Source organism: Corynebacterium sp. ACRPF (assembly GCF_022347395.1).
Lineage (GTDB): Bacteria > Actinomycetota > Actinomycetes > Mycobacteriales > Mycobacteriaceae > Corynebacterium > Corynebacterium tuberculostearicum_D.
Genome location: NZ_JAKRNB010000006.1, coordinates 1 through 112,595, shown reverse-complemented (window position 1 = coordinate 112,595; position 112,595 = coordinate 1). Strand labels below are relative to the sequence as shown.

The window sequence follows — 112,595 nt, the reverse complement described above, 5'->3', positions numbered from 1 at the left end:
TGCTGATGTCGCGGCCCTCAACAAGGCCACCGAGTATGTCCTTATGGAGGGCATGCAGGCCATGGTTCCGGGCAATATGCTTACCGACGTCTCCCATGCCCTAGAGCAAGCCACCCGCCGGGCCGAGCAGAAGTTCGGCGTGGATCTTTTCATCGTGGATGGCTACGGCGGTCACGGCATTGGGCGCACCATGCACGAGGATCCTTACCTGGCCAATGAAGGCCGCCCGGGCCGCGGCCCACTGATCCAAGAAGGTTCCGTCCTAGCTATTGAACCCATGCTAACTTTGGGCACAGAGGATTCTGCCGTGCTAGAAGATGACTGGACGGTCGTTACCCTCGATGGCTCCTTTGCCGCCCACTGGGAGCATACGGTGGCCGCGACCGCCGATGGTCCCCGTATTCTCACCCGCCGCTACTGACACATATTCCCCAATATTGCCTGTTGTACTAGGCATACGCCCCTGAAAGGTTTATACTCACAGCCATGTCTAAATTTAGCTTCCGCAAAATCCGTGCCACGGTTGCAGCGCCCGCAGTCGCTAGCGTGATGGCCTTGAGTGCCACCGTTGCGGCTCCTGCCGCTACCGCCCAGGAGATTCCGAACCTGGATCAGCTCAGCTCCAAGGCAAACTCCGACCTCGCTCAGCTCTCTTCTCAGTCCGGCCTGGACCAGCTCACCGCTGAGGCCAAGAAGCAGCTGGATAACTTCCATGGCCAGACCCGCGAGCAGGCCTGGAATACCCGCAACCAGATCCTGGACCAGGCAGAGAAGTTCTCTCCGGAACTGGCACCTAGCGTTCAAACCGCTGTGGACGGCGCCGTAGAATTCCTCTTCCCAGGCTTGATTGCTCAGAAGAATGAGGAAGCACGCAAGGCCCGCGAGGCCGCTGCTCGCGCCAACGCTGAGCGCGTTGCTGCGGAGAAGGCTCGTTCTGAGGCTGCGGCACGCAAGGCGGAAGCACAGCGCCGCGCTAACCAGTTCGACCGTGGCCCGTGCCCGGCTGATGCCAAGGTTTGTGTCGACCTCAATGGTCGACGCACCTGGCTGCAGGATGGCGGCAAGGTGTCCTACGTGTCCCCGGCAATGTCCGCCGGCATGCGCGGTCAGGAAACCCCGCGCGGCACGTTCTACGTTGGCCGCAAGGTAGAGCATGACATCTCCCGCGAGTTCAATAACGCACCGATGCCGTACTCCATCTACTTCACCAATAACGGTCACGCCTTCCACCTGGATGACCCGGCTGTTGATTCCAATGGCTGCGTTCACCTTCCGCCAGACGCTGCAAAGCGCTACTGGGATAATGTACAGGTTGGCGATAAGGTCTTCATCTACTAAGGCCCGCGCTTAAGCGAAAGCCTCATCCCCCGAACCGGCTCCCGAGAAGGAGAATCGGTTCGGGGGATTTTGCTGGCTTAGGGTGAGGGACGGGCGAGTGAGCGGGGCGTCGGAAAGCGCAGCGGTTTGGAAAACGTGTCGCTGCAGCGTATGCTGTTAAGTCGGTGTATAGCGTCAGCGAGGCTGACGCGGATACGCCACCGCAGTAGACAACAAACATGCAGGTGACGGCGCACTTGTCCGTCGCCAGAAAAGTAGAGGTTATGGCTAAGGAAGGCGCAATCGAGGTAGAAGGCCGCATTATCGAGCCTTTGCCCAACGCAATGTTCCGTGTCGAGCTCGACAATGGACACAAGGTTCTTGCACACATTTCTGGCAAGATGCGTCAGCACTACATTCGCATCCTCCCAGAGGACCGCGTGGTTGTAGAGCTGTCTCCTTATGACCTGACCCGCGGACGCATCGTCTACCGCTACAAGTAAAGACAGTAAGCCTCCTCACCCAAGGGTGAACCTGTAGGTTCACCCTGTCCACCTCAGGCTACGGTGGCCTGAGCCCGCACTGGTAAGTAACCCAAGGATTCCCGGCACGGTCCGGGCGAAGCGTTGCATGGAGCGGGACGGATGGGGAGAAAACCGCCGTAACAACCCGAAAGGACACGCCATATGGCACGTCTAGCTGGTGTTGACCTCCCCCGCAATAAGCGCATGGAGGTCGCTCTCACCTACATCTACGGCATCGGTCCAACCCGTGCCAAGGAACTGCTAGAAAAGACTGGCATTTCTCCTGACCTGCGCACTGACAACCTGGATGATGACCAGCTGTCGGCGCTCCGTGACGCAATTGAGGCTACCTGGAAGGTTGAGGGTGACCTCCGCCGTCAGGTTCAGGCTGATATCCGCCGCAAGATTGAAATCGGAAGCTACAAGGGTCTGCGCCACCGCCGTGGCCTGCCTGTACGTGGCCAGCGCACCAAGACCAATGCGCGCACTCGTAAGGGTCCGAAGAAGACGATCGCAGGAAAGAAGAAGTAATTCATGCCTCCAAAGACTCGTTCCGGCGCGCGCCGTTCCGGCCGTCGCGTCGTAAAGAAGAATGTGGCCCTCGGCCACGCATACATCAAGTCCACCTTCAATAACACCATCGTCTCGATCACCGATCAGACCGGTGCTGTTATCTCTTGGGCATCCTCCGGCCACGTTGGCTTCAAGGGTTCCCGTAAGTCCACTCCGTTCGCCGCTCAGATGGCAGCCGAGAACGCTGCACGCAAGGCAATGGATCACGGCATGAAGAAGGTTGACGTATTCGTCAAGGGTCCGGGCTCCGGCCGCGAGACCGCCATCCGTTCCCTGCAGGCTGCAGGCCTCGAGGTTTCCTCGATCACGGATGCAACCCCACAGCCGCACAACGGCTGCCGTCCGACCAAGCGCCGCAAGGTTTAAGGGAAAGGAAGAGGTAAGAAAATGGCTCGTTACACTGGCCCCGCTACCCGCGTATCCCGCCGTCTTCGCGTCGACTTGGTCGGCGGCGATATGGCATTCGAGCGCCGCCCGTACCCACCGGGACAGGCTGGCCGCAACCGCATCAAGGAATCTGAGTACCTGCTGCAGCTCCAGGAGAAGCAGAAGGCAAAGTACACCTATGGTGTGCTGGAGCGTCAGTTCCGTCGCTACTACGCAGAGGCTAACCGCCTCCCGGGCAAGACCGGCGATAACTTGGTTATCCTGCTCGAGTCCCGCCTGGACAACGTAGTTTACCGTGCAGGTCTGGCACGCACCCGCCGCCAGGCTCGCCAGCTTGTCTCCCACGGTCACTTCACCGTGAACGGCAAGAACATCAACGTTCCTTCCTACAAGGTCACCCAGTACGACATCATCGATGTCCGTGACCGCTCCAAGAAGATGGAATGGTTCGAAGATGCTCAGGACGCCCTCATCGATGCCAACGTACCGGCATGGCTGCAGGTTGTTCCTGATACCCTGCGCATCCTCGTGCACCAGCTGCCCGAGCGCGCTCAGATCGACATTCCGCTGCAGGAGCAGCTCATCGTCGAGCTTTACTCGAAGTAAACTGTTATACCGCACGGCCTGTAATGGCCTGGCGGATAACCAGGAATCTTCAATCCCGAAGATTTTTACCCCTCTACCGGCGTCAAATAGCGGTCGCCGAAAAGGAGAATTTCAATGCTCATTTCCCAGCGTCCTCAGCTCACCGAGGAATTCATCGACTCGTCTCGTTCCAAGTTCGTCATCGAACCGCTCGAGCCGGGCTTTGGCTACACCCTCGGTAACTCGCTGCGTCGTACCTTGCTGTCCTCCATTCCGGGTGCAGCGGTAACCTCCATCAAGATCGATGGTGTTCTCCACGAGTTCACCACCATCAACGGTGTGAAGGAAGACGTTTCCGAGATCATCTTGAACATCAAGAGCATGGTGCTTTCTTCCGACTCCGATGAGCCGGTTGTTATGTACCTGAGCAAGGAAGGCCCGGGCGATGTCACCGCGGGCGATATCCAGCCGCCGGCTGGTGTGGAGATCCACAACCCGGATCTGCACATCGCTTCCCTGAATGACACCGCCAAGCTGGACATTGAGCTCGTCGTCGAGCGCGGCCGTGGCTATGTCCCAGCCGCTCCTACCTCCGGTGAGATCGGCCGCATCCCGGTCGACCAGATTTACTCCCCGGTTCTCAAGGTCTCCTACAAGGTCGAGGCAACTCGTGTTGAGCAGCGCACCGACTTTGACAAGCTGACCATCGACGTCGAAACCAAGAACTCGATTTCTGCCCGCGACGCCCTGGCTTCCGCCGGCGGCACCCTGGTCGAGCTGTTCGGCCTGGCTCGCGAGCTGAACAACGCTGCCGAAGGCATCGAGATCGGACCCTCCCCGCAGGAGACCGAGTATATCGCTGCTTACGGCATGCCGATCGAGGACCTGAACTTCTCCGTCCGCTCTTATAACTGCCTGAAGCGTCAGGAGATCCACACCGTGGGCGAGCTCGCTGAATGCACCGAGTCCGACCTGCTGGATATCCGCAACTTCGGCCAGAAGTCGATCAATGAGGTAAAGATCAAGCTGGCTAACCTGGGCCTGGCTCTCAAGGACACCCCTGAGGACTTCGACCCGACCCAGCTCGAGGGCTACGACGCAGAAACCGGTGACTTCAAGGATCCGGCTGCCGAGGATTCCGAGTAAAGAACCCCGCTGACTTGCGGCAATGACCTAATTGCCGCGCGCTCAACTTTTACCGCATACGAGGAGTACACAATGCCAACCCCTAAGAAGGGTGCCCGTCTCGGCGGCTCCGCCAAGCAGCAGGCTCACATGCTGAGCAACTTGGCAGCCAGCCTGATCGAGCACGGCGCTATCAAGACCACCGATGCCAAGGCGAAGGTCCTTCGCCCGTACATCGAGAAGATCATCACCAAGGCTAAGTCCGGCACCGTTGCTGACCGCCGCGCAGTTCTGAAGCTCATCCCGCGCAAGGATGTTGTTTCTTACCTGTTCGACGAGGTAGCACCGAAGTTTGAGAACCGTGAGGGTGGCTACACCCGCACCATCAAGCTGGACAACCGCACCGGTGACAATGCCCCGATGTCCCAGATCTCCCTCGTTCTTGAGGAGACCGTGACCTCTGAGGCTAACCGCGCTACCCGCGCTGCCGCTTCCAAGGCCGCTGAGGCTGAGGAAGCTAAGGCAGACGAGGCTGCAGAGACTGAGGCACCTGCCGAGGAGACCGCAGCTGAGGAGTCCGAGGAGAAGTAAATTCTCCTTCGGCCTAAGCGCTTCGCCGCCGCCTTTCCCACTTGTGTGAGGGCGGCGGCTTTTTATGTCTCCAGTCCTTGAGGCCGCTCGGAGCGCGGCGGCCCCGGCACCGGTGCTGCGTGATTACTCCGGTAGCATGAAGCCCACTATGACAGATGCAGCATCGACTTCCCCCGAAGGGCCGGCGGACGGGTTCGTTCGCCTGCGCTTGGACTTGGCCTATGACGGCACGGACTTTCATGGCTGGGCCAAGCAGAAGGGCGGTCTGCGCACGGTGCAAGGCGTGGTGGAAGAGAAACTGGCGATGATTGCGCGCACGGAGGTGCCGCTTACGGTCGCTGGGCGCACGGATGCCGGCGTTCACGCTCGTGGCCAGGTAGCGCACGTGGACGTTCCCACTGAGATGCTGGCGCAGCGCTCGGTGGCGGGGGAGCCGGGGAAGTTGGTGCGTCGGCTAGCAAAGCTTCTGCCAGAAGACGTGCGCGTGCACGGTTGTGAGTTCGCCCCCGCGGGCTTTGACGCGCGATTTTCGGCGCTGCGGCGGCACTACGTGTACCGGATTACCACCAATCCGCGCGGCGCGCTGCCGACCCGGGCGCGGGATACGGCCGAGTGGATTAAGCCGGTGGATATCGATGCCATGCAAGAAGCCGCCACCGCCCTGGTGGGCCTGCACGATTTTGCGGCCTTTTGTAAGGCCAAGCCGAATGCCACGACCATCCGTGAATTACAGGAGTTTTCCTGGCGCGACGTCTCCACGCCCGAAGAACCGGAGCTTTTTGAGGCCCGCGTGAGTGCCGATGCTTTTTGCTGGTCGATGGTGCGCTCACTGGTGGGCTGTTGCCTGCGCGTGGGCGAGGGGCGGCGCGATGCCGACTTCGCCGCGGCGTTGCTGCAGGAGACGAAGCGCTCTTCCAGCATCCCCGTGGCCCCGGCAAAGGGGCTTTCGCTCGTCGCCGTTGATTACCCGGCGGCAGACCAGCTGGCGGCGCGCGCCGAGGTCACCCGCGGAAGGCGCAGCGCCGACTAGCGCCCAAGTGGCAGCGGTTGCCTACCTGGGATAGCCTGTGTGCTGGGTGTACACAGACTTTTCGGGGGAAAATCATGGCACGTCCGCTGCCTACTACCAAGGCCCAGGTATCGGGCCATAAATTCTTGCGCCGCCGCGTCGAGCATGGGCTCGTCTTAGGCGATATCCGCATGATCCACGATCCATTGGCTAGGCGCCGCAAAGCGCTCCTTTTCGGCGGGGTCGGCGTCGCCTTCCTAGCGGTGGGGTCCGGTATGTTGGCATGGCTGCAGCCGAGCCCGCAGCCGGGCGAGGCGCCGATTGTGCGCTCGGAGCAGGGCCAGCTCTTTGTGGATGTCAACGACACCTACCACCCGGTATTCAACCTGGCGTCGGCGCGCATTATCGCCGGGCAAGCGGCCGAGGCGCAGACCATTGGGGACCAGCATCTGCAAGAAGCTTTGCTGGGCTCACCGGTGGGTATCTCGGATGCCCCTGGGTACCTCGCGGCAGCAGGCGAGACTCCCCAGCAGCGTTGGGCAGCGTGTTTAGCCGGCAAGGATGAGGCACCGACTACAGAAAACCCAACCAGCATCGGCGGCCATCAGGTTGCGTCGCAGGAGGTTATTGTCCTTGCCGAGCCCGAGCAGAAAAGCCTCGGTGAGGAGCGCGCCGCACTGGTGGAATCCGAGGGCACGCAGTGGCTTATCACAGAGGAGGGCCGCGTGGCATTGCCAGATTCCTCCAGCACCGAAGGGCGCGTCGTGCGCCGGGCGCTGGGCGTGGACGATAGTACCCACACCTGGCCCGTGCCGCCCGAGCTGCTCAATGCCTTTGCGGAGCTGCCACCGCTAAACTTTCCGGCCGATCCGCCCGAGGTTGTCGATACTGGGCAGGGCCTGTGGGCGCGTACGTCCGAGGGCGTAGCGGAGCTGACCCCCACCCAGGCGGAGATGCTCACAGGAGTGGGTGCCAAGGAGACAACAGCCACGCCGCAGGAGATTGCCGCGCTTGCCGACGCCCCCTTAAACCTCAACCTTCCCTCCACGTCCTTCCGCTTCTTAACCCCAGACGATGGCTGGATGTGTGCTGCTAACGAGGGCGGCGGGGCAGTGGTACCTGCCCAAGCAGGCACCGTCGCCTTGGCAGGTGAGTCAGTGGCCCATCGCTTTGGTGGGCTCAACGCCGGTGGCGTAGGCGTAGACAGCGGCCATGGCTATCACGTGGTTTCACCCACGGGCCAACGGCACGAGGTCAAGGACAAGGAGACTTTGGAAGCCCTTGGTACCGGCGTGGGCGCGCAGGTGCCGTGGGAGATCCTGCGCTTGCTGCCGGAAGGCTCCGCGCTCAATCGTGAGCAGGCGCTACAGGTTAGCTCTTAGGCCGTAGCCCGCGCCATACCGCCCACGCGGCAAGCGCCAGCGCTAACCCACCCAGCACCCAGGCACTGCGTGTGGGGGCGCGCGAGTCGCCTTCGTCAGCAGGGCGGATGGTCATAGCTCGGGTATCGACGTCCGGGCCCGCTTCCACGTGGGTGAGCACGGTGAGCGGGTCGATGAAGCCGTGCCCTGGCTCCGCGGCGTCCTCCAAGCGCTTGCGGAGGGCGGCCGGGCTATCGTCCGGAAAGCGCTGCGCCAAGAGGGCAGCGGTGCCGCTGACCACCGGCGCGGCAAAGGAGGTGCCATGGAACTGCGCCGTTCCGTCCGCGCCTTCCTTACCATCGGCCCATCCACCCGCGGGGTTGAGCGCTAGCGGAATGAAACCCTGCGCAGCCAGTTGGGGTCCGTCGGCCGAGTTCAGAGAGTAGTCAGCGATTTCGTGCGAATCCGCTTGGGCGCTTACCGAGAGCACCGTGGGCGAATCCGCCGGAAAGACGCGGTCACCCATCTCACAGCTGCCAGAGGACGCATTGCCGGAGGCAGCGATCACCACGGCGCCGGAGTCTTCCGCATGTGCCAAAGCACGATCCAATCGGGAAGTATCGACCTGCGCGGCCACATCTGGCGGGACACAGGAGACAACGGAGATGTTGATGACGCGGGCACCGGCAGCGGTGGCGTCATCAATGGCGCGGGCCAAGGTGTCCAGCGATCCGGTGGTACTGTCTTCCGCTTCCTGGCGGTAGTGCGCGCTGGTCTGGCGCACCGCGTAAATCTCTGCTCGCGGGGCGATACCGATATCGTGTCCGGCAATGACACCGGCCACGACGGTGCCGTGCAGGTCGCAATCGCGATGCGGCTCTGGTTCCTCTGGCGCGACAAGGTCCGCGCCACTGCTGAGATGCCGCAGTTGATCGTGGCGGGCCACGCCAGTATCGATAACGGCTACTTTGACGCCTTCCCCGGTAGCAAAGGAATGTAAACGGGCCCGGTAGTCTAGCTGCTCCTCGCTCGGTTGGGGCGAAAGCGGTGAGGAATGCGCGGTGGCACATTCGCGGTCCGGCTCGCGCGCGGCCGCATAGGGAGCAGCAGTCAGTCCCGCAGCGAATGCAACTACTAAAGCGGCAGGTAGCACGCGCATTACCCAAGCCCCCTAATGAGCACGAAGACACCGGCAAGGTGCGCGGCCAGCGGCAAACTAGCGGCAATGGCCAGGGATTCTATGCGCTCAAACCACGCGATGGTGGTGGGCTCGAGCCCAGCCACCTTGGGTGCCCACAGCGGGGCGCTTAGCATGGCGAGGAGAACCAGGCAGGCAACAAGGATGGGCGCCCAGGCATCGGCAAGGCCGGAATCCGCCACCGCGTGGGTAGCGCACAAGCACGTAGCGAGACAGGCGGTCATCGCCAGCAGCATCAGGGCCCAGCTAGCCAGCGCACGACCGTGCCGGGCGGCATGCAGGACGACGGCACCCGCGGTGGTCACGCAGAGTGCTTGGACGAATCCCGCGCCGGTGTGCTCAGCCCCAAAAAGCACCGCAACGTACTCGGCGAGAGAATCAGTGGCGCCGCTCGTCGGCGCCAAGACCGGACCACTGCCCGTCAGCGAGAGTGCGATCAGGGCCGGAATGAGACAGAGCGCCAGCCCACAGCACATTCCCTCATAGGCGCTGCCGGCGCGCCGGGCACGGATATCGACATCCGGCTGGACGGCATCCGAAACCGCGAGGTCTTGGCCGGCCGTGGGCAGCTGCGGGACTTTGAGTCCAGCGGTGGCAACAGTCAGCGCAGGAGCTGCGGCCAACAGGATAATGCCGGCGATCACCACGCAGGCGGCAGCCGCCGTACCGTGGCTGCCCTGGAGACCCGTCCCTGGTCCAGGCAACAGGTAGCCCAAAGCCGCGACCAACAACAGCACCGAGACGGTGAGTGCCACGGCGGTAGTGCGAACCGTGCTCAACCCGGTGACGTGGCAGGCAAGCAGCACGATGAGGAGGGCGACGCAGGCGGTGAGTGCGGCAAAGGGGGCTTCGCCAAGCGAGGGCGAAATCACCACCCAGCCACACGCCATGCCGGCTACCAGGCTAAGGTGTACCAGCGATAAGGCCCGGGTCCACAAGGCGAGCAACAGGGCTCCAGCGGTCAACGCCGCCCACGCCGCGAGGGGAAGGGTGCTAACCCACACGAGGGCGAAGGCGGCAAGCATTCCTGCCCATGCCCAGACGGTGGGAAGGGCGGCGGTAGTATCTTCCTCAGCCGCGGCGGCGAGCGATTCCGCCGCATCCCGAATCACCGGTGCAGGCCGGCGCTCGCGCGGACTAATAACCAGGATGGAGCCTTCCGTGAGCGCAGTGGCAGCCAATGGGGCGGTGAGATCGATGGCGCGGCCGGAGGCTGTGCTCGCGCGCCAAGGCTCAGAAATGGTGGGCGCATCCACCAAGTCAGTGATCTCCGCCAGAAGCTCCCCCACGCTGGAGCTTAGCGGTAGCGCCACGTCTGCCTCCTTGTGGAAGGCGCCGGCATGAATGCGAACGGTAAGGCGCAGATGATGCGCTGTTGCAGTAGTCATGATGTCCCCCGAAAAATGTATGGATTGTGGGCGTCCCCCTTGCCCAATGCCACATATTGTGGCTTACTAGTGGCGACGTGTCCACCGCAGCGCGGGGAATCTTGGCAGGGGGCCAAGGGCGCTTGGCGCGTGGCTCGGGGGAGGTTATTTAGGCATGCTTGGGATCGGGGATACCCGCGTCATTGAGCCGTTGACCATGCCACTGCGGGATGCTGCGCCGCCGCTGCCCACCGGCAGCATCGAGGCCGAGGAAGTCCCGGAGGCGGTGCGCCCGCAACCGGTGCCGCTGGTGCGGCTGCTACTTCCGGTGGTGATGATTGCGGCTATGCTCGGCATGGTTGCCCTCATGGTGTTAGGCGCTGGGGAATCCCGGCAGATTAGCCCGATGGCTTTGATGTTTCCATTGATGATGCTGGCGAGCATGGCCATGATGTTTGGGCCCAATAACAGCGGGCAGGATCCGGATGAAACCCGGCGCACTTACCTGCGCCACATCAAAGCCTTGCGCGAAAAGGCGCTGCGCAATGCCTCGGCGCAGCGTGCACATGAAAGTTATCGCCACCCGGCACCGGTGGAACTCAGCACTCTAGTCGGCTCGCGCCGCATGTGGGAGCGTGGCCCAGATGACTCGGACGCCCTCGAGGTACGCGTGGGAACTGGACCAACGACTTTGTGCACCCCCATCAACGTGCCGGATTCGGGTGCCACGGAAGATCTGGACCCGGTGTGTGCGGTGAGCATGCGCCAGACCATTAAGGCGGTGGGCACCGTTCCCGATATGCCGGTGGTTATCCAACTGCAGGCCTTTCGCTTCTTGTCCGTGTCCGGAATGGCGTCGACTCGGAGCGAAGAGCCCGCAGATCCCTCCCGCGATATGGTGCGCGCAATGGTGCTGCAGATGGCCTTGGCGCATGGCCCGGAAACCTGCGGGATCGAGGCCATCGGTGGCCAGTGGGAGTGGCTGAAGTGGCTGCCCCATGCGCGCACACCGGAAAAGGCGCGCTTTCGCATCCTCATAGTCGATGGCGTGCTGACCACGGGCACCGAGGACTTCTTCCATGATGATTCCTACACCACCATCATTGAGGTCGGTGGGGCGCCGTCTTCGGCGCTGGGGGTACGCGCCGAGCACGAAGGACTAAGCCTCGTGGCAGGGGAGCAGCTGCAGGTGGTCACCGCGGCAGGGGTGGAAGACCTCGGTTCTCCCGACGGAATGAGTACGGCCGGCGCGACCTTGCTTGCGCGCAGTATGGCCTCCTACCGCCGCCCCGATAGCACTTCTGGCAGGCGCGGCAGTGACCTTATGGGCCTTCTGGGCTATCGCGATGTGGAAGAGCTAGCGGCCAGTGGCATGTGGCATGGCCGAGAGGGTTCGGCGCGTCTCATGGTGCCCATCGGCATCGATACGGTGGGCCAGCCCGTCACGGTAGATCTCAAGGAATCTGCCCACGGCGGTATGGGCCCGCACGGCCTGTGCATCGGTGCGACTGGCAGCGGAAAGTCGGAGCTGCTGCGCACGCTTGTCACCGCGCTGGCGGCTACCCATAGTCCGGACGAGCTCAATCTTGTGTTGGTGGATTTCAAGGGCGGCGCGACATTTTTAGGATGCGACCGCCTGCCGCATACTTCCGCGGTGATTACCAACCTGGAGGAGGAATCTACGCTGGTAGAACGCATGTATGATGCCATCTCCGGCGAGATGAACCGCCGCCAGGAGCTGCTGCGCACCGCCGGAAACTTTGCCAATGTCGGCGAGTACAACTCCTCTGCCACCGCGGTGCGTGAGCACGGGCCGCTGCCGGCCTTGGTCATTGTGGTCGATGAGTTCTCGGAGCTTTTGGGCCAGCACCCGGATTTCGCGGAACTCTTTGTCGCCGTCGGCCGCTTGGGGCGCAGTCTCCACGTGCACCTGCTTTTGGCCTCCCAAAGGCTCGAAGAAGGCCGCTTGCGGGGGCTAGATTCCCACTTGTCCTACCGAATCGGCCTGAAAACCTTCTCCTCAGCGGAATCCCGCCAGGTATTGGGCGTGACCGATGCCTACCACCTGCCCGGCCAGCCTGGCGCGGGTTACCTCAAATCCGATGCCGAGGCCTTGACCCGCTTCCAAGCTTCTTATGTGTCTGGGCCTCTGCCGCGCCGGACGCTTGCCGACGCCTCCGTGGACCACCCCGCAGCGTCCCGCGGCCGCGTGCAGCTCTTTCATGGCTGGTCCCAGGAAGAGGACAATACTAGCGCTGCGGTGGTTCTCGATGACTCCACCACTGTGCTTACCGAGGTCGTGCGCGCCGCGGCGGAAGAGGCCCACCTGCGCGATCAATCGGCGCACCGCATCTGGCTGCCGCCGCTACCGCCGGTCATTGAGCTATCCGCGTTGCCGGGGCTTTCCGGTGCAGATGACGCGGGTGCAGTCTCGCCCGCAGTGGACCAAGGGTCGCTGCGCGCGCCCATCGGCATTATCGATAGGCCGTACTACCAACGCCAGGACGAGCTGATTATTGATTTCACCCAGCACGGCGGACACATGGCCCTGTGTGGCGGTCCACAGTCCGGTAAATCGAGTGCGCTGCGCACGATCGTCTCTGCGCTAGCTCTACGGCATGATCCGCAGGCGGCACGCTTCTACGTCATCGATCTTGGCGGCGGTCAGCTAGCATCCCTGGAGCGACTGCCCCACGTGGCCGGAGTTGCCGGGCGCGAGGAGGGCGAAAAGGTACGGCGCATCGTCGACGAAGTAGCTGGGTTTATCCGCCGTCCAGAACGGTGCGCAACCTTCCTTGTCATTGATGGCTGGCACCACATCGGTACCTCGAATGCGGAGTTTGAAGACATAGCGGAGAAGGTTACCGAGATCGTCGCCGATGGCGCCTCCGCCCACGTGCACGTCATCATTGCCACTTCGCGGTGGACCACGATGCGCCCCGCTATCCGCGATCTCATTGCCAACCGCCTCGAGCTGCGCCTAGGCGAGGCCTTGGATTCGCTCATCGACCGCAAACTACAGCAAAAGCTTCCCTGCGCGCCGGGCCGCGGGCTCACCTTGACGGGTGAGAATATGCTCTTAGCTCGCACCTCTAACCAGGACATCGCTCACATCTGCCGCGTTCATGCGGAGGCTCAGCCGGTTCCTCAGCTCAAGATGCTGCCCGCCGTGCTTACCCCGGCCGCACTCGCAGCTCAAGGGGATGTTCCCGCCGGTGAGATCGCCTGGGGCATCGGCGGGCGCGACCTCGATACGCTGACCTGGAATCCGTCGCGCGAGCCGCACCTAGTGGCAATCGGGGCGCAGGGGTGTGGCAAGTCCACCTTCCTGGCGCAGGTCATGCGCGGTATTAGCGCTTTTGCGAGGGAAGACGCCCGGCTCGTGGTCATCGACCAGCGCCGAGCCCACCTAGGAACCTTGGACCAGAACATGGTTGCTGCCTACGCCGCGACGCAGTCGAGTGCGCAAGAGACCATTGTCGATACAGTCCGGACCCTGGAATCTCGCCTGCCTGGCCCGGACATTACCCCGGCGCAGCTCGCCGCACGAGATTGGTGGCAGGGCCCAGATATTTACCTAGTCATCGATGATGCGGACCTGCTGAGCGATATTGCCCTCTCGCCACTGCTGGAATTGCTCCCACATGCCCGCGACATTGGCTTGCACCTTGTTATCGCTCGCAAATCCGGCGGCATCGGCCGTGCCCTCTTTGGCCAATTCTTTTCCGCGGTGCGCGATCTGCAGCCGGCGCTGCTGCTTTTCGACGCCGACCGCGACGAAGGAACCATCTTCGGCCTCAAGCCCTGCCACCAACCACCCGGGCGCGGTCAGTGGAGCATCCGCGGTGAAAACCTCGGCGTCGCCCAAGCGGTGTACCTAGAAGGAGAAAAGTAAATGACCACCAATCTCAGCGCGCATACGCCAACCGACACCCCTATCCCTACTGGTGGGGAGACCACCGCCGGCCCCATTACCGTCACCATCCTGGATGCGGCCACAATCTTTGAAGGGCCCGAAACGGTCTATCGCTATGACCTGCCGGGAACCGGCATTGTGGAAGGCTGGGCCTTAGGCCAAGTCATGGATCAGATATCCAAGATGGCGGGACCGTCCTGGCCCGACGTGGAAGCCTGCGTGGTGGCAGACTCTTCCGGCACGGGAATTGCGCAGGAAGCCACCTCTATTATCTGCCGGCAATTGGAAGTCACCGGGGTGCACCTCATCGACCCAGAACCAACCATCTCCCCGCTAGCCGCCCCGGACCCACTCGATCCGCCTCCTCACCCGGTTCCTGAAGCCACTGATTCGGCACCTCCCACTACGGTGATGGAAGCACCTGCTTATGACGAACCGGTAACGCCACGCTGGACCGACCGCCTGCGCGGTTGGCTCGGAGCCATCGATATCTTTCATGTGGCAATTGCCGTGGTCATCATCGCCGTGGCTGGGGCTTCTTGGTGGACCATCGGTGCCCAAGCTTCAGGTGAAGGCGACGCCGCTCCGGATGCATCGCACCCGCAACCCCGCGCTGCCGAGCCAAGCGGCGATGGTGCGGCGGAGTTCGCGCCGGCCTCGCCGCAACCGGGAATGCCAGGCGCGTCAGATTCCGGCAGCGAGGAATTGAACCCAGGCGAAAAGCGCTTAGACGTGGAAGGAATGTCAGTAGTAGTCCCCAGTGGGTTCCACACCAAGGTAGAAGATGGTCTGGTCACCGCCACCGGGAAAGACCCGAACCTACGCATCCTGCTGGCGGCGGATGAGATGTTTAACGTGCCGGCGGATGCCCTGTTCAAAGAAATTCACGCGCAGGTCGACGAAGATCCGACGCTTCGCGATGCCACCGATGAGGCAGGGCGCCTGACCTATACCGAAGACCCCGGGGACGGCTCCTTGGTGGAATGGACCACTTGGGAAGACCGAGGCCACCAGATGTCCGTGGGGTGCCATACCCGGCATAACTCCAACGCCGTTCAAAAGGCAGCCTGCCGCATGGCCACGGAAAGCCTGGTCAAAAAATAGTCTCAAAAACTTTGCCCCAGCCGGGAACCGTTTGGCGGAAAGTTCAGTCCAATAAAGGTGAGAAAGCACAGATGCGAAGCACAGCTGCTTTTTCGGGGGAAATACACACAATCTCATCCGCCCTAAGGAGGGGCGCACTCTTATGTCTCAGACTTTCAAGACACAAGCCGATGTCATGGTTGCCACCGCTGGCAAAGTCGATAACACCAATGATGAAGTCCAAGGCGAGCTCACCCGCCTGCAGGGCGTCGTCGACTCCGTCCGTGGCAGCTGGGTTGGCCAGGCGCAGGTCTCCTTCGATGACCTGATGCAGCGCTACAACACCTCTGCACAGCAGCTGCGCGAGGCCTTGGCCTCTATCTCTGACAATATCCGCAGCAACGCCCACAACTTCGACAACGTGGAAGCAGAAAACACCCAGGCATTCTCCAACGTGGGCGGCGGCCTCGCCCTCTAAACCGCACCGCACACTTCACTACTCCGCAGCCCAAAAGCTATAGATTCACAGAAGGGAATCAACCACCACATGTCCGAGATCAAGTACGAATTCGGTGCCATTTCTTCCGCCGCAGCCGACATCAACGCCACCTCTGGTCGCATCAACAGCACCTTGGCAGACCTGAAGGCGCGCCTACAGCCGATGGTAAGCACCTGGGAGGGTGAGTCCGCCGTGGCTTATAACCAAGCGCAGGCCAAGTGGGACAAGGCATCCCAGGAACTCAACACCGTGCTCGCCACCATCTCCAAGACCGTCGCGCAGGGCAACGATGCAATGAGCGACGTCAACCGTCGCGCCGCCGCAAGCTGGGGCTAAATCCACACCCTGATTGCACGGTTCCACGCTGTCCCCGTCGGAGCTGCGGTGCCACTGACCACACCCGCGTGGCAGGAGGCGGACGCAGCCGCAGCCTTGGCCACGAAACCAGCGTGGCTACTCCTTTTCTAGCTCTATTCTCTTGCAATCTCTTCCACTCTTTGAAGTCGTACCTTTCTAGTCCGTACCCACGAACCGGCACCTCCCGTTTGAGCCGCGGAAGGTGCCGGTTTCGGTGTTTTGGTCTTTGGGCAGGTGAGCAAGTAGGGTAGGAAACCTATGTGTTCGCTCGTCGGCAAGCAGCTGGCGAAGCGCTCCCTGCAGGTCTCCACCGGCCGCTGTACGGGAGTGAATGGATGCTTAGCGCTGGCCGGCAGTTCCGAGACAGACTTTCAAGGAGTCAAATTGTCTACTTTCCACCCAAAGAGCGGTGACATCACCCGCAAGTGGTACGTCATCGACGCTACTGATGTGGTGCTGGGCAAGCTCGCTTCCACCGTTGCAGACCTGCTGCGCGGCAAGCACAAGCCACAGTTCGCACCGAACGTTGATGCTGGTGACCACGTCATCATCATCAACGCTGACAAGATCCACGTTTCTTCCGTCAAGCGCGGCCGCGAGATGCGCTACCGCCACTCCGGTTACCCGGGCGGCCTGAAGTCCATGACCCTGGGTCAGTCTTTGGACGCCAACCCGGTTCGCGTTATCGAAGAATCCGTTGCCGGCATGATGCCGCACAACAAGCTCTCCCGCGCTTCCATCAAGAAGCTGCACGTCTTCGCAGGCGAAGAGCACCCGTACGCCGGCCAGAAGCCGGAAACCTTCGAGTTTAAGCAGGTGGCACAGTAATGTCTGAGCAGAACATCGACAACAACGTAGCCGACGCTGCTGACATCGCTGCAGCAAGCGCCGCTACCGAAGAGTTCACCAACACCATCGGTGACTCCATCGCACCGGCCGAGACCGAAGAGGTCGAGGCTGCCGCTCCGGTACACGAGGGCCCGATCCAGACCGTCGGTCGTCGTAAGCGCGCCGTCGCACGTGTTCGCCTCGTTGCTGGCTCCGGCCAGATTGTGGTTAACGGCCGCGAGTTCGGCGAGTACTTCCCGAACAAGCTGCACCAGCAGGATATCCTCACTCCGCTGACCCTGCTGGAGCGCGAGAACCAGTTCGACCTCAAGGTCACCGTTAACGGCGGCGGCCCAACCGGTCAGGCTGGCGCCCTGCGCCTGGCTATCGCTCGTGCACTGAACATCTACAACCCGGCTGACCGCACCGCCCTCAAGAAGGCTGGTCTGCTCACCCGAGATGCTCGTGCAGTTGAGCGTAAGAAGGCTGGTCTGCACAAGGCACGTCGCGCACCGCAGTACTCCAAGCGTTAATCTCGCTTATACTGCGCGCGCAAGCGCTACGCAAAGCCGCTGCTTCCTTTGGGAAGTGGCGGCTTTCGTCGTTTTTGAGCTTCGGCAGAGAATATTGAGTTTGTGGCGACGGTTGCCGAGTTTCCTTCACTATCGTGGCTGGATTCTGACCGTAGCTGTGCAGAGCAGGAACTTCTGAAGTTGGTTGCGGAAGTAGTAGAAGATATGCAGATTTCAGGGGAAGTCATCCCACAACCGTTGGGGACTCGGTCATATTCGGGAAAATTCAACGTTCGAACCTCTCCGTCGCTGCATCGCAAGCTGGTCATGGAAGCAAGGACGGAAGGAATTTCACTCAACGCCTTGATAAACCAGAAGCTTGCCTCCGCCTAAACCGCCCCAACATGCAATCGATGGGCACAGGAGTGCATAATTGACTGCATGACTCGACTTTTTGGAACCGATGGCGTTCGCGGCCTCGCGAACAAGAAGCTGACCCCAATTCTGGCCTTGCAACTAGGCCAGGCCGCTGCAGAGGTATTTACCGCCAAGCGTGAATCCTACGAGCGCCAGCCGCTGGCCATTATTGGCCGCGACCCGCGTGTTTCTGGCGAGATGCTGGATGCAGCGATTGCGTCCGGTCTGGCTTCCCGCGGCGTGGACGTGGTGCGCGTGGGCGTGCTGCCTACGCCGGCGATTGCCTACCTGACGGATGACTATGGTGCGGATTTGGGCGTGATGATCTCCGCCTCCCACAACCCGATGCCAGACAACGGCATCAAGTTCTTCTCCGCAGGTGGTAAGAAGCTGCCGGACGAGGTAGAAGATCAGATTCAAGCCACCATGGAAAACCTCACCGAGGATGGCCCGACCGGCACCAAGCTAGGCCGTATCATTTCGGAGGCCCCGGACGGACGCGAGCGCTACCTCAACCACTTGAAGGAAGTGGTCTCCACCGACCTGGGCGGCATCAAGGTGGTCGTAGACACCGCCAATGGTGCGGCCTCCAAGGTTGCTCCGATCGCCTACGAGGCGGCTGGTGCAGAGGTTATTGCTATCCACAACAAGCCGAATGCCTTCAATATCAATGAGGACTGCGGTTCGACGCACATTGAAAAGGCACAGGCGGCCGTCGTCGAGCATGGTGCCGATCTGGGCCTAGCCCACGATGGCGACGCCGACCGTTGCCTGGCTGTGGATGCCGAGGGCAATGTTGTTGACGGTGACCAGATTATGGCACTGCTGGCCGTAGGCATGAAGGAGGATAATGACCTGCGCTACAACACTCTGGTAGCAACCGTCATGTCTAACCTGGGCCTGAAGCTAGCCATGCAGGAACAAGGCATCGAGGTGCGCCACACCGCAGTAGGCGACCGCTACGTGCTGGAAGAGCTCAACCGCGGCGATTTCTCCTTGGGTGGCGAGCAGTCTGGCCACGTCGTGTTGCCAGATGATTGCACGACTGGCGACGGCACGCTTACTGGCCTGTCCATCATGGCGCGCATGGCCAAGTCCGGGAAGTCCCTAAAGGAATTGGCATCGGTGATGACCGTGCTGCCGCAGGTACTCATTAACGTGCCGGTTTCTGATAAGGGTGTCATCATGGACGCCCCCGAGGTACAAGAAGCCATTGCCCAGGCCGAGGAAGAACTCGGCGAAACCGGCCGCGTCCTGTTGCGCCCCTCCGGCACTGAGGAGGTTTTCCGCGTCATGGTGGAGGCCGCCGATAAGGAGCAGGCCCGCAAGGTTGCCGGCAGGCTTTCCGCCATCGTTTCCTCGGTCTAGCGCAACCGCCGGGTGCGGAAGAATTTTGGCATCCTAGGGAACCATTTGGCGCAATCCCCAGTCCAATGAAGGTGAGAACTTTTACCGCATATGGATTTGGGGGAATACACCAGTGTCTAAGGTTTTTCTTCGCCCCTTGGAGGCGATGTCCGCACTACGGCAGGTCGTAGCCGATAACGACGAACAACGCGATGCCCACCGGGCCGAGGTGCCGGATTTTCCGGTGGCCGCGGCTGGACGCAACTTTGGCGGCCACGGTGAGCGCATTCGCGATGTCTTGGCGCGCATCCATGAGCGCGGCGGGCAGAGGTTGGATAATCTATCCGCCACCGCCCATGCCGCTCATGAACAGGTGCGCGCCTTTGCCGATTTTGATGAGTCCTTCGGCAGCTCCTTTGCGCGCGGCGGGGAGGCGGACAGCAAGTGAGTACGCTGACAAAATCCCTGCTGGGGGACTATTCCAACGCGATTTCCCAATTCCAGTTCGCCTGCTTGGGAAGCTACTCGGGCCCCAGCATGCCGATGAACCTACTGGGGGAGCTAGTCGGTGCGGTGGACGGCATCGCGCCCGAAAACCTGGTGAAAAACACCGTTGCGGCCGTAGGCGGTAACCGCCCGAAGGGAGGCGGTGCTGGATTAGCGGGCTATTTGCAGCAAGATGATTCCGAGGTTGCTCAAGGCGCTATCCGCGAGCACCTGTGCGGCGTGCAGGAAGATTTCGACATTGACCGCCAGGATGCTGCCCATCTCACCAGTTCGGCGGAGCAGTGCTCGGGCGCTATTGCCGACGTCGTCGATGTCTCCGACACTGCCCTTACCGAGCTCATCTCTGCGGTCATCCCACTGCTGAATATCTTGTCCATGGTGGCCACCAAGCACCCGCTGGCCAGGTTTATCATCCCGATTCTTTCCACCATCGGCGGGCGCGTTATCGAAGAGACGAATCACAATATCGCTAGCACCTGCCGCGACCGCGATGATGCGATTGAGTCCTGCTATAACGAGTTTGAATCGCGCTGCGAATGCGTCTGCGAGCGCCCAATGCCGGAAGAATGCCCGACGCCGGCTAAACCTACAGATGACGCCTGCCCGGCACCGGTAGAGCAATGCCCGGAGACTCCTACTCCCACTAAGCCGATGCCGAAGGAAGAGTGCCCACCTCCGCCGTTGCAGCCCACCGAGCCGGCCCAGGTGGAGTGCCCACCAGAGCCCACGCCCATGCCGGAGCCTGAATCAAAGCAAGAATCGAGCCACACCACTTCCGCGCCGCCACAGCCGACGCCTCCTTCGCCACCACCAGTTCCACCAAGGGAATGCCCCGAGCCCGAGCCGGAGCAATCATCCAAGACGGAAGTGCACACGGAGACCACTGCAGAACACGGCGCGGGCTGCCACTGCAATCAGTGCACCGAGCAACCATTTACCGAGCGTCCATCACAGTCCCAGCGCGACGTAGAGATCACCAGGCCGGCGCAGGCGGAGATCATTCCGCCGCAGGAGCCGCCAGAACAGCCACATCAAGTAGAAGAACCGTGCCCGGACCCTGAACCCCAGCCAGAGCCGGAACCCAAGCCAGACATGGATACAGAACCCGCTTCTGACTCGGGCGCAGGCGAGGAAACACTCTGCCCGGAAAATACCGCGGGAAATTCTGAAGAATGTGTGGAAACGACCCAAACCAGCTCAGAAGGCTGTGGAATTGAATCCTCCTGCAGTGGCAGCCTCGGCCTGGTAGGGGCCGGAATCGCTTTAGTAGGCGTGGGCCTCATTGTGGAAGGTGCCGCGCAGTGCCTGGAGCACATGTCCGACGCGGATTGCCCGGTGCAAGAGCCTGAACCGGGCCCTGAGCCTGAGCCAGAACCAGAACCTGATCCCTGCCCGGAACCTGAGCCCGAACCCGAACCCGAGCCATGCCCCGAACCCGAGCCATGCCCCGAACCCGAGCCATGCCCCGAACCCGAGCCAGCTGGTGATGATGGCGTTATGGCGCCACCTCCTGAGCTGTCTCAGGTAGAGGAGCCAACGCCGCCACCAGAGAAGGTGGCACACCTCCAGGCGGCCGGTCCAGCAGAGGCACCGTCACCAGCCCCGGCTCCTGAACCAGCACCGGCACCGGAACCGGCCCCGGCACCGCAGCCGGCTCCAGAAGAAGCACCGGCACCGGACCCAGCACCGCAGCAGGAGGCGGCACCCGCGCCAGAAGAACCAACCATTAAGGCACGAAAGGCAGGTCAGTGGTAATGAATAACGACTTCGCAGAATTTGCGCAGGGCTTTCGGGAAAGGACGGCTAAACGCCTGCTGGAATTTGAAAAAACGCTGGCGAAAGCGCAAGACGAGCTAGAAAAGTCCGCGGATAAAGCCATGCAGGAGGCGCGAAGGGAGAAAGGGCAGGTGGGGCGTCGGCAAGCGGCGGCGATGCCAAGGCCCCGATATGGCGCTGCCCCGGCGCGCTCAAGGAACGCGTCGGGGCAGGTGCAATCTGTGCTGCGGCGGGGCTAATACCTTAGGCGTCGCGGGTGACGCCGGCGCGCTCGGCCAAGTCCTCGCCTACGAGGCTTTGGACCTTTTTGGCGCTCGCCTCTGGATCCGCAAAGGCGTCATAGGTGGAATCGCCATTGAGGGTGGCCAGCAGGAAGCCGGTGACCAAGCCGCGGGCGATTTCGGTGGGGCCGGACTGGAAGGCGGCGGTGCCGATGGCCAGCTTGCGCAGGCGATCTTCGGTAAAGCCGGCGTGGCTGCCCTTGTCGATGGCGCGGAAGCAGACTGGGCCATTCCAGTTATGGGCCAGCTTGGCGGGGTTGCCAGCATTGAAAATGTCTTCCTGGCCGGCGCCAATGACCAAGCCCGGGGTAGTAATGCGGCGCGCCGCCTGCACCGCAGACGGCGCGGTGATGGAAGGATAAATCGCGGCGACGGCGGCGACCTTCTGGTTATCCAAGGCGCCAAGCACGGCCGTGCCACCGCCCATGCCGTGGCCAATCATGCCGAGCTTGCCCGGGGAGACCGTAATATTGCCAGCGCCAAGCTTTACCCCAGCGGCAATCTGCAGCGCGGATTCCATATCCGCGGCCAGGTTGCGGTGGTTAGGGAAGGGGCCGGTCTCGGAATCGGGGGCTACCACGACGATGCCCCAGCTAGCCAGGTGGCGCAGGGTGGCGTGGTAATCCTTAATCTTGTGCATCCAGTCATGGCCAAAGGCCACGGCGGGCAGGCTTTGGCCCTCCGCAGGGGTATAAACCTTGCCGGTGATTCCGGCATAGTCAAGGTCGCCAACCAAAACTCGGTTGCGACCGCGCTTCGACAACGTTGCTAGATGTTTATTCAAATTCGCAGACACGCATTCCAGGATAGAGGAAGATCACCCGCTAGGCGGGAAAGGGTGCGGGTTTATCTGAGAAATGTCTGCGTAGTATCCAGCCGAGCCACGGGTGTGGTGGAAAGGCTTTCCTAAGCCCCTCCTAACTTGCGCCCCTGTGGGTAGGGGAGTGCAATGTGTGGGCAACTACATACTCTAATTTTTCTGGGAAGGCGGGCTGCGGTACATGACTACCGGCGTCGTTGATGTGGAAGAACTTTCTACTCGTTATGGGATGGAGGTAAAGGCCGAGGTCATTGACCGCGTGGCACATGCCTCCGATGCCTCGCACTACCTGTACACCCCCAAGGCAGTCATCGAGGCCCGCTCGGCCGAGCACGTGGCCGCCATCTTCCGCGCGGGCCGGCAGCAGAATGTTCCGGTCACCCTGCGCTCCGGCGGTACCTCCCTTGCCGGCCAGGCTTCCGGCGATGGCTACCTGGTGGACGTGCGCAAGCACTTCCGCGGCATCGAGGTATTGGATGAGGGCAAGCGCGTGCGCGTCCAGCCCGGCGCCACGGTGCGCCAGGTCAACGCCCGCCTGGGCCTGCGCAATCGCAAGCTTGGCCCGGATCCGGCTAGTGAATCTGCCTGCACCATCGGTGGCGTGGTGGCCAATAACTCCTCCGGTATGGCCTGCGGTACCGAGCTCAATACGTATAACACTCTGGAATCGCTAACGTTTGTGCTGCCTACCGGCACCGTGATCAATACCGCCGATGCGGATGCAGACCGGCAGTTCCAACAGCAAGAACCGGAGCTGGTGGAAACGCTCACCCGCCTGCAGCGCCGCGTGCGCGATAACCAGGAGTCTGTGGATATTATCCGCCGCCACTTCCAGCTGAAAAACACGATGGGCTATGGCCTCAATTCCTTCCTGGATTTTGATAGCCCGGTCAAGCTCTTTGAGCACCTGCTCATCGGCTCGGAGGGAACCCTGGCCTTCATTGCAGAAGCGGTATTCCGCACGGTGCCGATTTCCAAGCTGACCACCACCACGGTGGCTGTCTTTGATGACCTCACCGCCGCCACCAAGTCCCTGCCGGCCCTGCTAGATACCGGGGCGGCCACTCTGGAGTTGATGGACTCTGCCTCGATCCGCGTGGGCCAAGGCTTTGACAAGGTCCCGCAGGCCATCACCGGTTTCGATGTGGATAAGCAGGCCGCGCTGCTCATTGAGTACCACGCCGACGCGGAAGAAGAACTGCGGGAGAAGGAGGGCAAGGGCTCGCAGCTTCTGCGCGAGCTGCCGCTGCAATCGCCAGCCGCCTTCTCGGCCGACGCCGCTTCGCGCAATACCGCGTGGAGCTTCCGCAAGGGCCTCTACGCCCAGGTCGCTGAGGCGCGCCCGTCCGGTACAACCGCGCTTTTGGAAGACATCGTCGTGCCCGTGGGGGATTTGGCTGATACCTGCTCTTCCCTGCAGGAACTCTTTGCCCGCTATGGCTATGACGACGCCGTAATCTTCGGCCACGCCAAGGACGGCAATATCCACTTCCTGCTCACGGACCGCTTTGAAGGCGATGACGCCATCGGCCGCTATAACGACTTCAACGAGGGCATGGTCGACTTGGTACTCTCGGCCGAGGGCAACCTCAAGGCCGAGCACGGCACCGGCCGGGCCATGGCGCCGTATGTACGCCGCCAGTATGGCGACGAACTTTACGCGGTCATGCAAGAACTCAAGCGGGCCTGCGATCCCACCAATACGATGAACCCGGGCGTCATCTTGGACGATGACCCCGATGCGCACATCAAAAACATCAAGCTCAACCCCACCGTGGAAGAGGAAGTGGACCGCTGCGTGGAGTGCGGCTACTGCGAGCCGGTCTGCCCATCGCGCGATCTCACGCTTACCCCACGCCAACGCATCGTCGTGCGCCGCGCCCGCAAGCGCGCGGAAGAAGCTGGCGATAGCCAGCTAGTAGCCGAGCTGGATGAGGCCTATGAATACATGGGCATCGAGACCTGCGCGGTGGATTCCATGTGCCGGACCGCGTGCCCGGTAGGTATCGATACCGGCAAGTTCATCAAGCGCCTGCGCCGCGAGGAGGCCCAACCAGCGCAGCAGAAGCTGTGGGGCGCTGCCGCCAAGAATTGGCAGGTCGTTAGCCAAGGAGCCGGGCTGGCGCTTACCGGCGCGCACCTACTGCCCACTGAGCTGGTCAAGAAGGTCACCGACGTGGGCCGCAGCCTCATCGGCACCGATAACTTGCCGCAGTACCAGCCGGAGCTGGGCAAGGGCGGCAAGTCCCGTGGCCGCTTGGCCGGGCGCGTGGGTGACCGCTACGCGCAGACCACCGGAATTTACCTGCCTGCCTGCGTGAACACCATGTTTGGCCCGCAGGGTGGTGGCAAGGGCACTACCGATTCCTTCGTGGCTCTCTTGGAGCGCGCCGGGGTAGCGCTGGAGGTTCCGGAGGGCATCGACAAGCTCTGCTGTGGCACCCCATGGGCGTCTAAGGGCATGCAGGCCGGCCACGATGCGATGGAGCAGCGCGTGCGCGATGTCGTCATGGAGGCCACCGATGGTGCGCGCCTGCCGGTCATCGTGGACGCCAGCAGCTGCACCGCCGGATTTAAGGACATGCTGGAGTCCGTGGGCATTACCGTCATCGACGCCATTAGCTTTACGGCCGATACCCTCCTGCCGCAGCTTGCGGTCAAGAACCCCGCGGCTTCCGTGACCGTGCACCCCACCTGCTCTGCCTTCCAGCTGGGCATGATGGAAGATGTGGAGAAGGTAGCCCGCGCCGCCGCGGCCGAGGTACACATTCCCACTGAATGGAATTGCTGTGGCTATGCCGGCGAACGCGGCATGCTGCATCCGGAGCTAACCGACGCCGCAACGCGCGCCGAGGCAGCGCAAGTCAAGGAAATCGGGGCGCAGTATCACGCCTCGACCAACCGCACCTGCGAGCTCGGCTTGACCCGTGCTACCGGCGAGGATTATCACCACATTCTGGAACTTTTGGAGCAGGCGACGCGCTAGTTTTCCCAGCGCACTAGCGGGTGGGGCACTATGCCCCGCTTGCCGACGCCCCGCCCGCCTAGAGGTTTCTTCCACGTGCTGTAAAATCAGCAACCATGTGTGGAATTGTTGGATATATTGGTCACGCTGGTGGTGACCGTGATTACTTCGCCCTCGACGTAGTCCTGGAAGGGCTGCGCCGTTTGGAATACCGCGGCTATGACTCCGCTGGCGTAGCAATGTACGCCGATGGGGACATTAGCTGGCGCAAGAAGGCCGGTAAGGTCGCTGCGTTGGATGCTGAGATTGATGGCCGCCCGTTGCCAGACTCCGTGCTGGGCATTGGCCATACCCGCTGGGCTACCCATGGTGGCCCTACCGACCTGAATGCGCACCCGCACGTGGTCGATGGCGGCAAGCTGGCCGTGGTGCACAACGGCATCATTGAGAACTTTGCCGAGCTCAAGTCCGAGCTTTTGAACAAGGGCTACAACTTCGTTTCCGAGACCGACACTGAGGTTGCCGCTACGTTGCTGGGCGATGTCTTCCACAACGAGGCCGCTGGGGACCTCACCAAGGCAATGCAGCTGACCTGCTCCCGCTTGGAGGGCGCCTTCACACTGCTGGCCATCCACGCCGAGCAGGCCGATCGCATCGTTGCCGCTCGCCGTGACTCGCCGCTGGTTATCGGCCTGGGCGAGGGCGAGAACTTCCTTGGCTCCGACGTATCCGGCTTCATCGATTACACCAAGTCCGCCGTGGAGATGGACAACGACCAGGTCGTGACCATCACCGCCGACGAAGTAGAAATCACCGATTATGCGGGCAACCCTGCACAGGGCAAGCCTTTTGAAATCAAATGGGATGCCGCCGCTGCCGAAAAGGGTGGCTTCGATTCCTTCATGGAAAAGGAAATCCACGATCAGCCTTCCGCTGTGCGCGATACCCTGCTCGGCCGCTTCGACGAACAGGGCCAGCTGACCCTCGATGATCTGCGCATCGATGAGACCGTTTTGAAGTCCATCGACAAGATCATCGTCATCGCTTGCGGTACCGCCGCCTATGCCGGCCACGTGGCACGCTATGCCATCGAGCACTGGTGCCGCATTCCTACCGAGGTCGAGCTCGCCCACGAGTTCCGTTACCGCGATCCGATCGTGAACGAGAAGACCTTGGTCGTCGCCCTGTCCCAGTCCGGTGAGACCATGGATACCCTGATGGCCGTGCGCCACGCCCGCCAGCAGGGAGCCAAGGTTATCGCCATCTGCAATACCCAGGGCTCGTCCATCCCGCGCGAATCCGATGCCGCGCTCTACACCCACGCCGGTCCGGAAATCGCTGTGGCCTCCACCAAGGCCTTCCTGGCGCAGATTACCGCTACCTATCTGCTCGGCCTCTACCTGGCTCAGCTGCGCGGCAACATGTTCGCCGATGAAATCCAGAGCGTTCTGGCTGAGCTGCGCCACATGCCGGACAAGGTTCAAAACGTCATCGACGAAGAGGACCAGGTGGCCAACCTGGCCAACTCCATGAAGGATGCGGAATCCGTGCTCTTCTTGGGCCGCCACGTTGGCTTCCCTGTAGCTCTTGAGGGCGCGCTCAAGCTCAAGGAGATCGCCTACCTGCACGCCGAGGGCTTTGCCGCCGGCGAGCTCAAGCACGGCCCGATTGCACTGATTGAGGAAGGCCAGCCGGTCTTCGTCATCGTGCCGTCCCCGCGCGGCCGCGACTCCCTGCACTCCAAGGTTGTCTCCAATATCCAGGAGATCCGCGCCCGTGGTGCCATCACCATCGTGATTGCGGAAGAGGGCGATACCGCCGTGGAGGATTACGCTAACCACGTCATCCGCATCCCGAAGGCACCGACCCTCATGCAGCCGCTACTGGCCACCGTGCCGCTGCAGATCTTCGCCGCCCATGTAGCAAAGTCCAAGGGCTACGACGTGGATCAGCCGCGTAACCTGGCCAAGTCCGTGACCGTGGAGTAATCCACGCCGAACGGTACTAGCTAAGCCTCCTTGCCTGCTGCGTTTCTTGCGTGGAAGGGAAGGGGGCTTTGGCATTTCATTGAAGCTTGAAACTGTTATGCTATTAGGAGCAATTGTTGTCGGTGAAAGGAGTAGGCAGTGCTCATCCGTCGTGTTTTTGCGTAAAACACTAAAGGAAGAACGGATTTAAGCATGCCTATTTTATTGAACGACCTTTCCCTAGTATGGCCCGATGGCACAACCTGCTTCAGTGGCCTAAACGGTGTCTTTTCTGGTCCTTTAACTGCGCTCATTGGGGATAACGGTGCAGGAAAAACAACTCTGCTTAACGTCATCCTTGGCAAAATCTTGCCCACTGCTGGAACGGTGGAAAAGCCGGAATCGATAGCGTACCTGTCACAAGACCTTGCTTGGAATGAACATGATGTAGTAGCAGACATCTTCGGTGTCACCCAAGTGCTCGCGGCGATTTACGCAGTCGAAGCCGGTGAGTATGAACCAGAACTTTATGAGTTAATTGGGGAGCAATGGGACGTCGGTGAGCGCATTGCCGCTGCCCTTTCCGCCGCTGGATTGGATATCCCATTAGACCGCCCTATCGCAAGCCTCTCTGGAGGGGAAGCGGTACGCGTCGCTTTGGTGGCGGTGTTCCTGTCCGAGCCGGATTTCATTATCCTTGATGAACCGACCAATAACCTCGACGGATCTGCAAAGAAGCATCTGAAAGAAATGTTGGTGAATGCCGCTGCGCCGGTGTTAGTGGTAAGCCATGACAAAGACTTGTTGGATGTAGTTTCCGAGGTAGCGGAATTAAGGGATGGGAACCTACGCTTCTTCCAAGGCAACTATTCCGACTACCTAGCCACGATTAATGCAGAACAGGAAGTAGCTCAAAAAGCAGTATCTGCCGCCAAGGCGACTTATAAGCAGCAACTTCGCGAACAACAAGCAATGCAAACACGAATTGCGCGTGATGCGCGCCGTGGAAAGAAGTTCGCGGAGTCGAAGCGCAAACCAGGCATGACGATGAAGCTTGATAAGCAGCGATCCGAAAAGACGGCATCACGCAGAGCGCAAATCCATTCAGGCGCAGTTGAAGCGGCCCAACGCTCTTTAGCTCGAGCTGAGCGAAACATACGAGATGATGATTCGGTCTATATCGAGCTGCCACAAACTGAGCTGCCGGAAGGAAAGCGGGTTATTTCGATTCCTGGGCTGACGATTGTCGGCCCAGAACGGGTGCGCTTGTCAGGACCAAATGGAAGTGGCAAGACCACGCTCTTAAACCGAATTAACTCCGGTGAGGCGGGCTACGTGATCGGCAACTCGGGGTATTTGCGTCAACGAATTGGATTAGATCCTTCTCTAAGCGTATGGGACGTGGTTACCAACGCGAATCCACGAGAGGATCCGCAGTTCATCCGTGATCAGCTAGCTCAGTTGTTGTTTCAATCTGACTCGGTTCATGCGTTGACAGGGACCCTCTCGGGAGGCGAAAGATTTAGGGCGGAATTCGCCAGAGTGCTCTTAGCGGATCCGGCGCCGCAATTGCTAATGCTCGATGAGCCGACTAACAACATCGATATTTCAACTGTTGATTGGTTGGTCTCAGTCTTGAAAAACTATCGGGGCGCATTGCTAGTGGTGAGCCATGATGAAGATTTCTGCTCGCGGATCAAACTTACGAGGCAAGTTTCTATAGAGGACATTGGATGAGCCGACTCCAAGGTGGAGGTATCGCGAGTCAGTGCGCCACACCCTGCCCGAATTCAGCCCAAGGGTGAGCAGTGGCACAATGGTGGGCATGCTGAAAACCACGATTGATCTCTCCGCCATTGCGCACAACGTCCGCCTCATCAAGGAAAAGGTGGGTCCGGAGGTCAAGCTGATGTGCGTGGTCAAGGCCGATGCTTACGGGCACGGCGCGGCCAAGGTTGTGCCGGTGATGGCGCGCGCCGGCGCGGATTGCTTTGGCGTGGCCACCCTGCGGGAAGCCGTGAACCTGCGCCGCGCGGGCGTGGATGCGCCCATCGTGGCGTGGATTTGGCAAACAGATGAAATCCTCGAAGAAGCCTTGGCCAATGGAATCGAGGTAGCAGTCAACTCCCTTGAGCAGGCGCATAAGCTGGTCAAGGCCGATTTTCCTGCTGAGGTATACGTCAAGGTGGAAACCGGCATGCACCGCTCCGGTGTGGACGAAGAGGATTGGGCAGAGACCTTTAAGGTGTTGCGCGATGCCCCACACATCAAGGTGCTCGGGCTCATGTCCCACTTTGCGTGCGCCGATGAGCCGGATAATCCGCACAATGACGCGCAAGAGGAGGCGTTCCGCACGGCCCTGCAACTCGCGCGTGAGATTGGTTTGGAATGCCCAATCAATCACCTGGCCAATTCGCCCGCAGTGCTGACGCGTCCTTCCTCCTATTTCGAGCAGGTGCGCGTAGGCGCCGCTTGCTATGGCTTGGAGCCCATTGAAGGACGCGAACACGGCTTGCGCCCGGCCATGACCTGGTCCGGGCAGATTTTTAACGTCAAGCCCATTAAACCGGGGGAGGGCACGTGCTACGGATTGACCTGGAAGGCGGATAAGTCGGGATTTTTGGCCACAGTGGACTGTGGTTATGCCGATGGCCTGCCGCGTGGCTATCAGGGCGACCTGCACGTGGGCATTGGTGGGCACCTCTACCCGCAGGTAGGAAGAATCTGCATGGATCAGATTGTGGTGGACTTAGGTGAGAACCCGCATGGCGTGGACACGGGGCAAGACGCCGTGATCTTTGGCAACGGGGGAGTATCGGCCACGGATCTCGCCGCGGCAGCAGGCACCATTAACTATGAGGTGGTGTGCCTGCCCGATGGCCGCACCGAACGCGAATATATAGGAGAAGAAAATGCGCAATAGCTTTCCCGAATCCGGCAGCCGCGACCTATCCACGGTGGAAGACACCTATGCCTTTGGTGAAGAGCTAGGTGCGGCGCTTGAAGCCGGCGATGTAGTGATCCTGGATGGGCCGTTGGGGGCTGGAAAGACGACGCTGACGCAGGGCGTCGCCAAGGGCATGCAGGTTAAAGGCCGCGTTACCTCGCCAACCTTCGTTATCGCCCGCGTGCACCGCTCTACTGTGGGTGGGCCAGACCTTGTGCACGTGGATGCCTACCGCCTGCTCGATGAAGGCGGTGCTAATTCCGGGGACCCGCTAGGGGAGCTCGACGCGCTGGATCTGGACACGGAGCTAGAGGACGCCGTGGTTATTGCCGAATGGGGCGGGGGACTCGTGGAACAGATTGCGGAGCGCTACCTATTTATCGGCATTGACCGCGAGCCGGCGGACTATGACGACGCAGATGAGGATGTTCGCCGCTTCACATGGTCCTGGCAAGATGTTGCATAGCACATATCTCAGCTCCAGGGGGATAAAGTGATCATTATCACTGAGTGGCTAACTTGATCCGGGTATAACCACTACGTAATTCTATTAAGGTGTTGAATTTTCTCGCCTCAAGTCCTTTGCTATCTCTATTCGTCATCATGGCGGTGGGTCTAGCGATTGGCAAGATCAAGATTTTCGGTATCTCTCTCGGTGCCGCGGCTGCGATGTTTGTGGCACTGGGTCTATCTACTGCCAATCCGGATATCCAAATTCCGCCGCTGGTCTATCAATTTGGCCTAGCGATCTTCGTTTATGCCATTGGCCTCAACTTCGGGCCTTCCTTCGTCCGCGAGTTTAAAACCCGCGGCTGGAAGCTCACCGTCTTCATGCTGGGCATGCTGGTTATTTTGGTTGCCGTTGGCTATGGCCTTATCCGTGGCTTTGGCCTGAGCGTGCCAGAGGCCGTCGGTATGTTCGCCGGTTCGCTCTCCTCTACGCCGGGCATGGCTGCCGTGGTGGAAATGGTGGGCGATTCCACTCCGGTCGTTGGCTACTCCTTGGCCTACCCAGGTGCGGTAATCGGCGCGATTCTCGTCGCCGCCATTGGCGCCAAGGTTGTCAAGGTGAACCATGAGGAAGATGCCCGCGCAGAGGGAATGATTCCCGCCGAGCTCGTAGCCAAAGGCGTGCGCCTGACCAAGAACTTCAATGACACCGCTGGCCATATCTACCGCGTTACCGGCCAGACTGTTGTGGCTACTCGTATCATCTCCGACGAGGAGCGCCACCGCCTCGCCGTCCCAGAAATGCCACTGTGCGAGGGTGAAGCATATCTGCTCAACGGCTCCGAAGAGGCCGTCGATAAGGCCATTGAGGTCTTGGGTGAAGAACACCCAGTGGAGCTGACCGAGGACGCTGGGCTTAAATACACCCGCGTTACCGTGTCCAACCCGGAGATTGCCGGTAAATCCGTCCGCGAGATCAAGGCCCTCGACCACGGCTTTATCATCGCTCGTATCCGTAAGGGCGATAAGGACCTCGTGCCGCACCCGGACACTGTGCTCAACTACTCGGATCGCGTTCGCGTGGTCACCAGCCCGAGCCGCCTGCCGTACGTGCGCAAATACCTCGGTGACTCTGAGGCCGCTTTGGGCAACGCGGACCTGTTGTCCATGGCCATCGGCCTGTCCTTGGGTATGCTTCTCGGCCTCATTCCGATTCCGATGCCGGGCGGTTCTACCCTGCAGCTGGGCTTTGGTGGCGGTCCCGTCGTCGTCGGTCTGCTCTTGGGCTACCTCAACCGTACCGGGCCGTTGAACTGGCAGATGCCATTCCACACTCGTGAGACCTTGTCCAATATGGGCCTTACCTTGTTCCTGGCCGGCGTGGGCACCTCGGCCGGTGCCTCCTTCCGTGATGCCCTGACGGATCCATCCTCCCTGACCATCATGGGCGTGGGTCTTATCATTACGCTGGTCTCCGCCATCTTGATCGGCGTCATCGGCATGCTGGTGCTCAAGCTGAAGTGGGACGAGGCCATGGGCTGTGCGGCCGGCATGACCACCAACCCGGCAGTCTTTGCCTATATTCGTGACCAAACCGGCACCGAGCTGGCCGGCCGCGGATGGGCTACGGTCTATCCCACCACAATTATCGGCAAGATTATTGCCTCGCAGGTGTTGCTCTTGCTATTGCTATAGCGGCAATATCGCGCGTTAATTACTCACCCACAGGGTCGCCCGCCTACACTGGCAGGCACTACCCTGTGGGTTTTGTGTTGCGGTTAACCAGGTAGCATCGGTTGCCAGAATTACCGCCGCCCGCCTGAAACTTAAACATTTTTCAAGGAGCCATACGCACCCCATGACTAAATTCGCTCGCAACCTCACCGCCGCCATCATCGCCATCTTTATCGTTGTCATGATGGTTCTTCTGGCCTCCTCCACGCTGCGCGAGGATAACCATTTGGAGGGAAACCTCACCTCCACGTTGTCCAAGGCGCCACATAACTTGGAGGTCATGACCGTCATGCCTACCGATGTCTATGGCGAGGAATACCCTGCCATTGGTTTCATCTGCCCGGGCATGCGCGAAGACAAGGTTAAAGAGGCACAGATCGATACCGAGAACATCACCTTTGAAGACGGTGCGGTGCCGGAAGGCAAGAGCTACGCGGTAGCCATCTCCCAGAGCGCTAAGCCCTTCATCGAAGAGCTGGATCCGGAAAAGGTCGAGGTGTGCGAGATGATTGACATGCAGGTCAAGGCCATGGAGCAGCAGGGCCAGAGCCTTGATGGTGGCGTGCCTATGATCCAGGGCACCCAGCCGCTGGGCTTCCAGCGCGAGGATGGCACCTGGAAGATGGTTGCCTAATGCGCGTCCTCGCGATCGACACGGCCACCACCGCCCTGGTTACCGGGGTGGTGGATACCGTCACCGGGCAGAGCACCGAGCGCGTGTTGGAGGATACGCGCGCGCATAATGAGCTGCTCATTCCTACCATCACCGAGGTCCTCGCAGAGGCGGGCATGGAGTTTTCCGACCTCGAAGCGGTGGTCACCGGCGTGGGCCCGGGTCCATTTACCGGGTTGCGCGTGGGTATGGCGACGGCCTCCGCGCTTGCCGACGCCCTCTCTATCCCCCTTCACGGCATCTGCACCCACGATGCCATCGCGGCCGCAGCCGAGCTCCACGTCGATCCTGCCGCCGCGGCCGAGGAAGCGACCGCCTTGGTTGCTACCGACGCCCGCCGCAAAGAGATCTACTGGGCTACTTATCGCGCTACCGACTCCGGCGTGCAGCGCATTTCTGGCCCCGCGGTGACGAAACCGGCCGAACTCGAAGTGGAACTTGCCTCCACCGCCGAGGTCATCATTCCTGACCGCCTTGCTGAGCAACTCCCCGAGCGGCTCGCCGCCCTCCCGCACCGCGCGGCCCATCCGAGTGCGACGGCCCTCGTTGCCGCGGCCGACCTCGAGGCAGAACCCGCTCCCGTCGTGCCGCTGTACCTACGCCGCCCGGACGCGGTCCCGCCGAAGCAGCAGCAGCTTTCTGCCGCCATCCCCAGGGTCGAACTGTGAAGCTGCGCGAGCTGACCCCGGCCGATGCGCCCCGGTGCGCCGAGCTGGAAGAGGTCCTTTTCCCAGGAGAAACTCCGTGGTCCAGCCGGATCTTCCGGGAAGAAATGGCCCAGCCCTTCAACTTCTATCTCGGGGTGGAAGGCGCGATCGAGGAACCGGCGCCCGTAAAGCTATTGGGCTATGCGGGCATCGGCATGATGGGCCCAGCCGCGGACCCGGAGTTTGAAATCCACACCATCGGCGTCGACCCCGCCGCGCAGCGCCGCGGCATCGCGCGGATGATGATGGACAATATCTGCCATATCGCGGATCTCAAGGACGCCCCAGTCTTCCTCGAAGTTCGCGTGGGCAATGATCCCGCAATTGGCCTGTATGAGCGCTACGGCTTTGCCAAGCAGGGGATCCGCAAAAACTATTACCAACCCTCCGGGGCGGATGCGCACGTGATGGTGCGCCCGCGCCAGTCCGAGCGCCCAAAAGATTAAGGAGCAGTCATGAAGATCATGGGCATCGAGTCCTCCTGCGATGAAACCGGCGTGGGCATCGTCGAGTTGCGCGAGGACGGCCACATGGACATCATCGCGAACGCCGTTGCTTCCTCCATGGAGCAGCACGCGCGTTTCGGCGGCGTCGTCCCGGAAATCGCCTCCCGTGCCCACCTTGAGGCCATGCCGCAGGTCATGCGGGCGGCGCTGGATGAGGCGGGCATCGAAAAGCCGGATGCCATCGCCGCCACCGTGGGGCCGGGTCTAGCCGGTGCCTTGCTGGTGGGAGCCTCGGCCGCCAAGGCCTATGCCGCGGCCTGGGGCGTGCCCTTCTACGGCGTTAACCACCTCGGCGGCCACGTTGCCGTGGCCAACCTGGAAGGCGAAGAGCTGCCGCACTCGGTGGCCCTCTTGGTCTCGGGCGGGCATACGCAGCTGTTGGAAGTAGAGGCCGTCGGCAAGCCCATGCGCGAGTTGGGCTCTACGCTTGACGACGCCGCCGGTGAAGCCTACGACAAAGTCTCCCGCCTCCTCGGCCTGGGCTACCCGGGCGGTCCGGTGATCGATAAGCTCGCCGCCCGCGGCGAAGCCACCATCGATTTCCCGCGCGGCATGTCCCGCGCCGAGGATCTGCGCGGCCCGCACCGCCACGATTTTTCCTTCTCTGGGCTCAAGACCTCCGTGGCCCGCTATGTGGAGCGCGCCGAAAAGGCAGGGGAGACCATCAGCGTGGAAGATGTCTGCGCCAGCTTTCAAGAAGCAGTGGCCGATGTCCTGACTGCCAAGGCCGTGCGTGCCTGCGAGGACACCGGCGCCCGCGTGCTGCTATTGGGAGGCGGCGTGGCAGCTAATTCCCGCCTGCGCGAGCTGGCCGCCGCGCGCTGCGCCGCCGCTGGGGTGGAGCTGCGCGTGCCGCGCTTTTCGCTGTGCACCGATAACGGCGTGATGATCGCGGCCATCGGCGCGCAACTCATCCATGAAGGTGCCCAGCCTTCTGGCCTCGGCGTAGGCACCGATACCCAGCTGGATGTAGAAGAGCCGCAGTTAACCTAAAGTTCTTCTCGCTCGCGCTGCAGACGGGGCAGGGGGCCGGTACTCTAAAGAGCGTTCATGCCCTCTTGGCTTTCTGAAGGAGCTTTCTCTCATGACCGTCGGTTTCCTTGTCAACCCTGATCTCACCCGCCGCAAGCTCGAATTCGAGCTGGAGCACGCCAACCAGTTCTTGGGCGGCACCACCGAGGACCGCGTCTCCGTTGTTTTCCAGGAAGACGGCACCACCTACGCCGCGCTCTACAATCCCGAAGCCAAGGCCGAAGGCGCCGAGCCGAACCCGGTAGCCTCCCTGGCGCGCAACGCGGCTGCCACCGGCAATGCCGCCTTCCTGCAGGACCCCATCCGCTCCATCTGCGGCCCGGTCATTTTCGTTGACGCCGAGGGCGAAGATACCACCATCGATGCCGTCATCGAGTCCGTGGAACAGGGCATTCGCGCCGTCAAGAACTACCGCGAAGACAACCCGGAGGAATACACCCTCTGGCGCGCGGCCGTTATCAATTCCGATAAGAGCCTCTAAACCCCGCCTCTCACAGGAAGGGTTCAAGCGCTTTTCGCACGCCCGTAGTACGGTGTTCACATTCTTATGGTGTTCTAGGGAGCCGTACCGCTTCTTCTAAGACTCAAAAGGTGAAAACTGTATGCTCCGTTCATCGCGCTTCGTCGCCTCCTTCGTTACCGCCCTCGCCGTGGGTGGCGCCACCGCCCTCGTGCCCGCCACCCCAGCGCTGGCCGCTGATGCTCCCATCTACCGCACCATTCTGCAGCCGGGCGAGGATGAATCCCAGGTCATGGTCACTTGGCGCACGAAGTCCAAGGCAGACGAGGTCCTCGAGGTCACAGGCCCAGAAGGCACCACCACCTTCCAGGCCGACGAGCGCGATTATGGCGCATTGCTGTACAAGTCCCAGTTCGCCACCGCTACCAACCTGCAGCCGGATACCGAGTACTCCTACCGCGTCGGCTCCGAAGAAGGCGGCTGGTCCGAACCAGAGACCTTCAACACTGGCTCCAATGGCGATGACTGGTCCTTCCTTACCGTCGCTGACCCGCAGATCGGCGTGGACCTCAAGGTGGATGACCAGGCTGAACAGTGGCGCAAGACCATCGGCCACGCGGCCTCCCACGTGCCGAATGCCAGCATGATCTGGTCCCTGGGTGACCAGGTGGAGGGTTGGGGTGCGCAGGTACCGCAGTACGATGCGTACTTCTCCGCCCCGGAGATCCGTCACATCCCCACCAACACGGTCCCGGGCAACCACGAGACCTATAACCTCACCATGAAGCATCATGATGAGCACTTCTCCAACCCGCACCAGGCGGACGATATCCGCGACCACTACTTCGAGCGCAATAACGTACTCTTCATCGGCTTGGACTCCAATGCTTCTTCCGACGCCGATATCGCCCGCCACGAGCAGTTCCTGCGCGAGGCCATCGAATCCCGCGGCGCGGATAATGACTGGATCGTCGTCGGCATGCACCACGGCCCGTACTCCCAGGGCTCGCATCACTTTGATAAGGACGTCACCAACCTGCGCGAGAAGCTCACCCCGGTGCTGTCTGAACTCAATGTCGATGCCGTGCTCTCCGGCCACGACCACATCTACACCCGCAGCCACTTGATGAAGAATAATAAGCCGGTCCTGCCGGAAGAAAAACCGCAGCGCGGCGACGTTCTCGAGCCCAAGGATGGCGAGGCGCTGTACCTGACCACCACCACCGCGGGCGGCGGCAAGTACTACGACTTCACCGACGTGAATAACAAAAAGCACAAGGGCGCGCGCATGGAGACCATCGATCCAAAGCTTGCCCACGAATCCACCGCCATGTGGCGCCAGGACTACACCGAGGACTACATGCGCGTGGACGTCTCCGATGACAAGCTCACCTTCACCACCTTCAACGAAGGCGATAACACCCTGGTGGACAAGGTTTCCCTCAAGAAGAAGGACCGCGGGGCTGCGCCTGCCGACGACGCCACCGACCCCGCAGACTCCACCGACTTCACCGACCCAGACACCCCAGAGGTGCCCAAGGATCCGGAGGGCGGCAGCTCCCTGAGTTCCAGCGATATTTTCGGCGGGCTCAGCTCGAAGAAGTAACTAGCATCGCGCCTGGGTGTGGCGGGTGTGGCTAGCGCTCCGTATGGCGCAGCCACGCCAATACGGCCTTGACCCGCCGGTTGGCGTCCTCGGGCCGGAACCCGAGCTTCATGAACACATTGGAGACATGCTTGCTTACCGCTCCTGCGGTAAGAACGAGCGTGTCTTCAATTTCTTTATTGCTCAATCCTTGGGCCATAAGCCCCAGCACCTCCCGCTCGCGGGCGGTGAGCTGGGCTAAACCAGTACGCCGCGCCGACAGCAGCGCAGTTACGACCTCTGGGTCCACCACGGTGCCGCCGCGGGCGACCTCGTCTAGTGTGCGCACGAATTCTTCCACATCAGAAACGCGCTCCTTGAGCAGGTAGCCAAAGCCGCCGTGCTCCAAGAGCTGGTCGAGGTAGCTTGCCGCTACGTATTGGCTCAGCACCACCACCGGCTGGGTGGGATTGGCGGCACGCAGGTCATGCACGGCGCGCAGACCATCGTCGGTCATGGTCGGTGGCATGCGCACATCGCTGATAATCAGGTCAAAATCTTCCTGCCCGGCAATAGCGCGCAGTTCTTCGGCATCCGTGGCCACCGTAACGCTATGCCCCAAAGCGCTGAGTAGCTGCTCGAGCCCCGCGCGCAGCAGCGCGGAGTCTTCCGCCAGTAGTAGTTTCATTCCGCCTCCTTCAGCGGTAATTCGACCTGCAGCCGGCCACCGCGTTCACCCGCAGCCGCGTCATGAGCCGCGGTAAAGCTCACCGTGCCGCCCAGTGCGGCGGCGCGTTCGCGCAGCCCGGCGAGACCGGTGCCCGTCTCAGCTGGCTCCTTGGCCGTGGGACCGAGGTCAGCTCCGGGGCCGGGGCAGGGTCCGGTGCCATTATCAACGATGTCTAGGCGCAACGTCTGCCCGAAAGCAACCGTTACCGTCGCCTGGGTGGCCGCGCCATGCTTGGAAGCATTGGTAAGCGCCTCGGCCACCGCGTGGTAAGCCAGCAGGGCAGTGGTTTCATCCACTGAGCGCTCGGCGCCTTCGACGTGTAGTTCGGTCTCCAGTCCGGAGTGGGCGAGTAGTTCGTCGAGGGCGGGGATAAGTCCGGCGTCGAAAAGCACCTGCGGGGCAATGCCACGCACCGTCGCCCGCAGGGAGGCCAAGGCCAATGAGGCATTATGTTCCGCATCGGCCAAGGCCGGTTGCGCCTCAGGAGGGGCCTGCAATTTCGCCGCGGCCAAGTTGAGCTTGAGCGCAGTGAGGTACTGCTGCGGGCCATCGTGCAGCTCGCGCTCGATGCGGCGGCGCTCGCCGGAGAAGGCATCGATAAGCGTGGCGCGCGAGGCCGCCAATTCCTCGGCCGAGGGGCTCAACGCCAGCCGGGTCAGCGAGGTAGACGCCAAGACCAAGAGGCGGTTAAGGCCCACCAATAAAGCCACCAGCAGCGCCGCGGTGAGCCAGCAGGTGAAGAAAATGAGCGGCCGGTTGGTGGTGGACCACTCGCCAAAGGAGAATTCGGTATTTGGCACGAATGGCGCAATGACCAGCACGCCCGCCGTAAACCCCACGGCAGTCCACGCGGCAAAGCAGGCAGCCGAAATCAATAGCTGCACAATAAGGTGATAAAACTGCTGCCAATCAAACCACCGGCCTGCGCGCCGAGGTGGGATCTCCACGCCCATCCACCGCGCACCCAACCGGCCGACAAATTCCGCGGCGCGTCCCACCAGGGGAATCCACGGCAGCATCAGCACCGAAACCACCAACGCCGGGATAAATAGCGCGCCGAGGACGAGGCTCCACGCGCAGGCTTTGAGGGTTCGCATAACCCATGAGCCTAGCCGCCTTACCCAGGGTGGGGCAGTAGAGCTAGCTCTACCATTTTCTGGGCGGCCCACTCCATGTCTTTCTTCTGCGCGGCCGAGTGGAATCAAAGGCATGTTAAAAGCAGATAACCTCAGCAAGCGCTACGGCCGCCGCACCGTGCTCAATCGCGTGAATGTGTCCATCGCCCCAGGCGAATTCGTCGCCATCATGGGGCCTTCCGGCAGCGGGAAAACCACGCTGCTGAACCTGTTATCCGGGCTCGATAAGCCCACCTCCGGCCGAGTCAATGCGCCGGGGCGCAAGCAGCGAGCCTTTGTGTTTCAGGACTATAACCTGCTGGAATCCCTCAACGCGCAGCGCAATGCCACCTTGACCGCGCGCTTTTCCGGCCGGCGCCCTGCACGCGGCCAGGTGGCGGAGGTCTTTGACTCGCTCGGCCTTAGCGGGTTGGAGCGCCGCCTGCCCGCGCAGCTTTCCGGCGGGCAGCAGCAACGCGTGGCCGTCGCCCGGGCACTGCTGGCCCAGGCGCCCTATATCTTCGCCGACGAGCCTACGGGCGCGCTTGACGACGCCACCGCAACCACCGTCCTTTCCCACCTGCGCGCCGCCGCCCGCGATGGCGCCAGTGTGGTCATGGTGACTCACTCTCACCTCGCCGCTGAGGCGGCCGACCGGATCATTTCCTTAGAGGAGGTGGCCCATGCTGGTGTGGCTTAAGGACTTACAGTCCAATTGGCTATCGTGGCTGGCCGTGGCGCTGACCTTGGTGGTGTCCTCTGGTTCTTGCACCCTGGCGCTAGCTATGCTGGTGGCTTCCTCTGGAACCGAAGGAGACCCCGCCGGCCCGCTGGGTGGCACGGTGCTGGGCATGGCCCTGTGCGTGGTGGTATTGGTGACGCTATCGCAGATGCGCCTTATCATTGCCGAGCGCGAGCCTATCTACCGCTCTTGGCGCATGGTGGGCATGCCCGGGGGGATGATCCTCGCTTTCATCCTGGGCCAAGTCGCAGTGGTCAGCGCGGCCGCCGGGCTACTCGGCGTGCTGCCTGCCCGCCCGCTGCTTGCCCCGTGCGTGCGCGCCCTGCGCAGCGATGGCATCCCCATGCCGGACATTGACATCACCGGCCAGGTCGTAGTCATTGCGGTAGCCGTCTGCACGTCCGCGGCGCTAGTCGGTGCGCTGCCTCCGCTGCGCCGCGTATTCCGGCCGCGCGCCGCCGCACACCCGGCGTGGCTCACGGTGAAATTCCTGCTTGCAGCCGCGGCCATTGGCGGCACAACATACGGGTGCCTGCAGATTGATGACCCTGGAGACCTGCTCTCGGCCGAGATGGGCTTGGTCATCCTCGTCGCTCTCGTCTTACCTTGGCTCATGCCCGGTATCGACCAATGGACCCGTCCGGCCGGTATCGCTGGGGCCAACGTGCGCGTGCGTCGGTACTTTTCCACCCCACACATCGTGCCGTGGGTGCTCATCGGCGGCTTTATTGTCGCCGTCGGCTCGGGCCTGCGCTTTGCAAACGACGCAGGCGCCGGCGGCACCTTGTCCTCGTGGCAGGTCTTCGTCGCCCTTTTAGGGCCTGTCTTTGCTCCCAGCATCGTGGGCGCTGTGCTTACCTCGCTGCTGATGCACGGGCGCATCGCGGCCGATATCCGCGGCCTTACCCTAGCCGGCGCCACCCCCTCGGCCTGGGCCCGCGTGCAAGTGGGGGAGGCGGCGTGCCTCACCCTGACCGCGGCCGGCGTGGTCTGGGCGCTGTGCTTGGCGACGCTCCTCCCACTCCACCACCTGCTCACCCCGCAGGCTTCCTTCGGCCGAACGCTGATAGAGGAGTTGTGGTGGCCGTCCTTCGCCGTAATCTTTGGTGCCATGTTTATCGCACTGGGCGTCGTCAAGCTGGCGCTTGCCGGATTCGTGCGCGCCGGGCAACGGGAGCGCTGAGGGGATCGCTGAGGGCGTAAAAATGTGGGCCGAGCCATTGTTGAGGGTTAGCAGTCACGAGGGTAGAGTGCTAATCAGGTTGTTTGACCCACAGTTGTTCACCCGCGACGACGGCTGTGCTGGACATCCACAACCGGCACGCGCGCGCCATACCGGTGCGCATACGAACACTACGGAGGAAACATCATGGCAAACATCAAGCCTCTCGAGGACCGCGTCCTCGTACAGATCGTAGAAGCTGAAACCACCACCGCTTCCGGCCTGGTCATCCCAGATTCTGCCAAGGAAAAGCCACAGGAAGCCACCGTCGTTGCAGTAGGCCCAGGCCGCACCAACGACAAGGGCGAGGCCACCCCGGTAGGCGTCAACGAAGGCGATACCGTGGTCTTTTCCAAGTACGGCGGCACCGAGCTGAAGTACAACGGCGAGGAGTACCTGCTGCTGTCCTCCCGTGACCTGCTCGCCGTCATCGAGAAGTAGGCCCACTTATGGCAAAGCTCATTGCATTCGACCAAGAAGCCCGCGAGGGAATCCAGCGCGGCGTCGATACGCTGGCTGATGCCGTCAAGGTCACCCTCGGCCCGCGCGGCCGCAACGTCGTGCTGTCCAAGGCCTTCGGTGGCCCCACCGTCACCAATGACGGCGTGACCATCGCCCGCGATATCGACATCGAGGAGCCCTTCGAAAACCTCGGCGCGCAGCTGGTCAAGTCCGTTGCTGTCAAGACTAATGACACCGCAGGTGACGGCACCACCACCGCTACCTTGCTGGCCCAGGCGCTCATCTTCGAAGGCCTGCGCAACGTCGCGGCCGGCGCCAACCCAGTCGAGCTTAACCGCGGCATCGCAGCAGCGGCCGAAAAGGCCGTCGAGGAGCTCAAGGCCCGCGCCACCGCGGTCAACTCCTCCTCTGAAATCGCGCAGGTAGCTACCGTCTCCTCCCGCGACCCGGAGGTCGGCGAGATGGTTGCCGGTGCCATGGACAAGGTGGGCAAGGACGGCGTTGTCACCGTCGAGGAATCCCAAACTATCGACTCCGCCGTCGATGTCACCGAAGGCATTTCCTTTGATAAGGGCTACCTTTCCCCGTACTTCGCTACGGAAGAAGAGACCTACCACGCCGTGCTGGACGACGCCGCAGTATTGCTCGTCCGCAACAAGATCTCCTCCCTGCCGGACTTCCTGCCGCTGCTGGAGAAGATCGCCGAGACCAACCGCCCGACCCTCATCATTGCGGAAGACGTCGAGGGCGAGCCGCTGCAGGCGCTCGTCGTCAACTCCATCCGCAAGGTGCTCAAGGTCGCTGCCGTTAAGGCCCCGTACTTTGGCGAGCGCCGCAAGGGATTCATGGATGACCTGGCCGTCGTTACCGGTGCCACCGTCATCGACCCAGAGGTGGGCGTCAACCTCAACGAGGCTGGCCTCGACGTGCTCGGTTCCGCTCGCCGCGTGACCATCACCAAGGATGACACCGTCATCGTCGATGGCGGCGGCACCGCTGAGGCAGTAGAGGAACGCCGCGAGCAGATCCGTCGCGAGATCGAGCGCACCGATTCCACCTGGGATAAGGAAAAGCTCGAGGAGCGCCTGGCTAAGCTCTCCGGCGGCGTGGCCGTTATCCGCGTCGGCGCCGCTACCGAGACCGAGGTAAACGAGCGCAAGCTGCGTGTTGAAGACGCCATCAACGCGGCCCGCGCGGCCGTCGAAGAGGGTGTCATCGCCGGCGGCGGCTCCGTGCTGGTCCAGATTTCCAAGGAACTCGAGTCCTTCGCCGAGGGCTTCGAGGGCGAGGCTAAGGTCGGCGTTCTCGCCGTCGCCCGCGCCCTGACCCGCCCGGCGTTCTGGATCGCCGAAAACGCTGGCCTCGACGGCGCCGTCGTTGTCTCCCGCGTTGCCGAGATGTCCAACGGTGAGGGCTTCAACGCCAATACCCTCGAGTACGGCAACCTCATCGATAACGGCATCATCGACCCAGTCAAGGTCACCCACTCCGCCGTGGTCAACGCCACCTCCGTGGCCCGCATGGTTCTTACCACCGAGGCCTCCGTGGTGGAAAAGCCACAGGAAGAGCAGCCTGCTGACGCCGGTCACGGCCACCAGCACTAAACCTTCCCAACATCGCCCGCCCCGCTTCCCGCGTGGCGGGTTTTGTTGTACCTAGCTAGGGCCGTGGAATACATCAAGGTCACCGCTGATACCGGCCCCATTCGCAAGGCCTTCGCCAAGGCCAATGGCGTCAAACCCGCACTCTTTTCCGCGCATTCCGAGGGTGCCTGCCCCAAGCGCAGCGGTGTGGGTGCGGTCTACGTGGAGCAGGGCGTGATGAGCGGGTGGACTCCGGCCACACCGTCGTCTGCATCGACCACAATCTGGCCGTTCTCGCGCATGCGGATCACGCCATCGACTTGGGCCCCGGCGCCGGTTCGGCCGGCGGCCAGCTGGTCTTTAGCGGCACCCCGGCCGACCTAGCCGAGCAGCAAGACTCGGTGACGGGGCGCTTTCTTGCCGACGCCCTCGTCTCCCCCTAACCTTCTGCCTTAAGCGTTGACCGGCGCGGCGGCGCGGCGGCGCTGGCGCAGCGCAACGACGCGCTCGGATTCGCTCATTCCGCCCCAGACGCCGTAAGGCTCGGCGGATTGCAGAGCATGCTCGCGGCACAAATCAATGACCGGGCAGGAATTGCAGATGGCCTTGGCGCGGTTCTCGCGCTGGGCGCGGGCACGGCCACGCTCGCCATCTGGGTGATAAAACACGTCCGAGTTTTCTCCGCGGCAGGCGCCTTGTAGCTGCCAATCCCACAGGTCAGCGGTGGGACCGGGAAGCAAATGAGGCTGAGACACGTTACTTAGCTCCTTTGTAAGGGCGAGAATTCTTGTGTTGCTTCCGCAGTGTTACGGAAAGCAACCTCACGTAGTGTTTCGCGCGTGGGTTAACGATGGGTTACCTATTTTTGACTTTTAGGTATTTTTCCCTTGATCGACCCTTCAGCACCACGGTTTACCAGCGGAAACGACAAAGGTTAACGGTTTGTGAATTTTCTTCCGCTCGCGTTGCGCACGCGCTGGGGCCGCGCGTTGCCTTTGCATAATCTTCCCGTGTGCCAATATGGTTAGTTACCGGTTTAAAACATGTCAGAGGGTGCATACGTGAGTGATAAGGAACAGGAGCTAGCGGATCTCGTCCCGCATGCCGTCGACGGCAGCCGTCGAGCGCTGCAAAAAGTCCTGCGGATCATTCACCCGCAGGTGCTGCGCTACTGCCGCGCCCGCATCGGTGGCGGCCGTCAACCCACCGCGGAGGATGTAGCCCAAGAGATCTGTCTTGCAGTGGCCACCTCTATTGGCTCCTACGAGGACAAGGGCCGTCCGTTTATGGCCTATGTCTACGGCATTGCGTTCAACAAGGTCACCGATGCCCACCGCGCCATGGGGCGCGATAAGTCCACCCCTACCGAAGAAATTCCAGAAGACTCCGCGCGTGACGCCACCCCTGAAGAGTGGGCATTGGAGGCCGACGGTAGTAACAGAATGCGCGCCTTGCTCGATACGTTAAGTGACAAGGCGAAAAACATCGTTATTCTGCGCGTGTTCAACGGTTTGTCGGCAGAAGAAACCGCGGAAATTGTGGGTTCCACCCCAGGTGCGGTTCGTGTCGCACAACACCGAGCACTCGCTCAATTGCGAAAGACCCTCCAAGCCGCCCAGGAAACTGCGCGCTAAGGGCCTAGCGGCCGACTCTTACAGCAGATATTTCATATCAGAAAGGAAGGGGGAGAGACACCATCATGGCACCGAAGCATCACGGCGATAATGACGGCCTTGCAGACCAGCTCCAGCCCTTGGTAGATGATGATGCATTCCTCACCGAGCTTTCGAAGGGGACTAACCCTTCCGACAGCCAGGACGACCTGGCGGAGCTGCTGCTGGAGTTAAAGGGGGACGTCGATAAGCAGATGCCTCCAGCCCCGCTGGTAGAAGGCGCCGACGCTGAGCCTGAGGTCATCGACCTAGGCCAGGCCCGCAAGCGCCGCCGCGGCGGCCCGTTCGTACATGGACTCATCGGTGCGGCGGCCGCAACCCTAGTTATCGCTGGAGCCGGTGGTGCGATGTTGCACGCCGGAACCCTTGATAAGGGCGATAAGACCCGCAACGTGGAGCTGGCCGGCACGTTGGAAGAGATGGAATCTCGCGCGGCCGAAGGCGATATTGAAGGCGCTCGCGAACTGATGAAGGACGCCCGCGCCAAGCTGGATGAGGCCGAAGGCAAAGAAGAAAAGGCCATCGCCGCCAACCGCGAGGCGGAACAAAAGCGCTCTGCGCAACCGAAGCCCACCCCGCACACCGTGACGGAGACCACCACCGAAACCGTTGCGGAAGAGGCTTCGCAACCGGAACAGCAGCCGGAGCAGGTCACCGTGACCGAAACTCAATACGCCACCGAAACCGTGGTGGTCACGGAACAAGGACAGCCAAACCCGCAGCCCAACCCCAACGTTGAGGACGCGCCGACGACCACCATCGAGTTGGGCCAGCAGCAGTAGAAGCTAGCGGCCCTCTAGGCCATCCAAGTAACCCAAGGCGTAGTCCCAAGGCACGTAGCGGGAGGGATCTGGCTCGGCTCCTGGCTCATGCACCGGTGCTAGCTCGCCTTCAAGGGTGGCGCGCATATTGGCGGCCATAATGTCCCACTCATAAAAGTGGTTTTCCTGGCAATCCTCGCACAAGAAGAAGATGCCGTCGATGCCGCGCGGGCCGAGGATGGACGCAAATTTCTGCACCAGCGCGAGGTCGTGAATGATGGCGATCCGGTCGTCGTCGGTAAGCGGCATGACCTGCTCGTCCTCCTCCAGGAAGGAGGCGGGGTCATTCGGATCATCGGCGAAAGGATCGCGGGGCATATTGGCGAAGAAGTTCACGCCTGCGAGCCTATTGAACTTACCCTCCCGAGGCAATTTACCCCCTGCCCAAATGGTGTCGTCGGCCGGCAACGCACTACAGTTGGGTTAGCCGCTAAACCTGTAAGGAGAGACCTCGATGAGCGAGAACCGTATTCATACTGGTGGAGATGACCCGAACAAGGTAGCCCTGCGCGGCCTGACCTTTGATGATGTGCTCCTTTTGCCCGCCGAATCCAATATCGTGCCTTCCGAGGTCGATACCGGCGCGCAATTTACCCGCAATATCCGCCTCGGCGTCCCGCTTGCCTCGGCCGCCATGGATACCGTGACCGAGGCCCGCATGGCCATTGCCATGGCCCGTCAGGGCGGCATCGGCGTGCTGCACCGCAACCTGTCCACCGAGGACCAGGCCGAGCAGGTAGAGATTGTGAAGCGCTCCGAGTCCGGCATGGTCACCGACCCCATCACTGCCCGCCCGGATATGACCATCGGGGAAGTAGACGCGTTGTGCGCCCGCTTCCGCATCTCTGGCCTGCCGGTGGTAGACGAGGATGGCACCCTGGTGGGCATTTGCACCAACCGCGATATGCGCTTCGAGCCTGACTTTGACCGCAAGGTCAGCGAGGTCATGACGGCCATGCCTCTCGTCGTTGCGCGCGAGGGCGTATCCAAGAAGGAAGCCCTCGAACTGCTCTCGGCCAATAAGGTGGAAAAGCTGCCCATCGTCGATGCGAACAATAAGCTCACCGGTCTGATTACCGTCAAGGACTTTGTCAAGACCGAGCAGTACCCTAACGCGTCCAAGGACTCGGCCGGCCGCCTGTTGGTTGCGGCCGGCATCGGTACCGGGAAAGAGTCCTACCAGCGCGCCGCCGCGCTTGTCGACGCCGGCGTGGACGCCCTCGTCGTCGACTCCGCCCACGCCCACAACAACCGCGTGCTGGAAATGGTCTCCCGCGTGCAGAAGGATTTCGGCTCCAAGGTCGATGTCATCGGCGGTAACCTCGCCACCCGCGAGGCCGCCCAGGCAATGATCGATGCCGGCGCCGACGCTATCAAGGTCGGCATCGGCCCGGGCTCCATTTGCACCACCCGCGTCGTCGCCGGCGTGGGCGCGCCGCAGATTACGGCCCTGATGGAGGCCGCCGCAGTAGCTGGCGCGGCCGGTGTGCCGGTTATCGGCGATGGTGGCATGCAGTACTCCGGCGACGTCGCTAAGGCCCTGGCGGCCGGCGCCGATACCGTCATGCTGGGCTCCATGTTTGCCGGCACCACCGAAGCCCCCGGCGATATCGTGGTCTACCAGGGCAAGCAGTACAAGCGCTACCGCGGCATGGGCTCCATGGGCGCCATGCAGGGCCGTGGCCTCTCTGGTGAGAAGCGTTCCTATTCCAAGGACCGCTACTTCCAGGCCGATGTCCGCAGCGAAGACAAGCTGGTTCCGGAAGGCGTCGAGGGTCGCGTGCCCTTCCGTGGCGATATCGATGCCATCGTGCACCAAATTATCGGCGGCCTGCGCGCTTCCATGGGCTATACCGGCTCCGCCACCCTGGCCGAGCTAAAGACCAAGCGCTTCGTCCAAATTACCGCCGCGGGCCTGAAGGAATCCCACCCGCACCACCTGCAGCAAATCGCAGAAGCACCAAACTACCGCTAGGAATATCATGCGTGAATACGCCGAAATTGGCATCGGCCGCGAGGCCCGCCGCACCTTCGATCTAGAGCAACTATCCATCGTGCCGCAGCGCCGCACCCGTTCCTCCAAGGACGTGGATACCACCTGGAACATCGACGCCTATACCTTCGACATCCCCTTCGTGTCCCACCCCACCGATGCGCTCGCCACCCCCGAGTTCATCATCGAGATGGGCAAGCAGGGCGGCCTGGGCGTCATTAATGCTGAGGGTCTGTGGGGCCGCCACAAGGACCTCGAGGGCGCCCTAGCCCGCATTTACTCGCAGCCGGGCGATAACTCCATCATCCAAGAATTGCACGCTGCACCGCTTGACGACGCCCTCCTTACCGAACGCATCTCCCAAGTCCGCGACTCCGGAGTTACCGTCGCTGTGCGCGTTTCTCCGCAGAATGCGCGAGAGATGGCCCCAAAGGTCATCGCGGCCGGTGCAGAATTGCTATTTATCCAGGGCACCTTGGTGTCGGCCGAGCACGTGGCTACCGGCGGTGAACCGCTGAACCTCAAGGAGTTCATTGGCTCCCTTGACGTTCCCGTCATCGCCGGCGGAGTTACCGACTACACCACTGCGCTACACCTGATGCGCACCGGTGCGGCCGGCGTCATCGTTGGCGCAGGCGTGACCACTAACGCCGAGACCGTAGGCATCGACTCGGCCATGGGCACCGCGATTGCCGACGCCGCCGCAGCCCGCCGCGACTACCTCGACGAGACCGGCGGCCGCTATGTACACATCATCGCCGATACCGAGTTTGAAAACTCCGGCAATATTGCCAAGGCTTTTGCCTGCGGCGCTGACGGTGTTGCTCTCGGCCCACTGCTTGCCCAGGCCCGCGAGGCCGGCGGCAAGGGCTGGTACTGGCCTGCCACGGCCGGCCACCCGCGTTTCCCACGCGGCTTCGTTCAGTTCTCCGGGGCCGATACCGACTTGGACGTCGATTTCCTCACCACCGGTACCCCGGCCGAAGCCACAGAAGAATCGGCCGCCCCGTCGCTGGAAACCGTGCTGCACGGTCCCTCCAGCGAGCCCTTTGGCCGCACCAACCTGGTCGGCGCGCTGCGCCGTTCCATGGCCAAGTGTGGCTACACCGACCTGAAGTCCTTCCAGAAGGTCGAACTCGCCGTTCGCTACTAATCCGCGCGAGAGTCCTGACGCGGCTGTGCCTTCTTGGCGCAGCCGCGTTTCTTTGTCTCAGGGCTTCCTTCGTCGCCGAACAGATACCAGTTGGCGAGGTAGGAGAGTGGTTTAGGAAACCAATTGCCAGCCGCCCTCACGCCTCCACGTGGTCTTGTCCGTCGTTGGCCGCCATTGCCCTGAGTTGTGGACTGGGCACACGCGTACTCCCGAGGGATTGAGCTCTACAACCTTCTCTTCGCCGCTCGCGCGTAGAACCACCGAATTTTGCGCTACTTCTGGATGCCCCACGCGCTCTGCCTGCTGCGTGCCGCACAATGGAACCCACTCATCCCACTCGCTTCCAAAGATTTCCGCGGCCGGAAGTGTTACCTGTTGCGGGCCTTGTTCATCCAGCGCAGACGCCACCTCGGCCGTAGTTGGGGTGGCGTCACAACCGCACAACAACAGGCTCGCGGCGAGCACAATAGCCAAGCGCTTCATAAGCTATCAGTTTAGTGGGTTAGACTATGGGGCGTGACTAAGCCAAATACTACCCCGCGCCCCGTCCTCGTTGTGGACTTTGGCGCTCAGTACGCGCAGCTTATTGCCCGCCGCGTGCGCGAGGCCAAGATTTACTCCGAGGTTGTCCCCAACTCCGCGTCTGTGGAGGAAATCAAAGCTAAAGATCCCGCCGCGCTTATTCTGACGGGCGGTCCGTCCTCTGTCTATGCTGACGGCGCCCCGGCTCTGAAGCCGGAGCTGCTTGAGCTCGGCATTCCAGTCTTCGGCATCTGCTACGGCTTCCAGGCCATGAACCATGCGCTTGGTGGCACCGTGTCGTCGACTGGCGAGCGTGAGTACGGCCGTACCGATATGAATGTCAAGGGCGGCGTACTTCACGAAGGCCTGGAGGCTACCCACAAGGTGTGGATGTCTCACGGCGATGCCGTATCTGCCGCTCCTGAAGGTTTTGAGGTTACGGCCACGTCGGCCGGTGCTCCGGTTGCAGCGATGGAGTGCCTGGACAAGAAGATGGCCGGCGTGCAGTACCACCCTGAGGTACAGCACTCGCCGCACGGCCAGGAGGTGCTTACCCGCTTCCTTACTGAGGTTGCTGGCCTAGAGCAGAACTGGACGGCCGATAATATTGCCGAGCAGCTCATCGCGGATGTCCGCGCACAGGTGGGCGAGGAAGGCCGCGCTATTTGTGGCCTGTCCGGCGGTGTAGATTCCGCTGTGGCGGCCGCACTGGTGCAGCGCGCCATTGGCGATCGCCTCACCTGTGTCTTCGTTGACCACGGCCTGCTGCGTGCCGGCGAGCGCGAGCAGGTGGAGAAGGACTTTGTCGCCTCCACTGGAGCGAAGCTGGTGACCGCAGATGAGCGCGCTGCCTTCCTGGAAAAGCTGGCAGGAGTTAGCGATCCAGAAGCTAAGCGCAAGGCCATCGGCGCGGAGTTTATCCGTTCCTTTGAGCGCGCGGTTGCAGGCGTGCTTGACGACGCCCCCGCAGGCTCCACCATCGACTACCTCGTCCAAGGCACTCTGTACCCGGACGTTGTCGAGTCTGGCGGCGGCGATGGCACGGCGAATATTAAGTCTCACCACAATGTCGGCGGTCTGCCAGATGACGTGGAGTTCAAGCTGGTCGAGCCGCTGCGCCTGCTGTTTAAGGACGAGGTACGTGCCGTCGGCCGCGAGCTGGGCTTGCCAGAAGAGATCGTTAGCCGCCAGCCATTCCCTGGCCCGGGCTTGGGTATCCGCATCATCGGTGAGGTGACCGAGGAGCGCTTGGAGACGCTACGCGAGGCAGACCTTATTGCTCGCACCGAGCTGACCAATGCCGGCCTGGATGACCAGATTTGGCAGTGCCCGGTAGTACTGCTGGCCGATGTCCGCTCCGTTGGTGTGCAGGGCGATGGCCGTACCTATGGCCACCCGATTGTGCTGCGCCCGGTGTCCTCGGAAGACGCCATGACCGCAGACTGGACCCGTTTGCCTTACGAGGTGCTGGAGAAGATTTCTACCCGCATCACCAACGAGGTGAAGGACGTCAACCGCGTGGTCTTGGACTGCACCTCCAAGCCACCGGGAACCATCGAGTGGGAGTAAAACGGCATGCGTAGAAGGCGCTCAGTCTAGTGCTGAGCGCCTTTTCGCTCGTTTTGGCGCCGGCGTTTACTCGCGCGGGGTAAACGGTGGCCGCCACACAATGCGCCCGCCCACCCGCTCGAGGCGGCCGCGCCGAGGTGGGGCGTTGGGGTCATCGTCGTTGACGCCATTATGGTAAGCGCAGCACATGACCAGGTTTTTCATATTCGTCTCCCCGCCATTGCTCCACGCTTTAAGGTGGTGGACTTGGGAGAGGTCGGCCGGCTGGTTGCAGCCCGGCCAGGCGCAGCGTGGGTTTTCTGCGGCGGCCATAATGCGCTGCTTGTCATTGGCCACGCGCGCCGTGCGGTAGAGATTGACTGGACCTTCTTCGGGGTGCACGAGCGTGACGTAGCCGGTTTCTTTGTCGCCAGCAAAGCCGACGTCGTTGAGCACGCGGCGCAGATATTCGGTGCCGGTGATGGTGGCGCCATTGGTCAGATCGAGCTCGATATCATTGCCGCGGCCGTCGCGGATGCGGATGAATTTGTCTAACGGCACGATGGCATTGGTCACCACTTCTGCCCGCGCGGCCGCAGCTTGGTCAAAGAAGATCTTTTCTACCGCCTCGAGCGATTGCTTTCCGGTCGCGGCCAGTGCGGCGTTGAGATCCGCGATGAAACTAGAGGTTCCGGTGATGGCAAGCGTCCAGAAGTCATTGGGGCGTCGGTAAGTGCGCACGCCTGGGGCTACGGTGTTGTCCTTCATTTCGCGCAAGCGCCGTCGGGCGTGTTTAAGGATGTGGCTCATTGAGCTGGTCATCGCGCAGCATTCCGCGCGCAGCTGCCAGGCCTGCTTTTTGCTGGGCGCGCGGTTAACAATGCGTTCTAGGGCGGTAAGGGTGGCGATGGAGTGGGTGTTGCGGCGGGCGTCGGCAATAGCGCGGCGCTGCAGGCGCGTAAATTTGGTGCGGCCGAAGTAGCTTTCGCACAAAAGCAGCAGATCGGCGGCGATGGCATCGGGCGCGCCGCGGTCCATGAGCTCGGACCCGGACATGCCTTGGCACCCGGCGATGATATCCATGCCAGGGCCCAAGGCGGTGAGGTAGGTCTCGAGTGCGTTCATGCCTGCAACGCTACGGCGCGCACCTACACCAGCGCACGGCCGGCGCAACCGCTACGGCCGATTCTGTGGATAACCCGGCCCGCATACCCGCCATGGGCCGGAAAAGCTGTGGATAACCCCGAAAAGTGTCGTATAGATTAGGCAAACGCGAGCCGGCGCGTGCCATCTACATGGGGGAAGACGAAAAAGCTCAGCCCAAAGACCACTAGCCACACCAGCCCGGCGCCCCACGCAGGCAGGGCCACGATGGGCGCGAGCATCACCATAAGCCACAGAATCATCAGTGGCACGAGCTGCGCGATGGTAGGAACTAGAGCGACATTGCGCTTGTCAGCATAGGCACGCATCGCGCGGCGGTAGGGGTGGGCAAAGACGAGGACGAAGGCCGCCACGAGGCATACGAGCGCCCCAACCAGTGCGGCAAAGATATGCGCGCGGCTTGCCAAGAGTGCCACGGCCGCACCGATGAGGATGGACGAGCCCAAGCGCACCCATGGCGGAGTGGGGATGGGGGTGGTGTGCTCGCGCATGGCGCCGTAGGCAGCGTTGAAGTTCATGCCGCTAAGACTACCATTCGAACATATACTTGCATGTGTCCGGGTGAGGGTTCATACTATTCGGGTGAGTCAAACGAGCGTTCGCCTAGAGAAAGCGGTGGCCGGGCTAAGTAGGTCGGACCGTGTGGCGATGCTGCGTACCCGCATGCGCGCTATGGAGCGTGGCCCGGAAGAAGAGCTGGTAGATACGCTCCCTGGTCTGGCGCGCTTGCTTCCCGCAGGTGGGTTGGCGCGCCGGCAGGTGGTGCACTGTGCGAACTGTCCGGCACTGGTGGTGGAGCTTATCTGTCACCTCACCGCCCGTGGCGGGTATGTGGGAGTGGTGGGGTGGTCGGATTTGCTACTCGCACAAGTGGCCGAGGAGGGTGCTATCGAACGCGTGGTAACCGTGCCGGATCCGGGCTTGGAATCCTGGATGGTGGCAGGAGTATTGGCGGAAGGGCTAGACCTTGTTGTCCACCATGGGCCGCCCGGCGAGGTAAGCCCCACCAAGGCTCGGCCGGTGCTGGCGAAGGTGCGCGGCGGGCGCGCGGCGGTACTTACGATAGGAACCCGGCTGCCGGGTACGGCGGTGGGGATAGGGGCGCGGGTGAGTGCTTACCGGGGCGTCGGTAAGGGCAGTGGGCGCATTCGCGGTGTGGACATGGACGTGGAGGTGACCTCGAAGCAGGCTACCTCGCGCGGGGTGCTCACGGTGGGTGAGCGCCGCCGGTTGGAGGCCGTATGAGGGTAGCGGCCGTGTGGTTTCCGGATTGGCCCATCCAGGCCGCCGGTGGGCAGGGTCCTATGGTTATTGCGCGCAACCACGCGGTGGCGGTGTGCGATAGGAAGGCGCGCCGGGCGGGCGTGCGGCGCGGGATGCGCCTGCGCCAGGCCCAAGCGCTGTGCCCTGAGGCCGCAGTGGTGGAGGCCAATCCGGACCGGGATGGCGCGGCGTTTGCGGAGGTTGCGGCCGGCTTAGATGCGGTGGCGTCTTCGGTGGAGGTGCTGCGCCCGGGCCTGGCGATTGTGGATGCGGGCGCGGCGCTGCGCTACCACGGGGAGAAAGCACTAGAGATGCTTGTCGACGCCTCTTCGTACGCCGGCTTCGACTCCACCCTCGGCGTTGCCGATGAGATTGCCACGGCCGTTATCGCAGCCCGGCACCGTGGTGTGGGCGCAGTGGTGCCGGAGGGCGGCTCGCGGGAGTTTTTGGCCACTCAGCCCATAGGCGTGCTGGCGGCCGATGAGGCCTTGGGCTTTGAGGCTGGGTTTATCGCACAGCTGGATAAGCTGGGCGTGCGGCGCCTGGGTGATTTAGCCGCGCTGCCGTTTAAGCAGGTAGCTACCCGGTTTGGTGAGCCGGGCCGGCGCGCCCACGAACTGGCCCAGGCCCGTGCGGATAGGCGCGTGGCCCCAGAGATGGCGCGCCCGGATCTGGCGGTGGAAATGGAAGAGCGCATCGAGCGCGTGGACGCGGCGGCCTTCGCGGCCCGCCAACTCGCGGCCCGGCTGCATGCCCGCTTGGAAGAGGCCGGCAAGGTGTGCCTGCGGCTGCGCGTGGTGGCGGAGTTTGGCACCGGTGAGGAGCTGGCGCGGGTATGGCGCACGCAGGAGGCGCTGACGGAGCAGGCCACCGCGGACCGGGTGCGCTGGCAGCTCGATGGCTGGCTCACGCGCGCTACTGGTGAGGGCGCGGCCATTCGCCGCCTAGCGTTGGAGCCGGTGGAGGTTGCCGCCCCAGCCGCCGCTGGCCTCTGGGGCGGGGAAGGATCGCAGGAGCAGGTCAAGCGCGTGATCGCCCGCGTGCAATCGCAGCTGGGGGTGGACCGCGTGCTGCAGCCGCGGGCGGTGGGCGGCCGTGGGGTAGCTGAGCGCATCGAGTACGTGCCCTATGGCGAGCAGCGCGATGCCCCGCCGGACGGCGAGTGGCCCGGCCGCATTCCCGCGCCCCTGCCCGCGCGGCTGGGCGGTGGGCCGAATCACCCGGCCGCGCGCATTCGGCTTATCGACGCCGCCGGGCGCCCCGTCTTCGTCACCGCCGAGGCCCTCCTGTCTGGGGCGCCGGTGGCCTTGAGCTGGGGTGCGCATCGTTTCCGCGTGCTGGGCTGGGCCGGGCCGTGGCCGGTGGATACGCAGTGGTGGACCGATACCCCGCAGCATGTGGCGCGCCTGCAGGCGGTGGGGCAAGCCGAGCACGAAGAGCATCAGCGGGCCTGGCTCTTGGTATGGTCCGGCGGCCGCTGGCGAGTTGAGGCGACCTATTAATCGCGAATATCGACCACGAGGCGGGTGGGGTTATCGAGAACCTGCACGGAATAAGGTTTGCGAGAGGTCATGCCGATGACAAATTGGCAGCGGCCTTCGTAGGTGCCACCATTGACCACTTGGGTGACAACTCCCTCCGTGGGGGCATTCACCACGCCGATGCGGGGGTCCTCCTTGCCGGCCTCGAAGGGGTAGACCACGCCGTCGATATTGACATTGAGTGCGGTCTCGCCGGAGTAATCAATGGTCTTGCCGGAGCCCTGCTGCGTGGGCGTGTCGGCGAAGTCCACGAACCAGCCGGGAGCGCCGCCGCCGTCGAGCTCGAAGACGACGCGCTCAAAGCCCTCGTGCTGGCCGATGCGCACGTCGGTCACCGTGAGTTCGGAGGGCGCCTGCGGCCGGAGGGTCTTCATCTCCATATTGGCCTGGCCCAGCGGATTGAGCTGGGAGCTATCCACGGACGCAGCCATGGTGGTGCGGTCCGACTCCTGGGCGGCGCAGCCGCTGAGAGAAGCAGTGACGAGAAGCGTTGCGGCGAGACGGACTTTCAACATGTCCCCTAGGTTATATTTTCAGTCGTGAACTGTATAGCTGAGGGGGTACTTCGTGGCCGAATTGTTGCCAAGGGTGTGAGCTGAAATGCAGAAAGGTTAGGCTTAGGTATATGACCGAGTTCTGTTCAGATATCCAGGTAGAGCCGCTGCCAGGCACGGCGAAGAAGGAATCCGTCTATGTGCTTCTCGAGTGGCCGGGCGGATGGTCGCGAGACGTGCTCGACGGCGATACCTTTGGGCCGGAGCTCACAGCGCAGCTCAAGACCAAGCTGAAGGGTGCGGCAGGGCTGCAGCTAATTCGCCGGCCGGGCCGCAACGGCCGCCAGGTGGGCAAGATGCACCGCTGCTACCTGGTGTGGGCCGAACAGGGCGTGATGGAACTCGTGCTGCTGACGGGCCCGGAGAAGATCCTCGATCTGGACCTGACCGGGCCTGGCCGCAATGGGGGCGGCGCTTTGGATACGCCGCTGGTGCTGGTGTGCACGCATGCGAAGCGCGATACGTGTTGTGCGGTCAAGGGCCGGCCGCTGGCCGCGGATCTGGTGGCGGATTACCCGGATATGGTGTGGGAGACCTCGCACACGAAGGGGCACCGGTTCGCGCCGTCGGTCATGCTCATGCCATGGGCCTATTCCTTTGGTCGCATGAATAAAGAAGCCGCCGCGCAGATGATTGCGGCGGCGGCGAAGGGGAAGTATTTCTACCCGGTAAATCGCGGGCGCGGTATTTTCGGCCCGCGCGGCCAGGTGGCGGAGTTGGCGGTGGCCCGAGCGCTTATCGACGCCGGCGAGGACCTCTCCTACGGCCAGCTCACCGCCACCGACGGCGGCGAGGTCAGCCACACTGACGGCCGGCGCTGGCGTGTGGCGCTCGAGGAGCGCGAGGTAGAAGGCGTGGTCTCCTCGTGCGGCGATGCGCCGAAGAAAGGCCAAGCCATCGTAGCGACCGGCGTGGAGCTGGTCGCGGGGTAGGCTGCGCGAAGGCGGCGTCGGCAAGCGGGGGCTAGCGGCGCATGACCTTGGAGGAGAGCCAGTTGCCAAAGAACTGGGCGGCCTGCACCAGCACGATGATGATGAGCGTGGCCACGACGGTGACTTCCCACTCGAAGGCGCGGTAGCCGTAGACGATGGCAAAGTCGCCCAAGCCGCCGCCGCCGACGTAGCCGGCCATAGCGGACATATCCACGATGGCGATAAACAGGAAAGTGTAGCCCAGAATCAGTGGGCCGAGGGCCTCCGGGACGATCACGGAGGTAATGATCTTCCACGGCGAGGCACCCATGGAGCGGGCGGCCTCGATAACACCGGGATCGATGGCCACGAGGTTTTGCTCCACCACGCGGGCCACGGAGAAGGTTGCGGCGATCACCATGACGAAGGTGGCCGGGCCGCGGCCGATGGAGCCGCCCATTACGGCGACGGTCAACGGCTGGGCAAAGGCCAGCAAGATGATGAACGGGATGGGGCGGACGAAGTTCACCAGCAGGTTAACAATGACGTAGACAAACCTGTTTTGCAGGATGCCGCCCGTGCGGGTGGTGTAGAGCAGCATGCCCAGGCCAAGGCCGAGGATGCCGGAGATGATGAGGGTGGTCGAGACCATGATGAGGGTATCGACGATGGCCTCGGCTAGTGAAGGGCCGAGGCGGTCCCAGTTGGCTTGGGCGAGGTTGGTGACGGTCATCGTGCAATCTCCTCAATCTGGGTGGTGGTAGAAAGCGTGCGGTAGAACTCTTCGATGGCGTTATTATCGCCGCTAAGCCGCACGGTCAGCTTGCCAAAGGAATGCTGCTGCAACGTGGTGATACCGCCGTGCACGACGGCGATGGACACGCCGGCTTCCTTGAGCCGGGCGGCGGCGGTGAAGAAGCCGGATTCCTCGGTGAGGTTGATGGTAAACAGACGGCCTTCGTGCGCGAGCAGGTCGTCGGTTTCGACGACGTCGGGTTCGTTGCGCAGCGAGGTGGCCACGAACTTGGCGGCCACGGAGGTCTGTGGGTTGGAGAAGACCTCGTAGACGCTGCCTTGTTCTACTACGCGGCCGTTTTCCATCACGGCGACCTTATCGGCGATGGAGCGAACGACTTCCATCTCGTGGGTAATAACCACGATGGTGATGCCGAATTCCTTATTGACTCGGCGCAGCAGGTCGAGAACTTCCTGCGTGGTGGTGGGATCGAGGGCGGAAGTGGCTTCGTCGGCAAGCAGCAGCGAAGGGTTGGTGGCCAGCGCACGGGCAATGCCAACGCGCTGCTTCTGGCCGCCGGAGAGCTGCTCCGGGTAGCTCTTGCCCTTGTCTCCCAGGCCGACGAAGTCCAGCAGTTCTTGCACGCGCTGGGCGCGCTCCTGCTTGCCGACGCCCTGCAGCTGCAGCGGGTATTCAATATTGCCCGCCGCGGTGCGCGAGTTCATCAGGTTGAACTGCTGGAAGATCATGCCAATATTGCGGCGAATGCCGCGCAGCTTCTTCTCGGACATGCCGACGATATTGGTGTCATCAAGCAGTAGCTCGCCCGCGGACGGGGTGTCCAAACCGTTGATCATGCGCACGAGGGTGGACTTGCCGGCGCCGGAATAGCCAATGATGCCGACGATTTCGCCAGGCTCGATGGTCATGGAGACATGGTCGAGCGCCTTAATTCGCGCCTTTTTCTGCTTAAAGATCTTGGTGATCTCGCGGAACTCAATGCGGGTGCCGCGGTAGGTGGAATCTGCCACGTGTTTGCGTCCTTAGCTAGGAAAGTGCCAAACCCCGCCGGGGGCTCCGGCGGGGTAAAAGCAAGGGTGATTAGTCCAGATCTGCTTCGAGCTTATCCAGGATCTTCTGCAGATCCTCCTGGCTGCGCTCCACCTCGACGGAGGTACCGGCGGAGTCTTCGTCGACGCCCTCCTGGACGGCGTCGCTGTGCCATAGCTCGGCGAGCTTCTTGATGTCCTCGTTATCGGCGTCTTCCTCGCGGACGGCGAAGACATTGATGTACGGCTCTGCCTCTTCAGAGTTTGGGTCGTCCTGGAAGATGGCGGTGGCTGGGTCGATGCCGGCGCGCTCCAGGAAGGAGTTATTGATAATGGCCGGGGTGCCCTCGCCGTGTGCGGACGTGGTCTGTGCCGCATCTACCGGGGTGACCTTGACCTTGGACTTCCCTTCATCAATGTCTAGCGGGGTGGGCTCCAGGTTGTCCTTGTCCTTCAGGGTGAGAAGGCCGGCCTGGACCAGCACGTTGATGGCGCGAGCCTGGTTGGTGGAGTCATTCGGGATGGCGACCTTTTCGCCCTCGATGCCGTCGAGGGAGTCGTGGTCCTTCCAGAACAGTGCCAGCGGCACGATCTCGGTAGCCACGATAGGCACCAGGTTGGTGCCGTTGCCGTGGTTATACTCCGCCAAGAACTTCAGGTGCTGGAAGTTATTGGTATCCAGCTCGCCCTGGTCCAGAGCCTGGTTCGGGGTGTTGTAATCCGCGAAAGGCTGGATATCGATGTCATAGCCTGCGTTCTTTGCTTCCTGCTCGAACGCTACCCAGGCCTTCTTTGCGTCATCGGTGGTGCCGACTTTGATGGTCTTGGAGTCATCGGAGTCGGAAGAGCATGCCACCAGGCTGGTGGCGGCGATGGTTACGGCGGCGGTAGCAGCCACTACGCGACGGATCTGCATGGGGAATCCCCTTCTTGTAGGAGTTGAAATAATTTGTCTGTTTAGCAACTTAGCAATCAGCGAACCGCTTTGTCTATTGTGGGCATCACGTTCCACCGGCTTGTCTAGAACAATGATTCGATATTACACTGTCTGGAGTGAGATTTAATGGTGGAAGGGCGCTGTCCTGGTCGCGGGTGGAGCGAATTCTCTCCGGCCGCGAATCTACTGCGCCCGTGCCGGTTAATTACCTTCATAGGCCAGCGGGTTCTGCTCGGCGCGGCCAGTCTGCCGTGCCCTTCGCGGAGTTGCACGCGGTAAGTTCATATAGCTTTCTCGACGGCGCCACCGAGCCGGAGGGGCTGGTGGCCCGAGCTGTAGAGCTGGGCCTTGAGGGGTTGTCCATCGTGGATCGCGATGGCTTTTATGGTCTGATGAAATTTGCCGAAGCCGCAGCTAAAGCAGGACTTCCCGCCGTATATGGTGCGGAGCTATCGCTCACGGAGGCTCCGGTTACCGTGCTGGCACGCACCCCGGAGGGCTATCGTCGCCTGTCGCGCCTCATCGCGCGCGCCCGGATGGAGGCTGGGGAGAAGGATCGCGTAGCTTATCCGCCCTTGGATGAGGTGGCACGCGAACTGGAAGGGGAGTGCTTCTTTCTGGTGGGGCCGGAGGCGCTAGCAGAAATCGATAACCTGCTCGAAAGAATAAAAATAGACAGCATAGTTCTCGAATATTCGTGCAGCATGTCCCCCGAGGATGCGGATCAGCACCGTTTCCTGGATAAATACAATAACCTGCGGGCCATCGCAACCGCACGGCCGGCGGCCGCGACCCGCGACCAAGCTCGGCTCGCCGCCGCCAAGCGTGCCCTGGCCCGGCGCGAATCCCTCGCGGCCGCTGCGCCGCACGCCCACCCCATGGGTGCCGGCTGGCTGCGATCCGGCGAGCAGATGGCGCAACTCTTGCCAGATCGGCCGGAGCTCATCGCCGAAACCGTGGCGCTCGCCCGCGAGTGCTCTTTTACCTGGGATGCCCTCGCGCCCAACCTGCCGCATTTTCCGGTGCCGGAGGGGTACACCGAAATGAGCTGGCTGGAGCACGAGGTCTGGCGCCGCGCCAAGGACCGCTATGCTTCGCGCCCAGCCGAGATCCGGCAGGCAGCAAGGAAACAGATTCGGCATGAGTTGGGCGTCATCAAGCAGCTGGGCTTTCCCGGCTACTTCCTGATTGTGTGCGACCTAGTGGATTTTTGCCGCCGCGAGAATATTCTGTGCCAAGGCCGTGGCTCGGCCGCCAACTCCGCGGTGTGCTTTGCGCTGGGCATTACCAACGCCGAGCCCATCTCCGCGCAGCTGCTTTTCGAGCGCTTCCTCTCCCCAGACCGCGATGGTCCGCCCGATATTGATATCGACATCGAGTCCGGCCGCCGCGAGGAAGTCATCCAGTATGTCTACCGCACCCACGGCCGTGATCGCGCCGCGCAGGTAGCCAATGTCATTACCTATCGGCGCAAGGGGGCCACCCGCGATGCCGCCCGCGCGTTGGGCTACCCGCAGGGCTCGGCCGATGCGTGGTCGAAAGGTACCTCCGAGCCGCCTGCCGACGTCTCCTTATTGGCCGAGCAATTCCTCGGCCAGCCCCGCCACCTAGGCATCCACTCCGGCGGCATGGTGCTGTGCGATCGGCCCATTGCGGACGTCGTGCCCATGGAATGGGCGCGTATGGACAATCGCTCCGTGCTGCAGTGGGATAAGGACGATTGCGCGGCCGCCGGCCTGGTGAAATTCGACCTTTTGGGTCTTGGCATGTTGGAGGCGCTGCACCACATGATTGACGTCGTGCGCGCCACCACCGGCCGCGAGGTGCACCTGTGGGAGCTCGACCTCGCCGAACCGGAAGTCTATGGCATGCTCTGCCGCGCCGATGCGGTGGGCGTCTTCCAAGTGGAATCTCGTGCGCAGCTAGCCACGCTGCCGCGTTTGAAGCCGCGCCGCTTCTTTGACCTAGTGGTCGAAGTCGCGCTCATTCGCCCCGGTCCCATCCAAGGCGGGTCCGTGCACCCTTACCTGCGTCGTCGCGATGGCCTAGAGGAGGTCACCTATGACCATCCCGTGCTGGAAAAGTCCCTGGGTAAGACCTTGGGCATCCCGCTCTTCCAGGAGCAGTTGATGCAGATCGCGGTCGACGCCGCCGGGTTCTCCGGTGCTGAGGCTGATGATCTGCGCCGCGCCATGGGCTCGAAGCGCTCCCCGGAAAAGATGGCCGCGTTGCGCAGTCGTTTCTATGCCGGTCTGCGCGAGACCAACGGTATCGAGGGCGAGGTGGCCGATAAGCTCTGGACTAAGATTGTGGCCTTTGCTGCCTACGGCTTCCCGGAGTCGCACTCGCAGTCCTTTGCCTCGCTGGTGTATTTTTCCGCGTGGTTTAAATATCACTACCCGGCGGAATTTTGTGTGGGCCTGCTGCGCGCGCAGCCGATGGGCTTTTATTCCCCGCAGTCGCTCATCCAAGATGCCCGGCGCCACGACGTGCGGGTGCTGCCGGTAAGCATCAATGACTCCGGCGCCCAAGCCCGCGCGACGGGACCTGCCGAGATTCGCTTGGGCCTTAACCTCATCAAAGGGCTGGGGGAGTCTGCCGCCGAGCGCGTGGAGGCGGCCGCGCCTTTTGCTAGCGTGTCCGATCTTTCGCGCCGGGCGGACCTCAGCGTGGAACAGGTGGAGGCGCTGGCCACGGCCGGGGCGTTGGAGTGCCTTGGGCTGGACCGTCGCCAAGCGTTGTGGCAGGCCGGCGTTGCCGCTACCGAGCGCGAGGGCATGTTGCCCGGCACCTCCGCCCTGGCCTCGCCACACCTGCCCGGCATGTCTGCTTTTGAGCTTATAGCTACCGACGTCGCCGCCACCGGCGTGACCCATAACCAGCAGCCGATGGAGCTGGTGCGTGCCTCGCTTGCCGACGTCCTCCCTGCCTCCCAACTTCCCCATGTTCCCGATGGCACCCGCGTGCGCATCGCTGGCATTATTACTCACCGCCAGCGCCCGCGTACTGCGTCTGGCCTGACCTTTTTGGGTGTCGAGGATGAAACCGGCCTGATGAACGTGATGGTCTCACCCGGATTGTGGTCGCGGCATAAGGTGCTGGCCCGCACCGCCCGCGCGATGATCATCCGCGGCATCGTACAAAATGCCACCGGTGCGGTCAGCGTGGTCGCAGATAAGCTCGAGCCGTTGGACTTTGGAGAATTCCTCTCCCGCGGCTCCCGCGACTTCCGCTAGTTGCCGCCGCTGCGCAGCTCGTCTGCGTTGAGTTTATTGGCCAATTCTTTGGCTACCGCAAATGGAATCCACAGCAGTTGGGTGTAGATGAGCTTGGCAAAGAAGATGGCGATATTGGCCCCCGAGGTCGCCTGCTCCACCGCGACCTGCTCCGCACCGAAGAAGCGCAGCCCGAATGCGGTGGCGCCGGCGACGAGGAAGAGCACTATGGCCGTGGCCAATGCGGTTTTCAGGCCTTTGTCGCGGGCGTCGGTATGCAGGCGCAGCTCGTACTCTTCCATCTCCGTAGTAGGAACGTCGAGGTGCCGAATGGACTGGCGCAGCCACGTGGTGCACATGGTCGCCGCAATGCCAGCTATCGGCCACAGCAGATTAGACAAGCCAAGCGCGAAGAAGTGCAGGGGCGCCGCCACGATGGCCAGGCCGAGAAAAATATCGCCGGCCAAGACCAGGTGCTTACGGCGAGAAACAGAGGCAGGAATTGTGGTAGCCATTAGGAATTCTTCCTATAGATTTCAGTGGACATAGGGGCAAATTCCTGGCGGGAAAAGATGGCCTCCACCGGAAGGTCAAAGACTTCGCAGACGCGGAAGGCTAGGTCCAGGCTGGGGGAGTGGTCCCCGCGCTCGAGGGCTCCGACGGTCTGGGGGTTGACGTCGATGGCCTCAGCCAGCTGCGCGCGCGACATGTCCCGCTCGGCGCGTAGCACGCGTACCCGGTTATAAATGGGTGCGGAGGGCTTCTTCTTTGGGGACATGAGTCAAAGTATTGCATAAACCCAACGCCCTGGCAAGGGTTGCTACTCGACGCCGAAGATATCCCCTGGCTGGCAGTCCAGTGCCGCGCATAGTGCTGCGAGGGTGCTAAAGCGTACGGCTTTGGCACGATTATTCTTCAATACGGAGAGGTTGACTGGGGTGATGCCTACTTCTTTAGCGAGTGCCGTTCCGGTTATGCCGCGCTCTTCCATTATTCGGTCGAGGTGGCAGACTACCTGGGGCCCTTGTGGCTCAGACAAGTCCTTCGACCTCCTCTTCTAGCTTGCAACCGCGCTTGATGGCGGCTGAGAAGAGCTGTAGGGCGCAGGCAAAGAGGTAAAGCAGCGCGAGCTCGCCAAATGACGTTCCGCTCTGGCTGGACCACCAGTCGATCCCTAGCTGTGAAGAGGCCCAGTTGTTGCCCATACCTTCGAGCGGGAAGCGTCCGATAAACCAGACGAGAATCCCGATGGCTATTCCATTGAGGAAGCGAATATTTTTCGTAGTGAAGACCTGCCCGCGAAGCATGGGCTTGACCAGACGGTAGGTAAAGAACGCGATGATCAAAATAGCCGCAATCTTAACGACGAGCGCTGCGGTGAGCATCCAGAATGGTCCGCCGTCGAGGTTGTGTTTGCTTAGGCCTTCTGGGATGGCTGCGCTCAGTGCGGTGGAAAAGCGTCCGGTGGCAAGCTCACGCAGGTAGGTAGGGCCGAGGATGACGATGGTAAGGAGGCAGATGCCGGCCGCTGTGTTAATTTCGCGGCGCTCGGCCTTGGAGGTGGGTTGTGGGGTGGTCATGACAATCCTTTCCGCCGATTGTTTATCGACTCTCGATGTTGTCGTAATTCGATAATATCGATTAACGATAAGTGAGGCAAGGGTATGGCCCGATTGATACTGTCAATAACTATGAGCGAAGAAATGAATCCCGTCTCGCCACGCCTGGTGACCTCGCGTTATATCCACCACCTGAGCTGGATGATTGTCCTCGCGGCGGCCGCCGGTGCGGCAGGTTTTTGGTGGACCCCGTGGTTCTACTGGGCGGCCGGTGTCTTCGTCGCCCTATTCTTCTGGCTGCTCTGGCTCATCCCCGCCCAGGTGCGCAACATGGGCTGGCTCGAAACCGACGATGAGCTGCTTATCACTCGCGGCAAGCTCTGGCATTCCTTCACCGTCGTGCCCTACGGCCGCATCCAATTCGTGGACGTGACCTCCGGGCCCATCGACCGCGCCCTCGGGCTAAAAAAGCTGCAGCTCCACACGGCCTCGGCCAGCACGGACGCCACCATTAAGGGCTTGGAAGCCCCGCTTGCCGACGCCCTCCGTACCCGCCTTGCCCACCAAGCCCGCGAACGGATGAGCGGCCTATGAGCGACCAGTCCAGCACCCAACCAAGCTTCCGCCGCGTCCACCGCCTCACCCCGCTGCTGCGCCTATGGTCAGTGATCCTGGCCCTCATCGCGGCCTTCGCCCTCAACGTCAACCTGGAAGCCCTGCGCGATATCTTTGCCTTCATCACTGGCGAGCACCGCGGTGAGGCCCTGCGCGATACCGCCTTTGCGATCGCCGGGTTCGTTGCGGTCTGCGCGGTCGTGTGGCTCGCTTCCGGCCTGTGGTGGCGCCGCATGGGCTACCAGCTCGGCGCGGAAGAACTTTCCCTGCACCGCGGCCTCTTTTCCACCCAATTGCGCACCGCACGGTATGACCGCACGCAGGCCGTCGACGTCGTCGAGCCCGTCATCGCACGCCTTTTCCGGCTAGCGGCTGTGCGCGTGGAAACCGCCGGCGGCCAATCTTCCGTCATCGAAATCGCCTACCTCAAAAAGGCCGATGCCGAGGCCCTACGCGATGACATCCTCGCCCGCGTTCACGGCGCACCCACACCGGCCGCGGACACTGACATCGACGCAACCGCCGCCGACTTGACCAGCGCCCCAACACCCGCCGAACCGGCCGAAGAATCAGCCCTCGTGCCCGAAATCCCGATCGCGCGCTCCCTTATGGCGGCCGCGCTGCGCGCCTCCACGCTTTTCCTCGTCGGTTTCCTCATCCTTGTCGTGGTCACCCGGCTGCCGCTGTCGACCGCGCTGCCCATCCTCGTCGGCGCGATACCCAACGTCTGGAACGTGCTCGATTCTTCCTGGCGCTACACCGCCCGCACCGACGGCGAGGTACTCAACATCACCTACGGCCTGGCCGACCGCCGCCGCCAAAGCATCCGCCTTGACCGCATCCACGCCGTGCAAATTACCCAGCCGTTCCTGTGGCGGCCGCTGGGCTGGTATGAGGTGAGGGTTTCGGTGGCGGGGTATGGGGCGTCGGCAAGCGGCAAGGCTTCTGGCTCCACCCGCATCCTGCCGGTGGGCACCCTCGCCCAAGCCCGGCAATTCCTGCCGGCCGATGCCGCCCCCACCTACGCCTCGCCGGCCCGCGCCAAATGGGTCTCCCCGCTGGACTACCGCCAGCAAACCGTCGCGCTCACCGGCGACTACGTCATCGTGCGCAACGGCCGGCTCAACCGCCGCGTCAAGGCCATCCACACCTCCCATATCCAGGAGCTCACCTACCGCCGCGGGCCGATTTCCCAGGCGCTCGGCCTAGCCACCGTCGACCTCGACCTAGTCCAAGGGCCCGTACGCATGGCCGCGCGCAACCTCACGCTTGCCGACGCCACCGCACTCCTTGCCCGCCTACGCTCCCGCCAGCTGCCAGGACTTAAACCGCCCCGTTAAAACCCAGCTGGCGCCACGCCTCGAATACGGCCGTCGACGCCGAATTCGACAGGTTCATCGAGCGCCTAGCCGGCACCATCGGAATGCGCACGCGGTCCGTCACGCGCGGATGGTTAATATGCTCCTCCGGCAGGCCAGTCGGCTCCGTGCCGAAGAGAAGGACATCGCCCTCCTGGTATTCGATATCTGTAAACCACTTATCCGTATGCGTGGTAAACGCGAATACGCGCGCCCCCGGCAGTGCATCCATGCAGGCCTGAAAATCCTTGTGAATCTGCACATCAGCCAGATCGTGATAATCCAGTCCGGCGCGCTTTAAGTGCTTATCGTCGAAATTAAAGCCCAGCGGCTCAATCAGGTGCAGGCTCGCGCCCGTTACCGCGGCCGTGCGGATGGCGTTGCCCGTATTAGTAGGAATGACCGGGTTATCAAAGACAATGTGCAGCTGGCTCATGCCTTCAGTCTAGGATGGTGGCTATGAGCGCTACCAAACTAGATGGCACACTGTACCGCGACGAGATTTTCGCCGACCTCGCCCAGCGCGTGGCCGCGCTGAAGGACAAGGGGATTACGCCCGGCCTCGCTACCGTCCTGGTCGGCGAAGACCCCGGCTCCCAGTCCTATGTGAAGATGAAGCACCGCGACTGCGAAAAGCTCGGCATCAACTCCATCCGCAAGGACCTGCCGGCCGATGTCACGCAGGAAGAACTTGAGGCCGTTATCGATGATCTCAACACCGATGATGCCTGCACCGGCTACATCGTCCAGCTCCCGCTGCCGAAGCACCTGGATGAAAACGCCATCCTCGAGCGCATCGACCCCGAAAAGGATGCCGACGGCCTGCACCCCGTCAACCTGGGCAAGCTCGTGCTCAACGAGGATGCGCCCCTGCCCTGTACCCCGAACGGCTGCCTGCACCTGCTGCGCCGCTTCGGCGTTGAGCTTGACGGCGCCAAGACCGTGGTCATCGGCCGCGGCGTGACCGTGGGTCGTCCCATCGGCCTGATGCTTACCCGCCGTAGCGAGAACTCCACCGTCACCCTCTGCCACACCGGTACCAAGGACCTGGCCGCCGAGACCCGCGAGGCCGATATCGTCATCGCCGCCGCCGGCCAGCCCCACATGCTCACTGCGGACATGATTAAGGAAGGCGCCGCGCTTCTCGACGTCGGAGTCTCCCGCGTCGACGGCAAGCTCACCGGCGACATCCACCCAGACTGCTGGGACAAGGCCGGATTCGTCTCGCCGAACCCGGGCGGCGTCGGCCCGCTGACCCGCGCCTTCTTGGTGCGCAATATCGTCGAGCGCGCGGAAAAGTTGGCGTGAATCTAGATAACCCGCACGATGCCGGCCTCGCGCCCTCCCCGCTGCCGCCCGCCGCGCAGTGGGCGGCTATCGGCATCTTCGTGGCGGGCGTGGTCGTCTCCGGCGGTTACGCGGTCTTCGAGTACTGGCGTCGGGCCACGTTTCTCCTCGGCCTCGCCTTGCTGTGGCTCACTGTGGTACGCCTGACTTGTGATTCCAGCCGCGTTGGCGTGCTGGCCGTACGCTCGCGCCGCTTTGACGCCTGCTTTACCGGCTTAGTCGGCGCCGTGATGGCCTTTCTGGCCTTTTCTGTGGACTCGCTCGGTAGCTAGTTATCCACAGGTTTTTCGTAGAGCCTTCACCTATTTCGGCCTGAAAGGGTGTGGTTCGGCCGGTTATCCACAGGTAACCGCCCGCCTCCGCGCGCTGGGTTGCGCGGCCGGTTTAGGCTCGGGGCCATGATTTCGAACTACCTGGCTGCCGTGAACTCCCCGATGGTGCTCATCGGGGAGTGCGTTGGGCTGTCGGTAGAAGAGCTCGTCGATAAGGGCTTTAGTGATCGCGAGGCCGCCGAGTTTGCCCGCCTGGCCGATACTTACTTCGGCCGCACCTCCTTTGGCGCTAAACAGCGCGCCGCCCGCCGCACTTCGCTGCCGCTCGACGCGCTGAAAATTATCGAGCACTTCGCGCAGAAGATGAAAACCCAGCGGGCGGCTTGGGCACTGCGCGAGGCACTTTGCGCCCTGCGCCTTTCCACCAGCGAGATTGAAAAGTGCGCCCGCCGCATGGTGCGCGAGGAGCGCACCACCAAGCGCTCCGAAGGCGTGCGCCTGACCCGCCGCCGCGATGACCTGTGGACACTGACAATTACCGCCGAGTCCGAGTTAGTTGCAGAAATTAATAACCACGTCTCCACCGTCGCCGATGCCCGTCGCGTCTTTGCCGAGGGCGCCTCTACCTCCACAATCACCACCAATGTGGTGCTTAACCTGAATGAGATGGTGAAGGTCATCCACGGCGAGGACGTCACCTTGCAGCTGACCAATGGTGCCCAGATATCTGGTGCGGATCTTGTCCGCCGCGCGCTTTCCGACGTCGGCCTTATCACCCTCATCCACCCAGTCACCGGCCCCGTAAACCTTTATCAATCGCGGCGCTTGGCGACATGGAAGCAACGCCAAATGGCGATGGCAGAAAACCCGGTGTGCCCGTGGCCCGACTGCCACACGCCGGCGGATGAATGCCAGGTCCACCATCTCACCCCGTGGCTGCTCGGCGGCGATACGAATCCCGAAAACCTCACCATCGCGTGCAAGTATCACAATGCTGTGAACGACGATGACCCGAATGCGCCGCCGCGTCGCGGCCGGCTCGAGCGCCGTCCTGGAGAAGGCATCGTGTGGCGCCCGCCTTGGGCGAAGCCACCCGACGATCGCTGAGCCGCTTCGTCCCTTCGCCGCCCCAGCGCAACGCATAGTGCTAGTGCGCGCTGCGCGGCTTTGGCGATCCTTGCTGCTGCGATCTTTTTAAATCGAATACTCGGTGGGATCGCCTGCCGCTGCATCAATGCGCGGGTCCGGCTGGGAAAGAGTGAGGAAGTTGCGCAGGATGTGATCCATTTGGCGTGACTCGGTAAGGAAGGCGTCGTGGCCTACCGGGGAGACCACCTTGGCCATAGCCAATAGATTTCCCAGATTGCGCGAGATATGTTCTTGCTGGTGATACGGGTACAAGATGTCCGTGTCTACTCCTACGACCATTGTAGGTACCTTGGATGATCCCAGCGCGCGGTTGAGCCCACCGCGGTCACGGCCGATATCGTGGCGGTTGAGCGCCTCGGTGAGAGTGACATAGGAGCCGGCATCGAAGCGGTCGGCCAGCTTGATTCCTTGGTAATCCAGGTAGGAGTTAACGGCAAAGCGATTATCGCGGCGACGGTAAGGCCCGAGCGGGTTCTCGCCGGTCTGTGCATGAACGCCGAAGCGCTCGTCAATTTCTTGTTCGCCGCGGTAGGTCAGGTGCGCAATGCGGCGCGCGGCCGCCAGCCCCTCGCGCGGGCGCTGGGCGGAAGCGTAATAATCGCCGCCGTGCCAGAACGAATCTTGCTCGATGGCCGCGATTTGCGCCGACTGGATGCCAATCTGCCAAGCAGAGGCGCGGGCCGAAACGGCAATGACGCAGGCTGCGTCGAGGAAATCGGGGTGCATCAGTGTCCACTCCAGCGTGCGCGCGCCACCCATTGAGCCGCCGATGACGGCATGCACGTGGGTGATGCCAAGTTCATGCAAAGCGGCACGCTCGGCCGCAACGAGGTCGCGCACGGAAAGCGCGGGAAAACGCGAACCCCAAGCACGGCCATCGTCTGGGTGCGGAGAAGCCGGGCCGGTAGAGCCTGCGCAGCCGCCCAGTGCATTGGTAGCGATAATGCACCACTTCGTCGTATCCAGCGCCTTGCCGGGGCCTACTAGGTCGGCCCACCACTCGGCCACATTCGAGTCCCCGGTTAGCGCGTGTTCGACCAGGATGACGTTATTGGCGCCATGGGGATCGCCGAGAAGGTGGCCGAAGCGGTGGTAGGCAATGTGGGCGTCGGCAAGCGTGGCGCCGGCTTCGGTGTGGAAATCGCCGATGCTAACTAGCTTCATGCCAGCGCGTTAAAGCCCAGCTCGAGGTCCGCGATGATGTCATCGATGTGCTCGATGCCCACGGACAGGCGGATAGTGGATTGCGTAATGCCGGCTGCTGCCAGCGCAGGTTTATCGGATTGCGAGTGCGTGGTGGTTGCCGGATGTATGGCCAGGGAGCGGGTATCGCCGATATTGGCGAGGTTGGAGTGGAGCTTAAGGGCGTCGATAAACGCCCAGGCTTCTTCGCGGCCGCCGTCGATGTCGAAGGAGAACACGGAGCCCGTGTAGGCGTAGCCGAGCTTTTCCTTGGTCGCCTTATACGGCGAGGAGTCCAGGCCCGCGTAGTTGACCTTGGTGACCTTGGCGTGGCCTTCCAAGTACTCGGCGACGGCTTGGGCGTTGGCATTGTGCTTTTCGACGCGCAGCCCTACCGTCTCAATTCCATTCAGCGTCAGCCAGGCGTTGAAGGGGGAGATGGCGGCGCCGGTATCGCGCAGCAGGCCAGCGCGGGCCTTGAGCGCGAAGGCCGAAGCGCCGAGGTCGGCGTATTTGAGTCCGTGGTAGGCCTCATCCGGGGTGACGAAATAGGGGAATATGGGCTCGCCGTTGCGGGTGACGGTCCAGTCGAAGGAGCCGCCGTCGATAATCGCGCCGCCGACGGCCGAGCCATTGCCGGTATAGAACTTGGTAGTGGAGACCACGACGATATCTGCGCCGAGGTCCAGCGGCCGGGCTAGGGCGGCGGTGGCGATGGTGTTATCCACGATGAGTGGGACCTGGTTATTGTGGGCGACCTCGGCGATGGCCGGGATATCAAGGACATCGGCCACGGGGTTACCGAAGGTCTCGCCATAGAAGGCTTTGGTATTTGGCTGTACGGCATCTTGCCAGGAGGCCGGATCGTCCGGGTCCTCGACGAGAGTGACGTCGATGCCTAGGCGCTTGAGCGTGACGGTAAAGAGGGTAGATGTGCCGCCGTAGAGGCGAGGGGAAGTCACGATGTGGTCGCCGGCCGAGGCGAGGTTCAAAATGGCCGCGGTTTCAGCGGCCTGGCCGGAAGCGAAGGCAACGGCCGCGACGCCGCCCTCGAGGGAAGCGAGGCGCTCTTCCAGTGCGTCCTGGGTGGGGTTGGTCAGGCGGGTGTAGATGGGGCCGGCGTCGGAAAGATTGAAGCGGTTGGCCGCGTGCTCGGCATCGTTAAAAACGTAGGAGGTGGTCTGGTAAATCGGCACATTGCGGGCGTTGTGGTGCCCGTCGAGGTTTTGGCCTGCGTGTACAGAGCGGGTAGCGAAGGACCAGTTGGAATTGGAGTTATCGTATTTCGTCGTCATGCTTGGCAAGACTAGACCAAGCGGTATATATAGCGAACGAGTTTGTGGAAACGCGCTGGCAGCCGCGAGAATAAAAATAGACCAAGCGGTCGGTGTGGCGCTTGGTCTGGTGGGGTGTCTTTCTTAGCTGCGGCGGTCGTGCTCCTCGAGCTGATTAGCAATGCGGCTAGTATTCGCGCGGGTGTCATTGCTATTGCGCACGAGCTTGACCACGAGGGCGATAATTCCAGCGAGGATAAGGACGAAAACGAGGATGAGAAGGAACTCAATCGGACCTAAAGACATCTATTACCTTTCGTTTATGATCGTTGGAATTATGGTATCACCCCTGCAAAGCGGCCGCGACTGCAGAAAGGCTTTCGCGTAGCTCGGCATCGCTGAGGTGGCCGAAGCCGAGTACGACGCCGTCTTCAGCATCGGCCCCGCCCCAATAATCGCGCAGTGGGGTGAGTTTGATGCCGCAGGCGGCGGCGCGGGGGACAACGGCCGGATCGCACAGTAGGACTGCGTGGAGGCCACCGTGGATGGGAAGGAGCTGGGTGCCATCGATGGAGCCAAGTGCTTCGGCCACTAGGTTGCGGCGGCGTTTATAGGTGCGGCGCATGCGGCCGGTGTGGCGTCGTAAAGCGCCGCTGGCAAGGTAGTGGGCGAGCGCGGCCTGGGGGATGGAGCCGACGGGTTGGCCGAAGATATCGCGCACGCGGTCCACGGCCGAGCGCAAACGTGGCGGGAGGACGAGGTAACCGCATGCAATCGAGGGGGAGATGACCGAGGAGAAGGTACCCAGCAGCACGGTGTGTTCCGGGGCGAGTGCGGCCAGGGCGGGCAGCGGCTGGCCGACGTAGCGCAGTTCGGAGTCGAAGTCATCCTCGATAAGCAGGGCGTCGTGTGTGCGGGCCCATTCGACGAGTTCGGCGCGCCGGGCTGCGGGCAGCGAGCCGCCGTAGGGGTATTGGTGGCTGGGGGTGACGATGAGGGCGTCGAGATCGGCCGTGGGGACGGTGACGCCTTCGGGGCCGGTGGGGATTTCCACCAACGTGTGGCCGAGGGCGTGGGGCACGCGGCGCAGGCTGGGGTAACCGGGGGATTCCACGCCCACGCGCAGCTGGCGGCCGAGGGCGCGCAGGAGCACGGAGAGGCCGTCGCGGGCGCCGGCCGTGATGAGCACGCAGGCCGGGTCCACGGTGAGCCCGCGCATGTGGCGCAGGTGGGCGGCGACCTCGTGGGGCAGATTGCCGGAGGGGTCGACGGCCGCTGCACGCCACGCGGCCCTCCATTCAGGGGTGAGGATTCCCGCGGTGTCGGGCAGTCCGGGCGTCAGTGACACCAGCTCGGGCTCGGCGGCCGGTATGGGGGCCGGCTCCGGGCGCGGGGCGCGGGCGTGGGGGAGCAGCGGGTTGATGACGGTGCCGGAGCCAACCTCGGCCGTAAGGTATCCCTCGGCCGTGAGTTGCTCGTAGGCGGTGACTACGCTGCCTCGGGAAACGCCGAGCTGGGTGGCTAAGGTACGGGTGGAGGCAACGCGCTCGCCGGGCAGGAGGACGCCGGCGGCAACCTGGGTGCGGAGGGCCGCGGCGATTTGCACGGGCAGCGGCCGCGTATCAGAGGGATCGAGGCGGAGAGGCACCCCCTCATCATAAGTGGTCTAATCCAACACACTGAAAATGGCTCTTGTCTTGTACCAATTGTGTGGGCCACTATGTGACCTATGACTGAACAGGTAAATGAACAAGGACGCGCCACTACGCGCGTGAAGCGAGGACTAGCCGATATGTTGAAAGGCGGCGTCATCATGGACGTCGTCACGCCGGAGCAGGCGCGCATTGCGGAGGACGCGGGTGCGTCGGCAGTTATGGCGTTGGAGCGCGTGCCGGCCGATATTCGTGCGCAGGGCGGGGTGGCACGCATGTCGGACCCAGAGCTAATTGAGGGCATCGTCGAAGCGGTGGACATCCCGGTCATGGCCAAGGCCCGCATCGGCCACTTCGTGGAGGCGCAGATTCTGGGCGAGTTGGGCGTGGACTTCATCGATGAGTCCGAGGTGCTGAGCCCGGCCGATTACGTCAACCACATCAATAAGTGGGACTTCGACGTGCCGTTCGTGTGCGGTGCCACCAACCTGGGGGAGGCGCTGCGCCGCATCACCGAGGGCGCGGCCATGATTCGCTCCAAGGGCGAGGCCGGCACGGGCGATGTCTCTGAGGCCGTGAAGCACCTGCGCACGATTAAGGCCGAGATTGCCCGCCTGCGCCACCTGGATCGCGATGAGCTCTACGTCGCGGCCAAGGAGCTGCAGGCGCCGTACGACCTGGTCGCAGAGGTCGCGGAGACCGGCAAGCTCCCGGTTGTGCTTTTTGTTGCCGGTGGCGTGGCCACGCCTGCCGACGCCGCCCTCGTCCGCCAGATGGGCGCCGAAGGCGTCTTCGTCGGCTCCGGCATCTTCAAGTCCGGCGAGCCCGCCAAGCGTGCGGAGGCCATCGTCAAGGCGGCGACCCTCTACGACCAGCCGGCCGAACTAGCCAAGCTTTCCCGCGGCCTGGGCGAGGCCATGGTGGGCATCAATGTCAACGACGTGCCCGCGCCGCACCGCCTGGCTGAGCGCGGATGGTAGCCACCGTTGGGGTGCTGGCGCTGCAGGGCGGCGTCGAGGAGCACCTGCGCATTCTTGATGAGCTCGGTGTTGCTACTCGCCGGGTGCGGGTGCCGCGGGACCTGGACGGGCTCGACGGGCTGGTGATTCCGGGCGGCGAGTCGAGTGTCATCGACAAGCTAGCGCGCAGCTTCGATCTGGCCGAGCCGCTGCGCGACGCCGCAGCTGCAGGCCTGCCCGTGCTCGCGACCTGCGCTGGGCTCATCTACTGTGCCCGCGAGCTCGATAACCCCGCGCCGGGCCAGCAGACCTTGGGCCTGCTGGATGTGACGGTGCGGCGCAATGCCTTTGGCAACCAGCGTTTTTCCGCCGAGCGGACAGTGGACGTGGTCGTTGTTAAAGACCAGTCGCTGCCGATTGAGGCGAGCTTTATCCGCGCACCGCTGGTCACCCGTGTAGGCGAGGGCGTCGAGGTCATCGCGACGGCGCCGGGCGAGGACGGCGACGCGGTGGTCGGCGTGCGCCAAGGCCGCGTGACGGCGCTGAGCTTTCACCCAGAAGAAAATGGCGACGCTCGCGTGCACGCCGCCTGGCTCGATAGCTTCTAAATCTGCGCGCATACCAAAGCCGCCCCGCAGCGAATTGATTGAACTGGCCCCCGAAAGTTGGACTGGTTTAATTCTAGGCGGTTAGGGCTTCAAGGGTCTGATTTCGATATTGCATCGGGGTTAGACCCTTGAGTCGTTGTTGGATGCGTTCGGTGTTGTACCACCGGATGTACTCGTCGATTGCCTGGTTGAACTCTGCGACGGTGTCGAAGGCTTCTCCGTGGTACATCTCGGTTTTCAGGTGGCCGAAGAAGTTCTCCATGACCGCGTTGTCGTAGCAGTTGCCTTTGCGTGACATCGATTGGACTCCCTGGTGCTGGCTAATCAGGGTGCGCCATGATGAGTGCTGGTATTGGAATCCTTGATCGGTGTGGATCATCCAGCCCGGCTCTGGAGCACACGCTTTGATCGCCTGCGCCAACGAAGCCGAGGTAAACGCTGTAGACGGCGATGTGGCCACTGTGTGGGCGACGATTGAGCGGTCGAACAGGTCCATCACCGGTGAGAGATACACCTTGCGGCCAGCGACTTTGAACTCGGTGACGTCGCTGACGAAGACAGTGTTGAGCCTATCGGGGGTGAAGTTGCGCTCGAGTGTGTTCTCAGCGATGTAGCTGATTGTGCCAGTGTAGGAGATGTAGGGCCTGCGCTGGCGGATCTTGGCTTTCAAGCCCATGGCGCGCATGAGCTTGTAGACAAGTTTGTGGTTGACCACCCAGCCCTGGTTACGCAGGTCGAGCAGTACCCGCCGGTAGCCGTAGCGGTGTTTGTTGCGCTGAAAACTGTCCCGGATCGCTTGTTTGAGCTCGGCATGTTTATCCGGTGCGGTGAGTCGTTTTTGGTGGTAGAAGAATGTCGAGCGTGCCATGCCGGCCGCATCCAGGAGGTAGTCCAAGCGGTGGTGTGACTTGAGGATGACGATTGCCTGGGCTTTCAGGCGTGTCCCTGGTTCCTCAAGTCTCGCAATTTTTTTAAGTAGGCGTTTTCCGCTTCCAGCCGCTCAACCTGGCGGCGAAGCTTTTCCTCTTCCGTGAGGCGTTTCGGCCCAGCCGATCCTTTGGGCCTGCCCTTCGGCTTCGGGCGCAGAGCCTCGTCGCCGCCTCTGCGCCACTTAGCCACCCAGTCCTTGACGAGGTGGTCGGATGAAAGATTGAACTCTCGGGCAAGATCCATCATCGACTCACCCGCAAGATGACGTTCTACAACCTCCTTCTTCGCCTCGAAGGAGTAGTGCTGCTTGTTTGGTTTCTCCACGAGACATAGTCTGCCACGCAGTTGGAAACGACGATAAAGTCTACGCGTTGCGTCTCTCGAGACACCGACAACACGAGCAGCGGCTCGGCAACCCATTCCCTGCTCGAAAAGCTCCACTAACTGCTCACGCTGAACTTCACTCAGCGAACTACGTGCTCTCAAAGAAAATGCTCCCCACTAGTTGTTGGCAACTGATTTCTCAGTCCAACTAATGGGGAGCAGTTCAGATGAACGCTGCGGGGCGGCTTTTGCCTGGGAAGAATTACTTCTTCAGTCCGTCAATGATCTCGTTGAACCTAGCAACTGGGCGCATGACGGCAGAGGTCTTCTCGTCATTTGGCCAGTAGTAGCCGCCGAGGTCGGCGGGGTTGCCCTGGGCGTCGACAAGCGCCTGGGCGATCTCGTCTGCCTGGGAGGACAGCTGGGAAGCCACGTCCTTGAAGGCTGCGGCGAGATCGGCATCATCGGTCTGGTTAGCCAGCTCTTCGGCCCAGAAGGTGGCCAGGAAGAAGTGGGAACCGCGGTTGTCGATTTCGCCCACCTTGCGGGACGGGGACTTGCCCTCATTGAGTAGGCGCTCGGTGGCCTTGTCCAAGGTAGCGGCTAGGACGCCGGCTTTCTCGTTGCCGTTGGTCTGCTTTTCGTGGCGGAAGGACTCGGCCAGGGCCAGGAACTCGCCGAGGGAATCCCAGCGCAGGTGGTTTTCTTCTTCTACCTGCTGGACGTGCTTCGGGGCGGAGCCGCCGGCACCGGTCTCGAAGAGGCCGCCACCTGCCATGAGTGGAACCACAGATAGCATCTTGGCGGAGGTGCCCAGCTCGAGGATGGGGAAGAGGTCCGTGTTGTAGTCACGCAGCACGTTGCCGGTAACGGAGATGGTGTCCTCGCCGCGGCGGATGCGCTCGATGGAGGTCTTGGTAGCGGTTACCGGGTCCTCGATGGAGATGTCTAGGCCCTCGGTGTCGTGGTCCTTAAGGTACTTCTCCACTAGGGACTTGATGTTGCGGTCGTGGCCGCGCTCTGGGTCGAGCCAGAAGATGGTCTTCATGCCGGACAGGCGAGCGCGGTTGACGGCGAGCTTGACCCAGTCCTGGATCGGGGCATCCTTGGTCTGGCAGGCGCGCCAGATATCGCCTTCCTCCACGTCGTGGGAGATGAGGACCTCGCCCTGGGAGTTGCGAACCTCAACAGTGCCCGCGGCCGGGATCTTGAAGGTCTTATTGTGGGAGCCGTACTCCTCGGCCTTCTGCGCCATCAGGCCAACGTTCGGCACGGTACCCATGGTGGTCGGGTCGAAGGCACCATTTTCCTTGCAGTCCTCGATAACAGCCTGGTACACGCCAGCGTAGGAGGAATCCGGAATGACGGCGAGGGTGTCCTGCTCCTCGTCGTTCTTATTCCACATGTGGCCGGAGGTGCGGATCATGGCGGGCATGGAGGCGTCAATAATGACGTCGGAAGGCACGTGCAGGTTGGTGATGCCCTTGTGGGAGTTGACCATGGCAAGGTCGGGGCCTTCGGCAAGAGCGGCGTCGAAAGCAGCCTTGATTTCCTCGCCGTTGTCCAGGTTCTTCAGGCCCTCGTAGATAGCGCCCAGGCCGTTTTCGCCGTTGAGGCCAGCAGCCAGCAGTTCCTCGCCATACTTGTCATATACATCAGCAAAGAAAGCGCGGACGACGTGGCCGAAGAGGATGGGGTCAGAGACCTTCATCATGGTGGCCTTCAGGTGGGTGGAGAAGAGCACGCCTTCTTCCTTGGCGCGCTTGACCTGTGCGATGAGGAACTCATCCAGAGCCTTGGCGGACATGAAGGTGCCGTCGATGACCTCGCCCTTGAGAACCGGCAGCTCCGGCAGTAGGGTCTGCTCGCCGTCGGCGGTCTTGAGGACGATGGACAGGGTGTCCTCGTTGTCCAGGATGATGGACTTTTCATTGTGGCGGAAGTCGTTGTCCGCCATGGTGGCAACGTTGGTCTTGGAGTCCTTGGACCACTCGCCCATGCGGTGCGGGTGCTTCTTCACAAAGTTCTTCACGGCCTCCGGTGCGCGGCGGTCGGAGTTGCCCTCACGCAGCACCGGGTTAACAGCGGAGCCCTTGACGGAATCGTAGCGGGCAGCGATGTCCTTTTCTTCCTCGGTGGAAGGATTGTCCGGGTAATCAGGCAGGTCGTAGCCGGCGGCCTGCAGCTCGGCGATGGCCTTCTTCAGCTGCACCAGGGAAGCGGAAATATTCGGCAGCTTGATGATATTTGCTTCCGGGGTCTTGGCCATCTTGCCCAGCTCTGCCAGGGCGTCTTCGACCTTCTGCTCCTCGGTCAGGCGCTCCGGGAACTGCGCGGCGATGCGGGCGGCCAGCGAGATATCGCGGGTTTCCACGTCGATGCCCGCGGTGGAAGCGAAGGCCTCCACGATGGGCTTGAGGGAGTAGGTCGCCAGCAGCGGCGCCTCATCGGTACGGGTCCACGTAATCTTTGCCATGATTCTCCTATATAACGTTGGAAAATTGTTCAAGTGCCCAGATTACCGATTTTGTGGGCGGCATGTGGGCCAGTTTGCGGAAAGTGATCCCCTATTTGCCGCCCCTTGAAAAGGGTTGCGTGGCCGCTGTCACCCATGCGCAGGTGGGGTGGAGATATTCACGACCACCCGCTGCAGGCATGCTACCGGAGGACACGGGGTGTACCCTCACTCTCCATGAAAATCATCGATGAGCTAAGCCCGCGCAGCGCACACGAACACCGCATTCGCCGCCGTCCGCTGCCGTTGCAAACGGAGATTACCGCCCGCCGCCGCGCCATCGTCATGGTCGCCATGGCCCTGGGCGCGTTTGCCATCGGCACGACGGAGTTTGTGTCTATGGGTCTCCTGCCGCTTATTGCAGATGATTTTGGCATTTCGGAAGAAAATGCCTCGACGCTTATCACTATCTATGCGATGGGCGTGGTGGTCGGCGCCCCGCTGATTGCGGCCTTTACCGGCAAGCTGCCGCGCCGCCGCCTGATCTTGCTGCTCATCGGCTTCCTCGTGGTGGGCAACCTCCTCTCGGTCTTGGCACCGAATTACGCCATCCTCATGGTCGCGCGCTTTATTGCGGGCATGCCGCACGGCGCTTATTTCTCCGTGGCTAATCTCTCGGCCGCATCCATGGCGCCCCCAGGCGGCCGCGGCAAGGCCATGGCTTATGTGGGCATGGGCCTGGCCATCGCCACGGTCATTGGTGTGCCGGCTGCGCAGGCGCTCGGCTCCACGCTGGGCTGGCAGGCTGCCTACCTAGTGGTCGTGGCCTTGGGCGTCATTACCGCTATTGCGTTGTTCTTCCTGATGCCGCACATGACGGAGATGAAGCAGACCGATATCCGCACGGAGTTTGGGGCGTTCAAAAATAGCCAGGTGTGGTTCACCGTCATCATGGGCGTGGTCGGCTTTGGCGGCATGTTCTCCGTCTATACCTATATTTCGTGGACCATGACCGAGGTCGCCGGCATGGACCAGAGCCTCATCTGGGTGGTGCTCATGGCCTATGGCATCGGCATGACCATCGGCAACGCCTTCGGCGGCTGGCTTGCTGACCGCAACCTGGAGTTTGGCATCATCTTTGCCTTGGCCTGCCTCATCGTTATCCTGACGGCCTTTTATTTCCTCTCCGGCCATGCCATCCCCGCTACCTTGTGCTTTGGCTGCGTGGCGTTTATGGGCTCCACCTTGGTTCCTTCGCTGCAGCTGCGTTTGGTGCATGTGGCTGGCGACGCCCAGACTTTGGCCGCAGCCCTTAACCAGTCCGCGCTGAACATCGCGAATGCAGCGGGCGCTACCATTGGTGGCGCCGTCGTGGGCGCCGGCCTGGGCTACTCCGCCCCAGCGCTGGCGGGTGCCGGCCTGGCGGCCGCGGGTTGCCTGGTGTGGGCTGCGACGATGTGGGATAAAAAGCGCCTTGCTCGCCGCGTCTAGGCGGACCGATATGCTGTTGGCATGACCCTTACCATCGCGAGCGTAAACGTCAATGGAATCCGCGCTGCGTGCAAGCAGCGCAATGAAAATAACCCTGGAATGAATGCTTGGCTAGAGGAGACTCCGGCCGAAATCGTGCTCATGCAGGAGGTGCGCGCAACCCCGGAGCAGGCCGAAAAGGCCTTGGCACCAGCCCTAGAGGCGGGCTGGCATTTGGCTCTTGCCGACGCCGCCGCAAAGGGCCGCGCCGGCGTGGGTATCCTGTCTCGCACTCCGCTTGCCGACGTCGAAGTGGGCTTCGGCTCCTTTACCGACGCCGGCCGCTGGATTGCCGCCACCACCCGCGATATTCGCGTCGCCTCTCTGTACCTGCCCTCTGGCGATACCGGTTCGCCGAAGCTGGATGAAAAGTACCGCTTCTTGGACGAGTTCCAAGAGGTGCTAGCGGAGAACGCCGCGCGGACGAACTCCGATGGCAGCCCGGCCGACATGGTGATCGGCGGCGATTGGAATATCTGCCACCGCGCCCAGGACCTGAAGAATAATAAGGCGAATGAAAAGAAGGCTGGCCACCTGCCGGAAGAACGCGCCTTTATGGACCACGTCTTTGGTGCGTTCCCGGATGCTGAGCCGCAGGAAAAGAAGAACCTGGGGCAGTGGCAGGGAGTGGTGAAGTACGCCGGCGGCGAGCCGTGGGCCCCAACCACAAAGCCGCAGTGGTTTGACGTAGCCCGCCGCCTCCATCCGGATGAAGACGGTCCGTATACCTGGTGGACCTACCGCGGCCAGGCCTTTAATAACAACGCCGGGTGGCGCATCGATTATCAGGCGGCTACCCGTCCTATGCTGGAGCGCGCGCAGCGCACCTGGGTGGATAAGGCTCCTACCGTGGAGCAGCGCTGGTCCGACCATTCCCCACTATTGGTGGAGTACAGCTGATGACGCCACTATTTAGCGTCCTTTACGTAGTCGGCATTACGGCCGAGTCCATGACCGCCGCCTTGTCCGCCGGCCGTCAAAAGCTCGATCTTTTCGGCGTCACCATGATTGCTTCCATGACTGCGCTAGGCGGCGGTACGGTGCGCGATATGATCCTCGATGACCCTCCATTTACCTGGGTAGAACACCCCATCTACTTGGTAATCGTCATCGTGGCGGCCGTGGTGACGGTGGGCATGTCCTTCCTCATGCACTACTTCCGCCACCTCTTCCTCATCTTGGATGCGCTGGGCCTCGCGGTCTTTTCGGTGCTCGGCACCCAAATCGCGGTCCACTTGGGGCACGGGTTCATTATTGTCTCGGTCTCTGCGGTGATTTCCGGCGTCTTTGGCGGCGTGCTGCGTGACCTGCTTTCGGATCGTATCCCGCTGGTGTTTTCCGGCGAGTATTATGCCGCCATCTCGCTGCTGGCCGCGGCGCTTTTTATGGCGCTCTACCACGGCGGTCTGGCCGAAGAACCGGCCGCTATCATTACCGCCTCCGTGTGCTTTATCGCCCGCTTGGCCGCGATCTACTTCAAGAAGGGATTGCCCGTCTTTGAGTATCGCGATGCCGAGCAGCAGATGGATCCGCGCCTGCGTTTGTCCGCGCGCATCGTGCGCGATGGCGCCCGCAAGGCCAAGCGCAAGGCGGGCGCGGCCACGCGCTATGCCAGCCCCATCACGCGCCCGCTGACCCGGCCGCTGAGCCGTCCACTGGGGCGCACGTTTAAGAACAAGTCACGAGAGTTTTCTAACGCGGCGGAGGGCACCGACTACAGCGATATTTCGAGCAATCGCATCGCGCGTCGCCCGAAGCGGCAGTCGATTACCCGGCCGAGTGGCCGGCACTCGCCAGGAGCGAGGGGAGTAGACGTGGAGCAGCAGTGGAGCTTTAATAAGGGGGACGTCGGCAAGCGTAAAGCCCCCAAGCACAAGCAGTAGTGCTACTATGGGTAGGTCAAAAAAATCAGTAATCTGCAACGGAGAAAGTTCATGGCTCGCGCAATTATTTCCTTCGTCCTCGGCGCTGTAATCCTCGGCCTGAGCATCTGGTGGTGGACCGTTGTTGGTCCGTCCTTCGCTTTCCTCGGCCCTATCGTGCTCATGGGCGTGGGCGGCGCGCTGATGGTATCCGGTTGGGCCATCCTGATGGACGTGGTTAGCCCCACCTCCCGCAAGCTCTAAAATCCTTGCGCCGCATTCCCTCTGTCCCTCGGGCAGGGGGAATTTTTCGATCCGGTAGGGGAAATGCTGGGGGAAGGATGTGAACCGCGCGCTGTAGCTAGGGGGTAGGATAAAGCACCATGACTGCAGACAATTCCACCGTTTCCCGCGTCCTGTCCGGTATCCAACCCACCGCTGATTCCTATCACCTGGGTAATTACCTGGGAGCGCTCAAGCAGTGGATTGACCTGCAGGACGGCTATGATGCCTTCTACTTCATCCCTGACCTGCACGCGATAACCGTAGAGCAAAACCCGGAGGAGCTGCGCAACCGCACCATCGCAGGTGCCGCACAGCTCATCGCCCTGGGCATTGATCCGGAAAAATCCACGCTCTTCGTGCAGTCGCACGTGCCCGCCCACGCGGAGCTGACCTGGGTTTTGCAGTGCCTCACCGGCTTTGGCGAGGCCTCCCGTATGACCCAGTTCAAGGATAAGTCCGCCAAGCAGGGCTCGGATCGCACCTCCGTGGGCCTATTTACCTACCCGATCCTCATGGCCGCAGATATTTTGCTGTACTCGCCGGATTATGTGCCGGTGGGTGAGGACCAGCGCCAGCACCTGGAGCTGACCCGCAACTTGGCCGAGCGCTTCAACAATAAGTACGGCGAGACCTTCAAGGTACCGGAGCCGTTCATCCCGGAGGGTGCGGCCAAGATTTATGACCTGCAGGAGCCGACCTCCAAGATGTCCAAGTCTGGCGCCAACCCCAAGGGTTTGGTCAATCTCTTGGACGCACCGAAGACCTCAGCCAAGCGCATTAAATCCGCCGTGACGGATGACTTGGGCTCGGTGGCCTTTGACCGCGAAAATCAGCCGGGCGTGTCCAACCTATTGGTCATCCAGTCCGCGCTGACCGGTGAATCTATCGATTCCCTAGTGGAGAAGTACGCCGACCAAGGCTATGGCCACCTCAAGGTCGATACCGCAGATGCGCTGCAGGAATTTACCACTCCGCTCAAGGCGCGCTTTGATGAGCTGATGGCGGACCGCGGCGAGCTCGAGCGCATCCTGGCTCAGGGTGCGGAGACGGCGCAGGAGATTGCCCAGCCGCTTGTCGACGACGTCTATAAGAAAGTCGGCTTCCTTCCTCGCCTGCGCAAGTAGCATGGGGGCTGCTTCCCCCGTGCTCCACCCCACAAAGGGACAACAGGGCATTTGCCAGTTACTCTAGGTGGGATAAAAATTTTGTGAGCAAGAAGGGAAGCACGTGCCAACCACCACGCAATCCTCCTCGAAGAAGACGGACCACTACGGCATCGAACGCGCCAATGCCGACGATCCCGGTGCGGTAGATAAGATTCGCTCCAAGTCCAGGTTCGTTGATCACCTCATGCGCATGAACGAGCGCTACGGTGCCGAAGGCGGCAACCAGTTTGCCGCCGGCATCACCTATTATTCGGTGCTCTCCATCTTCCCGCTTGCCATGCTGATCGTGGCCACCGTCGCCGCCGTCTTGGCTAACCGCGAGGACCTGCTCAATGATCTGCAATCCCATATCACCAGTTCTATCGATGGCGATATGGGCGATACGGTTAACAAAATCCTCGATACCGCCATTGACCAACGCGGCGCCATGTTCGGTATCGGTGGTTTGACCACCCTGTGGTCCGGCCTGGGATGGATGAATAACCTGCGCATCGGTATCTCGGCGATGTGGGGTATCGATGCCAACGAGGGCGGTTCCTTCTTGAAGAAGAAGTTGTCTGACCTGGTGGGCCTCATTGGCCTTATCGTGGCGTTCCTCATCGCCTTTGGCGTGACCGCCGCCGGTTCCTCCGGCCTCACCCAAAAGATTTTTGAGCGCGTAGGAATCGAGTCCTTCTCGGGCATGGACTTGGTGATTTTCTTTGTCGGCTTGGCTGTGGGCCTCGTGGCGAACTTCATCGTTATGTGGTGGCTGATTATGATCCTGCCGCGCACCAAGGTGCCGAAGAAGTCTGGCCTTATCGGCGCGGCCATCGGCGCTGTAGCCTTTGAGGTGCTCAAGCAGCTGTCTACAATCATTATGTCTTCTGCTACCGGCAGCCCGGCCGGCGCGGTCTTTGGTCCGGTCATCGTGCTCATGGTGGTCATGTACCTAATTTGGCGCGTGGTGCTGTATATCTCCGCGTGGACCGCCACCACTAAGGAATCCCTGAAGTACACCCACCCGCCAGTCCCAGAACCAGCCGTTATCCGCGTGCGCAATGAGATCAAGGAGGGCGCGCCTGCTGGTGCGACCTTCGGCGTCGGTGCCGCATTGGGCGCTGCGGCCGTGGGCGCGTGGAGCCTGTTGCGGCGAAAGTAAATCTCCCCCTTAGGGGTGAGGACGCCCCTGCCATTGGGCTTTAAAATAGACATTATGAACGCCAATGACATCGCACCGAATCTTTATGAGGAGTGGGGACTAGACCGCCGCGACGGCGCACACGAGCTTTTAGTCTTGTTGGAGTCCAAGGATCTGCAGCTCCAGCAGCAAGGCCAAGACGCCGAGGAGCCGCGGCGCGCGCAATTGCGCATCGCCGCCAGCGTTGTGGGTTCTGCCGCGAAGAGGGCGGAATACGATAAGGCGTGTGAGGCAGGGTTGCGCCCCACCTGGGGTGATTTAGGGCAGTTGGGTGCAGTAGGCCAGTGGAACCCGCGGCCGCAGCAACCGCAGCAGCAGGTTCAGTTTTCCCAGTTCGGTCAGGCCGCGGGGCCAGGGCCCCAAGTTAAGCAGGAGCCACAATTTGCGCAGACCGCTAGCCCCTATGGGTCACCGTATTCGCGCAATCCCTTCGCCCCTCAGTCCAATCCGTTCCCACCAGCAGCGGCGGTGAACGCGGCTGTCCCCGCGCCGTTGGTACAACAATCAGTGGCTGAAATTAGTCAGCGCGCTGGTCAAGATGCGCGCATCGGAATGGCCATTTTGGACCTATTCTTTTTCTCACTCATCAGCGGTAGCTTCGGCGGCGCGCTGCTTTCTGGTGGCGTGGATGAGCTCTCGACGTTTATCGGTGGCGTCATCATCTTGCTGCTCTACGTTTTGGGCACCGAGTGTTGGCTTGGTGCCAGCCCGGCCAAGCTGCTGATGGGCTATACGGTGCGCGATGTCGATACCAAAGAGCGGCTTAGCCTCACCCAGTCCGCAAAGCGCCAGTGGTGGCGCCTCGTTAATGTCGTGCCGGGCCCCGGTACTTTTGCCAGCTGGGTGGGCGCCGGTGTGCACACCTTCACCATTTCGGAGAAGAATAACCGGCGCGGCTCCCACGATGAGTGGGCTAACGCCGAAGTAGTGAAAAGGCACCCACGCAAATAGCCAGCAACACTACGGCGCCGGCGATAACCCAGCCGAGCCACCCCTGCACCCCGGCCAAGGAGGAGTTGGCCGATTGTGCCTGGGCATCGGGGGCCGGGGTGGCAGCAGGGGAGGCAGGGGAGTCGGCGTGGGAATGGGCGTCGGCGTCGGCAAGCAACTGCCCTACACCATCACCGGGATGCACCTTATAGGCCTCGTGCAGCAGTTTCTGAGCCTGCTCCCACGCGCGCGGGCCGTGCTCCACGGTGGTATCGAGCAGCACCGCTTGCAGCCGCCGGCCATGGCGGTCGAGCGCACCGACGAAGGTATGGTGCGCATCATCGGTAAAACCCGTCTTGCCACCAATACCGTCCGGATCGTTGAGGAAAAGCCCGTTATCGTTTCCTAGTTGGTAGCCTTCATAATCTCCCCAGCCCGGAAAATCTACGGAGTCCGTATCCACAATGCGCGCGAACGTCGGGTTATGGAAGGCCGCGCGGTAAATGCGGGAAATATCCTCGGCCGAGGTAGACATCCCCGGGGCGTCGAGCCCGGAGTAGCTGGCCGCGTACGTGGAATTCGTACCGATTTCAGCCGCCTTCTCGTTAACCTTGCGCAAAGTGGCCTCGTCGCCGCCCAATTCCTGCGCCAGCGCATGCGCAGCGTCGTTGCCCGAAGCCATGAGCAAGCCCTGCAAAAGCTGCTCCACCGTGTACGTGCCGCCTGGGCCGATGCCCACCGCGGAACCATCGATTTGCGCCGATTCTTCGCCCACCTCGACCTTCTGGTGCAGGTCCAACTCGTCGATGACCACGAGCGCTAGCAGCGCCTTAATGATGGAGGCCGGCCGGTACCGGCCGTTAGGGTCCTTCATCGCGACGATCTCGCCGGTGTCGATATCGGAGACCATCCAGGCTGCGGCCACCACATCCTTATCCACTTTGAATCCTTCAGGCAGGGTGGTGCCGCAGGGCTCATCGCTGTCCACCGGAGGCAACGGGGTGGGGGAGGCCTGCCCAGGAGCGAGGCGCTCCGAGGTGGTGGTCGCCTTTTCCGGGCGTTCGGAGTGCGGGCATTTATCGGTATCCGGCGCGGCGGTACGCGTGGTGGTTGGAGCGGTCGGCGTTTCCGCCAGTGCTAGCGGCGGGCCGCTCGCCAGCACGGCGGCGAGAGAACAAGCGAGAATTCTTTTCATGACATGACACATCTTAGGCCCGTGCTTACGATGGGACGCATGCATGACGCGCCATTGATTAGCCCCGAAAACAAGGACTCCGCCGCCGACGTGGTGGCGCACCTGCCTAAGGTCTCCCTTTTTGAAACCATCACCTCCTCGGCCACCACGCCGGAAGAGCTCACCGCCGCTCTCCGCGAGCGTTATGAAGCTTTGGCTGCCGACGGCGTGGTCTACGCAGAAGTGCACCTAGACCCCGCAGAGCTTGGCCTCGACGCCGCCGTGGTTGCCGAAGCCGCCGTCGCTGCCGGCGTCCCTAACATTGATTCCCGCATCGTCCTGGCAGGCTCGGCCCCAGAGGGAGCAATGCCTGATGAGGCCCCCGTGGTGGGCTATAGCCTGCCGCAGGACCAAGCGAGCGCAGCCGCAGATTTCCGCGCGGATTTCCTGCCCACCCAGATCCTGGTGGGAGAGGACTTCGCAGAGGTAGAGCGTGCCGCCCGGGCTGGGGTGAATCGCCTCATCCACCCAATCAATATGATCGATGATTTCACTGCGAATATTGATGGCATCCTGCCGGGCAAGGCATCTGGATACATCCGCGATCGCCACATCCCACTTGTCTTTACTCCGCTGGAGGAGTCCGAAGATCTCAATGACCATCCGCTGCCGCTGCTGCAGCAGCTGGGCTTTACCTGTGCCATTTCTTCGGGCGAGACCACCTTGACCAAGCAGTTCCTCGCGCTGAGTGAGACCTTTGGCTATGGGCTGGAGGAATTTTTCGATCTCACCGTCAAAGCAGTGGAGAATTCCTTCGCTGACCAGGAATTACGGCAGCATCTGCTAGAAACGGTTATCCTGCCAGCATACGAGGAACTATCAGACCCCGAGCTGGCAGGCCCAGACACTGAAGAGTCATTGGCAGACACCGCTGAAGAAACTACTGACTAAAGGAGAATTACATGCCTTCCGTACTTTTTGTTGTTACCGCTGCTGAGGAATGGACACTGGCCGATGGCACTAAGCGCCCTACCGGCTATTGGGCCGAGGAGCTTATTGCACCGCACCGCGTCTTCCAGGGCGCAGGCTGGGACATCCACTTTGCTACTCCGGGTGCGAAGGCCCCCGTGGTAGATGAGTACAGCCTTGAGGTACTGCCCGATAACGTGCGCATGGCGCAGGAAAATTACTTGGCAGAGTTGGGCGTGGCACTAGAGAACCCGATGAACTTGGCTGAGGTCGATGAAGCGGATTATGACCTCATCTTTTACCCAGGAGGCCACGGTCCGATGGAGGATCTTGCCTACGATCAGGATTCTGCAAAGCTTATTCAGGCGCGTATGGATTCCGGCCGCGCGCTCGGCCTCGTTTGCCACGCCCCGGCCGCGCTATTGGCCTTGGATAACGAGAATTGGCCGTTCAAGGGCTACAAGATGACTGCCTTTAGCAATGCCGAGGAAGGCGAGGAGATGGTTGCCGCCGCTAAGTGGGCGCTGGAGACTCGCCTGCGCGAGCTCGGCGCGGACTATCAAGAAACCGACGCCATGTCCCCGAATGTCATCGTGGACCGCAACCTGTACACCGGCCAGAACCCCGCCTCTTCTGAGCCGCTGGCACAGCGCATTCTGCGCGACTTCTAAATGCACATACCGCGAGTTCTCAAGACCGGGGCTGCCCTGACTGTTGTGGTCGGGGTAGCGGGCATGGCGGCGTATGCGCTCAGCCGCCGGCCGTACCTGCGGGAGGTGGCACCGGGCCTGCGCAGCCCGGTTCTGTACCTGCCAATGCATCTGCTTGCCGACGCCACCTTTGCCCGCGCCAGCCGCTTCTTCGCCACCATCGACTTTTCTCGACCAATCCGGCATGCGGTGGACATTACGGAGTTTTCTGCCTCCTTCGATGGCCACGCTTTCAGCGCCCGCGTGCTTACCCCACGCGACGATGCCCAGGGCGTAGCCGATGCTGGGCCGCGCCCCGTGGTGGTGTGGACGCACGGCGGCGGCCATCTTATCGGTGGCCCGGCCATGTATGACCCGCAAAATGCTCGCATGGCGGCCGAGCTCGGCGCCATCGTGGTGGCCCCGCGCTACCACAAATCCACCCAGGAGCCGTTCCCCGCGGACCATGATGAGTGCTACGCCGCGCTGCGCTGGGTGCAAGAACACGGAGATAAGTTGGGCGGGGATACCTCGCGCATCGCCGTCGCCGGCGATAGCGCCGGCGGCGGCCTTGCCGCGGGCTTGGTGCAGCGTGCCTTTGATGAGGGCCATCCGGTCCGCGCGCTCGGCTTGGTCTATCCCATGCTGGATCACCGCACCACGGACAAGTCCGGTGCGGTGGGCCAATTCATCTGGACGGCGGGCCCGAACCGCGGCGCGTGGTCGATGTACCTGGGAGATGACCATCTGGATGTTGACCTGCCGCCCTATGCTTCGCCGGCCACGCGCAGTGATCTTTCCGGCTTGCCGCCAACGTGGATCGGGGTAGGCGGCATCGACCTCTTCTGCGATGAATCCGTGGCTTTTGCCCAAGCCCTCGACGCAGCCGGCGTGGACACCACCCTCGACGTGTGGGCCGGCGCCTACCACGGCTTCGACCAGATTAAACCCAAGGCGCCACAATCGCGCGAGCTTATCGACGCCCTCATTGACCACCTTCGCCGCCACCTCTAAAGTCACGTACTAAGGGAGGACGAGCGATGAAATACAACACGCACGTGTCGTGGGTCGTAACTTTCGCCAGCCTGATTGTTCTCGGTCTGATTCTGGGCGGAGTCTTTGGGATAGGAACCCTAGGCCGCTCCATTGTTGGACTCAGTGCCTTTGTTGTGTGGCTGATTTTCGATAAATACATGCGCGACCGGACCCGACGCCAAGAGGAAGAAGCAGCGGGCGATTAAACGCAAAAGCCGCCCCGTCTCCGTCCAGCTGCTGTGCAGTGGGGGCAGAGGCTAGGGCGGCGGATGCCACGCGCGGCCGGGGCCGCGCGAACCGTGCGGGTTTAGAACTTGGAGAAGCGCTTGATGAGCATATCCTCCAAGCCCTTCCAGGACTCGGCGTGCTCGTTATATGGCTTGGACGGTACGTAGCCGGCGTGCTCGGTGGAGCCGAGCATGTAGCCCAAGTAGTCCTGCAGGCGGGGGTGAGCCAGCATATAGGAGTTAATGGAATCGTCGCCTGCCCAGTCGGCGGCATCGGCGCATACCTCATAGCAGCGCGCCATCTGATCGGAATCGACGGCCTCCGGGCCCTTTTCGATATCGCGCACGATGCCATTGAAGGAGTACTGGTTATCCGGGTGGACCTGAACTTCTAGCTCGCCGGCATTAGCGGCGGCTACAACCTCTTCCCAGGTGGATACGCGTGCCAAGTCGTGGTCATCGTTGTCCATGATCCAGCGCACCAGGGTCTTCGGGGAATCGAAGGTGAAGATCTCGCCCCACTTGCCCAAGAAGATGGGTTTGCCGTCCAGGTAGGTGCGCAGGGTGTAGACGGACTTGGACTGCGCGGTGATCTTGATGGGATCGATGCCCGCGGCAGCCCACGGGGAGTTATCGTACGGGTCAGCGGCCTCGGCGGCGGCCTTGCGCTTCTTTTCGGCTTCCTTGGCTGCTGCAGCGGAGGCGGCAGCAGCAGAAGAGATGCGCTCCTTGGCATCGGAGACCTTGGCCGCATCAAAGTCATCGCTGGAGACCACGCGAACGTGCTTATCCAGGTCCTCGATGACCTTCTTCCAGTTATCGGCGATGACGTGGCCGACGCCGGACCACTCGCTCATGCCCTGTTCGCCGGAGTAGTGGTCGGCGCCACGGGAGACATTGCGCAGGATGGAGTGGGAGGCGAAGAAGATGGTGGTGTGCTCTGCACCGGCGACGTCGGCAAGCGCGGAGGCTATCTCCAGGTTGCGGGCCACCGTGGATACGTTCCGGTGGCTCGGGCGACCAGCCAGCGCCTCCGGCATGCCGATGAGGTCATACTCATCGCGCTCGGCCGGGGTAACGCGGTCCGCATCGCGGCCGGCAAACTGGTCCCACTGCGGGTGGTCCAGCAAATCGTGCTTGGTGCCAGACTCCACAAAGCACAGCAGCTCGGCGGGCGAGTTGAAGGCTAGGACGGCCTCGTCATCGCCCAAAAAGGCCTGCCACTCGGAGCCATGTTGGCGCCACTTGGGTGCCCAGAGGGTATAAAAATCGCCCTCGGTCAGCGAGAGCTTTACAGGTACAATTGCGCGGGTGCTCATGGCGTTTTAGTCTACCCAACGCCCTAAGCAGCGCGCGAGAGCGCACCGGCCTTAAGCCGTGGGACGCCAAAAGCCTTTGAATTGCATGCCCATATTTGTGGTGCGCAGCGGGTTGGTTTGCACTGGGTCGCCGGCCTCCACGATTTCGCCATTGCCGGAATACATTGCCACGTGTCCATCCCATACCACCAGGTCACCGGGCTGCAATTGATCCGCGCTGACCTGCTGACCAATGGCCTGCTGGTCCGCCGTGCGCGGCAAGCCCACCCCGGCCTGCGAATACGCCCATTGGGTAAGGCCCGAGCAATCAAAGCCGCCGTTTCCGGTGCCGCCCCATACGTAGGGCTGGCCCACTTGGCTCTTCGCTGCGGCGACCGCGGCCTGCCCGGCGGCCGAACCACCCTCGGCAGAAGGCTCTGGTGCGGGCGGGGGAGAAGATACCTCGTGTGTGGTGGCGTCGGCGCCGGCACCAGCGCCCGCCGCAGATTGTTCTGGAAGAGCGGTGGTTTGCTGGGTGCTGGTGGGGCTTGCGGGGGCGTCGGCAAGCGCGGAGTGCACCGGCCGCTGCGCTACCGGCTGCAAGGACTGAGCAGCCGCGCTGAGATCGCCCATCAGACGCTGCACGCGGGCAGTGGCCATGCCCAAGTGCTGGGAGATAAGCGCGCGAAGCTGAGCCAGAGCGGCGGCACGCGCCGATGGATCCAGCGATAGGAAACCCAGCGCGGTGGGCAGGGCCTGTCGCACCAGCTGCGTGGCGATGCCCACCAGATCCCGGATGGTGCCCGCTACCAAGGTGCGGGCCTGGCCGAGCGCGGCAGAGATGGTTGCATTATCGAGATCGATATTCTTCGCCGACTCGAGTAGGGGAGCGGGATTGCCATGGGCGATAGCGGCCAAAGGCTCGGCGGCGGAAAGATCCGGCACGCGGGGAAGCTCAACCTCCGGAAGCTGCGCCGGTTGCATGGTGGCAATCTGCTTAAGCGCGGCATCGAGCATCTACATCGCCGCCCCAAGGTGTTGGCCTAGCGAGGCATCGGTGTCTTCTGCCTCGCGCGACATCTGAAAACCGGAGTGGGCAACCTGCCCCATATCGTTGCGCAGCACGCTCATGCGCGCGCCCACATTATCGAGCGCGGCATGCACCGCCTCATTGAAAGCGGTGAATGCGGAATCTTCAGGCAAAACGGGGTGGGGCGGATTCTCCCCTTCGGACTGGGCGTGCAGGTCGCGGGCGAGGTGGCGGGCATAGTCAGTATCGATCGTGAAAGGTCTCATGCCCTATTGGACTGCCCGATGGCCCATTTGGTTCCCAAAAAGTTTAAAGTGGTGGTCATGGACATCCACGTAGTAGACCACCCGCTTGCCGCCTCCCGCCTTACCCTCATGCGCGATGCGCGCAGCGATAACTCCGCTTTCCGCGCCGCCCTGAAAGACTTGGGCGCCATGCTTGTCTATGAAGCATCCCGCGGTCTTGCCGTGGAGAACTTCGACTGCGCTACCCCGGTTTCTACCGCACAGGGCACTCGCCTGCAGGACCCGCCTATCATCGTGCCGATCATCCGCGCCGGGCTGGGCATGGTGGACCCGGCCCTGTCCATGATTCCGGATGCACAGGTCGGCTTCATTGGCATGGCCCGCAACGAAGAGACGCACGAGCCGGTGCCGTATCTGGAAGCTCTTCCGGAAGATCTGACCGGCCGCACGGTGTTCGTGGTGGATCCAATGCTGGCCACCGGTGGGTCCCTGCTGCACGCATTGCGCCTGCTTGCTGATCGAGGCGCTACCGATATCACCGCCATCTGCATGGTCTCGGCGCAGCCGGGTGTGGATGCGCTGGCTGAATCCGATCTGCCGGTGCGCCTAGTAACCGCCGCTATCGATCCTTCGCTCAACGAGGATGCTTATATCGTTCCGGGCTTGGGCGATGCCGGCGACCGCCTCTACGGTCCGCGCAATATCGACCTTTAAGGTAATCTTCTCCCTGGAAAGGCGACCGCACTTTCCAGGGGGAGAATATGAGTTTCATTCATCTAATGTGGTCGAGCTACGGCCACGGATTTTCGCAACAATTGCGGCGGGTGCGAAAGCGTCGGGGGATTTCGCAGCAGGCGCTGGCGGAGATTTCTGGGGTCTCGCGCAGCCAAATTTCCAATCTGGAGCGCAACGAGAATGGCGTGCACGCCATGGCCGATCCGCAGCTATCTACGGTATACAAGCTGGCTTTGGCCCTAGAAATCCCGCCGGCGGTGCTGCTGCCGGCCGGCGGGGACGTGGTGGAAGGGCATTTGACCGATTCTGCGGTGGCCGCCGCCGAGGACGTCGCGCCCTTCCCACAAGGCTATGTGGACCGGCGTCGGTTTGCCGCCACGTGGAATGGCGCCTTGAGCTAGAGCACCCCGCATCACCACCTGAGTTACTGAACCGCATGGTCTAGTTGTAGACTTTGCACCCAGACGTATTTCAACGACAGGGAAGGCACGCGGATGATCTCGGAATTCATCAACGAGTGGTTCAATGCCCACCGTGCGGAGGTCATCGCGTGGCGGCGCCATATCCACCGCCACCCGGAAACCGCGAACCAAGAGGTGGAAACCACCAACTTCCTAGCCACCGTCTTGCAGGACTATGGTCTGGAGCCACAGCGCTTCCCACAGACCGGTCTCATGGTCGACATCGGCCCCGATACGGAGCTAGGCCGGCTGGCCTTCCGCGCCGATATCGATGCCCTGCCAGTCACCGAGGTCACCGGCCTGGAATATACCTCCGAGGTTCCCGGCAAGATGCATGCTTGCGGCCACGATGTGCATACGACCGTGGCGCTGGGCCTGGCCTGCGCATTGGCGGATTTTCAGCGCGTCCACGACCTGCCGCTGGGTATTCGAGTCATCTTCCAACCGGCCGAGGAAGTATGGGTCGGCGGCGCAACCGACGTTATCGAATGGGGCGCGCTGGAAGGTGTGCATTCCATTTTTGCCATCCACGCCGAGCCCAAGCTGCGCGTGGGGCGCATCGGTATCCGCGCCGGGGCTATCACTTCTGCTACCGACGTGGTGGAGCTCAATATCAAGGGCCCAGGCGGGCATACCTCCCGGCCGCACCTGTCGGCCGACGTTGTGTATGCCCTAGGAAAGGTCATTACCGAACTGCCCGCGCTGCTCTCGCGCCGCGTTGACCCGCGTACCGGCACCGTTTTGGTCTTTGGCCAGGTCAATTCTGGCTATGCGCCCAATGCCATTCCGGAGACCGGCAGCCTGACCGGCACCATGCGCACGGCCGATATTGGCATCTGGCGCGATATGCAAAGCCTCTTTACCGAGCTGGTGGAGCAAATCCTCGCGCCGGTAGGCGTTGAGCATGAGCTGACCTACAACCGGGGTGTTCCGCCGGTGCTTAACGACGACGTCGCCACCGCCCTGCTTGCCTCCGCCGCCCAATCCATCGACCCGCAGGCCGTAGTGCAAGCCCCGCAGTCCTCCGGCGGCGAGGACTTTTCCTGGTACCTAGAAAAGGTCCCCGGTTCCATGGCGCGGCTTGGCTGCTGGTCCGGCGAGGGCGAGCAGCATGACCTGCATATGGGTGATCTCATTGTGGACGAGCGGGCTATTGGCGTGGGCATCAAGCTCTTCGGCGCCGTGGTTGAGCAGTTCATAGGGGAGAATGCGGAGACAGACTAACGCGCTGAAAGGTTCTACACGTTAAACTCGTAGGCGACTTTTAAAGTGGAGCCGATAAAGGAGCATGTGCGTGTTGAACCAGACCAAGCGAATCGTCATCATCGGCGGCGGCCCAGCCGGCTATGAGGCAGCGTTGGCAGGTGCTAAATATGGTGCAGAAATCACCATTATTGAAGACCAGGGCATGGGCGGCAACAGCGTTATCTTGGACTGTGTTCCTTCCAAGTCCTTCATCGCTGGTGCCAATATTAAAACCGACCTGCGCCGTGCCGAGGATATGGAACTTAACCAGGGCATTGGCCAGGCCCATCTTTCCTTGACCGCACTGAATAAGCGCGTGCAGGATCTGGCAAGCAAGCAGTCCTCCGATATCCGCGCCACCGTGGAATCCCTGGGCGCACGCGTTATCGATGGCCGCGGCTATTTCCCAGAGGACCAGGAAGCCGATGCCTTCGGCGGCCACAAGGTCACCGCCGTATTCAACGAGGACGGCCACGAGGAAACCATTAACGCAGATCTCGTCTTGGTAGCCACCGGCGCCACCCCTCGTATTCTCCCCGGCGCTCAGCCGGATGGCGAGCGCATCCTTACCTGGCAGCAGGTCTACAACCTCACCGAGCTGCCGGAGCACCTCATCGTCGTCGGCTCTGGCGTGACCGGCGCCGAGTTTGTCTCCGCCTTCGCTGAGTTGGGCGTGAAGGTCACCATGGTTGCCTCCCGTGACCGCATTTTGCCGCATGACGACGCCGATGCGGCCGACGTCCTCGAGACCGTGCTGAGCGAGCGCGGCGTGGAACTAGAAAAGAACTGCCGTGTGGAAACCGTCAACCGCACCGAGGACGGCAACGTCTTGGTTACTACGCAGGATGGCCGTGAAATCACCGGCTCTCACGTCATCATGTCCATTGGCTCCATCCCGAATACCCAAGACCTGAAGCTGGAAAACGTTGGCGTGGAAACCGCCAAGTCTGGCCACATTCAGGTCGACCGCGTCTCCCGCACCAATATCGCCGGCATCTATGCCGCTGGTGACTGCTCTGACCTCTTCCCGCTGGCTTCCGTCGCTGCAATGCAGGGCCGCGTGGCCATGTACCACGCCTTGGGTGAGGGCGTTTCTCCGCTGCGCCTGAAGACCGTGGCCAACGCCGTGTTCACCCGCCCAGAGATCGCAGCCGTAGGCTTTACCCAGGCAGAAATCGAGGCAGGCGAGGTAGCCGCCCGCACCATCACCATGCCGCTCAAGACTAACCCGCGCGCCAAGATGCGCTCGCTACAGCACGGCTTTGTCAAGCTCTTCTGCCGCGCCACCTCTGGCCGCGTTATCGGCGGCGTCATCGTCGCGCCGACCGCCTCCGAGCTCATCCTGCCCATCGCTATGGCCGTGACCAACCAGCTCACCGTAAACCAGTTGGCTGATTCCTTCGCCGTTTACCCGTCCCTGTCCGGCACCATCACCGAGGCTGCGCGACGCCTCGTGGCTCACGACGACCTGGAGTAAAGTTTCCTTCTCGTCCCGAGAACAGCTTTTCCGAATGGCAATTAGCTCCCTAGCTATGAGAGTTTTGAATCTTTCTTTAGCTGGGGAGCTTTGTTGTGGGCGCTGATGGGCCCTTTGCGCTTCGGTGAAAGGCTATGTGCCGCGGCAAGCTAGATACAGACATTTGCTCCTGTATCGGAGTCGTATCGCGCTCTGTAGGAAAACGTGAAATGTTATAGTCAGGTCATGGCAGGAGACCCAAAGGCGTCCGAGGGCATCGGTATTGCAGAGTTAGATCTTTCAAAAATCGAAGAATATTTGACTCCGCGTCTTGATAGTTTCACTGCCTCGGACAACCGTTACTTTCACGAAGGAACCTGGAAAGAACCCAAATTCACGGTTGTTGCTATTGCTCGTCATGAAATAGCCATTGATGCTGTCTTAGCTGTTGAGACCGATTGCGAGGCCGGGTTGGCTTTTGCTGGGTATGAAGTAGTGGGGGTTGGTATGCGATACGGCGAAAACTTGAGTGAGTTTGTCCTGTATAACGCAGTCGCTTCGCATCTTTGGGCAGACCAGCTGGCCGGGGATTACCCAATCGGACAAATTGATTTCACGACTCCCGATAAAATCACCTGGCCGACGCACGAAGAACATGAGATTTACCTGCACACCTTGGAAGAGCTACTTGAGTTCAGCCAAGGCAGACTTGGAAGTCACGACTTTTGGCTGAACTCAGAATTCATCGAATTACTCAATCGAGGATGAATCTTCTTAGGCATCGCGTTTGATATAAGTGCGGGGTAGTAAACCCCGCACTGGCTGAGTTTTGCTCTAAGGCTGGATGCGTCGCGCTATGAAGTGGATGCCAGCCGAGCAAATGATAATGCTTAATCCCGTGAAGAAAAATAGGCCAGGCCAGGGTGCGCCGATTCTCATTTCCCCGAAGGCCTCGATAAGGGTAATCAGGAGACCATTGGCGAGAGCAAGGCTCACAATAATGCCGATGATAAACAAAATCCGCGCTAGTAGGGAGCTTTGATTGGCGCTGCTTACCACGGACCCTATGAGCGCGCCAATATATCCGGTCAGCAGGTGGCCACAAATAAAGCTTCCCAAGGTCGCGACTCGAGCGAAGAGAGGCCTGAGACCGGAACTGCCAGGAGAGATAACCCACGACGAGTACATGTCTACGCCAGCGCGTAGCGCGGCATAAAAGGTCAGCCAAGCAATGGCGCCGAATACGAACGCGGCTAGCCATAGGGTCGCGTGCATGCTCATCAGCCACTGTTGTGGCTGCATTCCCAGGCCACGAAGGGCCCGGTATTCAGTTGCGGTGAAGGCGCAGTAGAGGCCCCAAATGAATACGGCGAGAATTCCCCAGCCGGCAGGGTTAGCGCTAATCGTAGTTGGGTCGGCGGGCAGGAAATAAGGCATGCTCCACAGCAATGCGACGATAATACTAACGGCAATAAGTGTCTTGGTGGCGTTGAGATTAAAGGTCTCCAGCAGGGACATTTTAGGACTCCTCTTGTCGGGTGCGGGCGGATTCATGGGCGTGGGAAACAAGGGAATCAATGAGCTGGCCATCGTCGAGGTAGGAGACGGTGACGTGGGCAGCGGCTGCGGTATCGGCCGGGAACGGGGCCGGGCACCAGGCGTGCACCTTGGAGGTGGAGCCGAGGGAGGAATGGTGGAGGGGGAGGGCGTCGGCAAGCGTGAGGGCTTGCTCAACGTCCTTTACGCTGCCGGTGAGCACGGGGTAATGAGGCCGCTGCGATTCAAGGTCGGTGGGCCCGTTGACCGTGCCTTCCTGCACGGTAATGACCTGGTCAATCAGCCCCACGAGGTCTTCCGCGCGGTGCGAAGAAAGCAGGAGTAGCCAATCCGGGGTGGCGGCGGCATGGGCAATGATGAGCTCACGGAGGCGCGTGCGCGTCGGTGCGTCCAGGCCGTTGAAAGGCTCATCGAGGAGAGTGACCGGCGTGCGCGCTGCCAGGGCAGTGGCGCAGGCAACCAGTTGGCGCTGGCCGGTGCTTAAAGAGCGGTTCTTGCTGCGCTTATCGACGCCCATCTTATCCAACAGTTCCTCCGCATACCCCACGTCGAATCCCTCACGTACGTGCTCTGCGGCCCGCAGGTGTTGGGCCACAGTAGAACCGGAAAGCAAGATATCGGCGCCGGTGCGCGCGATCGCCACCGACGAGGCGTCGATGTTGCCTTTGATGGGCAGGAACCCCGCTACCGCGCGCAAGAGCGTGGTCTTGCCGGCGCCATTGGGGCCGATTAACCCGTACATGCCGGAGTTGAGATCGAGGTGCGGCACGTGCAGGCGGTGCTTGCAGGTAACGTTTTGCAATTTAAGGTGCGTCATGATGGTCTCCTTCGGCTTCGATGAGGGCAGCGATGTCGCTGGCGCTTAATCCCAATGCGGCCCCTTCTTTCAGGAGGGGAACGATGAAGTCTTCCCTGAGTGATTCTTCGCGCTGATGTCGAACCTTCTCGCGCGCGCCTTCGCGTACAAACATGCCCAAGCCGCGGCGCTTTTCCAGCAGCCCTTCCTCGAAGAGGACGGTGAGCGCTTTGGCAGAGGTAGTCGGGTTGACGGAGTGAAACGCGGAAAGCTCGTTGGTGCTGGGGGCGCGTTTGCCCTCCGGCAGCTCGCCGTTGATGATCATGTCCCTGATTCCTCCTGCCAGTTGCTGATAAATAGGCCGGGTGTCACTCATACTGCAGCCCCTCTTATTCGTGGCATATGATTCCCTTTCTGGTGTATGGGTTTACCACCTATGTGGGTAACCATATAACGAAAGGTGCCCGCGGTCAACGGTAAATGTGACCGTGGGCTGAGTAGGGTGGTAATTAGCGCTGGCTAAGGCGTTTTTGTTGAGTGAGTGCTCCGATGACAGTGCCAAGTAGAACTGCGATTATGGTTAATCCCATTGCTGTCCAATCGATTGCGAATAGAAAGCCGTCGCCAAGCAAAAAGCTAAATGCTGCTAAAGGAGCGAGGCCGCTAAAGGTTCCGATTACTAGGGAGCCAAAACAGATAAAGCTTATGGCCCACGAAAGAGATTTGAAGCTCCAATCACGGCTAAGCCCCAGGTGGAAAAAGGCTGTATGCAACGCTTTCATACTGCTATTCAATCCGCGGGAAACCACCAAGGCTATGGCAATCGCGGAAAGTAGAGCAGCCGTAAGGCTGATGTAGAACGATATGGGGGTCTCGGTTTCGTAACCTTTGGAAAGCTGGATGTCTTCGGGCGGTATACCAAGTTCATTTGCGACCTTTGGCACATGGCCTGCCTTTTGGGTGGATAAACCGTCGAATACCCAGAGGGGTGAATTAGTAGGAAGCTCAAGCTGTTGTGCAGTATCTTCTAAAATGACACCTCCAACTTGCTTCTCCCAGTAGTTCCCAAAAGAACTTTCTTGGGCGTCGAGGGTGTGCGACTTGCCATTTGAATCAGTGATCTGTGTGTGGGAGGCGTCGACAAGCTTTTTGTCGCGTACAAGAACGCCGCCGCGTTCAAGAGTTTGTCTTTCGTTAGAAGTAAGTTTCTCGTCGGTAAGTCTTTCCCAACTATCGGAATCGTGAACGGATATAACGCCAAAAGCTCCTGAGACATTGGGGTCCATCGGTAGTCCTGCGGAAAGTTGCTGCACGGAAATTGGCTCGGGCAGGTCACCTTGGGTTATTAAAGAATTCTGTGCAGTTCCCCTGACGGAGTCCGCCTCAGCTGGCAGAGTTAAGATTGCCTGGTCAGGTGGGACAATTGGTGCATAGGATTCAGCTTCCGAAGCGGTCATGCTAGCGGCCAGACTGCTGCTAAAAATGGCTATCCCAACCGTGCTGGATAATAAGCCCAGCCCAATAAGTGGAAGAATGCGGTGTGAACTCAAAAACCGCCGAGCAAGACGACTCGGTGACGTGGGTGCATTGCTTTTAATCGAAATAGTCAAAAGGAGCGCCACCGCAAAAGCGACCGCCAACGTGGGGATCGGGGCTAGGGTTGTGAAAATTTCCGGACCGACCACCCCTGCGAAAAGTACGGTTACTAGTGTTATGCCGCACAAAGTGGGGATCGCTCCAGCTGATGCTCTTTTCCATTTCAAGGAAAGCTCATGTTCAGCAGTGTGAGTTTTATGAAATTGTACTGGTAGCGCAGTTGTCAGCGCGCTAAAAATTGGCGGAAGTACGGCAGACACGAGCAGCAATCCGTACCACTTCCAGGGGAGTGTGACATCTCGTCCGGGTACGGATCCCAGATTTGCTAGTTGGTCCCTAAAGAGGTGGGGAATGAGTGCGCCGGTGATAATTGCGCAGGTTGAAATGGATAGAACTAGGAAAAGAAGACGGAGGTGAAAGATACTCCACAACTTCTTTCTGGCAATTCCGAGTTGATGTAGTGAAGCAGCTGGAGTTTTGAGTGCGCGGCGTTGAGTAGTCGTTAAGAAAGCGGAGAAGAACAGCGGCAAGACAAACGCAAACGCACCGAAGAAAAACGAGTATTCATCAAGGAGGCTTTTGGGAGGTTGTTCTTCCAGCGATTGCTTAGAGAGGTATGACAGTTTCACTGCCTCTTTGGCACTGAGCTCGGCATTGTCACTGTGCGCAATGCGATTCATTGTCCTTTCCAACTCGCTCGGGTTCGAGGACTGGTTATCCAAAAGCATTGGGCGTGCACCAACGCTTGATGGAGATACAGGTGTAGTAGTGAGATCCCAGGTACCTGGGGCCGCATAAACAGCGCTTGCCTTCGGCATAAACTCATTTGTGACGGTGCCGACCACGTTTACCTTGAGGTTGCTGCTAAAGGCACTGACCTCTGTTTCCTCGGAAATGCCGCTAGGCGTGGTTGCAACTATTTCCCCGGGTGAAGTGGGCCACCGACCTGATTTCAAGGTCAAGCCGTAGCTGGAACCGTGGCTTGCCCAATCACCCTCTGCGTATGTCATTCTGTGACTGGGATCAGCGTCGGTGTAGAAATCCTGCGATATAAGCTCACGGGAGAATCGTTCGGGGTCTCCCGGTGAGGATAGGCAATCGTCGATATTGTCGCCTAGAGCAAGTGAACAGGGCGCGTCTGCTCTCTGTTGGTTATCGCCTAGATTGGATGCGACGTGTTGTTCGACGGACATCGTCATAAGCATTGAGCTTGTAGCCACAGCAGCGAGGAGAAGAATACTAAGAGCTGCTAGTGCGTACATAAGGCGCACTTTGGGTTGCTGCTTGGTGATTTTAGACAGAAGTTGACTAACCAAGTGACTTCTCCGCTTCTTGGGCGTTTTGCAAAAGGCCGTCGATCAGGGTGAAAGATCGAGTGCAATACTCCAGCACGATCGGATCATGGGAAGCGGTAATGATGGTCGTTCCTTCGCTAGCGAGTTTTTGGAACAAGGCGAATACGCTTCGCGAGTTTTGTTCATCCAGGGCAGCAGAAGGCTCGTCTGCTAATAGGACGGACCGTTTCCCGCTCAATGCACGGGCAATACCGACCCGTTGGCATTGCCCGCGGGACAATTCGTCGGGGTATCGAGTTTCAAGCCCCTCGAGCCCTACTTGTTTTAGGAGGGATTCGGCCTCCGTTCGAGATTCTGTAGCCTCGTATCCTGCCGCTGAGAGGACGAGCTGCACATTTTCTGCCGCGGTCAGCTCGGGAATGATGAGATCGGATTGGTGGACAACGCCAACAACCTCCCTACGTAGTCGAAGCGAGTCCTTTTCGGACGCGGTGTCTACCTTGATTCCGTTAACCGTGATGGAACCCGAATCGACGGATGTAAGTCCGGACAGGGTATCTAAAAAGGTTGTTTTTCCTGAACCGCTTTTTCCGGAGATAGCAATGAATTCTCCTGCTACTGCTTCTAAAGAAACTCCTTTAAGTGCGTGAGTAGCTTTAGGGCCGGAGCCGAGCGTTTTATGAACTTGGTGAATGAGAATATGGGTCATTTAATTCTGAAATATTGAAACTGGGAAGAAGGGTGATTTTCTTCCTTCTTCCCAGCTAATGATTGATTACTTAGCAGCCCCGATTAGTGCGCCACGAGGTGAGAGTGTCGTTGCTCCACCAGCCCACATAATTGTTATTGGAAAATGGGGTCATGGTGTGGCACTTGCCGCCGCCATTGGCGTGCTGATACCAAGCAGCATGGCCTCCGGTGTTATTAATCCAAGACGACATCTTGTCATTAGCGTTGCGCGAAACATTCATGATTCCGATTCCTGGGCCACGGGATCCCAGGAACCCTCCGAAGTTTGCTTCATTGAAAATGCATACAAGGCCTCCGCCGCATTCACTTGCGGAGGCGGCGGCTGTGGGCACAGCGATACCGCTTAGTGCTGCGATAATAGCGCTAGCTGTAGCGAGTTTTTTACTCTCATTTTCTCTCCTTGTTAGAGACTGGTGGAATGTGCGCTGAGTGCGCACTAAGAAAGTAACACCCTGAATATAAATCAGTCTTAATTAAAGGGAAACTTTTATGGACGGGAGATGAACACTTTGTAAATCTAAGAGGGGGATCCACTGCATTTTTGTTGAAGAGAAGATTTGCAAGGTTTACAGGGGTCGTAAGTCTGTTGTTACTGGTCGGGTTGCAGAAATCCCTCGGGTGTCGCTCCGGTGCTGGTCGGTGTGGCGAATTTGGCGTAGAAAAGGGCAGACATTTGAGGGGTAGCCCTCTAAACTGAGATGCGGATCACCCAACAGGAGGCGTTGCACTGCGGCGTCTTCCGAGCTGAAAGGAACACAGAAGTGGCTAATCCCGCGCTTCCATCGTTCAAAAAGATTCTGGTAGCTAACCGTGGCGAAATCGCCGTGCGTGCATTCCGTGCTGCCTTTGAAACTGGGGCAAAGACCGTCGCGGTCTATCCCCGCGAAGATCGCAATTCTTTTCACCGCGCTTTTGCGGATGAAGCTGTGCGCATCGGCACTGAAGGTCAACCGGTTAAGGCTTATCTGAGCATCGATGAGGTCATTCGCGCAGCAAAGAAGTCCGGTGCAGATGCTATTTATCCTGGTTATGGCTTTTTGTCTGAGCGCGCGGATCTCGCTAGGGCCTGTGAAGACAATGGCATCAAGTTCATTGGCCCTACCCCTAGCACCCTTGACCTGACCGGCGATAAGGCTGCCGCGGTGAACGCCGCAAAGGAGGCCGGGCTGCCGACGTTGAAGGACTCGGAGCCATCGACGGACGTCGATAAGCTGGTGGAATACTCCAAGGACTTCAACTTCCCTGTATTCGTTAAGGCTGTCGCCGGTGGTGGCGGGCGCGGCATGCGCTTCGTGGAATCTGAGGACCAGCTGCACGAAAAGGCGGCCGAGGCCTCTCGTGAGGCAGAGGCGGCCTTTGGTGACGGCAGCGTGTACCTAGAGACCGCGGTAATTAAGCCGCAGCACATCGAGGTGCAGATTCTGGCCGATAGCCAGGGCAATGTGGTGCACCTTTTCGAGCGTGACTGCTCGGTGCAGCGCCGCCACCAGAAGGTGGTAGAGATTGCGCCAGCACCATCGCTGGATTCTGAGCTGCGTGACCGCATCTGCCAGGATGCGGTGAAGTTCTGTGAGCACATCAACTACGAGGGCGCGGGCACCGTGGAATTCCTCGTCGATGAGCGCGGCAACCACGTCTTCATCGAGATGAACCCGCGTGTGCAGGTGGAGCACACCGTGACCGAGGAAATCACCGGCGTAGACATCGTCAAGGCCCAGATGAATATCGCGGCCGGCGCATCGCTGGAAGATATTCACCTCGCCCAAGACAAGATTTCCATCACCGGTTCTGCTCTGCAGTGCCGCATCACCACCGAGGACCCGAATAACGGCTTCCGCCCGGATACCGGCACGCTGACCGCGTATCGTTCGCCGGGCGGCGCCGGCGTGCGCCTGGACGGTGCAACGTCCGTGGGCGCAGAGGTTTCGCCCAACTTCGACTCCCTGTTGGTGAAGATGACCTGCCGTGGCGTCAATTTCGAGCAGGCCGTGCAGCGCGCCCAGCGTGCGCTCAACGAGTTCTATGTCTCCGGTGTGGCCACCAATATTGGCTTCCTGCGCGCCCTGCTGCGCGAGCCGGACTTCACCCAGACCCGCGTGGACACCGGATTCATCAACGCGCACCCGCACTTGCTCAAGGCACCGCCCGCAGTCGATGAGTCTGGTCGAATCCTCGAATACATCGCGGAGACCACAGTTAATAAGCCCAACGGTAAGCGCCCGACGGCTCTGCGCCCATTTGATAAGCTCCCCGAGCTAGACCTTTCCGAGCCGCTACCGCGCGGTTCCCGCGATGATTTGCTCGAGTTTGGACCACAGAAGTGGGCAGAAAAGATTCGCCAGCAGGATGCGCTGATGGTTACGGATACCACCTTCCGTGACGCCCACCAGTCCCTGTTGGCCACCCGCGTTCGTGGCACTGCTTTGGTTTCTGCGGCCGAGGCCGTAGCGCGCATGACTCCGAACCTCTTCTCCGTTGAGGCTTGGGGCGGTGCGACTTATGACGTCGCCATGCGCTTCCTCCACGAGGATCCGTGGGTCCGCTTGGACTTGCTGCGTGAGGCCATGCCGAACCAGAACATCCAGATGCTCCTGCGCGGCCGCAATACCGTGGGCTATACCCCGTATCCAGATTCGGTCTGCCGTGGCTTTGTCCAGGAAGCAGCCAAGTCCGGCGTGGACGTCTTCCGCATCTTCGACGCACTTAACGACGTCTCTCAGATGCGCCCCGCCATCGATGCCGTACTCGAGACCAATACCACCGTTGCTGAGGTGGCCATGGCGTACTCCGGTGACCTTGCCTCGCCGAAGGAGAACTTGTACACGCTGGATTACTACCTCAAGCTGGCCGAACAGATTGTGGAATCTGGCGCCCATATCCTCGCCATCAAGGATATGGCGGGTCTGCTTCGCCCTGAGGCTGCTTCCAAGCTGGTCATGGCGCTACGCAAGGAATTCGATCTGCCGGTGCACGTGCACACGCACGATACCGCGGGCGGCCAGATGGCAACCTACTATGCGGCCGCCTTGTCCGGTGCCGACATCGTCGACGGCGCCTCCGCGCCGTTGGCCGGTACCACCTCGCAGCCGTCGCTGTCCGCCCTTATTGCAGCATTCTCTCAGTCCAAGCGCGATACCGGTATCGACCTGCAGGCCGTATCGGATCTAGAGCCCTACTGGGAGGCCGTGCGTCAGCTCTACGCCCCGTTCGAGAACGGTATCCCTGGCCCGACCGGTCGCGTGTACAAGCACGAGATTCCAGGAGGCCAGCTGTCCAACCTTCGTGCCCAAGCCGCTGCCCTCGGCTTGGCGGACCGCTTCGAGGTCATCGAGGACACCTACGCAGCAGTCAACGAGATGCTGGGCCGTCCGACCAAGGTCACCCCATCTTCCAAGGTTGTGGGCGACCTCGCCCTTCACCTTGTCGGTGCAGGCGTAGACCCTGCGGACTTCGCTGCTACCCCGACCAAGTTCGATATTCCGGACTCGGTCAACCAGTTCCTCCGCGGCCAGCTCGGTACCCCTCCGGGCGGTTGGCCAGAGCTGCGCGATAAGGTGCTCGATGGCCGCGAGGAAACCGGCGCCCAGGTGAGCGAGGTTCCTGCGGAAGAGCAACCGCATCTGGAATCCGATAACTCGGATGAGCGCCGCGCCAGCCTGAACCGCCTCCTGTTCCCGAAGCAGTTCGAGGAATTCAACGAGTTCCGCCGCAAGTACGGCAACACGGAAGCATTGACGGATACCACCTTCTTCTATGGTCTTACCGAAGGCGAAGAAAAGGTCGTCCACTTCTTCCCGGAGGACTCCACCGATCGCGCCGACCTCAAACAGGTCGTGGTGCGCCTCGACGCCGTGGGCGAGCCGGACGAAAAGGGCATGCGTAACGTGGTTCTCAACGTCAACGGCCAGATTCGCCCAATGAAGGTGCGCGATGAAAACGCCGAGTCCACCGTCGCCACCGTAGAAAAGGCCGACCCCTCCAACGAGGGCCATGTCGCCGCACCATTCGCCGGCGTGGTTAACCCCACCGCCAAGCCCGGCGACGAGGTTAAGGCCGGCGATCAAATCGCCGTCATCGAGGCGATGAAGATGGAAGCATCCATTTCCGCCACCAAGGATGGTGTGGTCGAGCGTGTAGCCATCGGCCAGGCCACCAAGGTGGAAGGCGGCGACCTCATCGCCGTTATCAACTAACTGACTGACGCCAGCGCCCCGCTTCCTTCGAGCAAACCTCTAGGAAGCGGGGCGCTGTGCTGTCTGTAGGCGGCTTTTCGCGATTTTCGTCCATATAAACCACCAAAACCGTCGACGAAATCGGTGGTTTGTATGGACGAAAATCTTGATTCAGCGGGGAGGGCTAAAATTTTCAGCCTAGTAGGAAAGGTAGCGCTATTGAGCCGACCAGAACCAGAAGCGTGATGATAAGGAATGCCTTGGCCTGCCAGCGGGCGAAGTTGAACGACACGCCTGTGCCGAAGCGCTTATCCACTAGTACCGCCGGATCCTCCGGGTTGTAGTACATCACGCCCCATTTATAGAGGTGGTCATTGTCCGGTGATTCTTTGTCTTCATCGGGAAAGCGGATTCCACGCAGTTGCTCAGATAATTGAGATTGTTTGTAGAGAAGAAATGCAACCAGTCCGATGCTGCCACCGATGGTAATAACCAACATCGTGATAATGGCGGCGCCGTTGAATCGCTGAAATTGCGGTACAGGGCCGGTTACTTGCATGAAGGCCATGCCGGCACACATGAGCAGGGTGAGAACTCCCATTCCGGTATTCGTGAAGGCGAGGTTGGCCTCGTTGCGCAGTCGAGCTTTAATGCTGCGTTCTGAACGTGGGGATACCTCACTATGTGCGATACAAGAGCAGATGATGGCGAAAAGCAAGAGCATTCCTAAGGCGATGAAGGAGATAGAAAATACGCTGCCGATATTCTTTTCGCTCCAATTATCCGCCTCCATGGAAGAATTCCAGTGCACTGGAACGGGGTCAGGAATATCGGACCAGTGGGAAGAGGTGATGATGGCACCGGCCGCGATGCACAACAGCGAGGCGAGCATTGTTATCCACGGAAAAGTCGGCGTGGGGATGCCTGCGAATTCGGGTGTGCCATTGGCGTTGGTGGAAACACGAGCAGCGATGGTGGTTTCGACCTCGTCGAACCAACCGCCGGCCTTTTTCGCGGCGATGATGCGGCGGCGTTGAGAGATGTAGGCCCACAAGCCGCCGAGCGTCACCAAGAGGGACGGTACGGCGGCGAGGAGTGGCAATTTCCAGGCAAAGAGGGACAGAATTGTTGCCGCGATGCCACAGCCCCAAGTACGTACCTTGTATCCAGCAAGAGCAGAGGTAACTGCACTATCGGAAAGGTAGTCCTTTGGCACGCGCACACCGAGCGGTGTGCCGGGCGAGGCAAGGGAAGGGGCTTTGGCCATAATCCAAGTAATTGTGAGAGTTGTGGCGGCCATTAGGAGGGCGAAAATCATGACGATACTTCCAAGTGTTTAAGAGTGGAGCTGAGGTGGGTGTGGAGCTCATCTGGGCTAAAGCCTTGGGCACGGGCGAGCGCAACTACTCGGCCTAATTGCTCAGCTAGTTGTCTTTCTTGAGCCTCGGTGTGAGCGCCGGGTCTGACGATGGAGCCGGAGCGGCCGGCGGTTTCAATGAGGCCGTCAGAGACCAAGAGGTCGTACGCCTTTTTTACGGTGGCTGGGTTGATGCCTATGTCTTTGGCGACGCGGCGGACAGGATCTAACTTGTCGCCATCAGAGAGCTGGCCGCGAGCTATGGCCAGTACTAATTCATCGTGGATTTGTTGGAAGACGGGGACATCTGAATCGGGGTTGAGGTTAATGAACATCTGTCACCTCCAATCTTTAGTCTGTATTACTTATGGTAACACAAACTGTGTTATGTGAGGTAATACAGAATAAAGCTCAAAAGAAATCCCCAGGTATGTGCAACTTATTGAAGTGACGTACCTGGGGAAAGTGCAGGGCGACTAGAAAAAGAGGACCACAGCTATGGCCGCAATGCCGTAGCCACCGCGCAGGAAGTAACCGAAGACTTCGGGGGAGAATGAAGCACCGAATCCGCCGGTGTCGATGATGTTCATAGTGGTCACTCGCGCTGGGCGGGAGCGCTTGAAAGAGGCATAGGTAAGTCCTAAACAGCACGCGGCGAGTACGAGTACAGGCAGCTTCCACACGGCGGCGATGAAGGCGGTACCGAGAACGGCGGCACCGGCTGTCGCGGTCAGGGGAAGTCCCCAGTCAGGCCAGGCGCCATTGATGATGCGGCCAAAGGATGCGGCGCGGCCGGTGGCGGCGCCGACGATGGTCCATGCGGCAGCGAATCCCATGAGCGCCAGGCTGCCGAGCTGTGGGACAAGGCCTAGGGTGAGGCCGATGACAGCTACCGCGCCGAGCGGGATGTACCAGCGGCGGTATAGGCGCCGGAAAAAGAGGCGGCTGGGCGACGCCGTGGCGCGCGAGCTGGGGCGCAGGCGCGCCGACTGGGAGGCAATGGCATCGGCAGAAACCTCAGAATCCAAAAGCCCAAAGGAAGACGAGCCGACGGCACGGGTGCGGCCCGCACGAAGAAGCGAGGCGAGGTCGAAGGAACGCCAGCCGAGCGCTATGCGCAGCAAGGGGAGGGTCATCGCCGCATAGAGCGGAAGGCGCAGCGACGCGCACAGGGCTAGGCCGAGGAGGCTCACGCCGGCGAGCTGGGCAATGGACAGCTTATCGACGCCCCGCATACGCCCCCGCGGCCTGTCCACATAGACCCACCGGCTGAGCGAAAGGCTGCGCAGCGGATAGAGCGCTTCAAGAAGAACGATGAGGGCGAGGGAGCCGACCCCAGCGCCGATGGTCGCGGTGGCGGGCAGGGCCGCGGCTGTGCGCTGCGCGAGCGAGGGCAAAACCTCGGCGGCATTCTGCCAAGCGTAAACACTGACGCTCGCGATGAGCGCCGCTATAAAGGCGTAATAGAGGGCTGAGGAGGCTGTGGACAGAAGCTTCATGAAATTTCCACCACCTCGTCGCAGGCATCGAAGATGGCCGGGGAGTGGGAGGCCAGCACTACACAACGGCCCTCGGCGGCGAGGTGGCGCAGCTCCTCGGCCAGGAAGGTGGTCCAGGTGTGGTCAAGGTGGCGCTCGGGTTCGTCGATAAGCAGAGTCTTGGCAGGCTGATAGAGCTGGGCGGCGAGGTAGACGCGTTGGCGCTGACCAGAAGAAAGGTCGCTGACCGCGGAGTTCCGGATGGCGTCGTTGATAGCCCAGAGCTCATGGACCTCGGCAAAGTCCACGCCGGAGCGGCGCGAAAGCAGGGTGAAGTGCTCGCCGACGGTGAGGTCGGGCAAGAAGACCGGGTCCGCGACTGCGATGACGGAGCCGGCGGCCTCTGCGCTGCCGGGCCCGGTGCCGTCGATGGTAACGGTGCCCTCGAGTGGGGCAATCTCGCCGCTCAACGTCTGCAGCAGCGTAGATTTACCCGCACCATTGGGGCCCTTCAAGCCGTATACGCGACCGGCGTCGAAGGTGCGATTCAGGCGCCCTAAAGCGGTGGAATGTCCATAAGTTGCATCTATTTTCAGCATCGTAGCTAGGTTAGCAGGAGGGCGGCCGGACCTAGGGGCGAGCTAGAAGCGGCGGAAGAACTTACCGGGGTCGAGCTCTTCAAATCCGGGCAAGGGCTCAGCGGAAGAGATGCCGGGGGCAGTCTGCTCGGCCGCGAGGCCGATGGCGTTGGCAATAAGCAACTCGCGGGCGGCGGGGTCATCGCTGGAGACGATGAGCTCGGGAATGTCTTCGGGGTCGAAGGGGGTAAGCCAGGTGGCGTCGTCAAGCGGGTGCGCCGAGGGATCGCCCAAGAAAGCTGGGCCTTTGTCGGCGGCGGGATAGTAGCGCAGGAGCGCGGCGCCGCGGGGAGCAACAGTGGGGTCCTCGTTGGCGGCCATGGGCAGGGCGATAACCCCGCCGTCCACAATGGGGGACCAGTCCGCGATAGAAGAAGGGAAGAGGCCCGCAAGATAGTCGCGGTCCTCTTCCTTGGCCAAGCGCACGCCGAGAGAAGAATCAGTCATTCTTCCAAGGCTAGCGGGGTAGGCTACTTGATTTCCAGCAGTACGCTGCCCTTGGTGGTAGCAGCGCCTGCCTCCACGGCCAAGCCGGTAACGGTGCCGGCCTTATGTGCCTTGACGGGGTTTTCCATCTTCATGGCCTCGAGCACGAGGAGGACCTCGCCCTCGGTGACCTCTTGACCTTCTTCGACGTTGACCTTGATGACCGTGCCCTGCATTGGGGAGGTAACGGCATCGCCGGATACAGCGGCCTTGGCGCCAGAGCCCTTGCGCTTCTTCTTTTTGCGTGGGGTGCCGGTGGCGCCGAAGGAGGCGGGGAGGGCGACCTCGATGCGGCGGCCGTCGATTTCCACGGTGTGTACCTGGGACGGCTCTGCCTCTGCAGCCTCGGCATCGGTGGAGTCATCGTGGGCGGGCAGCTGGTTATCCCATTCCTCTTCGATCCACTTGGTGTAGACGTCGAAGTTGCCGTCTTCTGCGGTGAAAGCTGGATCAGCAACGATAGCCTGGTCAAACGGGATAACGGTAGGCAGGCCTTCCACCGTGTACTCGGACAGGGCGCGGGCGGAGCGACGCAACGCGGTCTCGCGGTCTGGGCCCCAGACGATGAGCTTGGCCAGCATGGAATCGAATTGGCCGCCAATGACCGAGCCCTGGACGACGCCGGAATCCACGCGCACGCCCGGACCCGCCGGCTCGGAGTATTTCACGATGGTGCCAGGCGCCGGCATGAAGTTCGCCGCGGCATCCTCACCATTGATGCGGAACTCGAAGGCATGGCCGCGCGGGGTGGGGTCTTCCTTCAGCGAGAGCTCGTGGCCCTCAGCGATACGGAACTGCTCGCGCACCAGGTCGAGGCCGGTGGTTTCCTCGGACACTGGGTGCTCCACCTGCAGGCGAGTATTTACCTCGAGGAAGGAAATGAGGCCATCGGCGCCCACCAGGTATTCCACGGTGCCTGCGCCGTAGTAGCCGGCCTCGCGGCAGATGCGCTTGGCGGATTCGTGGATGGAGGCGCGCTGCTCATCAGTGAGGAAAGGAGCCGGGGCTTCTTCGACCAGCTTTTGGAAGCGGCGCTGCAGGGAGCAATCGCGCGTGCCGACGACGACTACGTTGCCGTGCTTATCCGCCAGCACCTGGGCCTCGACGTGGCGGGCTCGGTCCAGGTAACGCTCTACGAAGCACTCGCCGCGACCGAAGGCGGAAGTCGCCTCACGGGTGGCGGATTCAAAAAGCTCCGGGATTTCCTCTGCGGAGTAGGCGACCTTCATGCCGCGGCCGCCGCCGCCGAAGGCGGCCTTGATGGCTACGGGTAGGCCGTATTCCATGGCGAAGGACTGCACCTCATCGGCGCCGGCTACCGGATCTTTTGTGCCTGGGGCCATGGGGGCCTCGGCGCGCTCGGCGATGTGCCGCGCGGTGACCTTATCGCCCAAATCACGGATGGACTCGGGGGAGGGGCCAATCCAGGTCAGGCCGGCGTCGATGACGGCCTGGGCAAAGTCGGCGTTTTCAGACAAGAAGCCATAGCCAGGGTGGATAGCATCGGCGCCGGACATTTCTGCGGCGTCCAGAATCTTGTCAAAGACGAGGTAAGACTCGGCAGAAGTGGTGCCACCGAGGGCAAAGGCTTCGTCGGCAAGCGAGGCAAAAGGTGCCTGGGCGTCTGGCTCGGCGTAGACGGCGACGGAGGCAATGCCAGCGTCGCGGGCCGCACGGATCACGCGAACGGCGATCTCACCGCGGTTCGCCACGAGAACCTTAGAGATCTTTTTGGTTTCTACTGCCACGGCAGCAACCTCCTGAACACATTAGGTTGAATACGCAATCTATTCTTGCACACAAAAGCATGAGTTAATTTTCACGCACGCGAGTGGGGATGTTTTTGAACAAAAATAAACCCACATCCCTGCCGGATATGGGTTTATGTGGCGAAACCGAAAAAGTTAACGCTCAATCGGCATTTTCACCATATTGCCCCACTCAGACCACGAACCATCGTAGACCTGCGTCTTTGTGAATCCCAAAAGATGCGTCAACACAAACCAGGTGTGCGCGGCCTGCGCACCTACGTGGGAGTAGAGGATCGTTGCAGATTCAGGCTCCAACATTCCGTAGTTGACCTTGAGCTCCTCGGCCGAGCGGAAGCAGGAGTTGGGATAGTTGGAACGGTCCCACTCGAGGTTAATGGCGCCCGGGATGTGGCCGTGGCGCATGGTGGTGCCGTAGGCGGAATCGCCATTGGGATCGTGCTCGGTGGCCTCGCCCGCAAACTCCTCTGGGGAGCGGGTATCCACGAGCGCTCCTTCGGACTCGCGCACCTGGTCTACGAAGGCACGCAGGACGGAATCATCGCGGCTTACCTCGGGGTATTCGGATACGGGGAAGTCCGGCACCATGAAGGAAGTATCGCGTTCCTCGGCCATCCAGGCATTGCGGCCACCATCGAGCAGGCGAACATCCTTGTGGCCAAAGAGGGTAAATACCCACAGGGCGTAGGCGGCCCACCAATTGGACTTATCGCCATAAAGGACGATCGTATCGTCGGCATTAATGCCCTTGTCTCGCATCAAGGCAGTGAACTCTTTGCCATCGATGAAATCGCGAGTAAGTGGGCTCAGTAGCTCCGTGCGGAAGTTGATGCGGGTGGCGGTGGGGATATGGCCAATGTCATAGAGGAGCGAGTCTTCATCGACCTCGATGACGCGCAGGCCCTTGATGCCTAGGCGTGCGGACAGCCACGGTGCAGACACGAGGCGCTCGGGGTGTGCGTATTCCTGAAATGGGGGATAGGGATCAACGTCAGCCACTGTCCGCCTGCCTTTCCTATAAGGGTTAGTAATTTGCTCCCACCACTTTAACCCGAATTTTCCCGTGGTGATCACTCGGGGATCATTCCTGTGGTGTGCGATACAGGGCTCGGCCGGGGAAATAGGGGCGCCGGCCGGCGGGGTTAGGCGGAGGGGGCAGT

111 protein-coding genes and 2 pseudogenes (1 of these 113 running past the window's edge) are annotated in these 112,595 nt (G+C 61.4%); 71 read left to right on the top strand and 42 right to left on the bottom strand.

All coding sequences use genetic code 11. The features are described from left to right. The 10 genes from map to eccB all read left to right on the top strand — a co-directional run. Positions 1-421, top strand: the 3' portion of a protein-coding gene (gene map, locus MHX61_RS04285) for a type I methionyl aminopeptidase (protein ID WP_239193059.1). Its footprint begins 374 nt before the window's first position; the window shows 421 of its 795 coding nt (coding positions 375-795); the start codon falls outside the window, past its left edge; its stop codon occupies positions 419-421. 65 nt (positions 422-486) lie between these two features. Then, positions 487-1,338: a L,D-transpeptidase gene (locus MHX61_RS04280; protein WP_239193057.1), complete on the top strand. Its 852-nt coding sequence runs from the start codon at positions 487-489 to the stop codon at positions 1,336-1,338. A gap of 263 nt (positions 1,339-1,601) precedes the next feature. After that, positions 1,602-1,820 carry a translation initiation factor IF-1 gene (gene infA / locus MHX61_RS04275; protein ID WP_004566852.1) on the top strand — a complete coding sequence of 73 codons (219 nt, stop codon included), beginning with the start codon at positions 1,602-1,604 and terminating at the stop codon, positions 1,818-1,820. Between the two features lie 183 nt (positions 1,821-2,003). Then, the gene (rpsM, locus tag MHX61_RS04270) at positions 2,004-2,372 is read left to right on the top strand and encodes a 30S ribosomal protein S13 (protein ID WP_005322765.1); all 369 of its coding nucleotides are present in this window, start codon (positions 2,004-2,006) and stop codon (positions 2,370-2,372) included. A 3-nt stretch (positions 2,373-2,375) separates the two neighbouring features. Beyond that, on the top strand, positions 2,376-2,780 hold the full coding sequence (gene rpsK, locus MHX61_RS04265) for a 30S ribosomal protein S11 (protein WP_005322764.1): 405 nt from the start codon (positions 2,376-2,378) through the stop codon (positions 2,778-2,780). 21 nt (positions 2,781-2,801) lie between these two features. Continuing rightward, a complete protein-coding gene (rpsD, locus tag MHX61_RS04260) occupies positions 2,802-3,407 on the top strand; it encodes a 30S ribosomal protein S4 (protein WP_005322762.1) in 606 nt (201 codons plus the stop codon). A gap of 114 nt (positions 3,408-3,521) precedes the next feature. After that, complete coding sequence (locus MHX61_RS04255) at positions 3,522-4,532, top strand: DNA-directed RNA polymerase subunit alpha (protein ID WP_005322760.1); 1,011 nt, start codon at positions 3,522-3,524, stop codon at positions 4,530-4,532. A gap of 72 nt (positions 4,533-4,604) precedes the next feature. Then, positions 4,605-5,102, top strand: coding sequence for a 50S ribosomal protein L17 (rplQ, locus tag MHX61_RS04250; protein WP_023020595.1), 498 nt, complete (start codon positions 4,605-4,607; stop codon positions 5,100-5,102). Between the two features lie 136 nt (positions 5,103-5,238). Beyond that, positions 5,239-6,132: a tRNA pseudouridine(38-40) synthase TruA gene (gene truA / locus MHX61_RS04245; RefSeq protein WP_239193077.1), complete on the top strand. Its 894-nt coding sequence runs from the start codon at positions 5,239-5,241 to the stop codon at positions 6,130-6,132. A gap of 74 nt (positions 6,133-6,206) precedes the next feature. After that, positions 6,207-7,493, top strand: coding sequence for a type VII secretion protein EccB (eccB, locus tag MHX61_RS04240; RefSeq protein WP_239193055.1), 1,287 nt, complete (start codon positions 6,207-6,209; stop codon positions 7,491-7,493). Here the strand turns inward: eccB and MHX61_RS04235 are convergent. Next, positions 7,483-8,631: a S8 family serine peptidase gene (locus MHX61_RS04235; protein ID WP_239193053.1), complete on the bottom strand. Its 1,149-nt coding sequence runs from the start codon at positions 8,629-8,631 to the stop codon at positions 7,483-7,485. The two genes, eccB and MHX61_RS04235, sit on opposite strands and share 11 nt — an antisense overlap. Then, entirely contained in the window at positions 8,631-10,058 is a 1,428-nt protein-coding gene (eccD, locus tag MHX61_RS04230; RefSeq protein WP_239193051.1) for a type VII secretion integral membrane protein EccD, read from the bottom strand. The genes MHX61_RS04235 and eccD overlap by 1 nt, the downstream gene beginning before the upstream one ends. 154 nt (positions 10,059-10,212) lie before the next feature. On the opposite strand from eccD, the gene eccCa reads away from it, so the two are divergent. The 11 genes from eccCa (at position 10,213) to MHX61_RS04175 (ending at position 21,518) form a co-directional block, all read left to right on the top strand. After that, positions 10,213-13,932: a type VII secretion protein EccCa gene (eccCa, locus tag MHX61_RS04225; protein WP_239193048.1), complete on the top strand. Its 3,720-nt coding sequence runs from the start codon at positions 10,213-10,215 to the stop codon at positions 13,930-13,932. Further along, entirely contained in the window at positions 13,933-15,057 is a 1,125-nt protein-coding gene (locus MHX61_RS04220) for a type VII secretion-associated protein (RefSeq protein ID WP_239193045.1), read from the top strand. Positions 15,058-15,199: 142 nt separating this feature from the next. Beyond that, on the top strand, positions 15,200-15,514 hold the full coding sequence (locus MHX61_RS04215) for a WXG100 family type VII secretion target (protein WP_005328030.1): 315 nt from the start codon (positions 15,200-15,202) through the stop codon (positions 15,512-15,514). Positions 15,515-15,583: 69 nt separating this feature from the next. Continuing rightward, a complete protein-coding gene (locus tag MHX61_RS04210; RefSeq protein WP_239193042.1) occupies positions 15,584-15,871 on the top strand; it encodes a WXG100 family type VII secretion target in 288 nt (95 codons plus the stop codon). Positions 15,872-16,276: 405 nt separating this feature from the next. Continuing rightward, positions 16,277-16,720, top strand: a complete 444-nt coding sequence (gene rplM, locus MHX61_RS04205; protein ID WP_204610199.1) for a 50S ribosomal protein L13 — start codon at positions 16,277-16,279, stop codon at positions 16,718-16,720. Continuing rightward, positions 16,720-17,253 carry a 30S ribosomal protein S9 gene (gene rpsI, locus MHX61_RS04200; RefSeq protein WP_204610198.1) on the top strand — a complete coding sequence of 178 codons (534 nt, stop codon included), beginning with the start codon at positions 16,720-16,722 and terminating at the stop codon, positions 17,251-17,253. Before rplM ends, rpsI begins: the two co-directional genes overlap by 1 nt. Before the next feature lie 93 nt (positions 17,254-17,346). Beyond that, positions 17,347-17,625: a type II toxin-antitoxin system HicB family antitoxin gene (locus MHX61_RS04195; RefSeq protein ID WP_370658402.1), complete on the top strand. Its 279-nt coding sequence runs from the start codon at positions 17,347-17,349 to the stop codon at positions 17,623-17,625. A 48-nt stretch (positions 17,626-17,673) separates the two neighbouring features. Then, positions 17,674-19,017, top strand: coding sequence for a phosphoglucosamine mutase (glmM, locus tag MHX61_RS04190; RefSeq protein ID WP_179387396.1), 1,344 nt, complete (start codon positions 17,674-17,676; stop codon positions 19,015-19,017). Positions 19,018-19,162: 145 nt separating this feature from the next. Further along, positions 19,163-19,444: a hypothetical protein gene (locus tag MHX61_RS04185; RefSeq protein WP_239193036.1), complete on the top strand. Its 282-nt coding sequence runs from the start codon at positions 19,163-19,165 to the stop codon at positions 19,442-19,444. Then, positions 19,441-21,258: a hypothetical protein gene (locus MHX61_RS04180; protein ID WP_239193033.1), complete on the top strand. Its 1,818-nt coding sequence runs from the start codon at positions 19,441-19,443 to the stop codon at positions 21,256-21,258. Before MHX61_RS04185 ends, MHX61_RS04180 begins: the two co-directional genes overlap by 4 nt. Continuing rightward, positions 21,258-21,518: a hypothetical protein gene (locus MHX61_RS04175; protein WP_204610194.1), complete on the top strand. Its 261-nt coding sequence runs from the start codon at positions 21,258-21,260 to the stop codon at positions 21,516-21,518. The genes MHX61_RS04180 and MHX61_RS04175 overlap by 1 nt, the downstream gene beginning before the upstream one ends. A 4-nt stretch (positions 21,519-21,522) precedes the next feature. Here MHX61_RS04175 and MHX61_RS04170 read toward each other — a convergent pair whose 3' ends face one another. Next, complete coding sequence (locus MHX61_RS04170; RefSeq protein WP_239193024.1) at positions 21,523-22,356, bottom strand: dienelactone hydrolase family protein; 834 nt, start codon at positions 22,354-22,356, stop codon at positions 21,523-21,525. 205 nt (positions 22,357-22,561) lie between these two features. Here MHX61_RS04170 and MHX61_RS04165 point away from each other — a divergent pair, with 205 nt between their 5' ends. The 12 genes from MHX61_RS04165 to MHX61_RS04110 all read left to right on the top strand — a co-directional run bounded on the left by MHX61_RS04165 (position 22,562) and on the right by MHX61_RS04110 (position 37,427). Then, on the top strand, positions 22,562-25,366 hold the full coding sequence (locus MHX61_RS04165; RefSeq protein WP_239193021.1) for an FAD-binding and (Fe-S)-binding domain-containing protein: 2,805 nt from the start codon (positions 22,562-22,564) through the stop codon (positions 25,364-25,366). A 95-nt stretch (positions 25,367-25,461) separates the two neighbouring features. Then, complete coding sequence (gene glmS / locus MHX61_RS04160) at positions 25,462-27,333, top strand: glutamine--fructose-6-phosphate transaminase (isomerizing) (protein ID WP_239193018.1); 1,872 nt, start codon at positions 25,462-25,464, stop codon at positions 27,331-27,333. 192 nt (positions 27,334-27,525) lie between these two features. Next, positions 27,526-29,049 (top strand): ABC-F family ATP-binding cassette domain-containing protein, encoded by a 1,524-nt coding sequence (locus MHX61_RS04155; RefSeq protein ID WP_239193015.1) that lies wholly within the window; start codon positions 27,526-27,528, stop codon positions 29,047-29,049. 82 nt (positions 29,050-29,131) lie between these two features. Further along, positions 29,132-30,235 carry an alanine racemase gene (gene alr / locus MHX61_RS04150; RefSeq protein WP_239193075.1) on the top strand — a complete coding sequence of 368 codons (1,104 nt, stop codon included), beginning with the start codon at positions 29,132-29,134 and terminating at the stop codon, positions 30,233-30,235. Further along, positions 30,225-30,725 (top strand): tRNA (adenosine(37)-N6)-threonylcarbamoyltransferase complex ATPase subunit type 1 TsaE, encoded by a 501-nt coding sequence (tsaE, locus tag MHX61_RS04145; protein ID WP_239193012.1) that lies wholly within the window; start codon positions 30,225-30,227, stop codon positions 30,723-30,725. Before alr ends, tsaE begins: the two co-directional genes overlap by 11 nt. Before the next feature lie 89 nt (positions 30,726-30,814). Continuing rightward, a complete protein-coding gene (locus MHX61_RS04140) occupies positions 30,815-32,404 on the top strand; it encodes an aspartate:alanine exchanger family transporter (protein WP_239193007.1) in 1,590 nt (529 codons plus the stop codon). Positions 32,405-32,567: 163 nt separating this feature from the next. Next, a complete protein-coding gene (locus MHX61_RS04135) occupies positions 32,568-33,077 on the top strand; it encodes a hypothetical protein (RefSeq protein WP_239193004.1) in 510 nt (169 codons plus the stop codon). Continuing rightward, complete coding sequence (tsaB, locus tag MHX61_RS04130) at positions 33,077-33,784, top strand: tRNA (adenosine(37)-N6)-threonylcarbamoyltransferase complex dimerization subunit type 1 TsaB (protein ID WP_239192984.1); 708 nt, start codon at positions 33,077-33,079, stop codon at positions 33,782-33,784. The genes MHX61_RS04135 and tsaB overlap by 1 nt, the downstream gene beginning before the upstream one ends. Then, positions 33,781-34,269, top strand: a complete 489-nt coding sequence (gene rimI, locus MHX61_RS04125; RefSeq protein ID WP_239192981.1) for a ribosomal protein S18-alanine N-acetyltransferase — start codon at positions 33,781-33,783, stop codon at positions 34,267-34,269. The genes tsaB and rimI overlap by 4 nt, the downstream gene beginning before the upstream one ends. Before the next feature lie 9 nt (positions 34,270-34,278). Further along, the gene (gene tsaD, locus MHX61_RS04120) at positions 34,279-35,322 is read left to right on the top strand and encodes a tRNA (adenosine(37)-N6)-threonylcarbamoyltransferase complex transferase subunit TsaD (protein ID WP_239192978.1); all 1,044 of its coding nucleotides are present in this window, start codon (positions 34,279-34,281) and stop codon (positions 35,320-35,322) included. Between the two features lie 91 nt (positions 35,323-35,413). Next, positions 35,414-35,842 carry a hypothetical protein gene (locus MHX61_RS04115; protein WP_005322709.1) on the top strand — a complete coding sequence of 143 codons (429 nt, stop codon included), beginning with the start codon at positions 35,414-35,416 and terminating at the stop codon, positions 35,840-35,842. A gap of 121 nt (positions 35,843-35,963) precedes the next feature. After that, positions 35,964-37,427: a metallophosphoesterase family protein gene (locus MHX61_RS04110; protein WP_239192975.1), complete on the top strand. Its 1,464-nt coding sequence runs from the start codon at positions 35,964-35,966 to the stop codon at positions 37,425-37,427. Between the two features lie 31 nt (positions 37,428-37,458). Here the strand turns inward: MHX61_RS04110 and MHX61_RS04105 are convergent, their stop codons facing one another. Next, entirely contained in the window at positions 37,459-38,094 is a 636-nt protein-coding gene (locus MHX61_RS04105; RefSeq protein WP_239192972.1) for a response regulator transcription factor, read from the bottom strand. Further along, positions 38,091-39,233, bottom strand: a complete 1,143-nt coding sequence (locus MHX61_RS04100) for a sensor histidine kinase (protein WP_239192969.1) — start codon at positions 39,231-39,233, stop codon at positions 38,091-38,093. The genes MHX61_RS04105 and MHX61_RS04100 overlap by 4 nt, the downstream gene beginning before the upstream one ends. 112 nt (positions 39,234-39,345) lie before the next feature. On the opposite strand from MHX61_RS04100, the gene MHX61_RS04095 reads away from it, so the two are divergent. The 5 genes and pseudogenes from MHX61_RS04095 to MHX61_RS04075 all read left to right on the top strand — a co-directional run. Beyond that, entirely contained in the window at positions 39,346-39,951 is a 606-nt protein-coding gene (locus tag MHX61_RS04095; RefSeq protein ID WP_179387407.1) for an ABC transporter ATP-binding protein, read from the top strand. Further along, positions 39,935-41,176: an FtsX-like permease family protein gene (locus MHX61_RS04090; protein ID WP_239192966.1), complete on the top strand. Its 1,242-nt coding sequence runs from the start codon at positions 39,935-39,937 to the stop codon at positions 41,174-41,176. The genes MHX61_RS04095 and MHX61_RS04090 overlap by 17 nt, the downstream gene beginning before the upstream one ends. Positions 41,177-41,362: 186 nt before the next feature. Then, the gene (groES, locus tag MHX61_RS04085; RefSeq protein WP_204610153.1) at positions 41,363-41,656 is read left to right on the top strand and encodes a co-chaperone GroES; all 294 of its coding nucleotides are present in this window, start codon (positions 41,363-41,365) and stop codon (positions 41,654-41,656) included. A gap of 8 nt (positions 41,657-41,664) precedes the next feature. Further along, positions 41,665-43,281, top strand: coding sequence for a chaperonin GroEL (groL, locus tag MHX61_RS04080; RefSeq protein ID WP_239192963.1), 1,617 nt, complete (start codon positions 41,665-41,667; stop codon positions 43,279-43,281). 96 nt (positions 43,282-43,377) lie between these two features. After that, positions 43,378-43,703, top strand: a pseudogene (locus MHX61_RS04075) (hypothetical protein); the annotation flags it as partial. Between the two features lie 9 nt (positions 43,704-43,712). On the opposite strand, the gene MHX61_RS04070 reads toward MHX61_RS04075, so the two are convergent. After that, complete coding sequence (locus MHX61_RS04070) at positions 43,713-44,015, bottom strand: WhiB family transcriptional regulator (RefSeq protein ID WP_005326832.1); 303 nt, start codon at positions 44,013-44,015, stop codon at positions 43,713-43,715. A gap of 306 nt (positions 44,016-44,321) precedes the next feature. On the opposite strand from MHX61_RS04070, the gene MHX61_RS04065 reads away from it, so the two are divergent. Together MHX61_RS04065 and MHX61_RS04060 are read left to right on the top strand one after the other, a co-directional pair. Further along, positions 44,322-44,894, top strand: coding sequence for a sigma-70 family RNA polymerase sigma factor (locus MHX61_RS04065; protein WP_239192960.1), 573 nt, complete (start codon positions 44,322-44,324; stop codon positions 44,892-44,894). Between the two features lie 65 nt (positions 44,895-44,959). After that, on the top strand, positions 44,960-45,715 hold the full coding sequence (locus MHX61_RS04060; RefSeq protein WP_204610145.1) for a hypothetical protein: 756 nt from the start codon (positions 44,960-44,962) through the stop codon (positions 45,713-45,715). Between the two features lie 3 nt (positions 45,716-45,718). Here MHX61_RS04060 and MHX61_RS04055 read toward each other — a convergent pair whose 3' ends face one another. Then, positions 45,719-46,090 (bottom strand): DUF5319 domain-containing protein, encoded by a 372-nt coding sequence (locus tag MHX61_RS04055; protein ID WP_005326826.1) that lies wholly within the window; start codon positions 46,088-46,090, stop codon positions 45,719-45,721. A 118-nt stretch (positions 46,091-46,208) separates the two neighbouring features. Between MHX61_RS04055 and guaB the strand changes: the two genes are divergently transcribed. Further along, on the top strand, positions 46,209-47,729 hold the full coding sequence (gene guaB, locus MHX61_RS04050; RefSeq protein WP_239192958.1) for an IMP dehydrogenase: 1,521 nt from the start codon (positions 46,209-46,211) through the stop codon (positions 47,727-47,729). Positions 47,730-47,736: 7 nt separating this feature from the next. Beyond that, positions 47,737-48,900 (top strand): GuaB3 family IMP dehydrogenase-related protein, encoded by a 1,164-nt coding sequence (locus MHX61_RS04045; protein ID WP_239192955.1) that lies wholly within the window; start codon positions 47,737-47,739, stop codon positions 48,898-48,900. Between the two features lie 111 nt (positions 48,901-49,011). Here MHX61_RS04045 and MHX61_RS04040 read toward each other — a convergent pair whose 3' ends face one another. Further along, positions 49,012-49,383: a hypothetical protein gene (locus MHX61_RS04040; protein ID WP_204610142.1), complete on the bottom strand. Its 372-nt coding sequence runs from the start codon at positions 49,381-49,383 to the stop codon at positions 49,012-49,014. Between the two features lie 33 nt (positions 49,384-49,416). Between MHX61_RS04040 and guaA the strand changes: the two genes are divergently transcribed. Then, the gene (gene guaA, locus MHX61_RS04035; RefSeq protein ID WP_239192952.1) at positions 49,417-50,991 is read left to right on the top strand and encodes a glutamine-hydrolyzing GMP synthase; all 1,575 of its coding nucleotides are present in this window, start codon (positions 49,417-49,419) and stop codon (positions 50,989-50,991) included. A gap of 66 nt (positions 50,992-51,057) precedes the next feature. Here guaA and MHX61_RS04030 read toward each other — a convergent pair whose 3' ends face one another. Together MHX61_RS04030 and MHX61_RS04025 are read right to left on the bottom strand one after the other, a co-directional pair. Next, positions 51,058-52,095: an HNH endonuclease signature motif containing protein gene (locus tag MHX61_RS04030; RefSeq protein ID WP_204610140.1), complete on the bottom strand. Its 1,038-nt coding sequence runs from the start codon at positions 52,093-52,095 to the stop codon at positions 51,058-51,060. Positions 52,096-52,232: 137 nt separating this feature from the next. Then, positions 52,233-52,652: a hypothetical protein gene (locus MHX61_RS04025; protein ID WP_005322680.1), complete on the bottom strand. Its 420-nt coding sequence runs from the start codon at positions 52,650-52,652 to the stop codon at positions 52,233-52,235. A gap of 130 nt (positions 52,653-52,782) precedes the next feature. Between MHX61_RS04025 and MHX61_RS04020 the strand changes: the two genes are divergently transcribed. After that, positions 52,783-53,379 carry a hypothetical protein gene (locus MHX61_RS04020; protein ID WP_239193073.1) on the top strand — a complete coding sequence of 199 codons (597 nt, stop codon included), beginning with the start codon at positions 52,783-52,785 and terminating at the stop codon, positions 53,377-53,379. After that, complete coding sequence (locus tag MHX61_RS04015; RefSeq protein ID WP_239192949.1) at positions 53,376-54,899, top strand: DNA polymerase Y family protein; 1,524 nt, start codon at positions 53,376-53,378, stop codon at positions 54,897-54,899. The genes MHX61_RS04020 and MHX61_RS04015 overlap by 4 nt, the downstream gene beginning before the upstream one ends. On the opposite strand, the gene MHX61_RS04010 is transcribed toward MHX61_RS04015, so the two are convergent. Beyond that, entirely contained in the window at positions 54,896-55,453 is a 558-nt protein-coding gene (locus MHX61_RS04010) for a hypothetical protein (protein ID WP_239192946.1), read from the bottom strand. The two genes, MHX61_RS04015 and MHX61_RS04010, sit on opposite strands and share 4 nt — an antisense overlap. Positions 55,454-55,563: 110 nt before the next feature. Here MHX61_RS04010 and MHX61_RS04005 point away from each other — a divergent pair, with 110 nt between their 5' ends. After that, positions 55,564-56,424 carry a sucrase ferredoxin gene (locus tag MHX61_RS04005; RefSeq protein WP_239192943.1) on the top strand — a complete coding sequence of 287 codons (861 nt, stop codon included), beginning with the start codon at positions 55,564-55,566 and terminating at the stop codon, positions 56,422-56,424. A 31-nt stretch (positions 56,425-56,455) separates the two neighbouring features. On the opposite strand, the gene MHX61_RS04000 is transcribed toward MHX61_RS04005, so the two are convergent. The 3 genes from MHX61_RS04000 to MHX61_RS03990 form a co-directional block, all read right to left on the bottom strand. Continuing rightward, positions 56,456-57,136, bottom strand: coding sequence for a methionine ABC transporter permease (locus MHX61_RS04000; RefSeq protein WP_239192940.1), 681 nt, complete (start codon positions 57,134-57,136; stop codon positions 56,456-56,458). Next, a complete protein-coding gene (locus MHX61_RS03995) occupies positions 57,133-58,170 on the bottom strand; it encodes a methionine ABC transporter ATP-binding protein (protein WP_239192938.1) in 1,038 nt (345 codons plus the stop codon). The genes MHX61_RS04000 and MHX61_RS03995 overlap by 4 nt, the downstream gene beginning before the upstream one ends. Before the next feature lie 70 nt (positions 58,171-58,240). Beyond that, the gene (locus MHX61_RS03990; RefSeq protein ID WP_239192935.1) at positions 58,241-59,104 is read right to left on the bottom strand and encodes a MetQ/NlpA family ABC transporter substrate-binding protein; all 864 of its coding nucleotides are present in this window, start codon (positions 59,102-59,104) and stop codon (positions 58,241-58,243) included. A 137-nt stretch (positions 59,105-59,241) separates the two neighbouring features. Here MHX61_RS03990 and MHX61_RS03985 point away from each other — a divergent pair, with 137 nt between their 5' ends. Further along, positions 59,242-62,361 (top strand): error-prone DNA polymerase, encoded by a 3,120-nt coding sequence (locus tag MHX61_RS03985; protein ID WP_239192889.1) that lies wholly within the window; start codon positions 59,242-59,244, stop codon positions 62,359-62,361. Here the strand turns inward: MHX61_RS03985 and MHX61_RS03980 are convergent. Genes MHX61_RS03980 through MHX61_RS03965 form a run of 4 tightly spaced genes read right to left on the bottom strand, consistent with a single transcriptional unit; the run spans position 62,358 to position 63,920 of the window. After that, positions 62,358-62,855, bottom strand: coding sequence for a hypothetical protein (locus MHX61_RS03980; protein WP_239192887.1), 498 nt, complete (start codon positions 62,853-62,855; stop codon positions 62,358-62,360). The genes MHX61_RS03985 and MHX61_RS03980 overlap by 4 nt on opposite strands. After that, entirely contained in the window at positions 62,855-63,118 is a 264-nt protein-coding gene (locus tag MHX61_RS03975) for a helix-turn-helix transcriptional regulator (RefSeq protein WP_005322660.1), read from the bottom strand. Before MHX61_RS03975 ends, MHX61_RS03980 begins: the two co-directional genes overlap by 1 nt. Positions 63,119-63,160: 42 nt before the next feature. Continuing rightward, positions 63,161-63,379: a helix-turn-helix transcriptional regulator gene (locus MHX61_RS03970; RefSeq protein ID WP_255712183.1), complete on the bottom strand. Its 219-nt coding sequence runs from the start codon at positions 63,377-63,379 to the stop codon at positions 63,161-63,163. Continuing rightward, a complete protein-coding gene (locus tag MHX61_RS03965) occupies positions 63,372-63,920 on the bottom strand; it encodes a hypothetical protein (RefSeq protein WP_005322654.1) in 549 nt (182 codons plus the stop codon). Before MHX61_RS03965 ends, MHX61_RS03970 begins: the two co-directional genes overlap by 8 nt. A 111-nt stretch (positions 63,921-64,031) precedes the next feature. Between MHX61_RS03965 and MHX61_RS03960 the strand changes: the two genes are divergently transcribed. Both MHX61_RS03960 and MHX61_RS03955 read left to right on the top strand, forming a co-directional pair. Next, on the top strand, positions 64,032-64,493 hold the full coding sequence (locus tag MHX61_RS03960; protein WP_225745925.1) for a PH domain-containing protein: 462 nt from the start codon (positions 64,032-64,034) through the stop codon (positions 64,491-64,493). Then, on the top strand, positions 64,490-65,854 hold the full coding sequence (locus MHX61_RS03955; protein WP_239192884.1) for a PH domain-containing protein: 1,365 nt from the start codon (positions 64,490-64,492) through the stop codon (positions 65,852-65,854). The genes MHX61_RS03960 and MHX61_RS03955 overlap by 4 nt, the downstream gene beginning before the upstream one ends. Here the strand turns inward: MHX61_RS03955 and MHX61_RS03950 are convergent. Then, positions 65,838-66,308 (bottom strand): tRNA (cytidine(34)-2'-O)-methyltransferase, encoded by a 471-nt coding sequence (locus tag MHX61_RS03950; protein ID WP_005322648.1) that lies wholly within the window; start codon positions 66,306-66,308, stop codon positions 65,838-65,840. The two genes, MHX61_RS03955 and MHX61_RS03950, sit on opposite strands and share 17 nt — an antisense overlap. 23 nt (positions 66,309-66,331) lie before the next feature. Here MHX61_RS03950 and MHX61_RS03945 point away from each other — a divergent pair, with 23 nt between their 5' ends. The 3 genes from MHX61_RS03945 to MHX61_RS03935 all read left to right on the top strand — a co-directional run bounded on the left by MHX61_RS03945 (position 66,332) and on the right by MHX61_RS03935 (position 68,598). After that, positions 66,332-67,180: a bifunctional methylenetetrahydrofolate dehydrogenase/methenyltetrahydrofolate cyclohydrolase gene (locus MHX61_RS03945; RefSeq protein WP_239192881.1), complete on the top strand. Its 849-nt coding sequence runs from the start codon at positions 66,332-66,334 to the stop codon at positions 67,178-67,180. Continuing rightward, on the top strand, positions 67,177-67,491 hold the full coding sequence (locus MHX61_RS03940; RefSeq protein WP_239192878.1) for a DUF3017 domain-containing protein: 315 nt from the start codon (positions 67,177-67,179) through the stop codon (positions 67,489-67,491). The genes MHX61_RS03945 and MHX61_RS03940 overlap by 4 nt, the downstream gene beginning before the upstream one ends. A gap of 126 nt (positions 67,492-67,617) precedes the next feature. Next, the gene (locus MHX61_RS03935) at positions 67,618-68,598 is read left to right on the top strand and encodes an HNH endonuclease signature motif containing protein (RefSeq protein WP_239192875.1); all 981 of its coding nucleotides are present in this window, start codon (positions 67,618-67,620) and stop codon (positions 68,596-68,598) included. A gap of 87 nt (positions 68,599-68,685) precedes the next feature. On the opposite strand, the gene MHX61_RS03930 is transcribed toward MHX61_RS03935, so the two are convergent. The 4 genes from MHX61_RS03930 to MHX61_RS03915 form a co-directional block, all read right to left on the bottom strand. Beyond that, positions 68,686-69,804, bottom strand: coding sequence for a homoserine O-acetyltransferase (locus tag MHX61_RS03930; protein ID WP_239192873.1), 1,119 nt, complete (start codon positions 69,802-69,804; stop codon positions 68,686-68,688). Next, a complete protein-coding gene (locus MHX61_RS03925; protein WP_239192870.1) occupies positions 69,801-71,117 on the bottom strand; it encodes an O-acetylhomoserine/O-acetylserine sulfhydrylase in 1,317 nt (438 codons plus the stop codon). The genes MHX61_RS03930 and MHX61_RS03925 overlap by 4 nt, the downstream gene beginning before the upstream one ends. Before the next feature lie 123 nt (positions 71,118-71,240). After that, positions 71,241-71,402 carry a hypothetical protein gene (locus MHX61_RS03920; RefSeq protein ID WP_239192867.1) on the bottom strand — a complete coding sequence of 54 codons (162 nt, stop codon included), beginning with the start codon at positions 71,400-71,402 and terminating at the stop codon, positions 71,241-71,243. A 37-nt stretch (positions 71,403-71,439) separates the two neighbouring features. Next, positions 71,440-72,744: a PLP-dependent aminotransferase family protein gene (locus MHX61_RS03915; RefSeq protein WP_239192864.1), complete on the bottom strand. Its 1,305-nt coding sequence runs from the start codon at positions 72,742-72,744 to the stop codon at positions 71,440-71,442. Positions 72,745-72,825: 81 nt separating this feature from the next. Here MHX61_RS03915 and pdxS point away from each other — a divergent pair, with 81 nt between their 5' ends. Continuing rightward, the gene (pdxS, locus tag MHX61_RS03910) at positions 72,826-73,728 is read left to right on the top strand and encodes a pyridoxal 5'-phosphate synthase lyase subunit PdxS (RefSeq protein ID WP_023020656.1); all 903 of its coding nucleotides are present in this window, start codon (positions 72,826-72,828) and stop codon (positions 73,726-73,728) included. Next, on the top strand, positions 73,722-74,315 hold the full coding sequence (gene pdxT / locus MHX61_RS03905) for a pyridoxal 5'-phosphate synthase glutaminase subunit PdxT (RefSeq protein WP_239192862.1): 594 nt from the start codon (positions 73,722-73,724) through the stop codon (positions 74,313-74,315). The genes pdxS and pdxT overlap by 7 nt, the downstream gene beginning before the upstream one ends. A gap of 73 nt (positions 74,316-74,388) precedes the next feature. Here pdxT and MHX61_RS03900 read toward each other — a convergent pair. Together MHX61_RS03900 and MHX61_RS03890 are read right to left on the bottom strand one after the other, a co-directional pair. Next, a pseudogene (locus MHX61_RS03900) lies at positions 74,389-75,607 on the bottom strand (IS3 family transposase); the annotation flags it as partial. Positions 75,608-75,831: 224 nt separating this feature from the next. Further along, a complete protein-coding gene (locus MHX61_RS03890; RefSeq protein ID WP_239192860.1) occupies positions 75,832-78,045 on the bottom strand; it encodes an NADP-dependent isocitrate dehydrogenase in 2,214 nt (737 codons plus the stop codon). Between the two features lie 216 nt (positions 78,046-78,261). Between MHX61_RS03890 and MHX61_RS03885 the strand changes: the two genes are divergently transcribed. The 7 genes from MHX61_RS03885 to MHX61_RS03855 all read left to right on the top strand — a co-directional run bounded on the left by MHX61_RS03885 (position 78,262) and on the right by MHX61_RS03855 (position 84,998). After that, complete coding sequence (locus MHX61_RS03885; RefSeq protein ID WP_239192858.1) at positions 78,262-79,515, top strand: MFS transporter; 1,254 nt, start codon at positions 78,262-78,264, stop codon at positions 79,513-79,515. A gap of 21 nt (positions 79,516-79,536) precedes the next feature. After that, positions 79,537-80,454 carry an exodeoxyribonuclease III gene (locus MHX61_RS03880; protein WP_239192841.1) on the top strand — a complete coding sequence of 306 codons (918 nt, stop codon included), beginning with the start codon at positions 79,537-79,539 and terminating at the stop codon, positions 80,452-80,454. Further along, the gene (locus MHX61_RS03875) at positions 80,454-81,437 is read left to right on the top strand and encodes a trimeric intracellular cation channel family protein (RefSeq protein ID WP_239192839.1); all 984 of its coding nucleotides are present in this window, start codon (positions 80,454-80,456) and stop codon (positions 81,435-81,437) included. Before MHX61_RS03880 ends, MHX61_RS03875 begins: the two co-directional genes overlap by 1 nt. A gap of 51 nt (positions 81,438-81,488) precedes the next feature. Continuing rightward, the gene (locus MHX61_RS03870; protein WP_005322618.1) at positions 81,489-81,680 is read left to right on the top strand and encodes a hypothetical protein; all 192 of its coding nucleotides are present in this window, start codon (positions 81,489-81,491) and stop codon (positions 81,678-81,680) included. Between the two features lie 119 nt (positions 81,681-81,799). Then, positions 81,800-82,825 carry a tryptophan--tRNA ligase gene (gene trpS, locus MHX61_RS03865; RefSeq protein ID WP_204610104.1) on the top strand — a complete coding sequence of 342 codons (1,026 nt, stop codon included), beginning with the start codon at positions 81,800-81,802 and terminating at the stop codon, positions 82,823-82,825. A gap of 103 nt (positions 82,826-82,928) precedes the next feature. After that, a complete protein-coding gene (locus MHX61_RS03860) occupies positions 82,929-84,008 on the top strand; it encodes a YhjD/YihY/BrkB family envelope integrity protein (RefSeq protein ID WP_204610103.1) in 1,080 nt (359 codons plus the stop codon). Positions 84,009-84,062: 54 nt separating this feature from the next. Further along, positions 84,063-84,998, top strand: a complete 936-nt coding sequence (locus MHX61_RS03855; protein ID WP_204610102.1) for an RDD family protein — start codon at positions 84,063-84,065, stop codon at positions 84,996-84,998. Here the strand turns inward: MHX61_RS03855 and MHX61_RS03850 are convergent. Continuing rightward, positions 84,961-86,172: a D-alanyl-D-alanine carboxypeptidase family protein gene (locus MHX61_RS03850; protein ID WP_239192837.1), complete on the bottom strand. Its 1,212-nt coding sequence runs from the start codon at positions 86,170-86,172 to the stop codon at positions 84,961-84,963. The genes MHX61_RS03855 and MHX61_RS03850 overlap by 38 nt on opposite strands. A gap of 39 nt (positions 86,173-86,211) precedes the next feature. Here MHX61_RS03850 and MHX61_RS03845 point away from each other — a divergent pair, with 39 nt between their 5' ends. The 4 genes from MHX61_RS03845 to MHX61_RS03830 are packed head-to-tail and all read left to right on the top strand — an operon-like array spanning position 86,212 to position 89,050. Next, positions 86,212-87,102: an adenosine deaminase gene (locus MHX61_RS03845; protein WP_370658401.1), complete on the top strand. Its 891-nt coding sequence runs from the start codon at positions 86,212-86,214 to the stop codon at positions 87,100-87,102. An 11-nt stretch (positions 87,103-87,113) separates the two neighbouring features. Continuing rightward, on the top strand, positions 87,114-87,791 hold the full coding sequence (locus MHX61_RS03840; protein WP_239192833.1) for a type 1 glutamine amidotransferase domain-containing protein: 678 nt from the start codon (positions 87,114-87,116) through the stop codon (positions 87,789-87,791). Next, the gene (locus tag MHX61_RS03835; protein ID WP_239192831.1) at positions 87,792-88,823 is read left to right on the top strand and encodes an alpha/beta hydrolase; all 1,032 of its coding nucleotides are present in this window, start codon (positions 87,792-87,794) and stop codon (positions 88,821-88,823) included. A 26-nt stretch (positions 88,824-88,849) separates the two neighbouring features. Next, positions 88,850-89,050, top strand: coding sequence for a hypothetical protein (locus MHX61_RS03830; RefSeq protein WP_239192829.1), 201 nt, complete (start codon positions 88,850-88,852; stop codon positions 89,048-89,050). A 101-nt stretch (positions 89,051-89,151) separates the two neighbouring features. On the opposite strand, the gene MHX61_RS03825 is transcribed toward MHX61_RS03830, so the two are convergent. Genes MHX61_RS03825 through MHX61_RS03815 form a run of 3 tightly spaced genes read right to left on the bottom strand, consistent with a single transcriptional unit; the run spans position 89,152 to position 91,665 of the window. Continuing rightward, on the bottom strand, positions 89,152-90,390 hold the full coding sequence (locus tag MHX61_RS03825) for a hypothetical protein (protein WP_239192827.1): 1,239 nt from the start codon (positions 90,388-90,390) through the stop codon (positions 89,152-89,154). Positions 90,391-90,441: 51 nt separating this feature from the next. Next, on the bottom strand, positions 90,442-91,386 hold the full coding sequence (locus MHX61_RS03820) for a C40 family peptidase (RefSeq protein ID WP_239192824.1): 945 nt from the start codon (positions 91,384-91,386) through the stop codon (positions 90,442-90,444). Then, complete coding sequence (locus tag MHX61_RS03815; protein WP_239192821.1) at positions 91,387-91,665, bottom strand: chemotaxis protein; 279 nt, start codon at positions 91,663-91,665, stop codon at positions 91,387-91,389. A gap of 57 nt (positions 91,666-91,722) precedes the next feature. Between MHX61_RS03815 and upp the strand changes: the two genes are divergently transcribed. The 5 genes from upp (at position 91,723) to MHX61_RS03790 (ending at position 96,309) form a co-directional block, all read left to right on the top strand. Further along, positions 91,723-92,358, top strand: coding sequence for a uracil phosphoribosyltransferase (gene upp / locus MHX61_RS03810; RefSeq protein ID WP_239192817.1), 636 nt, complete (start codon positions 91,723-91,725; stop codon positions 92,356-92,358). Positions 92,359-92,405: 47 nt separating this feature from the next. Next, positions 92,406-92,780, top strand: coding sequence for a helix-turn-helix domain-containing protein (locus MHX61_RS03805; RefSeq protein WP_005322588.1), 375 nt, complete (start codon positions 92,406-92,408; stop codon positions 92,778-92,780). Between the two features lie 93 nt (positions 92,781-92,873). Further along, positions 92,874-94,064, top strand: coding sequence for a M20 family metallopeptidase (locus MHX61_RS03800; RefSeq protein ID WP_239192814.1), 1,191 nt, complete (start codon positions 92,874-92,876; stop codon positions 94,062-94,064). Between the two features lie 70 nt (positions 94,065-94,134). Beyond that, positions 94,135-95,562, top strand: a complete 1,428-nt coding sequence (locus MHX61_RS03795; RefSeq protein WP_239192811.1) for an NAD(P)H-quinone dehydrogenase — start codon at positions 94,135-94,137, stop codon at positions 95,560-95,562. Positions 95,563-95,787: 225 nt separating this feature from the next. Continuing rightward, complete coding sequence (locus MHX61_RS03790) at positions 95,788-96,309, top strand: hypothetical protein (protein ID WP_239192808.1); 522 nt, start codon at positions 95,788-95,790, stop codon at positions 96,307-96,309. 66 nt (positions 96,310-96,375) lie between these two features. Here the strand turns inward: MHX61_RS03790 and MHX61_RS03785 are convergent, their stop codons facing one another. The 6 genes from MHX61_RS03785 to MHX61_RS03760 form a co-directional block, all read right to left on the bottom strand. Continuing rightward, the gene (locus MHX61_RS03785) at positions 96,376-97,059 is read right to left on the bottom strand and encodes a transglycosylase (protein ID WP_239192805.1); all 684 of its coding nucleotides are present in this window, start codon (positions 97,057-97,059) and stop codon (positions 96,376-96,378) included. A gap of 1 nt (position 97,060) precedes the next feature. After that, a complete protein-coding gene (locus tag MHX61_RS03780; protein ID WP_239192802.1) occupies positions 97,061-97,915 on the bottom strand; it encodes an ATP-binding cassette domain-containing protein in 855 nt (284 codons plus the stop codon). After that, positions 97,902-98,270: a GntR family transcriptional regulator gene (locus tag MHX61_RS03775; protein ID WP_239192799.1), complete on the bottom strand. Its 369-nt coding sequence runs from the start codon at positions 98,268-98,270 to the stop codon at positions 97,902-97,904. Before MHX61_RS03775 ends, MHX61_RS03780 begins: the two co-directional genes overlap by 14 nt. 133 nt (positions 98,271-98,403) lie before the next feature. Continuing rightward, positions 98,404-100,335, bottom strand: coding sequence for a hypothetical protein (locus MHX61_RS03770; RefSeq protein ID WP_239192783.1), 1,932 nt, complete (start codon positions 100,333-100,335; stop codon positions 98,404-98,406). A gap of 463 nt (positions 100,336-100,798) precedes the next feature. Then, positions 100,799-101,494 (bottom strand): ABC transporter ATP-binding protein, encoded by a 696-nt coding sequence (locus MHX61_RS03765; protein WP_239192780.1) that lies wholly within the window; start codon positions 101,492-101,494, stop codon positions 100,799-100,801. Between the two features lie 70 nt (positions 101,495-101,564). Beyond that, positions 101,565-101,867, bottom strand: coding sequence for a peptidase inhibitor family I36 protein (locus MHX61_RS03760; RefSeq protein ID WP_239193069.1), 303 nt, complete (start codon positions 101,865-101,867; stop codon positions 101,565-101,567). Between the two features lie 429 nt (positions 101,868-102,296). Between MHX61_RS03760 and MHX61_RS03755 the strand changes: the two genes are divergently transcribed. Then, positions 102,297-105,728 (top strand): pyruvate carboxylase, encoded by a 3,432-nt coding sequence (locus MHX61_RS03755; RefSeq protein ID WP_239192777.1) that lies wholly within the window; start codon positions 102,297-102,299, stop codon positions 105,726-105,728. A gap of 172 nt (positions 105,729-105,900) precedes the next feature. On the opposite strand, the gene MHX61_RS03750 is transcribed toward MHX61_RS03755, so the two are convergent. From MHX61_RS03750 to MHX61_RS03720, 7 genes are all read right to left on the bottom strand, one after another. After that, positions 105,901-106,974, bottom strand: coding sequence for a DUF5808 domain-containing protein (locus tag MHX61_RS03750; protein ID WP_239192775.1), 1,074 nt, complete (start codon positions 106,972-106,974; stop codon positions 105,901-105,903). Positions 106,975-107,021: 47 nt separating this feature from the next. Then, a complete protein-coding gene (locus tag MHX61_RS03745; RefSeq protein ID WP_204610055.1) occupies positions 107,022-107,399 on the bottom strand; it encodes a GntR family transcriptional regulator in 378 nt (125 codons plus the stop codon). Between the two features lie 141 nt (positions 107,400-107,540). Further along, entirely contained in the window at positions 107,541-108,563 is a 1,023-nt protein-coding gene (locus MHX61_RS03740; protein ID WP_239192773.1) for an ABC transporter permease, read from the bottom strand. Beyond that, the gene (locus MHX61_RS03735; protein WP_239192771.1) at positions 108,560-109,141 is read right to left on the bottom strand and encodes an ATP-binding cassette domain-containing protein; all 582 of its coding nucleotides are present in this window, start codon (positions 109,139-109,141) and stop codon (positions 108,560-108,562) included. The genes MHX61_RS03740 and MHX61_RS03735 overlap by 4 nt, the downstream gene beginning before the upstream one ends. A 42-nt stretch (positions 109,142-109,183) precedes the next feature. Continuing rightward, positions 109,184-109,627: a hypothetical protein gene (locus tag MHX61_RS03730; RefSeq protein WP_204610052.1), complete on the bottom strand. Its 444-nt coding sequence runs from the start codon at positions 109,625-109,627 to the stop codon at positions 109,184-109,186. A 23-nt stretch (positions 109,628-109,650) separates the two neighbouring features. Then, positions 109,651-111,414: an acetyl/propionyl/methylcrotonyl-CoA carboxylase subunit alpha gene (locus MHX61_RS03725; RefSeq protein ID WP_239192768.1), complete on the bottom strand. Its 1,764-nt coding sequence runs from the start codon at positions 111,412-111,414 to the stop codon at positions 109,651-109,653. Between the two features lie 156 nt (positions 111,415-111,570). Further along, positions 111,571-112,434 (bottom strand): sulfurtransferase, encoded by an 864-nt coding sequence (locus tag MHX61_RS03720; RefSeq protein ID WP_005322559.1) that lies wholly within the window; start codon positions 112,432-112,434, stop codon positions 111,571-111,573. Positions 112,435-112,595: the final 161 nt, after the last annotated feature.

Excerpts from the sequence above, each read along its gene's own strand:
- MHX61_RS04090 (WP_239192966.1), top strand. The coding sequence starts at position 39,935 with ATGCTGGTGTGGCTTAAGGACTTACAGTCCAATTGGCTATCGTGGCTG.
- eccD (WP_239193051.1), bottom strand. The coding sequence starts at position 10,058 with ATGACTACTGCAACAGCGCATCATCTGCGCCTTACCGTTCGCATTCAT.
- MHX61_RS04235 (WP_239193053.1), bottom strand. The coding sequence starts at position 8,631 with ATGCGCGTGCTACCTGCCGCTTTAGTAGTTGCATTCGCTGCGGGACTG.
- glmM (WP_179387396.1), top strand. The coding sequence starts at position 17,674 with ATGACTCGACTTTTTGGAACCGATGGCGTTCGCGGCCTCGCGAACAAG.
- MHX61_RS03790 (WP_239192808.1), top strand. The coding sequence starts at position 95,788 with ATGGCAGGAGACCCAAAGGCGTCCGAGGGCATCGGTATTGCAGAGTTA.
- MHX61_RS04040 (WP_204610142.1), bottom strand. The coding sequence starts at position 49,383 with ATGAAGCGCTTGGCTATTGTGCTCGCCGCGAGCCTGTTGTTGTGCGGT.
- MHX61_RS03955 (WP_239192884.1), top strand. The coding sequence starts at position 64,490 with ATGAGCGACCAGTCCAGCACCCAACCAAGCTTCCGCCGCGTCCACCGC.
- MHX61_RS03805 (WP_005322588.1), top strand. The coding sequence starts at position 92,406 with ATGAGTTTCATTCATCTAATGTGGTCGAGCTACGGCCACGGATTTTCG.
- rplQ (WP_023020595.1), top strand. The coding sequence starts at position 4,605 with ATGCCAACCCCTAAGAAGGGTGCCCGTCTCGGCGGCTCCGCCAAGCAG.
- MHX61_RS03820 (WP_239192824.1), bottom strand. The coding sequence starts at position 91,386 with ATGCTCGATGCCGCGCTTAAGCAGATTGCCACCATGCAACCGGCGCAG.
- MHX61_RS04155 (WP_239193015.1), top strand. The coding sequence starts at position 27,526 with ATGCCTATTTTATTGAACGACCTTTCCCTAGTATGGCCCGATGGCACA.
- rpsI (WP_204610198.1), top strand. The coding sequence starts at position 16,720 with ATGTCTGAGCAGAACATCGACAACAACGTAGCCGACGCTGCTGACATC.
- MHX61_RS04100 (WP_239192969.1), bottom strand. The coding sequence starts at position 39,233 with ATGCGAACCCTCAAAGCCTGCGCGTGGAGCCTCGTCCTCGGCGCGCTA.
- tsaE (WP_239193012.1), top strand. The coding sequence starts at position 30,225 with ATGCGCAATAGCTTTCCCGAATCCGGCAGCCGCGACCTATCCACGGTG.
- MHX61_RS03765 (WP_239192780.1), bottom strand. The coding sequence starts at position 101,494 with ATGACCCATATTCTCATTCACCAAGTTCATAAAACGCTCGGCTCCGGC.
- MHX61_RS04010 (WP_239192946.1), bottom strand. The coding sequence starts at position 55,453 with ATGTTGAAAGTCCGTCTCGCCGCAACGCTTCTCGTCACTGCTTCTCTC.
- MHX61_RS04015 (WP_239192949.1), top strand. The coding sequence starts at position 53,376 with ATGAGGGTAGCGGCCGTGTGGTTTCCGGATTGGCCCATCCAGGCCGCC.
- MHX61_RS03990 (WP_239192935.1), bottom strand. The coding sequence starts at position 59,104 with ATGCAGATCCGTCGCGTAGTGGCTGCTACCGCCGCCGTAACCATCGCC.
- MHX61_RS03730 (WP_204610052.1), bottom strand. The coding sequence starts at position 109,627 with ATGACTGATTCTTCTCTCGGCGTGCGCTTGGCCAAGGAAGAGGACCGC.
- MHX61_RS04060 (WP_204610145.1), top strand. The coding sequence starts at position 44,960 with ATGGCACCGAAGCATCACGGCGATAATGACGGCCTTGCAGACCAGCTC.
- MHX61_RS03925 (WP_239192870.1), bottom strand. The coding sequence starts at position 71,117 with ATGACGACGAAATACGATAACTCCAATTCCAACTGGTCCTTCGCTACC.
- tsaD (WP_239192978.1), top strand. The coding sequence starts at position 34,279 with ATGAAGATCATGGGCATCGAGTCCTCCTGCGATGAAACCGGCGTGGGC.
- MHX61_RS03750 (WP_239192775.1), bottom strand. The coding sequence starts at position 106,974 with ATGGCCAAAGCCCCTTCCCTTGCCTCGCCCGGCACACCGCTCGGTGTG.
- MHX61_RS03880 (WP_239192841.1), top strand. The coding sequence starts at position 79,537 with ATGACCCTTACCATCGCGAGCGTAAACGTCAATGGAATCCGCGCTGCG.
- MHX61_RS04030 (WP_204610140.1), bottom strand. The coding sequence starts at position 52,095 with ATGAACGCACTCGAGACCTACCTCACCGCCTTGGGCCCTGGCATGGAT.
- groES (WP_204610153.1), top strand. The coding sequence starts at position 41,363 with ATGGCAAACATCAAGCCTCTCGAGGACCGCGTCCTCGTACAGATCGTA.
- MHX61_RS04210 (WP_239193042.1), top strand. The coding sequence starts at position 15,584 with ATGTCCGAGATCAAGTACGAATTCGGTGCCATTTCTTCCGCCGCAGCC.
- rpsD (WP_005322762.1), top strand. The coding sequence starts at position 2,802 with ATGGCTCGTTACACTGGCCCCGCTACCCGCGTATCCCGCCGTCTTCGC.
- MHX61_RS04175 (WP_204610194.1), top strand. The coding sequence starts at position 21,258 with ATGAATAACGACTTCGCAGAATTTGCGCAGGGCTTTCGGGAAAGGACG.
- MHX61_RS04115 (WP_005322709.1), top strand. The coding sequence starts at position 35,414 with ATGACCGTCGGTTTCCTTGTCAACCCTGATCTCACCCGCCGCAAGCTC.
- MHX61_RS03745 (WP_204610055.1), bottom strand. The coding sequence starts at position 107,399 with ATGTTCATTAACCTCAACCCCGATTCAGATGTCCCCGTCTTCCAACAA.
- MHX61_RS04165 (WP_239193021.1), top strand. The coding sequence starts at position 22,562 with ATGACTACCGGCGTCGTTGATGTGGAAGAACTTTCTACTCGTTATGGG.
- MHX61_RS04110 (WP_239192975.1), top strand. The coding sequence starts at position 35,964 with ATGCTCCGTTCATCGCGCTTCGTCGCCTCCTTCGTTACCGCCCTCGCC.
- MHX61_RS03855 (WP_204610102.1), top strand. The coding sequence starts at position 84,063 with ATGAACGCCAATGACATCGCACCGAATCTTTATGAGGAGTGGGGACTA.
- upp (WP_239192817.1), top strand. The coding sequence starts at position 91,723 with ATGGACATCCACGTAGTAGACCACCCGCTTGCCGCCTCCCGCCTTACC.
- MHX61_RS03935 (WP_239192875.1), top strand. The coding sequence starts at position 67,618 with ATGATTTCGAACTACCTGGCTGCCGTGAACTCCCCGATGGTGCTCATC.
- trpS (WP_204610104.1), top strand. The coding sequence starts at position 81,800 with ATGACTGCAGACAATTCCACCGTTTCCCGCGTCCTGTCCGGTATCCAA.
- MHX61_RS03960 (WP_225745925.1), top strand. The coding sequence starts at position 64,032 with ATGAGCGAAGAAATGAATCCCGTCTCGCCACGCCTGGTGACCTCGCGT.
- rpsK (WP_005322764.1), top strand. The coding sequence starts at position 2,376 with ATGCCTCCAAAGACTCGTTCCGGCGCGCGCCGTTCCGGCCGTCGCGTC.
- MHX61_RS03850 (WP_239192837.1), bottom strand. The coding sequence starts at position 86,172 with ATGAAAAGAATTCTCGCTTGTTCTCTCGCCGCCGTGCTGGCGAGCGGC.
- MHX61_RS04005 (WP_239192943.1), top strand. The coding sequence starts at position 55,564 with ATGACCGAGTTCTGTTCAGATATCCAGGTAGAGCCGCTGCCAGGCACG.
- MHX61_RS03930 (WP_239192873.1), bottom strand. The coding sequence starts at position 69,804 with ATGAAGCTAGTTAGCATCGGCGATTTCCACACCGAAGCCGGCGCCACG.
- infA (WP_004566852.1), top strand. The coding sequence starts at position 1,602 with ATGGCTAAGGAAGGCGCAATCGAGGTAGAAGGCCGCATTATCGAGCCT.
- MHX61_RS04025 (WP_005322680.1), bottom strand. The coding sequence starts at position 52,652 with ATGAACTTCAACGCTGCCTACGGCGCCATGCGCGAGCACACCACCCCC.
- MHX61_RS03980 (WP_239192887.1), bottom strand. The coding sequence starts at position 62,855 with ATGGCTACCACAATTCCTGCCTCTGTTTCTCGCCGTAAGCACCTGGTC.
- MHX61_RS04095 (WP_179387407.1), top strand. The coding sequence starts at position 39,346 with ATGTTAAAAGCAGATAACCTCAGCAAGCGCTACGGCCGCCGCACCGTG.
- MHX61_RS03845 (WP_370658401.1), top strand. The coding sequence starts at position 86,212 with ATGCATGACGCGCCATTGATTAGCCCCGAAAACAAGGACTCCGCCGCC.
- MHX61_RS03825 (WP_239192827.1), bottom strand. The coding sequence starts at position 90,390 with ATGAGCACCCGCGCAATTGTACCTGTAAAGCTCTCGCTGACCGAGGGC.
- MHX61_RS04000 (WP_239192940.1), bottom strand. The coding sequence starts at position 57,136 with ATGACCGTCACCAACCTCGCCCAAGCCAACTGGGACCGCCTCGGCCCT.
- MHX61_RS04215 (WP_005328030.1), top strand. The coding sequence starts at position 15,200 with ATGTCTCAGACTTTCAAGACACAAGCCGATGTCATGGTTGCCACCGCT.
- MHX61_RS03800 (WP_239192814.1), top strand. The coding sequence starts at position 92,874 with ATGATCTCGGAATTCATCAACGAGTGGTTCAATGCCCACCGTGCGGAG.
- eccB (WP_239193055.1), top strand. The coding sequence starts at position 6,207 with ATGGCACGTCCGCTGCCTACTACCAAGGCCCAGGTATCGGGCCATAAA.
- tsaB (WP_239192984.1), top strand. The coding sequence starts at position 33,077 with ATGCGCGTCCTCGCGATCGACACGGCCACCACCGCCCTGGTTACCGGG.
- guaB (WP_239192958.1), top strand. The coding sequence starts at position 46,209 with ATGAGCGAGAACCGTATTCATACTGGTGGAGATGACCCGAACAAGGTA.
- MHX61_RS03735 (WP_239192771.1), bottom strand. The coding sequence starts at position 109,141 with ATGCTGAAAATAGATGCAACTTATGGACATTCCACCGCTTTAGGGCGC.
- MHX61_RS04220 (WP_239193045.1), top strand. The coding sequence starts at position 13,933 with ATGACCACCAATCTCAGCGCGCATACGCCAACCGACACCCCTATCCCT.
- pdxS (WP_023020656.1), top strand. The coding sequence starts at position 72,826 with ATGACTGAACAGGTAAATGAACAAGGACGCGCCACTACGCGCGTGAAG.
- MHX61_RS03870 (WP_005322618.1), top strand. The coding sequence starts at position 81,489 with ATGGCTCGCGCAATTATTTCCTTCGTCCTCGGCGCTGTAATCCTCGGC.
- MHX61_RS03780 (WP_239192802.1), bottom strand. The coding sequence starts at position 97,915 with ATGACGCACCTTAAATTGCAAAACGTTACCTGCAAGCACCGCCTGCAC.
- MHX61_RS03945 (WP_239192881.1), top strand. The coding sequence starts at position 66,332 with ATGAGCGCTACCAAACTAGATGGCACACTGTACCGCGACGAGATTTTC.
- eccCa (WP_239193048.1), top strand. The coding sequence starts at position 10,213 with ATGCTTGGGATCGGGGATACCCGCGTCATTGAGCCGTTGACCATGCCA.
- MHX61_RS03875 (WP_239192839.1), top strand. The coding sequence starts at position 80,454 with ATGACGCCACTATTTAGCGTCCTTTACGTAGTCGGCATTACGGCCGAG.
- MHX61_RS04020 (WP_239193073.1), top strand. The coding sequence starts at position 52,783 with ATGCTGCGTACCCGCATGCGCGCTATGGAGCGTGGCCCGGAAGAAGAG.
- groL (WP_239192963.1), top strand. The coding sequence starts at position 41,665 with ATGGCAAAGCTCATTGCATTCGACCAAGAAGCCCGCGAGGGAATCCAG.
- MHX61_RS03965 (WP_005322654.1), bottom strand. The coding sequence starts at position 63,920 with ATGACCACCCCACAACCCACCTCCAAGGCCGAGCGCCGCGAAATTAAC.
- MHX61_RS03975 (WP_005322660.1), bottom strand. The coding sequence starts at position 63,118 with ATGTCCCCAAAGAAGAAGCCCTCCGCACCCATTTATAACCGGGTACGC.
- MHX61_RS03890 (WP_239192860.1), bottom strand. The coding sequence starts at position 78,045 with ATGGCAAAGATTACGTGGACCCGTACCGATGAGGCGCCGCTGCTGGCG.
- rpsM (WP_005322765.1), top strand. The coding sequence starts at position 2,004 with ATGGCACGTCTAGCTGGTGTTGACCTCCCCCGCAATAAGCGCATGGAG.
- MHX61_RS04105 (WP_239192972.1), bottom strand. The coding sequence starts at position 38,094 with ATGAAACTACTACTGGCGGAAGACTCCGCGCTGCTGCGCGCGGGGCTC.
- MHX61_RS03840 (WP_239192833.1), top strand. The coding sequence starts at position 87,114 with ATGCCTTCCGTACTTTTTGTTGTTACCGCTGCTGAGGAATGGACACTG.
- MHX61_RS03830 (WP_239192829.1), top strand. The coding sequence starts at position 88,850 with ATGAAATACAACACGCACGTGTCGTGGGTCGTAACTTTCGCCAGCCTG.
- MHX61_RS04280 (WP_239193057.1), top strand. The coding sequence starts at position 487 with ATGTCTAAATTTAGCTTCCGCAAAATCCGTGCCACGGTTGCAGCGCCC.
- MHX61_RS03885 (WP_239192858.1), top strand. The coding sequence starts at position 78,262 with ATGAAAATCATCGATGAGCTAAGCCCGCGCAGCGCACACGAACACCGC.
- glmS (WP_239193018.1), top strand. The coding sequence starts at position 25,462 with ATGTGTGGAATTGTTGGATATATTGGTCACGCTGGTGGTGACCGTGAT.
- MHX61_RS03920 (WP_239192867.1), bottom strand. The coding sequence starts at position 71,402 with ATGTCTTTAGGTCCGATTGAGTTCCTTCTCATCCTCGTTTTCGTCCTT.
- MHX61_RS04135 (WP_239193004.1), top strand. The coding sequence starts at position 32,568 with ATGACTAAATTCGCTCGCAACCTCACCGCCGCCATCATCGCCATCTTT.
- MHX61_RS03815 (WP_239192821.1), bottom strand. The coding sequence starts at position 91,665 with ATGAGACCTTTCACGATCGATACTGACTATGCCCGCCACCTCGCCCGC.
- MHX61_RS03775 (WP_239192799.1), bottom strand. The coding sequence starts at position 98,270 with ATGAGTGACACCCGGCCTATTTATCAGCAACTGGCAGGAGGAATCAGG.
- pdxT (WP_239192862.1), top strand. The coding sequence starts at position 73,722 with ATGGTAGCCACCGTTGGGGTGCTGGCGCTGCAGGGCGGCGTCGAGGAG.
- MHX61_RS04045 (WP_239192955.1), top strand. The coding sequence starts at position 47,737 with ATGCGTGAATACGCCGAAATTGGCATCGGCCGCGAGGCCCGCCGCACC.
- MHX61_RS03740 (WP_239192773.1), bottom strand. The coding sequence starts at position 108,563 with ATGAAGCTTCTGTCCACAGCCTCCTCAGCCCTCTATTACGCCTTTATA.
- truA (WP_239193077.1), top strand. The coding sequence starts at position 5,239 with ATGAAGCCCACTATGACAGATGCAGCATCGACTTCCCCCGAAGGGCCG.
- MHX61_RS04255 (WP_005322760.1), top strand. The coding sequence starts at position 3,522 with ATGCTCATTTCCCAGCGTCCTCAGCTCACCGAGGAATTCATCGACTCG.
- MHX61_RS04185 (WP_239193036.1), top strand. The coding sequence starts at position 19,163 with ATGTCCGCACTACGGCAGGTCGTAGCCGATAACGACGAACAACGCGAT.
- MHX61_RS03785 (WP_239192805.1), bottom strand. The coding sequence starts at position 97,059 with ATGTCCCTGCTGGAGACCTTTAATCTCAACGCCACCAAGACACTTATT.
- MHX61_RS03950 (WP_005322648.1), bottom strand. The coding sequence starts at position 66,308 with ATGAGCCAGCTGCACATTGTCTTTGATAACCCGGTCATTCCTACTAAT.
- MHX61_RS03835 (WP_239192831.1), top strand. The coding sequence starts at position 87,792 with ATGCACATACCGCGAGTTCTCAAGACCGGGGCTGCCCTGACTGTTGTG.